We start from the raw sequence: 115,343 nt of genomic DNA, 5'->3' as shown, positions 1-115,343 counted from the left end.
ACGGGTAATTGGCTGACGATACGCAATTAAACTTAATGTTTCTAAAAATGCACGGGAATATTTAGGGGCTTTTTCTTGCCATAGTTTATTAAGCCACGGCGATAAACTGCTGCATGCTTGAAACCGATAACCTGATCCCACTTTTACTAACCGCACACCGCGCGTCGCGTAGTGCGCCATAATGGCATCGATAGCGCTTTGAATACGCTTTAGGGATATAGCGAAGTCACTTAATACGGTGTCTCGCAGCTTGTCTTTGGTTAATGGCGTATTCGCAACAAAAATTGCCGCTTCAATCAATTCAATTAACTGCTCATCAGAAAGTCGCTTCGCCATAATACCTATTTCGTTTTTTATTTTAGTTTAAGGTAGATGAGCGAGTTTATATCGCTTTGCTGAACCACAATCAAGCTTTCCTTCACCAGCTCTAAAATGGCGATAAAACTTACCACTACAGCCGCTTTGCCTTCAACGTGTTCAAACGCCTGAGAGAATGGCAAAAAGCCATCATTTTCTGTTAAAAGCGATAAAATATGTGACATTCGCGCTCGGGTTGAAAGCACTTCGGCACTAACTTGATGATGGGTTAACGTTTGCGCTCGCGCCATTACATCACTAAGTGCCAGCAATAACTCTTTCACACAGAGGTCAGGCAGTTCAACACCTTGCGACTGTGTTTCATCTAACAGCGCATGGGCAATATAAATATCGCGTTCTACTCGTGGTAACGCATCTAGGTTTTCGGCTGCTTTTCTAAATTGTTCGTATTCTTGTAAGCGCTTAATCAGCAGTGCCCGAGGATCATCTTCCTCTTCTTCCAGCTCTTTATGTACCGGTAATAATAAGCGAGATTTAATTTGAGCAAGTAACGCCGCCATCACTAAGTATTCAGCGGCAAGCTCTAACTTAAACTCTTTCATCATCTCAACATATTGCATATATTGCCCAGTGATTTTGGCAATCGAAACATCAAGAATATCGAGTTTGTGCTTTTTAATTAGATACAGCAATAAATCAAGCGGACCTTCAAATGCTTCCAGTGCCACTTCAAGTGCATCGGGCGGAATATAAAGATCTTCAGGTTTATCAGTTACCGCTTTGCCATGTAAAAAGCCAAGCGGTAATTTTTGCTGCTGCATTTCGCTCATGGGCGCTGTTTAAACTCTGGATACTTATTCAAATGGTGCTGGGTCGCCTGCACCCACACGAATAATCTCTACCGTGTCTTCCGAAAAATCTACCACAGTGGTTGGCTGCTCAGACAAATAGCCACCGTGAATAATTAAATCCACTTGTTTTTCTAATTGAAAACGAATTTCTTCTGGATCCGCCTCAGCAAATTGTTCACCCGGTAAAATTAACGAACATGACATTAACGGCTCACCCAACTCCGCCAAAATCGCTTGAGTAATAATGTGATCAGGCACGCGAATACCAATGGTTTTCTTTTTCTCATTAAGCAAGCGACGTGGCACTTCTTTAGTACCTTTGAAAATAAAGGTGTATTGCCCTGGCGTATTATTTTTAATTAAGCGAAACAAACTGTTATCTACACGGGCGTAAGTGGCAAGTTCCGATAAATCACGGCAAACAAGGGTAAAGTTATGGTGTTTTTCTAAACCACGAATACGCGCAATACGCTCCATTGCATTTTTATTACCTATGCTACAGCCGATTGCATAACCTGAATCGGTTGGAAACACAATTACCTTGCCTTGCTGGATCATATCAACCGCTTGACGCACTAAACGCGCCTGTGGGTTTTCTGGATGAATATGAAAAAATTGACTCATTGGATATCCTTAATTTAATTCTTGTTCTTTGGCAATCGCCCAATCCTGCCAAATTGGCACACTGGCTTTAGGTAAGTATAAGTTCTTTCCAAGTTCTAACCAGTTGGTTGCAAAATGAAAATCTGAACCTTGCGACGAAAGCAGCTGATATTCTTCAGCAAGCTGGGCTAAAAACTGACGATCACTCGGTGCTTGTTGTGGCAGCGCCACTTCAATGCCATCGCCACCAGCATGTTTAAATTCTTCAAGCAAACGGCGCAACCATTTATTGGATAATTTATAACGACTTGGATGTGCTAATACCGCTTGACCACCTGCAGCTTTAATTGCCTTCACGGCAGTGGCAACATCACACCATTCGCTGGTTACATATCCCGGTTTACCGCGCACTAAAAATTTTTTAAACACCCCTTGTAAAGTGTTTGCTGCCCCTTGCGCTTGAATTACTTGAGCAAAATGAGCGCGGGTAAGCTGGCCTTTGTTGGCTAACGCTTTTGCTTGTTCTAATACGTTTTCAAACCCGCGTTTTTCGAGCTTTTCAGCCATTTTTTCTGCGCGTGTTGCGCGTTTTCCTGTTTGCTCAGCAATCAAGCATGCCAAAGTGCTATTTTCAACATCAATGTTTAAACCAACAATATGAATTTCAAAGCTTTCCCACTTAGTTGAAAACTCGATGCCCTTAACAAGTGTCAGCGGTAACGCATTTTTGTCGATATGTTGCTGTGCAATTGGCAGCGCCTTAACGGTATCGTGATCGGTAATCGCTAATATATCAACGCCTTTTTCAACGGCGCGTTCAACTAAGTCTTCTGGGGATAGCTTGCCATCGGAATAATACGTATGGCTGTGTAGGTCAAATTTCATAAATATGGTTTTCGTTTGTATTGCGTGTAATCATACCAAATTCAGTGGCTAATTACTCTTGCTGATTTGTTTGCTTTCATTTGGGAAATTAATATTTGCGAATAAAGGTCTTTATCTGTTTAAACTCGATTAATAATAAACAGTGCCGCTTTAATTTATGAAAATACTGCTAATTACCCTACTTTCACTTATCGCCTTTGCTGGAAACTCTATTCTTTGCCGAATAGCCCTTGGGCAAGGGCAAATTGACGCCGCAAGCTTCACCTCAATTCGTTTATTCTCAGGTGCGATAACGCTTTTTATTCTTTACGCCCTTTTTCATAAAAATAAACAAACAGCGAGCAAAGGTTCATGGCTTGGCGCCGTTTATTTGTTTATTTACGCCATAACCTTTTCCTATGCCTATATTTCACTTGAAACCGCTATTGGGGCACTTGTGCTCTTTTCATCGGTGCAATTTAGCATGCTTGCTTATACCTTTTTTTCAGGTACCAAAATTTATCCTATCGAATGGTGCGGCGCGCTAATTGCGTTTATTGGTTTTAGCTACTTGGTGCTGCCTGATATTTCATCACCTTCACTGACTGGTTTTGTGCTTATGATGATTTCGGGTATGGCGTGGGCGGGCTATACCTTAGCTGGCAAAAACTCATCTAATCCCCTTGCCGATACCGCCTTTAATTTTATGCGCACCTTACCTTTTATAACGTTACTAAGCTTGATGACACTCAACTCAACTAATGCCTCAACCACAGGGATTTTACTCGCTGTGATAGCTGGCAGTGTGACATCAGGTATTGGTTACGCCATTTGGTATGTTGCACTAAAACACTTAACCTCAGTGCAAGCAGCTGTATCGCAGCTCTCGGTACCTATTATTGCCGGTATTGGTGGCTTTTTATTTTTATCCGAGCCTATCAGTGAACGACTAGCAATTTCTGGAGCTATTATTCTAATCGGAATTTTGCTGGTTGTGCTTGGTAAAAAGCCACTAAAACCCTGATTTTATAACTGTTTAAACACTGCTTATAACCAATAAACACTAACAAATCCGATTAGTTATAAAAAATGGCGGTTTTGTGTTGACTCATGTATACAATCTGGGGTTTACTATGGCTGAAACATTTTAGGAATCGTTTAAATGCAATTAGTAACTTCACAAATCAAAACAGTATGGTGGTGGCACTCGTAATCGCGGGTGGGAATAATTGTATCTAAACTATTCTTAAAACCCGCACAATGTGCGGGTTTTTTTATGTCTAATTTGAGGTGAATAATGAGTAATAACAAACAACTAATCCAATGGTGGTGGTTCCTGTAATTAACGCGGGAGGATTTTGTTTGTCTATTATTCAGCCCGCCTTCTAAGCGGGCTTTTTTGTATAAGGAATGAGGCGTGATATTTAGTCATATATCAACCGAGGTCGGTAAAGTTACCAGCATTTCGCTGGCGCGGGACTACATTGAAAGTCCACTAGCACTTTACAGCGCGGTATGTAACAACCCGACTAACTTTAATAGCTTATTGTTAGAATCAGCGGAAATTGATTCAAAAGATAATGTAAAAAGTTTAATTTTAGCCGATGCTGCTATTCGTATTGAATGTAATGGTGACACGGTAACGTTTGATGCAAAAAGCAATAACGGCAAACAGCTACTACCCCATTTAGCTGGCTTTTTTAAAGATCACAACGTTGAACTTGCAAATTCAAGCCTAAGCATTGTGTTTGAACGCGATACCAGTTTGATGGATGAAGCGAGTCGCTTAGTGGCTGACAATGCATTTACCGCATTAAGACAATGTATCAATAATATTGAAAGCACCACAGAATCTCATTTTGCAGTATTTTTAGGCGGCACTTTTGCCTACGATATGGTTGCCAACTTTGAGTCACTTCCAGACGTACCAAACGGCGATAACACAACCCCTGATTTTGTTTTTTATCTTGCAGAAACACTGATTGTTATTGACCATCAAGCAAATACCACAGAACTTATTGGCAATGTATTTAGCGGTCCCGACGCACACGCCAACTGTTTTGAAGTAGGCCAAAAGCTTGAAGCACTTAATAAGCTGTGTGACGATTTACCAGCTTATAATGCCCCAACCTTTCCGGGCGCTGTAAGTGAAAGTGTTGATATTGACGACGCAACCTTTTGTCAACAAGTCGAAACCCTTAAAAAACACATTGTCGATGGCGACATTTTCCAAGTCGTGCCGTCTCGCTGTTTTTCATTACCATGTGCTGACTCACTTGCAGCATATCATCAGCTTAAAACACAAAACCCAAGCCCTTACATGTTTTACATGAAAGATGAAAACTTTGTGTTATTTGGTGCATCACCCGAATCTGCGCTTAAATATTGCCAAAGCACCAATCAAGTAGAGGTCTACCCAATTGCCGGTACGCGTGCCCGTGGTAAAAATGTTGATGGCAGCATTAACTTTGACCTTGATAGCAAAATTGAACTAGATTTGCGCGATGATAAAAAAGAGCGCGCCGAGCACATTATGCTAGTTGATTTAGCGCGTAACGACATTGCCCGCATTTCAACACCGGGTTCGCGCTACGTAAAAGAATTATTAAAAGTTGACCGCTACTCGCAAGTGATGCATTTAGTATCGCGCGTGGTAGGTCAATTAAAACCTGAGCTGGATGCACTGCATGCCTACCAAGCGTGTATGAATATGGGCACCTTGGTTGGCTCACCAAAAGTAAAAGCGGCCGAGCTGGTGCGTATTACCGAAGGTAAACGCCGTGGCAGCTACGGTGGTGCTGTGGGTTATTTAACTGGTGATGGTGCGATGGACAGCTGCATTGTTATTCGTAGTGCCTTTGTTAAAGATAATATGGCTTACGTGCAAGCAGGTGCAGGCGTAGTTTATGACTCAGTGCCACAACTAGAAGCAAACGAAACTCGCCAAAAAGCACAAGCGGTTATTCGTGCAATTAAGTCTATCTACCAAGGAGAAGCCTAATGGCGCAGGCAAAAATTTACTTTATCGATAATTTTGATTCGTTTAGCTACAACTTGGTGGATGAATTTGAGCAATTGGGCTTTGAACTGGTGGTTTATCGTAACCATGTTCCGGCCGACACCATTTTAAGCAAAATGGCTGAGGAAACTTGCCCTGTAACATTAGTACTTTCACCTGGCCCTGGCACCCCAAAACAAGCGGGCAATTTAATTGAGCTTATCAATAAAGCGAAAGGCCGCTACCCTATGCTGGGTATTTGTTTAGGCCACCAAGCAATTGTGGAGTGTTACGGTGGTGTGGTTGGTCACGCAGGTGAAACAGTGCATGGCAAATCATCACTTATAGAACTTAAAGAGCACGCAGTATTTAGTGGCTTACATTCGCAAATACCAGTGGCGCGTTACCATTCACTCATGGCAACCGAAGTACCAGATAGCCTTGATGTCATTGCCAGCTACGACACAATTCCTATGGCAATTATTCAAGAGCAAGATAAAGTAATTGGGTTTCAGTTTCACCCAGAATCAATTTTAACGCCAAATGGCTCACAGCTGTTAAAGCAAAGCCTAGCTTATTTAGCCAATGTGGAGGGCGCATAATGCAACCACTTGTTAATCTCTTAATCGAACAACAAGATTTAACGTTTGAACAGAGCAGCGAGTTTTTTAATCTTGTAATGACAGGTCAAGTTAGCGAAATCGAGCTTACCGCAGCGTTAACCGCGCTTAAAATTAAAGGCGAAACCGACAACGAAATTGCAGGTGCTGCAAAAGCCATGCGCGATAATGCAGTGACATTTACTAACCCAAGTGCCATAAGCTTTGATTCATGTGGCACCGGTGGTGATGGTGCCAATTCAATTAACGTGTCAACTACTGCTGCCATTGTTGCCGCGAGCATGGGCGTTAATATGGTAAAACACGGCAACCGCAGTGTTTCAAGTAAATCGGGCTCGTCTGACTTACTTAATGCCCTTGGCATCAATATTAATATGAGTGTGGCACAAGCAGAAAACTGCCTAGCAAAAACCCATTTTACCTTTTTATTTGCACCGCTTTACCATGCAGGTGTGAAATACGCGATGCCAGTGCGTACCGCACTTAAAACACGCACCTTATTTAATATTTTAGGGCCGTTGGCAAACCCTGCAAAACCAAGCCATCAACTGCTTGGGGTTTATACCCCTGAATTACTTCGCCCGATGGCGCAAACACTTAAACTACTTGGCTGTGAGCGGGTTATGGTGGTCCACGGTGCAGGTACCGATGAAATTGCCCTACACGGTGAAACACAGGTTGCCGAGCTAAAAGACGGTGAAATTATTGAGTACACTCTACAACCGCAAGATTTTGGCCTTGATAACTATGCCCTATCAGATATTGAAGGTGGCGAGCCTGATTATAACGCGGCGGCAAGCCTTGCGATTTTAAAAGGTGAAGGCAAGCCTGCGCACAATGCAGCGATTGCCGCAAATGTTGCAGCCGTGCTTGTAATGCAAGGCGACTACAGCAACTTTAAAGACGCAACACAGGCGGTACAAAACCACCTGGAAAGTGGCGCAGCGTTTTCACATTTATCACGCATTATCGAGGTGTCTCATGGCTAATGTATTAGAAAAAATTGTTGCCGATAAACGCATTGAGCTTGGATCGCGTAAAGCCAATAAGCCACTTGAAAGCTTTATTGATGAGGTGGTACCAACCGAGCGTGATTTTTACGGCGAACTAGCAAAACCCGGCACTAACTTTATTTTAGAGTGTAAAAAAGCCTCGCCATCCAAAGGGCTTATTCGTGATGATTTTAATCTTGATGAAATTACCGGTGCTTACAAGCATTACGCTGCGTGCATTAGTGTACTGACTGACGAGAAATACTTTCAAGGCAGTTTTGATTACTTAACTAAAGTACGTTCATTGGTGAATCAACCGCTTATTTGTAAAGATTTCTTCATTGATGAGTACCAAGTGTATTTAGCACGCCTGCACGGTGGAGATGCAATTTTACTGATGCTAAGTGTGCTTAATGATGATGAGTACTCCGCGCTTGCAAAGGTGGCAAAATCGCTCAATATGGCAATTTTGACCGAAGTGAGTAACGAAGAAGAAGTACACCGCGCATTAACACTCGACGCTGAGATTATTGGTATTAATAACCGTAATCTGCGTGATTTAAGTACCGACCTTGCCACTACAGAAACCCTTCGTGCGTTAATCCCTGCAGGGAAAGTGGTTATTTCAGAATCGGGCATTTACACTCACGCTGATGTAAAACGCTTAAAATCTCTGTGTAACGGCTTTTTAGTTGGCAGCTCACTGATGGCTGAACAGAACCTTGATTTGGCCTGTCGTAAGCTGATTCTAGGTGAAAATAAAGTGTGCGGTTTGACGCGCTCACAAGATGCGATTGCCGCATATAATGCGGGCGCGGTATTTGGTGGCCTGATTTTTTATGCAAAATCGCCACGTTACGTTGATATTGACTGTGCAAAACCAATTGCCGATAGCTGCGATTTAGGCTTTGTTGGCGTATTTGTAAACGAAACGATTGACACCATTGTACATATTGCCGTTGAGCTAAAACTGGTTGCAGTACAGTTACATGGCGATGAAGACGAAACCTATATTGCTACGCTTAAAAAGGCGCTACCAGCGAGCGTGCAAGTATGGAAAGCCGTTGCGGTAAGCGATGTGATTGAACATAAGAGCCAAGGGGCTGATCGCTATTTATTTGATACCAAAGTGGGCAACCAAAGCGGTGGTACGGGGCAAACCTTTAATTGGGATGTGCTGATTAACGAACGCAACTATATGCTCGCAGGCGGCTTAAATAACGACAATATTATTGATGCGCTTGCAACCCAAGCCATTGGCCTTGATTTAAATTCGGGCATTGAAACAAGCCCAGGTAAAAAATGTCATCAACAAATTAATTCTGTGTTTTCTAAGATAAAGGAATCTTGAGGTGGAAAATAAAAACCCAGCCTATTTCGGCGATTTTGGCGGCATGTACGTACCAGAACTTCTGGTACCCGCCTTAAAACAACTTGAAAGTGAATTTAATAAAGCAAAGAACGACCCTAGCTTTCATGCAGAGTTTGAAAAGCTGCTTAATGAATATGCCGGTCGCCCTACGCCACTGACGCTTACACGCAATTTAGTGAAAAACCCTAAGGTAAAACTTTACCTTAAACGTGAAGATTTACTGCACGGTGGCGCACATAAAACCAACCAAGTGTTAGGTCAGGCATTACTAACAAAACGTATGGGCAAAAAAGAAGTCATTGCTGAAACCGGTGCTGGTCAGCACGGTGTAGCAACCGCCCTAGCTTGTGCACTACTTGGCTTAAAATGCCGCGTTTACATGGGTGCAAAAGACGTAGAACGCCAGCAACCAAACGTATTTAGAATGAAACTAATGGGCGCAGAAGTCATTCCTGTTACCGCAGGTTCTGGCACATTAAAAGATGCGGTTAACGAAGCAATGCGCGACTGGTCAGCAAACTACGATACGGCACACTACTTACTTGGTACAGCAGCAGGCCCGCACCCGTTCCCAACACTTGTACGCGACTTCCAAAAAATGATTGGTGAAGAAGCAAAACAACAAGTACTTGATACAGAAGGCCGCCTACCAGATTATGTGATTGCCTGTGTTGGTGGTGGCTCTAACGCAATTGGTATGTTTAATGACTTTATTGGCGATGAAAGTGTAAAACTGGTTGGCGTTGAGCCAGCAGGTAAAGGCCTTGATACTGACGAGCATGGCGCGGCAATTTGTAAAGGCACAAAAGGCATTTTGCACGGTGCATACACCTTTATTATGCAAGACAGCAACGGCCAAATCGAAGAGTCTTACTCGGTATCTGCAGGTCTTGATTACCCAGCGGTTGGCCCTCAGCATGCACACCTTGCTGAAACAGGCCGTGCCCAATATGTTGGCATTAGTGATGATGAGGCTTTAGAAGCATTCCAGCTACTTGCGAAAAACGAAGGGATTATTCCGGCGCTTGAATCAAGCCATGCCCTTGCTTACGCATTAAAGCTGGCTGAAGAAAAAAGTGAAGAAACCATTATTGTAGTGAATTTAAGTGGCCGTGGTGACAAAGATTTAGCGCACGTGCATACAGTGTTAAATCAAGGAGGCAAACTATGAGCCGCTATCAACAAGCATTTCACGCATTAAATGAAGTTAACCAAGGTGCATTTGTGCCATTTGTTACCATTGGCGACCCAAACAAAGAATTAAGCTTTGAGATTATTAAACGCTTAATTGACGGCGGCGCTGATGCGCTGGAGCTAGGTATTGCATTCTCAGATCCAATCGCTGATGGCCCGGTGATTCAGGCGGCCAATATTCGCGCGCTCGAAAATAAAATCACCACAGCTGAGAGCTTTGAAATAATTCGTAAAGTACGTGAGTACAACGCGGATATTCCAATTGGCTTACTGCTTTATTCAAACCTAGTGTTAGCACAGGGCATTGATAACTTTTATCGCACAGCAAAAGAAGTGGGCGTTGATTCAATTTTAGTTGCTGATGTGCCGCTGCATATGTCAAAAATGTTTAGACAAGCTGCCATGCAAGCAGAGATAGAGCCTATCTTTATTGCCACGCCAAATGCTGATGACGATACACTTCGCCAATGCGCATCTTACGGCCGTGGTTATACCTATTTGCTCTCGCGCGCAGGTGTTACGGGTACCGAAACCAAAGCGCAAATGCCTGCAGATTCAATGATCAAAAAGTTATTAAATTTTAACGCAGCACCTGCGCTTCTGGGTTTTGGTATTTCAACCCCTGAAGATGTAAAAGCGGCAATTGCCTCAGGTGCCGCAGGTGCCATTTCAGGCTCTGCAGTAGTTAAGATTATCGAGAATAACCTTGAATCACCTGAAACTATGCTAAGCGAGCTTGAAAGCTTTGTACGTAATATGAAAGCCGCAACGCAAAAATAATTGTGTATAAACAATACAAAGGGCGCCAAGCGCCCTTTTTTTAAACCCAAACTCTGGTGTTTCATATTAACTCTGGTGTAAGGTAAATATTCAGCATAATTTAAGAGGTAAACAATGCTCGCATTATTTGAATATGCTCCCCTGATCTTATTTTTCATTCTTTATAAAACCATGGATATTTTTTGGGCGACGTCGGTACTTATTGGTGCGTCAGTTCTGCAAATAGCCTACTACTTCTTTATCGAGAAAAAAGTCGCTACCAAACATTGGGGACTCTTTGCTTTAGCGGTTGGTCTTGGCTCACTCACTATTCTTTTCCAAGATGAGCAGTTTATTAAGTGGAAAGCAACCGTGGTCTATGCAGGCTTTGCGACCATTTTATTAGCATCGCGTTATTTCTTTAACAAGAACCTAATGGCAAAAATGTTAGGCTCAATCTTGGCTTCAACTAATGATACAGGCCAGAAAATTGAAGTGCCTGAGCCACTTTGGGATAAAATAAACTTATTTTGGAGTACGTTTTTATACCTAATCGCCGCTGTTAATATTTATGTTGCCTATGCATTTTCACTGGATTTTTGGGTTAACTTCAAAGTGTTCGGCATTACCGCTGCCACTTTCGTTGCGCTAATTGTAACTATCGTTATGCTTTATCAATATTTGCCTGACGATGAAGAACAAAAAAGCGAATAACGGTAACAAGCCTTAACGTGATTTAAATATAAAAAGGAGCGATAACCGCTCCTTTTTAGTAAATCCGTGTTTTGACGTTCAAGATTTAATGCTTTCCGATCGCTACTCAGCCTTGAGCCCTGCTCCTCAAATAATGCCTCAACCCCTTACCATATAATTATCAGCTAGCAAAATACCGATTGTTTAACTTATTTATTGCTTAGAAACTTTCTACTTACACTTCATATAAAGCGAAAGTTACAAATATCACCCATTATGTTTTGATAATTAGGAAAATCTATTAAATCGTTCTAGTATTAAATTGAACATTTAATGACCTGTTGTGTTGTTCTCAAGGAGCTATAACGAGATAAACAGGCCCAAAGAAAACTAAAATCCGGCCACTTAAAGTGGTTAGAACAATAATATTAGTCGAGGCTTAAATGGAAACAGATAACAAACAAGAACCTGAATACGAAATAAAAAACGAGAACCTATTTAAAACACTGCTGTGTTTACCGATTGGTATTGGCTTTGCCGTATTTATGATAAGTGCATTTAATAATTCAGGCTTCAATGTAGGTACTTTTTTACTCTTTGTACTTACCATGTACTTTACCCTAAGCGGCATCGCCTACGCCGCGTTTTACACCAATGAAAAGTTTGATTGCAAACCGCATTAAACGACTATAACTTTCTACAATATATTTAAAGGGCGCTTATAAGCGCCTTTTTTATAACAATATTTATTACCCACACCACCATCCACACATAACCAGTTTATTTATCTTACACTCTGATTTAAGATGAGTTTTTTAAAAAGCGAAATCAAAGATTAAAAACACCTATCTTACAAGATCCATAACTTTGTTAGGTATCCCTAATAAGTTGTTAAGTGCTAAAAGGAGCATCATGGCACGAAGTAAATCTGACATATCAAATAGCGCCATCAGAATATTCTTACAAGACGTTGGTAAATTTTATGATGAGGCCAGAGGCTTTGAGCCATTCGGTCCAAAAGTAGCTCAAAAAGATGAGTTGTTAGAGTTTTTTAATTACCAATGTTGCTTTTGTGGTGCATCCATTGATCGCAAGTCCTTGTCCCAGGATCATTTAATCCCAATGAACAAATCTTCGCTTGGCCTACACGCATGGGGAAATGTGGTTCCATGCTGTGCTCCTTGCAACAATGAAAAGCAACAAAGACCTTGGTTGGAGTTCATTATTGCAAAAGCTGGCAAAGAAGCTGCTGCCCGTACACAGCGCATAAATGAATTCGTTGCATCTAAAAATTATGATCCCACGCTAAACTTACACGAGTACGCTGATAACTTGTATGAGGATGTAGGACAAGTAGCTATGACGCTTATAAATTTAAGGTACAAACAGGCACAAAGTGGCATTAAAAAGCTTCTTGGGTAAAGCATTTAAAAAATAGGTCAACCCGAACCCCAATGCGTTGCTTACTGCTTAATGCGACATTATATATTCTGGAGAATTTACTAATTTGAACGAAAATTATAAGTATGCAGCCCATATTATTGCTTGGCTTGAAAGGCTTGGTATACCTGAAATTCTTTTGGCAAAAAATGCTTTCTTACAACTTAAAGAGTATTGGGTTGAACATAAAGAGTTTAACCTTGAACAGTTAAGAGACTGCTTGTGGTCTTGGGTTGACTGTAACGATGGTTACAACACATCTGTATCAGAAGTAGCAAAAATGAGAATTCTTTTTTGCTTAGCTTATGAAGATAATCGAGAATTAGAAAATGTCGGTTATTTTGAGGAAATATTAATAAGTCTGGGCGTCTCACAGCAAGAGGCATACAAGCGCACATAATATCCATTTTAAAAGGCATCATTTAAAGGCTGCATTTAAAATTCACACACATCTTTCCCCTTAATCAAACCTGAAAACATTATTTAAATGAATAATGCGAGACAGGGAGCGAAGCGGTCGAGCAAGCTATGTATGAATGGGTGAATAGCGTCTAGAGACGAACGAAGTTCGGCTAGCTATGAACGCGATAAAAGGATTTAGAGCTGGATAGCGTACAGGGACGTTTAGCGCGTAGCTTCATGGCGTTTAAGTTCATATTTAAATTATGTTTGAAGATTCAGTTTGATTTACGGGCACGTTTTTAACGAAATACATCCCTGTATTTCGCCATACTGGCCAGCTTCGCTGTTCAAATTTATTCCTGATAAATTTGTGGCTCGTTTTTGTCGTGTAACAAAAATGAACAAGAGGGCGCCATGGATTGCGCAAGATACGCTCATGGGAGATAGAAGAATCAGTTGACATTGCCAAAAGCCAGCTCGAACCAACTAACAGAAGAGAAGGTTAAGCGCTACAACTAAACAATTTTCAAATAACTCACAATTAACACAACTACAAATCCCCGCTACAACATTCTTACTTTCGGATCCCGCACATTTAATCGATAAGTACGCTTCACTTCCTGCATATTCTCAACATAACTTATTGTTAAGTAAAAACGTGTGCCTGAATGAAGTTTGATTTGTGTGGGTAGCGTAAAGGTAAAATCAAGCAAAGTAGTATCGCCGTCAAACTCAATTTTTAATGGTAAAGTATCAGACCAAATCTCATTTAAACCGCTTTCATAACCTGGCGCAAGTATTTGAAGTATCGCTTGATTAAACTTCTTAAAATGCGGCTGATTAATAACTATTTGCCCTTTTGTTTCAACACCTAACATCACAATTTTACTATCGAGCATTAAAGGCGCTTTGCCCAACACCAAAAAGCGATTATTTGCTGATTGTGAAGCTATTAAAAGGCCAACAATACATAGAGAACAAATCACAATAAATGGCCAATTTAGTGCCACTTGCAAGCTGGTTGCAATCAAGCATCCGGCAATCAAAATTACAGAAATAGCGTATGCTACAAACTTAAACTGCGCGCTGCGCTTACTTTGTTCACTGTTAATTTTGACCATCTTCCAACCTAGTTTAACTATCTAATTCTATTAACTATTCTACCTTTTAAGATGATTAAAGTTCGCCCTTCCATCACCTTATATTGCCATTAAACACAAAAAAGCGGAGCAATTGCTCCGCTTTTAACTTAAGTCTTTATTTAAATCGTATTAGAAGCCTAATAAATTGTAAGCAAAGAACTTATTAGCAACTGTATTAATAAAAATCAGCGCCAAAATAAATGGAATAAAGGTTGATAGTGAGAAGTTTACATACTTCTCGGTAAAGCTACCTGCATACTCAGGCGCACCTTGGCTAAGCTCTTCAGTTAGCTTTGCTTTTTTCCAACGGTACATTACGAACAAACACACCATTAAGCCGTTTAACGGTAAGATGGTGTCGTAAAACACATCGTATATAAAATCAAACAGGCTCTTTTTAGTTGCAGGATCGTGGTCACCATAGTTAAACATTGTGCTTAACCACTCACTCATACCAAACGACATGGTACATAAAATGGTTAAAATACCCATGCTACCTGCAAGTAATAGCAATGCTTTAAAACGCGAAACGCCCTTTTCTTCAATTAAGGTCGCTGTTGGTACTTCAATAATTGACACAAGTGATGTAATTGCTGCAAAAAATACCAGTAAGAAAAAGATTACGGCGATTGCGCTTGCGCCTACGTAGCCGATATCTTGCTGCATCGCGAGGAAGATTTTTGGTAAATAAACAAAAATCATTGATACCGATGAGTCAGATAACTCCGCAGGATTGGTGTTTGGGTTAAAGCTGAAAATCGCTGGCAAGACCATTAAACCCGCAATAAATGCGACCAATGAGTCAGTTACTGCAACCATTTTTGCACTGCCTACAATATTTTCCTTCTTAGAAATATATGATGCATAAGTCATTAAAATACCCATACCGAGCGACAGCGAGAAAAACGCTTGCGACAGTGCACCATTTAAAACGCTAGCATTCACTTTGCTAAAATCAGGCACAACGTAATAACGAAGGCCAGCAATCGCATTATCTAATGTCAGTACGTAAGCAACAAGGCCAACTAGTAGCACAAATAGCGCTGGCATAAGCAGTTTTGCTGCTTTTTCAATGCCCTGCTTTACACCGCCAAGTAGAATTAGATTAACCAGCACACCAACGCCTACCATGTAAAAAAATACACTGGTTTGGTTTATAAACTGACCAAAATTGCTGGGATCGGCAAGTGCATCTAAGTTGCCAATGGCTGCCTGAACAAGGTAACCAAAAATCCACACAGTGATCACCATGTAAAACACGCCAATCATAAATGGCGTAAGTACCGCTAAAAATCCAGGATATCGCCACTTACTGCTGTTACCCGATAATTTATTATACGCGCCAAGTGGGTCTTTTTGCGCGCTACGACCCATAGCCATTTCGGCCATCATTACTGGTAAGCAAACAAAAATTACAAACAATGCATAAACAACTAAAAATGCACCACCGCCATTTTTGGTTGCCGATACTGGGAAACCAACGAGGTTTCCAATGCCTACTGCACTGCCTGCAGCGGCCAAAATAAATCCGAGTTTGGAGCTAAAATGCTCTCGCGATGCACTCATGCTGAACCTTAGTATTATTGTTTTCAACCTTGGATGCTATCAGTGTTAAACCTACTGTTTCAAGTTTTCGCGAAAAATGATTTTTAGTTTTATCCTTTCTGTTGATAGAATTATTTTTATATTCAATAAAATAACCAAACAGGTGCTGTATGTGGTACATGATTTATTCAATAGATGTTGAAAACAGCTTAGCGATGCGAAAAGAAGCGCGTCCTGCTCACTTAGCACGCTTAGAAGCGTTAAAAGCAGAAGAACGTTTGTTATCTGCCGGGCCACTACCAGCAATCGACAGCGACGATCCAGGCGAAGCGGGTTTCACTGGTTCATTAGTGATTGCTAAATTCGATTCGTTAGAAGATGCGCGCAGCTGGGCTGCAAACGATCCCTATATCGAAGCGGGTATTTACAAAGAATCAATTGTTAAACCGTTTAAACGAGTTTTACCGTAACTGATTCAGAGTAAGTTCAGTGAACTTTTTGTACATTTAACTTACTCCATAACGTGGCGAGCTAACGTATGAAATATTTGATTAGTCTGATCAGTTGCTTAGTGCTATTTAATGCCAATGCAAGTAATGAAAATGACTCAAAGGTCAAAACATCTTCACAAAATGCGGCAGCGAATAAAGCGCTTAAAAATGTTAACACTCTGGGTTTAACCAAGCGCAGAGCGGCCAAAAAAGTGTCGCAATCTTACCCTGGTAAGATTTTAAGCGTGAAAGAGAACACCCATTACTACAAAGTAAGAATGTTACAACCAAAAGGTAAGGTTGTTGACTTTAAAGTAAATAAATCAAATGGCCAGGTTAAAAAAGGAAAACAATAACAATGCGCATTCTAATAATAGAAGACGATCTGCAACTGGCAGATAATCTAAAACATGCACTTGAAAAAGCCCGTTACAGCGTTGATATGTGTCACGATGGCGAAGCTGGTTTATTTCACCTTACTGAATACCCGTTAGATTTAGCCGTCGTTGATTTAGGCCTACCTAAAATGGATGGCATTGACGTGATCAGCAATGCGAGAAAGCAAGGCATTGATATTCCGATTTTAATCTTAACTGCCCGCGACCGCTGGCAAGATAAAGTGGAAGGGTTAGACGCCGGTGCTGATGACTACTTAACCAAACCATTTCATAACGAAGAATTAATTGCCCGTTGTAATGCGCTTATTAGACGCAGCGCCGGTAAAGCAGACCCAACTATTACTGCGGGTCCAATTCGCATTCATACCCGTTCTCAGCAAGTATGGGTTAACGACAATGAATTAATGCTCACCGCATACGAGTACAAAGTACTTGAGTACTTAATGGTTAACCCAGAAAAGGTCGTGTCTAAATCTGAGCTAACAGAGCACATTTATGACCAAGACTTCGATTTAGACTCAAACGTAATTGAAGTATTTGTATTACGCCTGCGTAAAAAGCTCGATCCAGACGGCTCAATCGCACCAATTGAAACACTCCGTGGTCGCGGCTACCGTTTAAGCGGCAAACTGTGATCCACCGTATATCGTTAAAAATTAGACAAGGATTTATCCTTGTCTTTTTGCTTTTAGTACTTATGCCTGCCATGTTCTTTTCAATTGGTAAGGCACTTTACGCAAGCTTAGTCGACAACACCGAACGCACACTCGAAGCGCATTTGTACTCACTGATGGCAAAAGTGGAAATTGAGCAAGGCGAACTGGCGCCGATTACCCTAATAGCTCCTGAACTCACTCGCCCCGTATCCGATACCTTTGCCTATATTTATCTTAACAAAGAAATTGCTTGGCAATCTGAATCAACGCTCGGTTATCAATATATTCCAAAACACGCAGCAACCGCGCCCGGTATTATGGACTTTTCGAAAATTGAAGAACTTGATAAGTACTTTCGACAACTTAGCTTTGTGTTTTACATGGATGCCGATGGCATTGAATATCAAGTCACTGTATTGGTATTAAAAGACGAAGAAGCCATTTTATCGCAAATGCAAGACTTCCAAGAAACCTTGAGGCACTGGCTGATTATTATCGCCATAGTGATGGGTTTACTGATTATGCTGGGCTTTTTATGGAGTAGTCACCCACTTAAACGCCTTGATAAAGAAATTGTCGCAATCGAAAGTGGTAATGCCGACCAAATTAATGGTGAATACCCAGAAGAGCTAGAAAAAATTCAGCAAGATCTTAATTTATTATTGGCTACGCAACAAAGGCAAAAAGATAAATATCGCGCATCATTAAGCGACCTTGCCCATGCTTTAAAAACCCCGTTGGCTGTTTTAAAATCAAGTGATCTAGCCAGTAATGGCGACAGTCAAGAACAGCTCGACCGCATCAGTAATATGATTGAACACCAGCTTAAAAAAGCGGCCTCGGGCGGCACTGATACATGGAAAAAACAAACTAAAGTTAAGCCAATACTCGATTCAATTATCAATGCTATGGGTAAAGTGTATCGCGACAAAGGCATTCAATTTATTCAAGCTATTGATGAAAAAAGTACCTTTTTAGGCGATAAAACTGATTTAATGGAATTGCTAGGCAATATACTCGATAATGCCTGCAAAGCATGTGACGCTTTAATTGAAATAAAAGTGAAGCAGTTAGGACAACAACTCATTATCGAAGTTGGTGATGATGGCCCAGGCGTACCCGCAGATAAAATAGAAGAACTTACAATTCGCGGAAAACGCTTAGATACCTACGAACACGGCCACGGTGTTGGCATGGCGATTGTAGGCGACCTGATGGATGCCTATAACGGCAAAATGACCATTGCCACAAGCCAGCTCGGTGGCGCCCTATTTACCTTGGTTTTTAATTATGAATAAATACACTCTTTTTTACACCGTGTTAATGCTGCTGAGCATTAATGCATTAGCTCAAAACGATGAAAAGCCCTGTAGCAAAGGCAAAGTAGTATTGCAGCTACAATGCTTAGATCAAGCCATTATTGACCACAAACGTACACGCCAAACTTGGCTCACAAAATTAGAAAAAGAAGTGGAAATAAAGCAAAATAACACGGGCAATACCCAATTATTTTTAAGTTTTCAACGCAGTAAAAACAGTTTTGATAGCTATATTTCCGATAACTGCCAATGGCGTTATCTCAATGAGTTACCAAATTCTCAGCAAGCTGCACTAAAATACAAGCGATGCGAACTCGCTGTAATTGACCAGCAAATTACCATTTTAAAAGGTGGTTACTAACCCATACACTGCATTCTCAGTAGTACATGGGGTCAGTAAATAGATCCAAATAAAAAAGCAGCGTAATCGCTGCTTTTTTATTTGTTGTTTAGACTGGATTATCTATGTCAATAAACTCAACATTTAAGCCAAATTGCTCAGCTAAATATTCACCCACGGCTTTTACACCATAGCGCTCGGTCGCATGATGCCCCGCAGCAAAAAAGTCGATATTTTGCTCGCGCGCACTGTGAATAGTTTGCTCTGACGCTTCACCGGTAAGGTAGGCATCAATGCCTTGGCTTGCGGCTAAATCAATATAACCTTGACCGCCGCCGGTGCACCACGCAATCGTTTCAATTTTTTTGCCACGCACACTTTCAACTAATGGTTTGCGATTGAGTACACTTTCTATTTTTTCAGCAAACTCTTCAGCCGTAAGTGGTGTTTTTAAGCGACCTTTCACTGCAATGCTTGGCTCACTGAATGGATCAAGCCCTGCTTCGTACTCAATATCTAATAGCTCTGCGAGTTTTGCATTGTTACCAAGGGTTGGATGCACATCAATCGGCAAATGATAGCCAATTAAGCTGATATCATTTTTAATTAACGCGCCAATGCGACGTTTTTTCATACCCGTAATTGGATACGCTTCGCCTTTCCAAAAATAGCCGTGGTGAACCAATATCGCATCAGCATTTTTTTCTATAGCGGCATCTATCAGCGCTTGGCTTGCCGTTACACCCGTTATAATTTTATTAACGGTGTCTTTTCCTTCGACCTGAAGGCCGTTTGGACTAAAGTCTTTAACCTTATGGGGGGCGAGTAAACTATCTAATTCTTGGAGCAATTTAGAAAGTTGCATTATGCTTACCTATAAGTTGTTTTTGATCATTGAATTGTCCTTAACCTACCGTCAAAAATAAAGAAAATTCTCAAAAAATTGAAAAATGACGTGAAACTAGGTATAAATGTATTTTTAACAGTAATCTTCGTATCAAATAAACGGGATATACGATGAGTAAACTCGATAAAACTGAAGTGCTAGCTGCGTTTGAAAAAGCGTATGAAGCAGCAAATGGTAAAAAACCTGAGATCACAGCTAAAAGTGGTTGGTACAGTGTAGATGGCGGTAAAAACGTTCGCCTTGCTGATTTAGTAACGCTTGCAGAGGAACTTTCATCTGGCTCTGCTCCTGCAGCAAAAGAAGAAGCACCAGCTAAGCCTGCTGCTAAAAAAGCACCGGCTAAGAAAGCCGCTACTAAAAAAGCAGCGCCAGTAACTGCAACTAAAGAAAAAGAATACACAGTTACTAAGCCAAACCCAGAAGGCTTTACTGCTGAAGAATTCTGGATTAAAGAGCTTGCTGAGCGTGAGCACGACACACGTCTTCCGCGCGGTGTTGTTTAATAACAAATTCGTTATTAATTAAAAAAGGCAGCTTTCGCTGCCTTTTTTATTGCCTATTACTTTTTAAAGTGACGAACGATTATGCGCGCTGCTGTAATCCACTTTTGGCCCAACGGGTACCACTTGCGTTGGGTTAATCATGGTATGGCTAAAATAGTAATGGCGTTTAATATGATAAAAATCGACCGTTTCAGCCACGCCCGTCACTTGATAAAGCTCGCGAATATAGTTTGCTATGTTCGGATACGACTCAAGCTGACGTTGATTACATTTAAAGTGTGAAAAATAAACCGCATCAAATCGAATTAAGGTAGTGAACAAACGCCAGTCTGCCTCGGTAATTTGTGTACCCACCAAGTAGCGCTGTTTAGCTAAAATGGCTTCAACTTTATCAAGGGCATTAAAAAGCGCAATATACGCCCCTTCATATGCGTCTTGTGTGGTAGCAAAACCCGCTTTGTATACCCCGTTATTAATATTGTGATAAACAAATTCGTTAATTTCATCAATTTCAGCACGTAAATGCAGAGGGTAATAGTCATGCTCGTTGCCTGTTAAATGATTAAAGGCGGTATTAAACATGCGAATAATCTCTGACGACTCATTGCTGACGATACAGTTTTGTTTTTTGTCCCACAGCACTGGCACAGTAACACGGCCGCTGTAGTTTGCGTTATTACGCGTATATATTTGATGCATATAATCAAAATCAAATAATGCATCGCCCGTGCTGTGCTGCGTTTTATCAAATTTCCAACCATGCTCTAACATATCTGGGCTTACAACTGATACAGAAATATGCTGTTCTAGCCCTTTTAATGCGCGAAAAATAAGGGTGCGGTGCGCCCACGGACACGCCAGTGATACATATAAATGATATCGGCCAGATTCTGCTGCAAACCCATTTGTACCTGAAGGGCCTGCTTCACCGTCTTTTGTTAACCAATTACGTAATTGCGCAGCTTCACGTTCGAATTTACCTTTACTGTTTTTGGTGTCGTACCACTTATCGTGCCATTTACCTTCAACTAATAATCCCATGATCTGCTCCTTAAACCTGTGGTAATTCAAAAATAATTAATGTCGCTGGGGTGTTAGATACGTTTTCAAATACTAATTCAGTTTCATCTAACACTTTTGCACCATCACCACTTTCAATTTGAATAGCATTCACTAGAGTGCTGCCTGAAACTTGATGTACATACACAGGTGCATTATTTGATTCAAATATATACTGCTGTTTTGGCTCAAGGATCAGTTGATGTAGCTTTGCATCCTGTTTTATCGCAAGCGTGCCATTTTCGCCATCTGGCGTCACAATCGTCGTTAAACCAACGTCTTTACCAAAATCTTTTTGTTGATAACCGGGTTTGTCGCCAAAACTATTCGGCTCAATCCAGATTTGTAAAAATCTAAGCTCTTCTTCATTTGATGCATTGTATTCACTGTGAAAAATCCCTTTGCCTGCCGACATTAACTGAAATTCACCCACAGGAAGCGTTTTGATATTGCCCGCACTGTCTTTATGTTCAATGGTGCCTGACAATACATAGCTAATAATTTCCATATCGCGGTGGCCATGGGTATCAAACCCAGCGCCCGGTGCCACAACATCATCATTGATAACACGAAGGGCTGAAAAGCCCATGTGTTTTGGGTCGTAGTAATTTGCAAAAGAGAAAGTATGTTTGCTCTTAAGCCAGCCATAGTCAGCGCCGCCGCGCTCATTTGCTTTTCTAAGTGTGATCATCGTACTTACCCCCTAATTAAGCGTGTTGTGTCAATTTATCTGAAATAAGCGCATCCAGTGAGGCTTTACCCGCACCCGAGAACACCAAAGAAATACTTGCTGCCAATAATGCTAAGCCAAACTCATAGCCATTGTTAGACATAAACAGTCCGTTTTCAAAGTGCACAGTAAAGATTGCAACAATCATAGTGCCTGCAAGTGCCAATGCCGCAGGGCGAGTTAATAAGCCAAGTAAAATAAATAAACCGCCAAAAAACTCTGCACTGCCTGCCATTAGCGCCATTAAATAGCCTGGTGCTAAGCCAATAGATTCCATCCATGCACCTGTGCCCTCAAGGCCATAACCCCCAAACCAAGCAAATAATTTTTGCGCGCCATGTGCCATAAAAATAATGCCGATAGGTAATCTTAACGCCAGTGCTGCGTAACCTGCTTGGCTTGATGTCAGTGTTGTTAATAGTGTTTTCATAATTTATTCCTCAAAAATTTTAAACTTATCTAATTTGTTAAAGCATCTGCTTAACTGATGAAATTAAGTATAAGCATGCTAAACTCAATAAAAAATCGGAACATTTTGAACCCTTAGTTCAAATTTTTTGAATAAAAGAATTATGTATCAAGCCATCACTATTGACGCCCTAAAAGCACTCGATGCCATCGATAAAAAAGGCAGTTTTGCCGCCGCAGCCGAATCACTTTATAAAGTGCCTTCGGCGCTAAGCTATACCATCAAAAAACTTGAAGAAGACATTGGCACGCCACTGTTTGACCGTTCAAAACAGCGTGCTGTACTTACCCCCGCTGGTAAGCTGGTGTTAGAACATGGCAGGCAAATTTTGCATTCCACCAGCAAAATGCTCGATGCTGTAAGCCAATTAGAATCAGGTTGGGAAAAACAACTGCGCATCGCCCGTGATACCGTGATCCCTGAAGATGTCATTTTTGATTTATTAAAAGAGTTCACCAAACGACCTGAACAAGTTGATATTCAACTAAGCGTAGAAGCCTTAGGTGGCGGCTGGGATGCCTTACATAGTAAGCGTGCCGATATTGTTATTGGTGCAACAGGCGAGTTGCCAAAAGGCGTGTATCGCACCCACAAAATCGCAGAGCTAAGTTTTATATTTGCTGTGGCAGCATCGCATCCATTGGCAAAGGTTACTACGCCGCTGGACGACGATGATTTAAAACACTACCCTGCGATTGTGGTATCTGACACTTCCACTTTGCTGCCAGAGCGAAGTACAGGGCTATTTAGTGCCAAGCAAGTAATCAATGTTAATTCTATGCAGGCAAAACTCGCAGCACAACTTGCCGGCATTGGTGTGGGGTTCTTGCCAAGTCATATTGCTAAACCGTATCTTGAAAATGGCGAGCTGGTGCAAAAAGAGTGCACCATTCCAAGACCAAAACAAGACTTATACATTGCATGGCATAAAGATAATCAAGGCAAAGCCTTTCAATGGTTTATTGAACGACTATGCCAAGCTAACTGGCAGATTGATACCAATTGCATTAATTAGCTGGTCATGTATTGCGACGGAGAAATGGCTCAGAAACAAGGCTTATAATTCGACATGTAGTTGTTCTAATTAAGAATTTTAAAACGCAGTTTATGGGTCATTTAACTCGCCAGAATGATCAAAGGATTAATAAAATTGGTATTAGTTCCAGCGCCTTGGATCAAAGCCAAAGTAATTAAGCAATAGATCAAAAATAACCGGATCATATGCTTTTAATTCACTGGGTTTTTCAATAAAGGTTTCGGTGATCACCGCAAAGAATTCCGCTTCATTGGTGGCACCGTAACTGTGAATAACGTGGGGCATGCCATACGCCACATGCGCTTTTAACATATTGTAGGCACGAGAAAATTCGCGTCCCCAACTTTCATAGGTAAGTTTGTCTTTTAATAGCGGCGTGCCTGTTGTTGCACCAGTTTCTTGATCGAGTTGATGGGCAAACTCATGAAATACTAAATTATGGCCATCGTTTGGTAAACGGTTACCGTTAAGTACATCATGCCATGAAAGCACCAAAGTACCGCCCGGCCACGACTCTCCTTGCCTAACCGTTTGGTGAAAACTAACAAGCCCAGCGCCATCTCGGCTTTCTGAATTTGCATAATAGGCACTTGGGTAAAGCAAAATTTGCTTCACATTTTTATAAAGCGGCCACGGTTTATTTAGCACCAAAACACAGGCATCGGCCGCTACAATTAACTTCATTGCGTGGTTTACCACTAGGCCATCGCGCCCTAAAAAGTCTTTGGTCGCTAAAAACCAGATGATGTGTTTTTCTAATTGTGCGCGTTCGCTATCTGTCATTCGGCGATAAATCGGCATGTACTTGAGTAATACATTGCGATCGCTGTCGCTTAAGGTGCGCTCTTTTAGTTTATGTTCCCAGTAAATATTGCGTAGCGCATCAAAATGCCAATACGCAGCGATAAATACCAAGGTTAATATTATTAATATGAAGTCCATGCTTCAGCCCTTTTCTACTTCTTAAGTAGTTATTGGGTGAAGCATGGCGTTGTTCAAGGTAGAGAATATATTTTTTAGTTCTTTCTTAAAACAACAACGTCACGGAAAATTGATTCGCTCATGCGGTGTGGCGCTTCAAACTCAAGCGCGCTAAGCCCTGCCGCTTCAAAAACCGCAATCAGCTCTTTGCGTTTTGGAATGTACTTATTAAACGCAATAACGCAAATACCATCTTTGTGCAGTAAATCTGCCCATTGCGGTGCGCATTCTTCTAACACAGCAATCGGGTTACGGGTTTTTTCAGTCGTAAAATGCTGCACACCGTAAGGAATATCACTAATGATTAAATGCTGCTTTTCACGCTTTAATAAATCACACGCGGTCGTCGCATTGCCATTAATAATACGGGTATTAACGCCATTAGCAGTAAAATCAATAAACTTACCCTTGTTTTGTTTATTGGCTTTGCCGATAAAACCTTCTTTAAGCTCATGCTTTTGGCGGTGAAGCTTAGTCCATTTTTTGGCAAAGGTTCTAAAGTCCAATACCGCATTCGGGTCTTGCTCAATGCCTTTAGACTTAATGCCATAACGCATTGCCCACATTAAAGTGGTGCCGCGCCCGCACATTGGGTCAAGCAATTTAATCTTGCTGATGTCTTTTTCTTTACAGAAACTCAAACCCACATTGAGCAACAACTGCGTTAAAATTTCATTGGTTTTGCCTTTGTACTTGCTACCAAATACAAAATCACTGTGTAAGTTAAAATCAGTATTTAACGATAGCGGCGTTAATGTGCCCGAATCATGACTAAAAATACCTTGTACAAACGATAAACGAGCTAGTGCTTCAAGTTTTTGCTCTGGCAATTGGGTTTGTAAAAATTGCATGCCGCCAATCTCGTTTAGTGTCAGGTCATACTCGCCAATACACTGTTTAAACTCTTTTTGTGCAATATCGATGGTTTCGTTAAAATAAGCACCGTTTGCAACAGGTGAAATCAAAATCGCAATGTCTTTCAAAACATTATCCTAATAGACAAATAATACCGTCAATTATATCGCGACTCGGACAAAGAAATAAACGCATGCTACCAATCAACCAGATTAAAACCGATTTTTTAGCCCATATTGGCAACAACAATAGCCATCAACCGATTATTGTGAGCGCCAACACGGGTACGGGTAAATCGACCCAATTGCCAAAGTGGTGCACACACACTGGCAAAGTATTGGTCATTGAGCCAAGGCGTATTGCATGTACTAGCCTTGCCGAGCGCGTCGCAAACGAAATGCAAACGCCCCTTGGCGAAAAAGTGGGTTATGCGATTCGCTTTGAAATACAAGCAAATCACAACAGCGAAATAGTGTTTGTTACCCCAGGTGTGGCACTGCGCTGGTTAAATGAAGGGTTACTAGACGACTTCAATACCATTATGCTCGATGAGTTTCATGAGCGCCGCTGGGATACCGATTTACTGCTGGCTTTACTGCTTGAGCATAATAAAACCAGCAACCAGCCCTATCAGCTGGTGATAACCTCTGCCACATTAAACGCTCAGCAACTCATTAACTATTGTGAGGGCGTACATTTACATGCCGAAGGTAAAGTGTTCCCAGTAGATGAGCAATACCTTGCCCCCGCCATGCGTGATATGCCACATAAAGATAACCTCACTGAGCGCATGGCATTTGCCGCTGAAAAAGCGTACCAACTTGGCAGCCAAGATGTATTGGCATTTTTACCCGGCAAAGGGGAAATTCAACTGTGTGCCAGCTATTTGCGCACGCGATTGAGCGACCAATTCGATATAATCACCTTGCATGGTGCAAGCCCCATCAGCGAGCAAAAACGCGCTTTGCAACAAGGGGAAAAACGCCGCCTTATTTTAGCGACTAACGTGGCAGAAACATCTTTAACCATTCCCGGTGTTGATGTAGTGATTGATTCGGGGCTTGAGCGCCGCACGCATATTCGTAACGGCCAAAGTGTGTTGGATCTAACCGCAATTGCTAATGACTCCAAACTACAACGCCGCGGCCGCGCTGGGCGCATTAAACAAGGTGTTTACTTAGCACTGTTTGGTCAACATGCACCACTTGAAGCCCATACACCACCTGAAATCCAGCGTGAGAACTTAACGGATATGATGTTGGCAGCCGCGGCAAATAATCATGCTCTTGGCAATTTACGCTTTATCAACCCCCTATCACAACAAGCCCATGATTTAGCGTTTTCAACGCTTAAATCCATCAATGCCATTAACGATGCGGGTATTGCAACTGACTATGGTAAAGCCCTTGCGCCACTGCCCATTGACGTTTCGCTTTCCCATTTAGTGGCAAGCATGCCGAATAACCGCCTAAAGCAGGCAATGGCCGACCTTGCAGGTGCCCTAAGCGTGCCAGCCAAACTGTACACTCTAGATAAGAATTCAGAAAAGTTCCTGCAATTAGAAAATGACTTTCCGAACCTCTGTGACTTTAGCTTGCTCATTGGCTTAGTGCGCGGCCAGTTTTTAGAGTATATCAGCGCAGAAGAAAACGCCCTGATTGAGGCAAAGCAATTTGCCAGCCAGCTGCGTAGCCATTTTGATTTACCCGAACTCAGTAAATACGCCAGTTACAACATCACCGAATTGCAACACGCCATTGCCGCTTTACTGCCAAGCTGCGTGTATATTAAAAAGCAAAATCGCCGTGGCAGTTACAACAATGGTCAGCAAGAAGTGGTGATCGCTAAAGACAGCTACTTAAGTAACGAGCCTGACGCCCTATTGGTACTTAAAACCTACAGCCTTGCTGGGCGTGCAGTAAAAGACCGCAAAACACTGGCAACCAAAGTAAGTCCCATCACCACCAACGTTATTATTGATAATGACTTAGGTGAAGCAAAGCTATGCTCCTCTGAGATTACCGAGCAAAATGAATTAATGGGTAATTACCAATACCAATACGCAGGCACCCCATTAAAATCGTTTAGCGATGTAATTAAAAGCCATGAATTTATAGCCGCCACCGTTAACCTAATTGAAACTGACGCACTTTGTGAGTCGCTTTTTAAAAAATTAACTCAGGAATACCAGCAGCTTTGTCTTTACCAAAATGTGCATAGCACCGATTGGCAATTATTAGCACCACACGAACAAATCACACGGATATTAAGTGATTTAGAAGTTAGCTCGCTTGATGAGTTGGCACTTCTTGATAACAGTGATTTTGCCTATAGCTTAGTTGATGACTACACATGGCAACAGTTTTGTGAACTGTACCCGCTAACAGTGGTGTTGCCACAGCAACAACTTAGGGTCGAATACTTTATTAGCGCAAAACGCGTAGTGCTTCATTACATTAGTGGAAAACGGGTTGAAGCACCAAAAAAGTGGGAGCTACCCAATTTTAATGGCGCAAAAATACAATACCGCCGCGCCAGTAAATTGGTGGATATTAAATAACTGAATTTTGATTAAGTAAAATCACAATAAGCTTTTAGCAAGTGCAGCCATTTCTTGCTGCAGCACATTTACAAACTGCGCAACATGAAAGCCGTCCATTAGGCCGTGGTGCACATCAATATTGAGTGGCATGGTGCCCAGTTGTTTATCGAATTTACCAAACACAAATTTGGGAATGCCATTTTGCTCACCAAAGGGTGTCGCGTGGGAAAAACCCGTAAAATCAAGCCAAGGTAACACCGACACATGAATACAGTTAAGGCGCCCTTCAATCGTGTTAAATTGCTCTGAGAAAAATGGCTGACTTATTGCTGTTTCGAATGCAATTTTGCCTTTTTCACTAAAGTCAGCAAAGCCTTCAGCATAAGGTAAGTACGAAATTTTAAAGAGGTTTTGCTCATCTAATTGCACCGCGTTGATTTCAATTTTATCGCACAGCCATACTTGGTTGTTATCAATACGATGACAAACGGGTTGATAGCTATTATTGGCACGCAGCAAGGCATAAAGGCAAGCTAAGTAGAAAGACTGACCATTTTGCTTACATGCAGCAAACAATTCACCCGCATCTATACGCACGCACACTGAAAAGTAGGGGTTTGCTAAGTCTTTAAAAAATGAGAAGTGTTCGGCGCGTTGCCAAGTAGAGAGGTCGATTTGAGTTGCCATAATCTTAAAATAAAAATGCCCGCAATTGCGGGCACCTTACCGAGCATAGCATGAACTTTCAAGCTCATTCTGTTACCCTAGCTTTTACAAGTAACAAACGGGTAAATTACAAACCGTTTTCGATGATTTCTTGTGCTAGTTCGTCTGCAATAATGTGCGTTGACTTTTGCTCATCTTCCGAACGTTTGAAGATTTCGCTTAGTGTATCGAAAATACCTTCAACATGCTTAGTTGCAGCTTCTGCACTATAACCTTCTGGCGCTGTTTCGTAGTAAACGTTGATGATACCACCTGCGTTAATTACGTAATCTGGCGCGTATAAAATGCCTTTTTCACGAATGATTTCACCGTGACGAGGCTCTGCTAGCTGGTTATTCGCACACCCTGCGATAATGCCTGCTTTAATGCGAGGAATAGTCTCATCATTGATTGTTGCACCAAGTGCACATGGCGCGTATACATCAACATCTAGGTCGTAGATTTCGTCAATGTTAACCGCAGTTGCGTTAAAGTCGTTTACTACACGGCTTACACGCTCTTCGTTGATGTCTGTTACAAACAGCTCAGCACCTGCTTCGTGTAGGTATTTACATAGAGTGTAAGAAACCGCGCCTAGACCTTGTACTGACACTTTTACACCTGCTAAGTCTTGGTGACCGTGCTTGTGCTGGTAAGCCGCTTTAATACCTAAGAACGTGCCTAGTGCTGTAAATGGTGATGGGTTACCGCTTTTACCTTCAAGGCCAAGTACATAGTTTGTTTCAGTATTCATTACTGCAACGTCATCACAAGTGATGTTTACGTCTTCTGCTGAGTAGTAGCTACCGCCTAAACGCTCTAAATGACGACCAAATGCTTTAAATAGAGCATCTGATTTGATTTCTTTTGCGTTACCGATGATTACCGATTTACCGCCACCGAATGGTAAGCGCGCAACTGCATTCTTATATGTCATGCCTTTTGATAAACGCAGTACATCGTATACTGCATCTTCGTCACTTGCGTAATCCCATAAACGACAACCACCCACTGCTGGGCCTAATTTAGTGCTGTGTACAGCAATAATTGCTTTTAAGCCAGTTTCTTTGTCTGCACAAAAAACAACGTTTTCGTGGTTATCAAATTCAGTACGATTAAAAACAGTCACACGACTCTCCAACTTGTAAATGTTTAACGCGTATAATAAGTATGGCGTTAAATGAACGGGTTATTCTTGGTTTGCACCGACTCTAACATTATCCTTTCATCAAGACTACAATTTTAGATGAACAACCCAGTTAAACTTACAATTAAACATATTCAATTCCACTTAAGTTTTATTTAATAATAAACAATGCAATTACAGCGCTATTCCAAGCAAAATATCGCAAAGATCCGCTAATATTTAAATTGTAGATTGACGTTTACGTAAGCGATAAGCCAGCAAGATGGTAGAGCGTAAAGAAGAAGTTACAGGGTTCAGGGTTCAGGGTTCAGGGTTCAGGGTTCAGGGTTCAGGGTTCAGAGCTTAATCAATGCGCAAATACAGCTCAAGCATAATTTCCAATCATTTTTTGTCAGTTAAATTCTTGAATGTGGCAATAAAAAAGAGCGCATAAGCGCCCTTTTTGCTTTGTTAAACTTTTTGCTCAACCAAAAATTATTTTAGTTTTGCGTCTAGCTCTTCAATTTTTGCTTTCCAGATTGCAGGGCCTGCGCTGTGCGCGTTGTTACCTTCGCTATCTACAGCAACAGTTACTGGCATATCTTCTACTTCAAATTCGTAGATTGCTTCCATACCTAAGTCTTCAAACGCAACCACTTTTGCTTTCTTAATTGCTTTTGATACTAAGTACGCTGCACCGCCCACTGCCATTAGGTAGATTGACTTGTTGTTTTTGATTGATTCAACTGTTGCAGGGCCGCGTTCTGCTTTACCAATCATGCCAACAATGCCTGTGTTCTCTAGCATTAAGTCAGTAAATTTATCCATACGGGTTGCTGTTGTTGGGCCCGCAGGACCTACCGCTTCGTCGCCTACTGCATCTACAGGGCCTACGTAGTAGATAAATTTATTTGTGAAATCAACACCTTCAGGTAAGCCTTCACCTGAATTAATCATGTCTTGTAAACGCTTATGCGCAGCATCACGACCAGTTAAGATTTTACCGCTTAACAGTACGGTTTCGCCCATTTTCCAATCGGCTGTGTCTTCTTTTGTTAAGGTATCAAGGTTAACACGGCGTGTATCTTCACCTACTTCAAATGTTACTTCTGGCCAATCTTCTAACTTAGGCGCTTTAAGGTCAGCAGGGCCTGAACCATCTAATGTGAAGTGAACGTGACGCGTTGCCGCACAGTTAGGGATCATCACAACAGGCTTAGATGCCGCGTGTGTTGGTGCTGTTTTGATTTTAATATCAACAACGGTAGTTAAACCACCAAGGCCTTGTGCACCAATACCAGTTTTATTTGCGCGCTCAAAAATCTCTAAACGTAGCTTTTCTTCTGCTGTTTCTGCGCCGCGCTCCATTAACTCATGAATATCTACCGGATCCATCAATGATTCTTTGGCAAGTACTGCTGCTTTTTCAGCTGTACCACCAATACCTATACCTAACATACCCGGTGGACACCAGCCCGCTCCCATAGTTGGTAGCGTTTTTTCAACCCAAGCAGCAACATCATCTGATGGGTTAAGCATAACCATTTTAGTTTTGTTTTCAGAGCCGCCGCCCTTCGCTGCAATCATTACTTCAACTTCAGCGCCTGGCACCATGTCGATATGCACAACTGAAGGCGTGTTATCTTTAGTGTTTTTACGGCTGCCTGCTGGGTCTGCAACAATTGATGCACGCAGTGGGTTATCTGGGTTAAGGTATGCGCGGCGTGTGCCTTCATCAACCATTTGCTGAACCGTCAAGTTGGTTTTATCCCATTTAACGTCCATACCCACTTTAACGAAACACGTCACAATACCCGTATCTTGACACAGTGGGCGCTTACCTTCTGCCGACATACGAGAGTTAATTAAGATTTGTGCAATCGCATCTTTAGCCGCTTTGCTTTCTTCTTTTTGGTACGCCTTATCAAGCGCTTGTACGAAATCTAGTGGGTGATAAAACGAAATGTATTGCAATGCATCTTCGATGCTGTCAATAAAGTCTTGCTGACGGATAGTGCTCATTATGTATCCTTATTATATGCCGTGACGGTGGCAAATGTTTACAGTGTGAATAGTGTCAAACACAGCTTACTCATGCAATCTGTGCAGTAATTCGTTAAACTATGCATGTATAATAACCTCCCAACTCGTTTGCGACCAGTCTGGTAGTTAAAGTTAATGATAAATGAACAATTAATATGCAAAAAATTAGACTTAGCGCTAACTAGCGAGCACGTTTTTAGTTTTTTTGCAGATTTGCAGTATGCCATTTTCTTAGATTCGGCAAACCCAGCACACCCAAATAACCGCTTTGACATTATTGTGATTGACCCAATTTCACTGATTGAAGTAAAAAACAATGTGACTTTTGTTGATAATCACCAAAGCGAATGTGATGGGTTTAGTGCAATACACCACGCAATAAGCGCGTTTGTAAAAGACAAAGCCCCGTTTGATTTACCGTTTTCTGGCGGCGCTTTAGGTTTATTCAGTTACGATTTAGGCCGCTCAATTGAAGTGATGCCCGAAATTGCGAAAAACGATATCGATTTAGGCCAAATGTTGGTGGGCATTTACCCCGATGCCCTAATATTTGATCATCACGAAAACCAGTGGTTTTATATCGCACAGCCGTGTTGTGATAGCGAAACACGCTTAAATAAATACCTTAAACAGCTTAGAGGCGCTGAAGGCGAGCGTATGCCATTTACTTTAACAACTAAATGGCAATCAAACCTCAGTAAAGACGGTTATGGTGAGCGCTTTAATAAAGTACAAGAATATTTAAAAAGCGGCGATTGCTACCAAATCAATCTGGCACAACGCTTTGATGCTAGCTTTACTGGCAACCCTTGGCTTGCCTATTGTAAGTTGCGAAGCGCAAACCAAGCGCCATTTTCGGCTTATATTAATACTGGTGAGCAACAAATACTCTCTCTTTCACCTGAGCGTTTTATTCAGGTAAAAGGCCGCAATGTTGAAACTAAGCCGATTAAAGGCACAGTGCCGCGAAGCACAGATGCAAAAATTGATAACGCCAACAAAGCACGCCTTGCAAATTCAACCAAAGATCGCGCTGAAAACGTGATGATTGTGGATTTACTACGAAACGATTTAGGCAAAGTAGCTAAACCGGGTACCGTAGAAGTACCTAAGCTCTTTGATATTGAGAGCTTCAATGCGGTGCATCATTTAGTATCAACGGTTACATCTACCCTTGCCAACGGTTACAACGCGATTGATCAATTAAAAGCAGCGTTTCCCGGTGGCTCGATTACTGGCGCGCCAAAAATCCGGGCAATGGAAATTATTGAAGAATTAGAACCTCACCGCCGCTCAATCTATTGTGGCTCAATTGGCTATATTTCAGCCTGTGGCACCATGGATACCAGCATAACCATTCGTACCTTGGTTTGTGAAAAAGGTAAAATTTATTGCTGGGCTGGCGGTGGCGTGGTTGCCGATTCAACCCTTGAGTCTGAGCTGCAAGAAACATACGATAAGGTAAATCGTATTTTACCTGTACTTGAATAAATGCTCGCTTAGGACGTGTTATGCAGTTAAGTGAATTTCTAGCCCGTTTCCATATTCAGCAGCCAAGCAATGACGTTGGCTTTCCAATACAAATGCGCAATATTGCTAAGCAAAGCGCTGTATTGGTGCCGCTGGTTAATGTAAGCGGTGAAATTCACCTGTTGCTGTGTAAACGTCCTGACTATTTAAAGCATCACCCAGGGCAAATTTGCTTTCCCGGTGGTAAATTTGAAGATTCTGACGCCAACTTACTTGCCACAGCGTTGCGTGAAACCTTTGAGGAAATTGGCATTGAGGTGGACGATAACCATGTAATTGGTGATATGGACAGTTATTGGACGCTCACCGGGTTTGAAATAAAACCCTATATTGCCCTACTTCCCGAAAAACCCAATTTGGTACTAGCAACCAATGAAGTCGCCAGTGCATTTTATCTTCCGCTGTCACAGCTTATAGATCAAAAAAATTGGCAAGATATTCAATTCACACGTCAGTTTTCTGCCTATACTCTAACTGGGTTTCAAACTGAATACGGCTTGCTTTGGGGTGCCACCGCGCAAATCATTCGCAATTTGATTAAACATCTAAATTAAGCACATAAGCATTAATCATACTAATTAAAGTTAACATGATTATAAATTAGAGTTATGATATCCGGCCGTTCAAAGATTAAGTAAGAGATATTCGTATGATAAGTGCATTCGATATGTTTAGTATCGGCATTGGTCCTTCCTCATCACATACTGTGGGCCCGATGCGCGCTTCAAGACTGTTTGTAAAGTCATTACAAGAGCAAGCGCTATTAGAGCAAGTAACCAGTGTTCGCTGTGAATTGTTTGGCTCGCTCGGACAAACGGGTATTGGTCATGGTTCGGGTAAAGCGGTTATTTTAGGCCTTGCTGGTTACGATCCAGAAACCATTGATGCCGATTTGGTACCAAGCATTTTAGATAAAATCGAAAAAGAAGAAACTATCTATCTTGATCAAAGCCATGCTGCGGCATTTCCAAAAAAAGACGCCATTGTATTCCACCGTCGTAAGACCTTGCCAAAGCATTCAAATGCAATGGAACTACAAGCATTTAACGGCGAACAATGTGTCTTCCGTGAGATTTTCTATTCTATCGGTGGCGGCTTTATTGTTCGCGACGAAGATTTCGAAAAAGAAAAGCAAGCTGCACTAACAATTCGCGAAGAAAACCCTGCACCATACCCATTTGATACTGGCGCAGAGTTAATGGCGCAGTGTAAAGAGCACGGTTTAAGTGTGCCAGCACTGATGATGGCAAACGAAAAAACCCTTAAAACAGAAAGCGAAATCACTGACGAGCTATACAATATTTGGCTGGTGATGAAAGCGTGCGTTGAGCGCGGTATGCGCACTGAAGGTATTTTACCGGGCGGTTTAAAAGTAAAGCGTCGTGCACCGAGCCTACACCGTCAACTGAACATTGAAACACATAACGATCCGCTACGTGCAATGGAATGGGTTGATTTATTTGCCCTTGCGGTAAATGAGGAAAATGCTGCTGGCGGTCGTGTTGTTACTGCGCCGACAAACGGTGCAGCAGGCATTCTTCCAGCGGTGCTGATGTACTACCACACGTTCATTAAAGAAGTAGATAAAGACATTGCAACGCGTTACTTACTTACCGCTGCTGCAATTGGTATTCTTTACAAAAAGAACGCATCAATTTCAGGTGCAGAAGTAGGCTGCCAAGGTGAAGTGGGCGTTGCTTGCTCAATGGCTGCAGGCGCACTCACTGAAATTTTAGGCGGCAATGTTGAGAAAGTTGAAAATGCCGCTGAAATTGGTATGGAACATAACTTAGGTTTAACGTGCGACCCTGTTGGTGGCCTTGTACAAGTACCGTGTATTGAACGAAATGCAATGGGTGCAGTAAAAGCAATTAACGCATCACGCCTTGCAATGCGTGGCTCAGGTGAGCAAAAGGTATCGCTTGATAAAGTAATCAAAACCATGTGGGACACAGGTAATGATATGAAAACCAAGTACAAAGAGACGGCTCGAGGCGGACTCGCTGTAAATATCATTGAGTGTTAATCACAGTTAACAGATACAAAAAACGCCACATTATGTGGCGTTTTTTTTGAGTCAAAATTCGTCTTAACGAACCGGTAACTCAATATCCTTAAATAGATAGTCGACATCATCTTGATTGCGTAACATGCACGCACGCTCAACAATGGTTTTATCCAAGTGTGGCGCAAAACGCTCTATGAAATCGTACATGTAACTGCGTAGGAAAGTACCTTTTCTGAAGCCAATTTTAGTGGTGCTTGCTTCAAATAAGTGGCTTGCATCAATTACCACGAGATCTTTATCGTTCATTTCATCAATGGCCATTGATGCCACAACACCTACACCTAAGCCTAAGCGCACATAAGTTTTAATTACGTCAGCGTCGGTTGCCGTAAACACGATTTGCGGCTCCAAGCCATGCTTAGTAAAGGCTTTATCTAGCTCTGATCGCCCAGTAAAACCAAACACATAAGTGATTAAAGGGAACGCAGCAACATCTTGAATCGTGAGATTATTTGCTTTAGCAGCAAGTGGGTGATCTTTTGCCACCACAATACTGCGATTCCAGTGATAACACGGCAACATAATTAAATCGGTGTAAAGATGCAGCGCTTCTGTTGCGATGGCAAAATCTGCGTCACCACGCGCGGCAGCATCTGAGATTTGCTGCGGTGTACCTTGATGCATATGCAGAGATACTTTCGGGTATTTGTTCATAAACCCTTGAATGACGTTTGGCAGAGCGTAACGCGCTTGAGTGTGCGTAGTGGCGATATTCAGCTTACCTTGATCTGGTAAAGTATGCTCGTTGGCAACTGCTTTAATGCTTTCAACTTTCGCCAAAATCTCACGAGAGATATTGATAATGTCTTTGCCCGCCGGCGTAACATGCGTTAAATGTTTACCGCTACGACCGAAGATTTGCACACCTAGCTCATCTTCGAGCATACGCACTTGTTTAGAAATACCAGGTTGCGAGGTATATAAGTTTTCAGCGGTGGCTGAAACATTAAGATTGTGATTGAGTACTTCAACAATGTACTTTAGCTGCTGTAATTTCATAGCGAGTATTTTGTATTTATTATTACCTTTATTTATATACTTTTGTCTCTTTTATGCCAAGCATAAATTCAAAACTTACGTATTTATTCCATTTTTAACTACAAACTACCTTAGTATTTTGTAAAAGTCAGAAAAAAGCGTCTAAATTATTAGTATCAAAAATAATTTTCGCTTTTTATGGTTAACCCTCTTCAACGATACAAATCTATCTCGGTGCTTATTTTGGATGATTTTTCCGAATTCCGCCTATCACTAAAACAAATGGTAGAAAGTTTTGGTGTTCACCATGTGGATGTGTGTACCAATGCCGAAGATGCCCTTTCCTGCTACAGCGAACATCAACATGATATTTTGTTAGTCGATTACAATTTAGGTGATGGATTAAATGGGCTGCAGCTGCTTGCCGAGCTTAATCATCGTAACTTACTAAAATACGGCACTAACTATGTACTGATCACAGGTGAAACCGCGTCAGACTTAGTGATGGGGGCGCTTGAATACCGTCCTGATGATTACCTTGCAAAACCATTTACCAAAACAACCCTGAAATCTCGCTTGGATAAGCTTGTTGAAAAAAGTCTCGCATTTAAGCCTATTTATACGGCATTAAATCAAGATAAGCCAAAAACAGCCCTTGAGCTTTGTGACCAGCTAATGGCAAAAAACAAGCGCGTCGGTATCGAATGTTTGCGTCTTAAAGCTGAAATTTATTTAAAACAACTTAAATATGTGCAAGCGCTCAGCATTTATAATTCAATTTTGCATAAGCGTGAGCTTAGTTGGGCACAAATGGGCGCAGCGATTTGTCATTTGGCGCTATCGCAAAGCGATCAAGCATTAAGTCTGTGCAAACTGATTACCACTAAAAACCCACAAGCCGTTGAAGCATACGACCTTGCCTGTGAGTGCTTTATTCAACAGCACGACTTCGAAGCAGCATATGCAATTACACAAAAAGCCATTGCCGCATCGCCCAACTCAATTGTAAGGCAGCGCCAGTTAGCCTTGTTAGCAACCCGCTACAATGAACTGGAAATTGCCTTTAACGCTTACAAGCGCGTTATGCAATTAGCCAAGTATTCATGCTTAGCGCAACTCGATGACTATATAAATCAGTTATGTGTTTGCACACAGATACAACTTACGGATCAAGCAAACTTTGTGCGACGCGCAAAAAAAGAGTACCCCGCAATTTATCGTACAATCACAAAACTCTATCCCGGTGTGCAAAGTCAATTAGCAATTGAAATACATCAAGTATTTGTTGAGTACTTAGTTAACAAAGACGGCGCAAAAGGTGAAAAACTCATTTTAGTGGTAGATAAAATTGTTGATTACCCAGACGCGCTCAATTCGGCATTTATAAACCTGCTCGAAATCATTATGAAGCACGCTGATATTGAAGCGGTTACCGCCAAGCTCGACCCAATTATTACGCGCGGTAAAGCGAAGATTATTTCACACGAAGACCACGAAAAATCAGAGAACTTTAACCAACAAGGCATGGTGAAATACAAAGAGAAAGCATTTGAAAGCGCCCAAGGCGCATTTGCAACTGCCCTAGCCAATGCCCCTAATAACCCAAATATTGCATTAAACCTGTTACAAGCGGCGTATCAACTGCATAAACAAAATCAAAAGTTTACATTAACAAAGCGTCAATTTGCTTTGTCACTTAATGCGTTAAAAACGTTAGCGCCTCACGACCATCGTCACAAGCAAAGTCAAAGTCTGTTAAACTTTGCTAAAGCTAAATTAACGGGATAATTATGGACCATAATAAGCTCGACTTTTCAGTTGTCCTTGGCGCAAGTATGCACGATATGAAAAACTCTTTGTGCATGCTGCTTCAATCGATGGAAACAATTAGTCAAAGTATTAAGCAAACGCCACAAGCACAATCTGAATTCGCCAAGATTCATTACGAAGTTGCCCGCGTTAATTCCAACTTATTGCAAGTACTTGCCCTTTATCGCGAACACAACGCACAACTGCCGCTCAATATTGAAGAGCATTTTTTAGATGACGTCGTCGACGAGCTACTTGCTAAAAATGAGCTCTACATCACCAACAAAAATATTGATGTCAGTTGTGATATTGAACAAGATCTGGCGTGGTTTTTTGACGCCGACCTAATTGCCAACTTACTTAATGACATTCTTATTAACGCACTAAAATACACAGCATCAAAAATTCTCATTAGCGCACATCAACAAAACGATAAGCTGGTTATTGAAATTCACGATAATGGCGAAGGCTACCCAGAAAGTATGCTAGAGAAAGCCAATAATGAAATGTCTGCCGCCCTTATTAGTCAAGGGCGTACTGGGCTGGGTATCTATTTCGCTAATTTAATTGCGTCAGCACATGTCAATAGAGAAACCAAGGGACATATCGCGCTTGCCAATGACGGGCGATTAGGTGGCAGCAAATTTACCCTTGTTTTGCCATAAAAAAAGCTGGTAATAAAGTGCTATTATTAGAACTTTCCTTTTAACAACACTACACTAAGTAATTAGAATTAGTTAAGATTAGGGCAATTATAAGAATGAGAAAAACTCCATGGTAGTTTATATTATCATCACGCTAATAGTGGCACTAATTGTTATTGGCGTTTGGGTCAACGCGGTACAGCAGCATAAAGAAAAACAAAATGCTGAGCGACGTCAGGAGCTTACAAAGCAGAAAAAAATCATTGAAGAGACTGAAGAAGTGTTGATGAATTCTGCTAATATTCCAATGTCAAAAGCCCTATTTTCCGTATTATATCGACGCATTTATACCGCGTTAGCGGTTATGGCTGAACTCTCACCCAATTCTAAAGAAATCAGAAATCGCTTAACTGAAGCAAAAGAGCGTATCGAAAATTCGTCAAGCCAAGATTCTTCTGCAGAACGCATTGCGCTACCTGATAATGAAAAACAAGTCATTGCATTATTGCAAGGTGTTAAAAAGCTACGCAGCATAGTTCGCTCTGAGCATTCAAAAGGCAAGATTGATACACAAGTGTTCTTAAACGAAGACAAACGTTTAGAAAAAATGCAATTACAAGTAAATATCGACAGCCAATTAAAACGCGGCAAAGCAGCGCGCAGTGCTAATATGCTTGGCTCTGCACGCCAGTATTTTGAAAAAGCGCTTGCGGTAATTAATTCGCTCAACTTTACAGACGAGTATGTCGCATCACGCAAACAAGAAATAGAAGATATGCTTGAAGAAATAATGACCGAGTTAAAAGCAACCAACGCCAGTGATGCAAAGAAAAAGCTTGATAACGAAAAAGACGACTTAGACGAGCTCTTTGCACCGAAGAAGAAGTGGTAAGTTAAGTCATTTCATATAAAAAAGGGCGTAATGTACGCCCTTTTTCATATTATGTGGTTTTGTTTTTTCTAGTTACGTAAACGCCACATTGAAGATTTCTTTGAAGATATGCGCCTTCTCGTAAATGTTATTGGGAGATGTAATCTCCTTCGAAATCACTCGAAGGAATAAGCCCGCGTAAAGCATACTCTTTATCAATCAATAATACGTGCTGCTGACCGAAATTTTTAGCGTTGCCAAAATATCAATTTAAAACTATTTTAAACCCAGACTAATTTTTCAAATTATTGAACGCTTTATGTTCTTCGATATGCAGTTTAAATTGCGATAATACATCCAACAGCTCAACGGGTAAAAACGGTTTAAATAACACTTCATCAATACCAAACGTTTTACAATAGTTGTACTCATCTTCACGGTCACTCGACGTAACCGCAATTATCGGTACGCCTATTTTATCGCCGGACTCTTGCATACGTATTGTTTGAGCGGCTTCATAGCCACTCATTTTCGGCATAGCACAGTCCATTAAAATAATATCTATTTCATGCTGATGCTGCTGCCACAGTGCTACTGCCTCTTCACCATCAGCTGCGACAATCACATTATCGCCACGGTTCATTAAAATCGAGCTAAGAACGCGTTGGCTAATCGGTGCGTCATCAGCTATTAACACGGTTAACGGCACGGTTTCTTGTGGCGTAACCACATCGTTACTCTGTTTAATGTTATTGACCAAGGCCGATTTAATATCACTTGGGTGCTTTGGTAGTTGCCATACTTGGTTATAGCCGATGTTCGTCACTCTGCTGACATCTACATCCGCAATTTCATCACCAAATACGATTAAATTTGCTGGTCGGTTGAATCTGTGACGGTTAATTTTTTCATAAAAGCTAACCAATTGATTTTCAAGCTCATTGTGTGACAACAATACAAAATCGAATCCAGCAAACTGTAAGTCATCCCCCAGCATATAATTCAGGGCAATTTCTGCGTCTTGAACGTGGGTGACTTGCATCTGCCATTGTGCAAACAGTTCACTTAAATAACGCGCTAAAAACAACTTACTGTCTAAAATTAAGACACGTTTATTGGCAAGTAATCCCTCATCATCAAGGTGATTTTCAATTAATGTGCTCGTTGGAAGTGCTAAGGTAAATCTAACATCTGTGCCGAGCCCTGCTTTTGAGTTAACCGTAAATGTGCCACCCATTAGCGTTACCAAGTTTTGAGCAATTGTTAAACCAAGCGCATTTAAGGAATTGCTCTTATTAACTTTTGCTTTCGGATTGTTTAACTGTGCTAACACGGTTTCATCAATGCCTTGACCGTTATCACGTACACTAATTGTAAGCTCTGACAAGCCCGTCGTTACTTCAGCATCAACATTAATCGAAATATCGCCACGATCAGAATATTTAATTGCCTTGTTTACAAGATTACAAATAACTTGCTTTAAACGCACCGAGTCACCGACTAAATAGCTATTTATAGCGGGGTCAACATAGGTGACTAAGCGCAGGTTTTTCTCTTTCGCTCTCAACTCACACTCTTGAAAAATCTCACGAATTAAGGCGTGAATATCGAAAATATGTTGGTCGAGCGCAAGTTGGCTGTGTTCAATTTTGGAGTAATCTAAAATACCATTTAGTAGCTCAAGCATATTGAATGCGCTTTTTTGAATAACACTAACGTAACTATGTTGGCGGTGATCAAGCTTGGTTTCTGACAACAAATGCGCCATGCCCAAAAGCCCATTCATTGGCGTTTTTACTTCCATACTGATATTAGCGAGGTATTCACCTTTAAGCTTATTTGCATTCTGCTCTGCTTGCTTTTGCTTTTTAAGATCGCCGAATGATTTAGACAACGCTGCCATCATGGCGTTAAATTCTACAACAAGACGATTAATTTCGTCATCGCGCGCTTGTTTTCGGTCAAGTCTAAATTTTTTAGGTGCCGACATATTCACGTGGCTCATAGAATACGCTAAATGATTTAAATGACGGGTTACTAATAAATGCACTAAGGTGAAAATAATCATAGATACAATAAAGGTTTTTGCACCTTGAGTAAGCAAAGTTACCACGACTTTGTCTGTGAGATAGCCATACACCCCAGACATATCCATTACGACAATCAGTTCGCCCAAATGGTATTTAGTGCGATTAAATCGGTAATCAATAGCCCAAGATTTACTTTTAGCGTATTTGGTTTGCGTTTTATTAACGGTAAGACGGTTGGCATTATCTTGCCAAATCGTTACTGACGATACGTTAGGAAGTTCGCTAATGCCCTGTAATAGTAATTCAAGCTGTTTCTCATCTTCGGCCCAAAGAGCATTGGTAACCGAAGGTAAGTGGCTTTTTTCAATTTGCTGAAAACCTTGATCGATCACGCTGAGATCGCGCTTGTAGTCCATCCATAAAATGGCGCTGGTGATCATTAACGTTAACACAGAGCTGGTAAGTAAAATACCAACAAGCAGTTGTTTTGCTAGGGGGTTTTTCAGTTTCAACGGACTACATTAAATTATAATTATTCTTATTTATAAATGTAGACCAAGCTGACGTTTTTTTAAACTTTTAATTTGAATTTCTAATTGAGTAAAAATCAATTTACTCAATTAGAGAAAAGCTGCGTTATTCGCAGTGAGGGCGTTTATTTTGTGCTTTTGCTTGATTGTGTAAAGCCATCGCATCTGGCATCCAGCTACGCAAATCACTAATACGGGTATCTGATGATGGGTGCGTTGATAAAAATTCCGGTGGTGCACCGTTATTATTTGCCGCCATATTACGCCATAATTCAACTGACTGCTTTGGATTAAACCCCGCTTTTGCCATCAAGTCTAAGCCAATTTTATCGGCTTCGCTTTCATGCATACGACTAAACGGCATCATGCCTAAGTACTCAGCACCTACACCTAAAGCCATCATAGTTTCATTGTGTAAACGGTTTCCTTGCGAACGACTATACGCGTCTGCAACTTGCAATGTTGCCTGTTTAATACCGGCTGCAGTCATACGTTCATTTGAATGCTCGGCAATTACGTGCCCAACTTCGTGGCCAAGTACTGTTGCTAATTGGTCTTGCCCTTGTGCAACTTTTAATAGCCCCGTATGTACGCCTATTTTACCACCAGGAAGCGCAAATGCGTTTGCAGATGGTTCTTCAAATACCACCACTTCCCATTGTTGATTCGCGTATTTTGCAGGAAGCACTGAAATAACGTTATCAGCAACGCATTGCACATAGCGATTGATTTTGGCATCGGTATTAATTGGTTGCTGCTTTTTCATTTGAACAAAGCTTTGTTTGCCAAGCTGGTTCATTTCCGCTTCAGAATACATGGCAATTTGTGTGCGCCCTGTTGGACTCGATTTACACCCAACCAGCGTAGCAGCCACTGAAAGTGAGAGCAATACATGAGATAATTTCATTACGTTTTCCCTAATGTCGTTTAGCGCTGTTTAACAAATATTGATTTTGCAATATTTACCATCACAAAGCCCTGAATTGGTAAGGTAATTTATTTTTAACAATAAACCTACAATTTAGCAAAGCGCTTAATCGGATCTGTTGTATCAAACCAAGTATTTTACACGTAAAATAGGGTTCCCCGATACCCTGAATAAGTATTTCTGTGACTGAAAAAACGTTATCTAAATCCATCTTACCCCTGCTATCGGCGCTCGTCGCAACAACGCCATTAGCAATTGACCTGTACTTACCTGCTTTTGTTGCAATATCAAGCTACTTCAACACCGATATGGCGCAAGTCCAACTCTCTTTAAGTAGTTATTTAGCCGGCTATGCCATAGGCATGATGTTATTTGGGCCGCTAATAGATCAAAAAGGCAGGCGTTTGTTCGCGCTCTTTGGCTTGCTAGGCTTTGGCTTATGCTCTTTTTTACTTACCGTAACACAGTCTATTGATACCTTTATTGTTTTACGCTTTGCGCAAGCATTTTTTGGCTCTGCGGTCACTGTCGTTGTACCTGGTATTATTCGCTATATGTATCAAGAAAATACTGCGAAAGGCATGTCTTACGTGTCGATGATTATGATGTTAGCTCCCCTGCTCGCACCAAGTATCGGCAGTGTGTTAATGATCACTTGGCATTGGCACGCGATATTTTATGCATTGACGATTTATGCTAGCGTGCTCTTTGTATTAGCTTATTTTTATTTGCGAGAAGTGCCTATTCACCCGAGTAAAATTAAAGGTTTGGCGCTATTTTTTTCAAACTACCGTATTGTGCTTACAAACAAAAAAGCACGATTTGATATTGTTATTTCCATGCTCGCCTCGTTCGCATTCTTTTGCTTTTTAACCAAAGTATCAGCAATTTATATGGCACACTTTAAGGTGAGTGAAACCCTATTTGGGGTGTTATTTGCATTCAATGTATTGGCGTTGATGTTAGGTAACTTTATTAATACCCGGCTAGTACCTAAATTTGGCTCACGTAAAATGCTCAATATTGGCTTAGCCATTAGTTTTATTGCGGTAACGTGCCTTATTTTAGTCAGTGTATTTACGCACAATGTATATTTGGTTGCCGCTTTTATTGCGCCGCTGATGATGAGTTTAGGCATTATGGCAACCAACGCCGACGCGCTGATTTTAATCAATTTCAAGAAGAAGTCTGGAACAGCTACCGCAGTGATAGGTACTTTACGCTTTGGCAGTGGCGCCTTTGCTGGCCCAATGTTAGCGTTTATTCCATTGCCACCAAGCATCGGGTTTGCGGTTGCTATGGCAATGGCAGTAAGCGGTATTTTAATCTGCCAATTAAAGCAGTTAAAGTTCGGCCATTAGTACATTATATTTGCCACAACAGACACAAAAAAAGCTGTAACCAAGGTTACAGCTTTTTTGCATTCTTAAGCGCTATTATTCAGCTGCTTTAGACACCATTACCATTGCTGGACGAAGTAAACGACCATTTAATAGGTAACCTTTTTGCATTACTGCAATAACAGTGTTTGGTGCAACATCAGCAGATGGCTGAATTGACATTGCTTGATGGAATTCAGGGTTAAACGTTTCGCCTTGTGGCGCAACCACTTCAACACCAAACTTTGCTACGGCATCAACAAAGCTTTTTGCCGTCATCTCAACACCTTCGATAACCGGCTTAATGTGTTCGTTTTCTTTGTCAGCAAACTCAATCGCACGCTCTAAGTTATCAAGCACAGGTAGTAGTTCATTGGCGAATTTTTCAAGGGCAAACTTGTGCGCTTTTTCAACATCTTGCGCTGTGCGACGACGCATGTTTTCAACTTCTGCGGCAGCACGTACTACACTGTCTTTTTGCTCTTCAATTGTTTGCTTCGCTGCTTCAAGCTCTGCATTTAATACTGCAATTTCCGCTTCTGCGCTTAGCTCTTCACCACCTTGTAGCTCTTCTGCTACTTGGTCAAGGGTTTCCTGTACTTCTGCTTCTTGCTCTGGCTGATTATTTTGCTCAGACATTGATACTCTCCGAAATCTTACAACTGATGCTAATTATGGGGATTGATAAACGCCTTTCAAGAGCTAATAGCGCAATTAATCGATATTTCGTTGATAATTGCTTCAATTTTCGCCGACTTTGGGCAGAGCACACATAAACGGCCTTGGTATATCTCTTGTGAAAAGTACGGCACGCTCAGTAATAAATAGTCTTCCAATGCACCAAACGGCAAGTTGTCGTGGTACATAACCGACATACCCATTTTCATCGCTAATTTTTGTTCTACATAATCTAAAAATGGCGCGCCAATTTGATTTAACTGCTCGCTAGACAGTGCACCAAATAAATAGTGACTGCCAATCACAATGCTACTATCTACATGCAGTTTTTCAGCGAGCGCTTTAATCCACATACCCAGTGAACCATGACAAAACATTGGTGCACTTTGGCGCATCGCCGCCATGCGGCGTAACCCTTCGGCCAAGTTATGCCCTGCAAAAACAGTATTTAACCACGCATTAAATTGATTGCGTAATGCATCGTTTGCTTCGCGAGGCTTGGTAATCTGAATGTTTTGGCTATTACCGTCCCTGTCGAATAATAAAATAAGCCAGTTTTCAAAACTAAAATCGAGCACTTCTGCACGATAAATATGTTGCTGCATCGCCTCTGGCAAACTCACCAACACACACAGTTTATATTGTTGGCTTAAACGATGTGAAAATTCGCTAAGACTTTGCGCACTTGGCTGCCAATAGTCTGCAATATCAGAAAGTTGAAAAAATTCATCAAACCAATAGCTAAAACCTAGCTCTGTAGGTACACGTCCCGAAGAGGTGTGAGGCGCATACAATAGCCCCGACTTTTCCATACGCGCCATTGCATTGCGTACTGTCGCACTGCAAATATTAATTTGTTTCTGCTTTACCACATGGCTTGATGCAACTGGCGTACCTTCACCATTGCAATATAAGTCCATAACGGCAGAAAAAATGAGTTGATCACGGGCGCTTAATTTCATGATTATTATTTATGGCCTGATGATTAAAAATCAAGATATACTGTAGGCAAGACTTTATCAGTGACGATTTTATGGCACAAGTATTTAATAACATAGGATTGATTGGCAAACCGAACCATGAAGGCGCGGCTGTAACACTTGCCAAACTGCATACCTTTTTAACGGCTCTCGGTTATCAAGTTTACGTTGAAAGCCGCGTCGCTGAACCCATTGTTGATGAAGAGTATTCAGCGTCGTTAGTTGAAATTGGCCGTAACTGTGATTTAGCGATTGTGGTTGGTGGTGACGGTAATATGCTAGGCGCTGCTCGTGTACTGGCTCGCTTTGATATTGCGGTTATCGGCGTAAATAGAGGTAATCTCGGTTTTCTTACTGACCTTGATCCCGATAATTTTGAGCGTGAGCTTGAGCAAGTACTGGCTGGTAAATTTAGTGAAGAAAAACGCTTCTTGCTGGAAGTGGAAATCTATCGCCATGAAGTGCTAAAAAGCTCAAATACGGCGGTTAACGAAGCCGTGCTGCATGCCAATAAAGTTGCACACATGATTGAGTTTGAAGCCTTTATTGATAGAGAGTTTGTATTCTCGCAAAAATCTGATGGCCTTATTGTGTCAACGCCAACAGGCTCTACAGCCTATAGTCTTTCTGGCGGCGGGCCCATTTTAAACCCAAAACTCAACGCCATTTCATTGGTGCCTATGTTTCCGCACACACTAACAAGCCGCCCACTCGTGGTGGATGCAAATAGTGAAGTAAAACTGGCATTGAGCCCAGCAAATGATGTGGACTTACAAGTGAGTTGTGATAGCCATGTTGTGTTAGCGGTATTGCCAGGTGATGAAATTGTAATCAAACGAAGTGAACAACAGTTGCGCATGGTACATCCAAGCAAATATTCGTATTACAATGTACTGCGCCAAAAGTTAAACTGGGGCAGCCGTTTATATTAATCAACCTAAAATCAAAATAACAAATTAAGTTCTAGCGGACACTAAGGCATTACATCGTTAAATGTGAGTACACTAGCCCTATTTTATCGCACAAATTTGTCTTGTACTCGGAAAACCGATAAAACTAGAACGCACAAGAACATTATTGCTAAGTGTGTTACGCAATTTACTTAGTCAGATTCAGAGTAATCAATTGAAAGGAAAGAAAAAGTGGGGTTTGTAGTATTTTTAACCACCGTTTTATTAATTGTACTGTTAACGACATTTTTAGTCATAGATAACAACCGAAAAAAAGCATTAGCACTTGAAAAACAACAACAAAGCGAACGTATCGACGTTGTTAGCTCTCGTTACAGCAAAATAGTGCAAAGCTATGGCAAATCACGCATTGTAAAACCAAAAGACATTAGTGGGTTATCGCAAATCAACAACAATTATTTTGTAATGCAACGTAAAACTGATGAAACCATTACCCACTATGAACAAGTCATCGGTAACCTAACTGACTTACTCGAAAATGAGCTGTTAAAGTTTGAATCGGCAGACGATAAACTAACGTTAAGCAAACAAATTTACGCCTTTGTTGAACAATTACCGACATCTGGCCACCAATTCAACAGTGATTTTTATTGGCATCAATTGCCTTCATTAAGCCAACAAGTGATAACGCCAACACTTGAATCTACCGATGAACACGTTGAGCCGGAACTTCACGAAGAAAACGTTTAATTTGATCTGCGCTAAAGGCTAAATACAAGCCATTAGCGCAATCTCTTTTCAACACTTCTGCTTACTCCTTTTTTCTTCCGCAACAAAATATCTTCATTTTTAACTTGCCTATTTTTTATTTACTGTATAAATTACCAGTTAATGTACTGTATGGATAATCAGTTATGTTAGCATCATTACAAGTAACAAATTTTGCAATTGTTGAACACCTTGATATTGAATGGCACCAAGGTATGACAACTATCACAGGTGAAACTGGCGCAGGTAAATCAATCGCTATTGATGCCCTATCGCTATGTTTAGGCGAACGTGCCGAAGCCAGCATGGTGCGTGAAGGCGCCGATAAAGCCCAAGTTTCGGCGGTGTTTGATATTCAGAACTTACCTGCTGCACAACACTTTATTAGTGAACATGAATTAGGTGATAGTAGCGAATGCATTATTCGCCGTGTAGTATCGGCAAACGGCCGCAGTAAAGCCTATATAAATGGCGTAATGGTGCCAGCAGGCCAGTTAAAATCTCTCGGCAGCCTGCTTATTTCAATTCACGGCCAACACGCGCACCAACAGCTCAATAAAACCGGTTATCAATTGTCGGTAGTTGATAGCTTTGCGGGACACGTTGATCTTGTGAACGACGTTAAAACAGCATACAACGCACTGCAATCACTTGAAAAAGAAAAGGCGACGCTAAGTCAGTCACTACAACAAGCAGCAGCCGAAAAGCAATTGCTCGAGTATCAAGTGGCTGAGTTAGATGAGTTTTCACTTGAGCACGGAGAGTTTGAAGAAATTGAACAGCAACATAAGCTGCTAAGTAACGCAAATTCGTTGCTTGAAGGTACACAAAAAGAGCTACAAATTATTTATCAACAAGATAATTATAATGCGTACTCTATGGTGCAATCGAGCGCAAACCAAATTGCTGAGTTAGCAAGTTTAGATAAAAAATTGGCACCAATCGCCGACTTGTTATTTGAGGCAGGTATCAGTTTAGAAGAAGCTGCGCGCGAACTTAGCCATTATCAAGACAGCATTGAGATGGACCCTGCGCAGTTATCAGAACTCGATGACCGTATCGCACGCGCACTTGATTTGGCTAGAAAACACGATATTTCACCTGAAGCAATCCCAGATTTACACGCTGAGCTAAAGCAAAGTCTTGCCAACATTGAGCAAAGTGACGAACGTCTCGCCGCACTAGAAATCGAAATCGCCGAAGCTAAAGCACATTATGTGACTGTCGCAACACGCCTTTCGCAAAGCCGAAAAGTCGCAGCAGATGAACTATCAAAGCAAGTTACTGAATCACTAGTGATGTTATCAATGGAAAACGCAAAGTTTGCCATTGTGGTTGAGCAACAAGAGATAACCAGTAGCAAAGGCCTAGACAGCATAGATTTTCAAGTAGCTGCTAACACAGGCCAACGTTTACAACCGCTTGTGAAAGTAGCCTCGGGTGGTGAGCTATCACGTATTAGTCTTGCCATTGAAGTTATCATTGCAGATAAAATGACTACGCCAACCTTAATTTTTGATGAAGTTGATGTTGGTATTTCTGGCCCGACTGCATCAGCAGTTGGCAAATTATTGCGCCAATTAGGCAACAGTACACAGGTAATTTGTGTAACCCACTTACCGCAAGTAGCATCAAGTGGCCATAATCAATTTTTTGTCAGTAAAAGCGATGATGGCACCCACACGCATACCCATATGTCGGTACTCGATAACTCGGGACGAATTGATGAAATTGCACGCTTATTAGGTGGCACGAATATTAGTGAAATTACCCGTACTAATGCCTCAGAATTACTGTCGCAATATCATTAAGCAAAAAACATAAATACAAAAAGGTGGGCATTTGCCCACCTTTTTTAATGTTATAAGCTGCCTTAAATGTTTAACCACATTCAGGCTATACAGCACTAAACTTCGAGATAATCCATAATGCCTTCTGCTGCGTTGCGGCCCTCATAAATAGCGGTAACCACTAAATCAGAACCTCTTACTGCATCGCCACCAGCAAAGATTTTAGGGTTAGATGTTTGATGCGTATATGCGCCTTGCTCAGGTGCCACAATACGGCCCCATTTATCAAGCTCTACATCAAACTCACTTAACCACGGCATTGCATGAGGCTGAAAACCAAACGCCATAATCACCGCATCGGCTGGCACAACATGCTCAGAACCTGCTACTTCCTCTGCACGACGGCGGCCATTTTCATCGGCCTCGCCAAGCTGCGTTTTAACCATTTTTACGCCTGTTACTTTGCCACTGTCATTAAGTACAACCCCTTTTGGTTGTACATTAAACATAAACTCAACGCCCTCTTCTTTGGCATTTTTTACTTCACGTACTGAGCCTGGCATATTGGCTTCATCACGACGATAAGCACACACAACGCTACTAGCATTTTGACGAATTGAGGTACGCACACAGTCCATTGCTGTATCACCACCACCTAACACAACGACGCGTTTGCCTTGCATATTGATGTAAGATTCTGGTGTTTCGTCGTAACCCATTTGAAAATTGGTATTAGCAATTAAAAATGGCAATGCATCAAACACACCATCAGCATCTTCGTTTTCAAGACCTGCACGCATATTTTGATAAGTGCCCACTGCTAAAAATACCGCGTCGTATTCATCAATAATGGTTTGTAGTGCAATGTCTTTACCGACCTCGGTATTTAACACAAATTCAACGCCCATCCCCTTGAAAATTTCACGGCGGTTTTCCATTACCGATTTTTCTAATTTAAACGATGGGATACCGAAGGTCAGTAAACCACCAATTTCAGGATGACGGTCAAACACCACAGGTTTTACACCATTACGCGCTAGAATATCAGCGCAACCTAAGCCTGCTGGCCCCGCACCGATAATAGCAACTTTCTTATCGCTCCAAACCACGTGCGACATATCTGGCTTCCAGCCCATCGCAAAGGCCGTATCAGAAATATATTTTTCGATATTACCTATGGTGACCGCACCGAACTCCTCGTTGAGTGTACAGGCGCCTTCACACAATCGGTCTTGTGGGCATACGCGTCCACATACTTCGGGTAAACTATTAGTTCGATGCGACAATTCAGCCGCTTCGATAACTTTGCCGGCTTTGATCAGTTTTAACCATTGCGGAATGTAGTTGTGCACAGGACACTTCCATTCACAATATGGATTACCACAGTCAAGGCAACGATCGGCTTGCGAATCAACTTGTTTCGCAGAAAACGGTTCGTAGATTTCAACAAACTGTTTTTTACGTGACGAAATAGGCTTTTTGCGCGGGTCGACACGCTGCACATCGATAAATTGATATACGTTTTGTGACATGGTACTTCTCCTATTGCGCCTGTATTCTTAATTCAGCACTTGAACGTGCTCTATGACCAAGCAAACCTTTCACATCACTCGATTTAGGCTTAACCAATCTAAATTGCGCAATGTATGACTCAAAATCAGCAAGAATTTGCTCTGCGCGATTTGATTGTGTTGCTTCTAAATGCTCGCCAATTAAGCCGCGTAAATGTTCGTGATGAATATTCAAATCTGTAAGCTCTACTAACTCGACCAACTCTGTATTGATGCGTTTATCAAAGTCGCCTTTTTCATCAAGTACGTAAGCAAAACCACCTGTCATACCCGCGCCAAAGTTAATACCAGTATCGCCAAGCACGCACACAATACCGCCAGTCATATATTCACAGCCGTTATCACCGAGTCCCTCTACTACCGCAATCGCACCCGAGTTACGTACCGCAAAGCGCTCACCCGCTCTGCCTGCAGCAAATAATTTACCGCCAGTTGCACCATACAAACAGGTATTACCTGCAATTGTTGCATGATGTGATTTAAACGATGAACCAAGCGGCGGACGTACGGTAATTTTACCGCCAGCCATGCCTTTACCGACATAATCGTTAGCATCACCAGTTACATGCAGTTCAAGACCGCCCGCATTCCAAACACCCAGTGATTGGCCTGCAGTACCTTGCAATTCGATAATAATCGGATCGGCCGCTAACCCCTGATTTCCGTGAAGGTCTGCAATATAGCCAGATAACAACGCACCAACTGAACGATCGGTATTTTGAATAGGAGATCGCAATTTAATAGACGTTTTGCTCTCAATTGCCTCTTTTGCTTGAGCCAACAAACTTTCATTAAGTTTGCCTTCGTAGTGCGATGTATTTGGCGCACTGCAATATAAGGTTTCACCACTCTTATTATTTGGCTTTGCAATAACAGGCGATAAATCGAGCTTGCTTTGCTTTGCCGTTGTGCCTTCAAGCACTTCAAGTAGATCGGTTCGGCCAATTAAATCAACTAATTTAGTTACCCCTAAGCTCGCCATAATTTCGCGCGCTTCTTCAGCAATAAACTTAAAGTAGTTCATCGCCATTTCTGGTAAACCGTGATAATGCTTCGCTCGCAGTGTTTCGTCTTGCGTTGCAACACCTGTTGCACAGTTGTTTAAATGACAAATTCGCAGGTATTTACAGCCAAGTGCAACCATAGGGCCGGTGCCAAAACCAAAGCTTTCTGCACCTAAAATAGCCGCTTTAATAATATCTAAACCTGTTTTTAAACCACCATCAGTTTGCAAACGAATACGGTGACGTAAACCATTTTCAACCAGTGCCTGTTGCGTTTCTGCAAGGCCAAGTTCCCAAGGACAACCCGCATACTTAACAGAGGTTAATGGTGAAGCGCCCGTACCACCATCGTAACCAGCGATGGTAATAAGATCGGCGTAAGCTTTAGCAACACCAGTAGCAATTGTGCCTACGCCCGGTTCAGATACTAGCTTCACTGAAATCATGGCATCTGGGTTTACTTGCTTTAAGTCAAAAATAAGCTGGGCTAAATCTTCGATTGAATAAATATCATGATGCGGTGGTGGCGAAATTAATGTTACGCCAGGTACTGAATAGCGTAGCTTAGCAATGTACGGTGTCACTTTTTCACCCGGTAACTGCCCGCCTTCACCAGGTTTTGCACCCTGAGCCACTTTTATCTGAATAACATCCGCATTTTTTAGATAGTGCGGCGTTACACCAAATCTACCCGATGCAACTTGCTTAATGCGCGAGTTCTTCTCGGTGCCGTATCGAGCTACATCTTCACCGCCTTCACCTGAATTTGAACAGCCACCTAAGCGGTTCATGGCAATCGCTAGCGCTTCATGTGCTTCAGGCGATAACGCACCAATACTCATTGCCGCTGAGTCAAAGCGCTTGTAGAGTTCAGTTGCATCTTCCACTTCACTCACATCAATCGCCGTTTGCCCTGTTTTCAGTTTTAACAGGTCACGAATATTAGTGACTGGACGAGTGTTTACTAAATCCGCATATTTTTGATAATCCTGATAATTACCTGAGCGCACGGCTACTTGTAATGTTTGGATAACATCAGGATTGTACGCGTGATACTCGCCGTTATGTACATATTTTAATAAACCACCATGGTCGAGCGGCTTGCGTTTAATCCATGCTTTACGCGATAAATTAATAAGATCTTGGTGGAAGTCGTTAAAGTCTGCACCTTGAATACGCGAAACAACACCTGAGAAACATAAGTCTACAACTTCATCGCTTAACCCTACTGCTTCGAAAAGCATTGAACAACGGTAGCTAGCAACGGTACTAATGCCCATTTTAGACATTATTTTGTAGAGACCTTTATTAATTGCATTACGATACGCCAAGGTCACATCGCGATACGATTTTTCGATGATGCCGGTGTCTACCATTTGTGTTAGCGTTTCATATGCTAAATATGGGTAGATAGCGGTAGCGCCAAAGCCGAGCAATACTGCAAATTGATGTGGGTCACGACAGCTGGCTGTTTCAATAATAATGTTAGTATCACAGCGTAAGTTCTTACTCACTAAACGACGTTGCACCGCACCCACCGCCATCGCAGCAGGGATCGGTAAGGTGTCAGGCGTTAAACCCTTATCGCTTAATACAATCAATACCGTACCTTGACGCGCTAACTCTTCCGCTTGGTCACATACGTTTTCAATTGCCGATAACAAAGAGTCATCTTTATCATAATTAATCGACAATGAGGCAAATGAATAATGCGCCTGATCTGCAGAGAGCAACTGGCTCATATCAGAGTAAGTCAATACTGGCGATGAAAACTGCAAGCGTTTTGCGTGGCCTGTTGTCTCGTTAAATACGTTTTGTTCACGACCAATACAGGTAGCCAGTGACATAACATGATTTTCACGTAATGGGTCGATTGGCGGGTTAGTCACCTGCGCAAACTTTTGACGGAAATAGTCATACACTAAACGTGATTGTGACGACAGCACAGCAAATGGCGTGTCATCGCCCATTGACCCCGTTGCTTCTTGGCCTGAGTTACCCATTGGGCGAATAACTTGGTCAAGTTCTTCATTACTGTAAGCAAACTGCTTGTGGTAAATCGCCAGCATATCATCGTCGTATTCACGTTGACCGATAAGGTCTTGCTCGTCAATTTCCTCTAATGGTACTAAACGTTTCACGTTATCAGTTAACCACTGCTTATAGGTATGACGCTTTTTCAAATCTTCGTCGATTTCGCACGATTGCCATACTTTGCCATGCAATGTATCAATAACGAGTAATTCACCCGGCCCAACACGGCCTTTTTCTTTAACCTCGTCAGCAGAGTAATCCCAAATACCAACTTCTGACGCTAAAGTAATATGATTGTCTTTAGTAATTACATAACGCGCAGGACGTAACCCGTTTCGGTCTAAGTTACACGCAGCAAATCGGCCATCCGACATTACTAACCCTGCAGGACCATCCCAAGGCTCCATGTGCATTGAGTTGAAATCATAAAAGGCACGTAGGTCTTCATCCATCGCTCGGTTTTTCTGCCATGCAGGTGGCACTAGCATGCGCATCGCTCGGAAAATATCCATACCACCCGCTAAGAATAGCTCTAGCATATTATCTAAGCTTGAGCTATCTGAGCCCGATTCATTTACAAAAGGTGCCGCGCTTTGTAAGTCAGGCAGTAATGGTGACGAAAACTTATATGCGCGCGCTCTTGCCCACTGGCGGTTACCTTCGATAGTGTTAATTTCACCGTTGTGTGCAAGGTATCTAAATGGTTGTGCCAACGGCCAGCGCGGTTGCGTATTGGTAGAAAAACGTTGGTGGAAAACGCAGATAGCAGATTCCATACGCATATCGGCTAGATCAAGGTAGAAATTCGGCAAATCTGCCGGCATCATTAAGCCTTTATACACCGATACTAAGCCCGATAGGCTCGCAATATAAAAATGATCATCGTTAATTTGTTTTTCTATGCGACGTCGTGCGATATACAAACGGCGTTCTAAATCTTTTGGACGCCAGCCTTCTGGCGCTGAAATAAAGACCTGTTGAAAATTCGGTAATTGTTCTAGCGCAATCGGTCCTAGACTTGCTGGATTAACGGGCACATCGCGCCAACCAACCAGTTTTAGCGTTTCTTTTTCTAGTTCTTCACTAATAATCTGTTTGTTGTGCTCAGCGATAACCGGATCAGGACTTAGGAATAACATACCAACAGCGTAGTTTTTACCTAAGTGCCAATCGTTTTCAGCGGCAACAGCACGGAAGAAACCGTCTGGTTTTTGCAATAACAACCCACAGCCATCGCCGGTTTTACCATCTGCTGCAATACCACCGCGGTGTTGCATTCGATCTAACCCAGTGATCGCTGTGCGAACTAATTTGTGACTCGGCTGACCTTCAATGTGCGCGATAAGGCCAAAACCGCAATTATCTTTTTCTAATCTCGAGTCATATAACATGTTGGACTCCTCCCTTGCTACAGCTCAAGTGAACAAAACAGTTGTGATTGACGGAAGTATTGGCATGACCGTATCGAAGTTTTATGACAGTTCGATAAGTAATAGCGATTTTGTTAACGCGAAACAAAGGTTGCTAATGTTGGTACGTGCCGTGTGTTCACTTGCGCGATTCTCAAAACTAACCAAGATATTGCTTGGAGTCAACCAAATTGTGAATACATATTCAGGTTATTGAATATTTTTCACTTATACATAAATTCAACAAATTTGCCGATAAAAGCCTCTAAACTGGGGTTATCTTGGTTATAGGATCTTATTGACACCGGTATCATATTAACACCATGTAAATAAAAACAACTCTCAATTGTAGTTTACGTAAACGTAAACTATTCATGATTTTGAATATTTATTCATGGTAATACCAATTAACCGAAAGCCCACTTTTTAAACTCGAATTATCTTGTACATCAGGCAGGACGCTAGTTTGCGGGCGAACACTTTCCAGCGGTTTGTTGAATGGTTTTAATCGTTCCGGCTTGCTCAAACTCTGATAGCTTGGCATTAATTTTAACTTGCAGCGATTGCCACATTGCGTTGCGTTTACTTATAGCATAGTAAAAATCATTATATTGAAAGGCGGGTTCAATGAATTTAATTTGATTTTTGTCACCTTGCTCGTCGTGATTTAATAGGTAATCGACCACATTGGGATCAGCAACAATGTAATCTACCCGACTCGCCAATAAGAGTTTTAGGTTTTGTTGATCATCGCGCGCTTGAATTGCATTAAAAAAGCCAAGATCAAGGTGCTTATCAAACTCAGGGGTATTTTGATACCCTCTTACAACGCCAATTCGTGCCCCTTGGATTGACTGAAAAGTGCCATCGTACTTTGCTTTATAATTTTCACGGCTCATTAGCCCAATTAAGCCGCCTGCGTAAGGAGTCGATAATGCTAAGTTGTTGCGTCTAAAACTATTAGCTATTACATCACTGGGGGCGGTCACTTCTATAAAGTATTCTGGAAACAAAATATCAGCCTGCCCTAATTCAGCCATGCGTACCGAGCGAGCCCAAGGAAAAAACTCGACACTAATACCAAACCCAAGTTCATTAAATAGCGCAGCGGTAAGTGTGAATACCCAACCTTTGTCACATAAATCACGGTCAATGTATGGCGGCCAATCAAGCGTTACTAAACTTAATTGCTTTGGTAATTCACGGGCTATTTCAAAACGGTTGGCAGAGGGCTGATTAACGGTGATCGTTTTAGTTTGTTGCTGATGTTGATATGAAAGTTCAAATGATTTTGCAACGCTCTCTAAACTCAATAAAAACAGCGTAACAACGAGAGGAATATAATAAGTTTGAAAAGTCATACTAAGCTTAAAACATCATACTAATGATTTAAGCTTAGCAAAAATACCACAAAATCAATTACTACTTAACGTAATATTATTCTGCTTCTTTATTTTTAGCGGCAACTTCAGTGATTAAAGGTTGTAGTTCACCACGTTGGAACATTTCAACAATAATGTCACAACCACCAATTAGCTCACCTTCAACCCATAATTGTGGGAACGTAGGCCAGTTTGCATAAGCTGGTAACTCTGCACGGATATCAGGGTTTTGAAGAATATCAACGTACGCAAATTGCTCACCACATGCCATTAAAGCTTGTGACGCTTGAGATGAAAAACCACAGCTCGGTAATTTTGGAGAGCCCTTCATATAAAGTAGAATTGAGTTTTCTGCGATCTGTTGCTTAATCTTGTCTAACGTTTCCATTTACTACCTCGACACCTTTTGGCGTAATTTATCTTTGTTTAGCAATTCAACCGAGTGATTTACTCGCCTTATTTGGCACACTAGCGCAGTTTCATTGTCGATTATTACTCTTTTTCAACATGCCAATAGGCCTATTCGCACTATTGGCAGGCATTTGACCATGCACATCTCACACACTAAATTATCAATTACATCGGTTAAAACGAGCCGATAATCGCGCGTTAGGCCTTAGCTCAAATACCTAGCTGAAAAAATATCAACAAAGTTAAATGCACCCTATCACAATAGGTGAATTTTCTTTAAGTTAATACTATGCTAGACGCGTTGAATAACAGTTAAAATGTAACTAACTGTTTATAATATAACCGCAAATTATTTCTAGCATTGCTGTTTATAAAAACTTGAGTAAAATACTCGGGTATAGTTTAACACTTATATTGGACATCTTCATGTAAAATGTTGTCCGCTTTTTTAACGCCAACGGAGAAATAAAATGGCTTTTGAACTACCGTCACTACCATATGCAATCGATGCGCTTGAGCCGCATATCTCAAAAGAAACACTAGAGTTCCACCACGGTAAGCACCACAACACATACGTTGTAAAACTAAATGGTCTAGTAGAAGGCACTGACTTCGAAGGCAAAACTCTTGAAGAAGTAGTATGTAGCTCTGAAGGTGGTGTATTCAACAACGCAGCACAAATCTGGAACCACACGTTCTACTGGAACAGCCTTTCACCAAACGGTGGTGGCGAGCCAACAGGTAAAGTTGCTGAGCTAATCAACGCAAAATGGGGTTCTTTCGCTGAATTCCAAGCTGCTTTCAACGACAAAGCTGTTAACAACTTTGGTTCAAGCTGGACATGGTTAGTACAACTAGCTGACGGCAGCCTAGACATCGTTAACACGTCAAATGCAGCTACGCCACTAACTGAAGCGGGTGTTACGCCAATCATCACTGTTGACCTTTGGGAACACGCTTACTACATCGATTACCGTAACGTGCGTCCTGAATACCTAAACGGTTTCTGGGCACTAGTTAACTGGGAATTTGCAAACGCAAACCTAGCTTAATTCCTATTTTTGTCAGTAAAACGCATGCGTTTTACTGACATTTCCCAGCACTTTTCATAATTCCTCACCGACTATTGCATAATATTCAACGCTCTGAAATATAGTAAAGTTTTTTCTTTAAATATCTTTTATTTATCTCGCACAATCAAAAATCCCGTCTAACCTTATAAATAGTGGCTAGTTTTATTGCTGTTGCAAAATTTCCGGTATTTAGGAGGTCTATATGACAATTTTTGATCATTTCCAATCTCGTTACGAAGCCGCAAAAGAAGAAGAATTTACTATTGCTGAATTTCTCGAGATCTGTAAAGAAGATAAATCCGCCTATGCCAGCTCAGCAGAGCGGTTATTAATGGCGATTGGTCAGCCTGAAATGGTGGATACATCACAAGATCCAACACTCAGTCGTATTTTTTCTAACCGTGTTATTCCGCGCTACCCCGCCTTTAAAGAATTTTATGGCATGGAAGATAGCATCGAACAAATCGTTGCCTACTTAAAGCATGCAGCGCAAGGGCTTGAAGAATGCAAACAGGTACTTTATTTACTAGGCCCTGTAGGTGGTGGTAAGTCATCACTTGCTGAAAAGCTAAAGTACCTAATGCAAAAAGTACCTATTTATTGCCTTAAAGATTCCCCTGTAAATGACCACCCCCTTTGCTTATTCGACCCAGTAGAAGACGGCGATATCCTCGAAAAAGAATATGGTATTAGCAATCGATACATAAAAACAATTATGTCACCGTGGGCCACTAAGCGCCTGCACGAATTCAACGGCGATATTACGAAATTTAAAGTAGTAAAGCGTTACCCATCTATTCTAGACCAAGTTGCTATCGCGAAAACTGAGCCTGGCGATGAGAATAACCAAGACATCAGCGCGCTTGTAGGTAAAGTGGACATTCGCAAGCTTGAACATTTTGCGCAAAGCGATGCCGATGCATACGCCTATTCCGGTGCACTTTGTCACGCTAACCAAGGTTTAATGGAATTTGTTGAGATGTTTAAAGCACCAATTAAAGTGCTTCACCCATTATTAACCGCAACCCAAGAGGGTAACTACAACGGTACCGAAGGTCTCTCAGCCCTGCCCTTCAATGGTATGATTTTGGCTCACTCTAATGAATCAGAATGGCAAACGTTTAAAGGCAATAAAAACAACGAAGCGTTTTTAGACCGTGTTTACATTGTGAAAGTGCCTTATTGCCTGCGTGTTTCTGAAGAAATGAAAATTTACGAGAAACTACTACAACACTCAGAATTAAACGAAGCGCCATGTGCCCCAGGTACACTAGAGACGCTAGCGCAGTTTTCAGTGTTATCACGAATTAAAGAGCCTGAAAATTCAAGTCTTTACTCAAAAATGCGCGTGTACGATGGCGAGAGCTTAAAAGACACCGATCCTAAGGCTAAATCGTTCCAAGAATACAAAGATTACGCCGGTGTTGACGAAGGCATGAACGGCTTATCAACACGTTTTGCCTTTAAGATTTTATCGCGTGTTTTCAACTTTGACCACACTGAGGTGGCAGCCAACCCAGTTCATTTATTCTATGTGCTAGAGCAACAAATTGAGCGCGAGCAATTCCAACAAGAAACCCAAGAGCGCTACCTTGAGTTCTTAAAAGGTTTCTTAATTCCGAAATATGTAGAGTTTATCGGCAAGGAAATTCAAACCGCTTATTTAGAATCCTACTCTGAATATGGCCAAAATATTTTCGACCGTTATGTAACCTATGCCGATTTCTGGATCCAAGATCAGGAGTTCCGCGACCCAGATACAGGCCAATTATTTGATAGAGCTGCACTCAATGCAGAACTAGAGAAAATTGAAAAGCCAGCGGGAATTTCTAATCCAAAAGATTTCCGTAACGAGATCGTAAACTTTGTTTTAAGAGCACGTGCTAACAACAATGGTAAAAACCCTGTTTGGACGAGTTATGAAAAATTAAGAACGGTCATCGAAAAGAAAATGTTCTCAAATACCGAAGATCTACTGCCTGTTATTTCATTCAATGCAAAAACCAGCGCCGAAGATCAACAAAAGCATGAGGACTTTGTTAACCGCATGGTTGAAAAAGGCTATACAGCTAAACAAGTTCGTTTGCTCAGTGAATGGTATTTACGAGTTCGTAAGTCACAGTGAGTTAGTAGTAATTGTAAAGAAGACCTACGGAGGCGTATATGGCACATTTTATTGACCGACGCTTAAACGGGAAAAACAAAAATACGGTTAACCGCCAACGCTTTATTAAGCGTTACAAGCGCCAAATTAAAGAGGCGGTTTCCGATGCGATTGCCAAACGCAGCGTAACTGACGTAGAAACAGGCGAAAGCATTTCGATTCCAAGTCGTGATATGCAGGAGCCTATTTTCCATCAAGGTAAAGGTGGCAAACGCGATATGGTGCATCCAGGCAATGACCAATTCAGTCAAGGGGACAGAATAAAACGCCCCCTTGGCGGACAAGGTCAAGGTGCGGGCGAAGGTGATGCCAGTGACTCTGGAGAAGGCCAAGATGATTTTGTGTTTTCCATTTCAAAAGATGAATACTTAGACTTGCTGTTTGAAGATCTTGCACTGCCAAACTTGAAACAGAATCAACTCAATAAGTTAGTTCAAATGAAAACCCATCGTGCTGGTTACAGTAACGATGGAGTTCCATCAAATATTGATATTGTTCGTTCATTGCAAGGCTCAGTCGCAAGACGTATTGCCATGACTGCAGGCAAAAAACGTCAATTAGCTGAACTTGAGCAAAAACTTGCTGAGCTTACAAAAAACAAAAAGGACAACCAAAGCGAAATTGCCCTGCTTGAAAAAGAAATAGAGCAACTTAAAAATAAAATTGCCACAGTACCGTTTATTGATACCTTTGATTTACGTTTTAGAAACTATGAGAAGCGCCCTGAGCCAAGTTCTAAAGCTGTGATGTTTTGCTTAATGGATGTGTCGGGCTCGATGGACCAAGCAACCAAAGAAACCGCAAAACGGTTTTATATTTTGCTTTATTTATTTTTAACCCGTACCTACAAGGACATCGAAGTTGTTTACATTCGTCACCATACCCAAGCGAAAGAAGTCGATGAGCACGAGTTTTTCTATTCGCAAGAAACGGGGGGCACAATCGTATCAAGCGCATTAAAGCTCATGGACGAAATAATCAAAGAGCGCTATGACTCTGAGCAGTGGAATATTTATGCTGCGCAAGCATCTGATGGTGATAATTGGGCTGATGATTCGCCACAATGCAGTGACTGGCTCACCAATAAAATTCTGCCTGTTACGCGCTATTACGCTTATATCGAAATTACCACCCGAGCACATCAAAGCTTATGGCGTGAATATCAAGTGCTCGCCGATACCCATGAAAACTTCGCCATTCAACACATTAAATCTGTGGAAGACATTTACCCTATATTCAGAGAGTTATTTAAAAAAGATACCACCGCAGATGTAGCTTAATTTTCAAGGACTAGTTATGAGTAAAAAAGTACTAAGCGATGGTCCTGATTGGACATTCGATTTACTCGGAGAATACCAAACCGAGATTGCTAGGGTTGCTGAGATTTACCGCCTCGATACTTACCCTAATCAGATTGAAGTAATTACCGCAGAGCAAATGATGGATGCCTACTCCAGTGTTGGTATGCCTATTGGCTATAGTCATTGGTCTTTTGGCAAAAAATTTATTCAAACAGAGCAAAATTACAAACGTGGTGCAATGGGGCTTGCCTACGAAATTGTAATCAATTCAGATCCGTGCATTGCATACCTAATGGAAGAAAACACCATGCCGATGCAAGCGCTTGTTATGGCACATGCCTGCTATGGGCATAACTCATTTTTTAAAGGTAATTACCTATTTAAAACCTGGACCGATGCAAGCTCTATAATTGATTATTTACTGTTTGCTAAGAATTACATTGCCGAATGTGAACAAAAGTACGGCGTTGAAGAAGTAGAAAAGCTTCTCGATTCGTGCCATGCATTAATGAATTATGGTGTAGACCGCTACAAACGACCTCAACAAATATCCCTTTTTGAAGAACAAAAAAGACAAAAAGAACGCGAGGATTACTTACAATCTCAAGTTAATGAATTGTGGAAAACCATTCCCTCACATCAAAGCGAAGCTGAAACACAAGCCGCACGCTTTCCCAGTGAGCCACAAGAGAATATTCTTTATTTTATTGAAAAACGAGCACCATTACTCGAAATTTGGCAACGCGAAATAATTCGTATTGTGCGCAAAATTTCGCAATATTTTTACCCACAAAAGCAAACTCAAGTAATGAATGAAGGTTGGGCTACATTTTGGCACTACACCTTGCTTAATCACTTGTACGATGAAGGAAAGTTAAGTGACGCCTTTATGTTAGAAGTGCTGCAATCCCATACTAATGTTGTGTATCAGCCGCCTTACAACTCGCCCTACTATTCTGGCATTAACCCCTATGCCCTCGGTTTTAATATGATGGTGGATATTCGTCGTATATGTGAAAACCCAACAGATGAAGACAAACGGTGGTTTCCTGAAATCGCTGGCAGTAACTGGCTCGATACTTTGCATTTTGCGATGGAAAATTTCAAAGATGAAAGCTTTATCAGTCAATTTTTATCGCCTAAGTTAATGCGCGACTTCAAGTTTTTCTCTATTTTAGATAACGAGAAAGAAAGCCACTTAGAAGTCAGTGCTATTCACAATGAATCCGGTTACCACGCCATTCGTCAGGCACTCTCTGAGCAATATAACCTAAGTAATTTGGAACCCAACATTCAAGTGTTCAATGTTAATGTTCGAGGTGACCGTGCGCTTACACTGCGTTATACGCCACACAACGATATACCGCTTGCGAACACTAAAGACCAAGTGATTAAACATTTATATCGTTTATGGGGGTTTGACGTGATTTTAGAGCAAGAAGATGCAAACGGTGAAATAACAGAAATTGCCCGTTGTCCGCTCTCAACTGCGGATAGTATTTAAAGCGACTGTGTGAACAAGTAACCCATCGTCGCGACCTAAATTAGGCAAAATCAAACCAAATTAGGTTACATCTCAATAAATTTAAAAAGGCTTTTAACAAGCCTTTTTTAATTTCTTATAACCATGCTATTTCAGTTGTTGATATAGCTAAACACACCAAAAGCCAAGCAAAAAATTCGACCCTGAGCTATCTAATTTTCAACTCTCAACACACTTAATAATGCATTTGCTTCGTTAACATACTCACGCAGTTATAAAACCTATATCATAGGCTATAAGTATTTAGTTAAATCAATCTCATCAATTTGTTCTTTTGGCATGTACTTTTGTGCATATTGTTTATACACGCCAGAGCGTAAAAAGAGCTTAAACACTTCAATATCAACATGCTGATCGAGTGACATTTTATGCAAAATATCAATCGCCACACTAAGGGGCTTTGCCTTTTTATACGGTCTATCGGATGCGGTAAGTGCTTCAAATATATCGGCAAGTACCAAAATACGCTCGGGTATTGATAAATCATCCCCTGTTAACTTTCGTGGATACCCCGTTCCTTTGAGTGTTTCATGGTGAGTTGAGGCATAACGTGGCACATTCGATAATTCACATGGGAAAGGCAACGAATCAAGCATTTTAATTGTGCCGATAATGTGCTCATTAATAATAAAACGATCTTCCGCGGTCAGTGTGCCACGACCAATTTTAAGGTTATACAACTCGCCTAAATTCGCTTTATACTCAGGAACTTCAATATTGATACCTAAATGAGGCGCATACTCAACCGCCTGCTCACGTTTGATGATGTGACCTTCTTTATCAGCTAATAATTGCTCGGTAATAGGCAATAATTCATCAGGTTGATCATTTTTTAACTCTTCAAGCGGTGATAATCCTTTTTTATCACTGAAATGGCGCAGCCATGTACGTTTTGCTATTTCTTCTAAGCGGGTTATTTTGTCTTCTTCCATAAATTCGCCACCTTGGTTAATTTTGGCAACAAATTCGTACTCTTCGTAAAGCGCTTGCTGAGTAGCATTTAGCTCAAGTTGTAATTCGCTTTCACGCTCTGGCTGTTGCAGCAACTGCTTATAACAACTAATTTCTGCATCGCGTAATAAAACTTCAAAACGCATTCTTATCTCATGAATACGGTTATAAATACACTCTAACTTAGTACCTTTATCAACAATATGCTCTGGCGTAATTATTTTGCCGCAATCATGTAACCATGCCGCTAATTTGAACTCTCGTTTTTTATCATCGGTATCTAGTTTAAATGCTTTAAAATGAGGTTCATCGCAGTCACTCGCATGATCAACAAGCATAAGGCCTAGCTCTGGTACACGGTTGCAGTGGCCGGCTGTGTAAGGTGATTTATCATCGATTGCTTGCGCTATTAATTTTACAAAAGAATCGAGCAATTCTGCTTGTTTTGCTTCATGTGCTTGAATAGATTCGGCCATTTGATTGAGCGAATCAAACACATCGTCAATTTCTTTAATAAAGCTATGCTCAACGTCAATTGCGTTATATTTTCGTTGTTTTATTTTTGTATTCTCTGCACTTAAACGGCGCATTGCAGCGACAATGGGACTCGCAACAAAATAGGTTAATGGCATTAACAAACATAAAATAATGGTTGTCACTATTATTGATTTAGTGACATAGCTTAGCCCCTCTGAATACGCGAGCTTAGTGGGGATCAGCAAGGCTAAGTAATTTTGTTCTTCTGTACCAAGCGTTGTAGGTGCGATAAAAAGTAAATAGTCGGTATTTTCAATTTCGATAACTTGTAAGCGATTGTGGTTAGCATTGTCTTTTGACAGAGTAATTAATTGCTTATAAGGCACAACCCTTGAGGCATCCACGGCCTTAGCGCTTCGGTCAAACGTTAGCCACTGCTCAGATAAATAAGCAAGTTCCTGTTGCGTTACATTTTCAAGTGCAAAGTTTAGCAGTTCAATAATTTTGTTGTCTTTTGCTACCATACGAAGGTGTGTATCAAAACTTAATAAGCTCGCATCAATATTTGTATGAAATTGCAGTCCGTCAATAAAAAACATCTTCGCCGTATAGGCTAGTATCAACTGACTATCAATTGCGGCATCTACCGTGCCATTTTTAACTGCTAACAGTGCCGTTTGTAAATCGGCTACTTCAACAATGGTGATTTCAGGGTAACTGTGTTTTATTGCTGCAACCAGTGACCAGCCTTCAGGAATGGCTAATCGCTTATTATTAAGATCAGAAAGAGATGAAATCGTCTTGTTTTTGGGTAAGGTTGCAAGTGTCAGTGGCAAATTAAGCAAAGGCTTAGAATATACGCCCCACTGTTTATTGCTTAATGTTTGATGCACTGGCTGCAACACATCAATTTTGCCGTTTTGATACAAAGAAACTAACTCAGACCACGTATAACCATTGATAAAATTAATATCTAAGTTAAGTTTTTGCCCGAGTAAAGAGATTAATGTTGGTGTATACCCTTTCGGCATACCTGAAATGGAAAAGTCGACCGGCGCCCAATTTATTTCATTACTAACAGTAAGAGAGCCAACTTCCTTAACTAATGCTTGCTGCTCGCTAGAAAGCGTTAACGGCTCAACATTAAGCGCTGCGTTGTCTTTGCCATTTAAATTGCTGAGCAGTAACTCACCTTGATTATCATAAATATACGCTTCTATGCTATCTGAGTTGCGATTACGCTCAAAGCTGCCATTGAGCTGCTTAGCGATTGTTTGCAATGTTAAGTCAACAGCCACAACATGGTTGGTGCCATGAACAATCTTCGAATAGGTTTGGCCAGAAGCCTGTAAATGATGAAATAGATAAGGTGGGGATTTTACAACACGTTTTGTATTGGCGTTAATAAACCAGTGCCTACTACTTGCATCATAATCACTCTCTTCAACTTTACTGTGTCTTACCTGCAATTTATCGTTAAGGTACTCAGTTTTTCTAACTCTTTGCTCGCCATCGGTATAAATATGTATTTTAACATACCGGTCTTCCATTGCGGCATCGAGCTGTTTCCGGACTTTTTGGTTAGTCTCAAGATTAATCAACTCATAAAAATCGCCATTATCAAATCCATAATAAATAGCGTAAAAATCATTATGGTCAATAAGTAAATCGGTGAGAATTTGGTCTGCTTTGCCAACAAGCGTATGACCTTCAATTAACGATGAATATTTAGCGAGTAATGAGGCGGTATTTTTCGCCGTATCATCCATTTTTGATATTGATAACTCAACTTGCTTGGCTACTTGTTCAGCAAACTGCTGACTGGCGCTTACGGTAATTTGTTTAGAAAAATAATATTGTAAGCCAATAGCAACAGATGCTGTAATCACAGCTATTAGCAAGCATATAAATGCGAGAGTCACACGAAATGTAATTTTAGTACTTGAAAACATCGTCCCTGCCTGTTTTTTATTTAGAGTTTAGGTCTATTTTTAACCAAGTACCAAATACTTATTGTTTGTTTTATATAAATTTTTTATCTTAACTCATGTGCTTTCCTAAATTGCCCTTGGTAGTCAAAAATTCGCTCTACCACTTTATGTTTACCTTTGTCTCGTTTTGCAACCACAAAGTCCGGCACCTTTAGCAATGATTGATGAGTAACGACTGAGTTAGGGTTAGAAAAATCAATTTTACTGGGAACACCCACGCGCAAAAACTGCCGTTTAAAATAAAACGACGCTTTGTCTGACGATAAACTAAAGTATTCGCTCACGTCTGCACCATCTTCATCATGATAAGTCACTTTCAGTCGCTGATTATGTGCTTCTAACTGCATGCCACTGACACGCAATACCAACGCATTTTTTAAATTAAGCGCATCACGTAACTTATCATCAGGATCAACAATAGGTTGATGGCACTGATGACACAGCCTCGCGGCAATATCATTTTGTGCGCCACACTGCTCACATTCTTTATAGCGAAAGCGAAAGTCACACTGCTCGCTATGCCCCTCGTCTTCTAAGATCCCTTGACAACGACGACCAAAATGCTCTATTACTTTGCCATCACTATCGGTTTTGCCCCAAAAGGTGTTAGCAAAACCACAACCGGGGCACAGCACCTGCACGGGTTCGCTGTCACTATTAGGTTTAACGCTGCCAACCTCGGGGTGAAATAAATCAAAGCCATTAGCGGCATAATCAATGACCAAGCATTCGGTTTTACCTTCAGCGAGGCGTAAACCCCGACCAACGATTTGTTGATACAAACTAACCGACTCGGTTGGCCTTAAAATAGCGATAAAATCCACATGCGGTGCATCAAAGCCTGTAGTGAGTACTGATACATTCACCAAATATTTAATGTCTTTTGCTTTAAATCGACGAATAATTGCATCGCGTTCAGCGTTATGGGTATCACCAATCACCAGCGCACTTTGCGTTTTTGGTAAATATTCAATGATCTCTTGTGCGTGTTGAATGGTTGAAGCAAAAATCATCACACCCTGACACGAGTCAGATAGCTCAAGCACCTGATTAATAATCGCTTTAGTTGCACGCTGATTTTCTTGCAGCAGTTGGTTGAGATCACGTTCGCTAAAACGCCCAAACGCATCTTTACTGAGTGAATCAAAGTCATAGTGCGTGATTGCGGCATTGATTAATTTTGGTGGCGTAAGGTATTGATGCTTAATCATATACCTTAATGGCAGTTCATAAATGCAATGTTCAAACGGGGCATTTCCATCTCCCCTTACAAAGCCGTGGTAATGAAAACGATAAATAAAACCAAGTCCTAAACGATACGGTGTAGCGGTTAAACCCAGCACTTTTAACTCAGAGTTCTTCCCTTTTATATGGCTAATCAACTTTTGATATTGTGAATTATCATCGCCAGAGACGCGGTGACATTCATCGATAATTACCAATGAATACTCGTCATTTAGCGCATCAAGGTTTTGCCCAAGTGACTGAACGCTAGCAAAGGTAACCTGGTGTGCAAGCGACTTTTGTTTAAGCCCTGCCGAATAAATACTCGCTTTTAAGCCAAAACTTTCATATTTTTCATGGTTTTGCTCCACAAGCTCTTTAACATGTGTCACCACCAATATTTTTTTACGTGCAAGACGCGCGAGTTCGGCAATTACTAAACTTTTCCCTGACCCTGTGGGTAATACAATAACCGCTGAGTGATTGCTTTTGCGAAAGTGAGCTAAGGTTTTTTCAACCGCTTCTTGCTGATAAGGTCTTAATTGATAGGCCACGTGATACTTGCTTTGATTATCGAGTTAATCTAATTATGCCATTAGGTTTTGCAATCATGAAACCAGCATTTCACCCTTCGCTTTTTAAAAGTACAATAATGGTTTCTTTTATTAGGTTGCAGTGTTACTATAGCGCGCCTTTTTTAGGTGAGAGCTTTGGTCGCGAAGCTTTCAACATACTTTAATTAAAATATTGGAGACATTCATGTCTAACGAATTATACACATTAGATGCAGAAGTACGTTCTGACTTAGGTACTGGTGCGAGCCGCCGCCTACGCCGTGCTGACAAAGTTCCTGCTGTTCTTTACGGTGCAGAAAAAGAAGCTGTATCTCTAACTTTAGCTCACAACAAAGTGATCAAAGCGCAAGAAGATGAAGGTTTCTACAGCCACATCCTTACTTTAAACATTGGCGGTGAAAAAGTTGAAGCTATCCTTAAAGATATCCAACGTCACCCGTTCAAGCCTAAAGTAATGCACTTAGATTTCCAACGCGTTGACGCTAACCACAAGATCCACACTAAGGTTCCTGTACACTTCCTTAACGAAGAAGCTGCAACTAAAGGCGGTAACACTGTTGCTCACCTTGTAACTGAAATCGAAATCACATGTCTTCCAGCACAACTTCCTGAGTTCATCGAAGTTGACGTTGCTGCGTTAGAAGTTGGTGCAACCGTGCACCTTTCTGATATCGCTCTTCCAGCTGGCGTTGTTTCAGTTGAGCTTGCTAAAGGTGCAGATCACGACCAAGCAGTTGTGACTTTAAACGCTCCTAAAGGCGCTGCTTCTGAAGAAGCTTCAGAAGACGCTGCAGAATAATTATTAAGGTGTTAGCACCTTGAATAATATTCAAATGCTTGTGGGCCTGGCTAATCCAGGCCCCGAATACGCAAAAACCCGTCATAATGCTGGTGCATGGTTCATCGAAGAACTTGCCAAACGTTACAACTGCATTCTCAAACACGATTCTAAACATCACGGCCTAGTGGGCAAAGTGATTATCCAAAATCAAGAATTCAAATTATTGATCCCCACTACTTTTATGAACTTAAGTGGTAAAGCGGTCAGTAGTTTAGCCAATTTTTACAAAATTCCTGTCGAAAATATTTTAGTCGCACACGATGAAATGGACCTTGAGCCTGGTATTGCCAAAATTAAAAAAGGCGGTGGACACGGCGGCCATAACGGACTAAAAGACATCATTAGTAAAATGGCAAACCAAAAAGAATTTATGCGTTTGCGAATTGGTATTGGTCACCCAGGTCATAAAGACAAAGTCACTGGCTGGGTACTAGGAAAAGCACCTGCCGCAGATCAAGCTTTAATTGATGATGTGGTGGATGAGGCAGTTCGCTGCATGGAAATACTAGCAAAAGACGGTGTGTTAAAAGCACAAAACAGATTACATACATTTAAACCAGTCGCTTAAGACTGGTTTAACTTAGTTTAAGGTTTATTATTATGGGTTTTAAATGTGGCATCGTTGGTCTACCAAATGTAGGTAAATCAACACTATTTAATGCACTTACGCAGGCTGGTATCGAAGCTGCAAACTTTCCATTTTGTACCATCGAACCAAATACAGGCGTTGTTGCGGTTCCAGATGCACGCCTAGATCAACTAGCTGCTATCGTAAATCCACAAAAAGTACTGGCAACAACAATGGAATTTGTTGATATTGCAGGTCTTGTAAAAGGTGCGTCAAAAGGTGAAGGTTTAGGTAACCAATTCCTCGCAAATATTCGCGAGACTGATGCAATTGGTCACGTTGTACGTTGTTTTGAAAATGAAAACATTGTACACGTTGCAGGTCAAATTGACCCTGCAGACGATATTGACGTTATCAATACTGAACTTGTGCTTGCTGATATGGAAGCGGCTGATCGAGCAGTGCAACGTAACGCTAAAAAAGCAAAAGGCGGCGACAAAGACGCGAAATTCGAACTCGTTGTGCTTGAAAAGGTGAAAGCGCACCTTGATGAAGGCCTTACACTTCGTTCATTAGAGCTTGAAAAAGAAGAAAAAGCAGCAATCCAGTACATCAACTTCTTAACTATTAAGCCGACAATGTACATTGCCAACGTAAATGACGATGGTTTCGAAAATAACCCATTCTTAGATAAAGTGCGTGAGATTGCAGCACAAGAAAATGCGGTAGTTGTACCTGTATGTGCTGAAATCGAAGCTGAGCTTTCAGAATTAGACGACGAAGACAAAAAAGAGTTTATGGATGACTTAGGCTTAGAAGAGCCAGGTTTAAACCGTGTAATTCGCGCGGGCTATGAATTGCTTAACTTACAAACCTACTTCACTGCTGGTGTTAAAGAAGTACGTGCATGGACTATTCCTGTCGGTGCAACGGCGCCGCAAGCTGCAGGTAAAATCCACACTGACTTTGAACGCGGCTTTATTCGTGCTCAAACTATCGGCTTTGATGACTACATTGAGTTCAAAGGCGAATCAGGTGCTAAAGAAGCAGGTAAAATGCGTCAAGAAGGTAAAGATTACATTGTTAAAGATGGCGATGTAATGAACTTCTTATTTAACGTATAAGAAAATAGTGTTTGAAAAGGCTCGCATTTGCGGGCCTTTTTTCTTTCTACTGGCCCATGCTAGGGCGCCAAGACAGCTTTAATACTAAATTCAAGTATTCACCCATCAACGAAGCGTGCTTATCTGAAGCAAACCCCAATTTACCCATTTCACAAATCCAGCTTAATTTGTGCAACTCAATATCAGGTGTGTACTCAAAATAGTAAAGCACCTCAACTTACAAAACCTGTTATTACTGCAATCTAGGGTTTTGCTCAGTATAAGGCTCATTTTCGTGAAGCAAAAGTGCGCCTCTATTACAGATAAACCTATCGCAAAATTGCGCGATAACAATGCTATAAAGACATTCGTTATCCAGATTTGCAATCACTGGCAACCTTACGGTTGATAATAATGCCACTTTGATATTTAGATATGCTTAAAAGTTAATCTAGCAATGTTTCTTAGCGTTGCTATTTTCACTTCTTAACGCAATAAAATACTCAGCATGCGCAAGTAAAAATGAATAAAGGCTTATAAATATTTAAATTCCAGCAGTACCCTTTGTATAATATTTAACTTAAACAACCTTCTGTTTTGCGGTTTTTTGTTCAGTTCGAATAAAAAAAACGCAAACAACTCGGAATATTCATTTTTTTGAAAAAAAGGTGTTGACGGATTTGGGGGTAATCAGCATAATACGCCCCGCATCAGCGATGATGACAACGAACAAAACATGGCTACGTAGCTCAGCTGGTTAGAGCACATCACTCATAATGATGGGGTCCCCTGTTCAAATCAGGGCGTAGCCACCATGTTTTAAAACATGCTACCATAGTTTTGTTTGAGTATGCGAAAGTTGCGGGATTGGCCAACGTTTTGTATTAAACGCTGGATTTAGGTTCCAACATTACTAGAGCAATATGCGGGAGTGGCGGAATTGGTAGACGCGCTGGATTTAGGTTCCAGTATCTTCGGATGTGAGAGTTCAAGTCTCTCCTTCCGCACCATGTTCTGATAGGAACTAAAACTATCTACTACCATTGCTGGAGTATCGCCAAGCGGTAAGGCAGCGGGTTTTGATCCCGCCATTCCCAGGTTCAAATCCTGGTACTCCAGCCATCTCTTCTAGAGATACCCTGTGCGGGAGTGGCGGAATTGGTAGACGCGCTGGATTTAGGTTCCAGTATCTTCGGATGTGAGAGTTCAAGTCTCTCCTTCCGCACCATGTTCTGATAGGAACTAAAACTATCTACTACCATTGCTGGAGTATCGCCAAGCGGTAAGGCAGCGGGTTTTGATCCCGCCATTCCCAGGTTCAAATCCTGGTACTCCAGCCATCTCTTCTAGAGATACCCTGTGCGGGAGTGGCGGAATTGGTAGACGCGCTGGATTTAGGTTCCAGTATCTTCGGATGTGAGAGTTCAAGTCTCTCCTTCCGCACCATGTTCTCGATAAGAACTAAACTAATCGCTTTCTCGAAAGAGTAATCGTTGGAGTATCGCCAAGCGGTAAGGAAGAAGAGAGAAGGTTTTGATCCCTCGCTCGTTCACCACCAGATTCAAATCCTGGGTTCAACATTGATTTGAGATTTTCGTTGGAGTATCGCCAAGCGGTAAGGCAGCGGGTTTTGATCCCGCCATTCCCAGGTTCAAATCCTGGTACTCCAGCCATTGGCTACGTAGCTCAGCTGGTTAGAGCACATCACTCATAATGATGGGGTCCCCTGTTCAAATCAGGGCGTAGCCACCATGTTTTTAAACATGACTACCAAAACAGTTTAACTGTTGAAAAATACCCATGTGCGGGAGTGGCGGAATTGGTAGACGCGCTGGATTTAGGTTCCAGTATCTTCGGATGTGAGAGTTCAAGTCTCTCCTTCCGCACCATTTTTCAATTATTCATCCTCTGTTATCTCTGTTATCTCTGTTATCTCTGTTATCTCTGTTATCTCTGTTATCTCTGTTATCAAAAGCTAACACTATTCTGTTAACTGCCTACAACGTTTACTCCTTACACCATAACGAATCGATTTTAATTAGATTAATACCGTTACACTAAATACCTATTCTTTTGAGATTATGATCATAGGTAACATTAGATGAATGAGCTTTGGGGTAAGCAGGCTTATCTAAACAGGCATTTTATCGCAAGCGAAGATCTAACGATATTCAGTCCAATAGTGTTTTCAGCTAGGTTAGGGAAATGTTCATAACCATAACGAATGTTACTCTCGAGAGAGTAACAAATAATACGCCAAGCTAAGTGTAACTAAAACGTTTAATTAGATTTCGTCGAAAGAGAATTGACTTGCTAGTGTCTCTAAAGGACTCATCGAGCCTTAAAAACAAAAAGCATAAAAAAGGCCATTATAAATAATGGCCTACTGCGTATTTTAGCATCTGACTTTTTATCGGACTGACTTTATTGAGTCCAGCAATAGCGCCTTGTCGCAGTAGCTTTAGCGGTGTTAATTCATTAGAAAATGCAAAATAACACGCATCCATCATGCTCATCATAGCAAGATTTGGTAAACGTCGTTTTTTCTCATAATCTTTTAACGCACTCAATACATCAGCTTCTTTTAATAAACTGTTAGCTAATTGTGCCACATCTTTAAAACCTAGATTTACGCCCTGCCCTGCAAGCGGATTAATTGCATGTGCTGCATCGCCGACTAATACACATCGTCCTTTGCTGTAATTGTTTGCATGCTGGCGTGTTAACGGGAATACCGCTGTATTTAGAATCTCAAAATCCCCAGGTAACTCAGGATAATGCGTCAAAATCGCGCTTTTAAGTGACGCTTTGCTGCCAGTCGCGAGCTTATTTAGTGTATCTTCGTGGTTATACCAAATTAAATTCGCATAAGGTGCCTGCATCGGCAAAAATGCAACAGGGCCCGTTGGTTGGAACTCTTGCCATGTAATGTCTTGCTCTGGTGCATCTAGCTTTATTAACACACCCATGCATGCTTGTTGGTATTGCCAACCGGTAGTGCCAATACCCAACAGTTCTCGTGTTTTAGAGCGTGCACCGTCAGCAACAATCACTAAATCAGCGTCTATCGTATGTGATGAAAAACACACACTCACAGTGTTACTATGTTCGAGTATTCCCTCTAACGGGCCTAAATCACTTTTTACTGAAATCGCTAAATCAGCAAACGCACGCCAGATACTCGCCTGAATAATGCTATTTTCAATAATGTGTCCAAGATGGGTCTCGCCAATTTCCTCATTGGAAAATACCAAAGGTGCTTGGTGATGATCTTGTACACTCAAACGATTATATTGCACATTGCGCGCGGCCTTAACGTATTGCCATGCGCCTAAGTCTTGCAACAAATTTTCAGAGAAAAGGTTAAGTGCAGACACGCGAATATCAATTTGTTCATCTTCGAGTGTTTTTACGGCATCTATCGGTTTATTTTCCACTAACGTTATGGTGTGACCTTGTTTTGCAAGCGCCACTGCGGCCGCTGCGCCCACCATGCCGCCACCGACAATACAAATAGATAAACTCATAAGACATAATCCTTCAGATTGATATGCCGACTATTCTAACGTAAGCCTCTAACAAAAGTTTGATTTTGATTCATATTTTTTAAGAAAAATCGCGTTAAATTTAACTCATAAATTGTTTTTCTAAATAAGCACTGATGATTTTGCAAACATATTTGAATCCACCTACGCTTAAGGATAAAATACGCGTCCTTTAAGCTGTAAGTAATTTGTTGAGGCACGAAAACATGGGTAAAAAGCTGCATATCAAAACATGGGGCTGTCAAATGAACGAGTACGACTCGCAAAAAATGGCAGACCTATTAGATGCTAGCAATGGTTATGAATTAACTGAAGAAGCAGAAAATGCAGATGTTATTCTTCTAAATACGTGTTCGATTCGTGAAAAAGCACAAGAAAAAGTATTTCACCAGTTGGGCCGTTGGAAACTGTTAAAAGATGACAACCCTGATCTTGTGATTGGTGTAGGTGGTTGCGTAGCATCACAAGAAGGCGACACAATTCGCCAACGTGCACCTTTCGTAGACATTGTTTTTGGTCCACAAACATTGCACCGTCTTCCTGAAATGATCAAACAAGTGCAAGAAGAAAGCGGCTCTGTAATTGATATTTCATTCCCTGAAATCGAAAAGTTCGACCGTTTGCCTGAGCCAAAAGCTGAAGGCCCAAGCGCGTTCGTATCGATTATGGAAGGTTGTTCTAAGTACTGTACGTTCTGCGTTGTACCATACACGCGTGGTGAAGAAGTAAGCCGCCCACTTGATGACGTATTACTTGAAGTTGCGCAACTTGCCGAGCAAGGCGTACGTGAAGTAAACCTACTAGGCCAAAACGTAAATGCGTATCGTGGTGAAACTCACGATGGTGAAATTTGTTATTTTTCAGATTTACTGCGCTATGTAGCGGCAATTGATGGTATCGACCGTATTCGTTATACCACGTCGCACCCAGTAGAATTCACACCTGACATCATTGAAGCCTATGCTGATGTGCCAGAGCTTGTTGACCACTTACACTTACCTGTACAAAGCGGTTCTGACCGAGTTCTTGCATTAATGAAGCGCGGTCATACGGCGCTTGAATACAAATCAACAATTCGTAAATTACGTAAGATCCGCCCTAACCTAAGTATGAGCTCGGACTTTATTATTGGTTTCCCAGGCGAGTCGAAAGCAGATTTTGAAGCGACGATGAACCTTATCAACGATATTGGTTTTGATATGAGCTTTAGCTTTATCTACAGTGCACGCCCTGGTACGCCAGCCGCTGATTTACCTGATGATGTACCAGAATCTGAAAAGAAAGAGCGTTTATACATTTTACAAAACCGCATTACGCAAATGGCGCAAGATATCAGCCGTAAAATGTTTGCAACTGAGCAACGTATTTTAGTTGAAGGCCCATCGAAAAAGAATCCAATGGAACTTCGTGGTCGTACTGAGAACAACCGCGTAGTTAACTTCGAAGGTCCGCACTCTGTAATCGGTCAGTTTGTTGATGTAAAAATTACCGAAGCCTTACCAAATTCACTGCGTGGTGAGTTAATTCGCACTGAAGCTGAAATGGACCTACGTAAAGACGTAGCACCAAGCGATATTTTAGGTAAAGCACAAAGCCAAGAAGCGAATGAGCTGGGTGTAGCAACATTTACACCCTAAATGTTAATTTGGTGTGGCAGATGCCACACCAATCAAGGAACCCATTTTGAGTAACCAGTTAAAAACGTTAGAAACTTACCTCGAACCCTCAGACAATAAACGTCTAGCATCACTTTGTGGTCCATTCGACGAAAATATAAAACAAATCGAACGTCGACTTGGTGTGGAAATCGCCCATCGTGAAAACCACTTTAAAATCACTGGCAACGCACATAATGTGATTGCGGCAACAGAGATTATTAAAAATCTCTACATCGAAACACAACCGGTTAAAGGTATCAGCAAAGATATCGAACCAGATTTGGTGCATTTAACAATTCAAGAAACCACGGTACTCGAGCAAGACGATGATTTATATCGTGACGAACTTGTTATCAAAACCCGCCGCGGCGTTGTAAAGCCTCGTAACCCAAACCAAGCAACCTATATTAAAAACGTACTGTTGCATGATATAGCCTTTGGTATTGGCCCTGCAGGTACAGGTAAAACCTATTTGGCGGTAGCTGCGGCAGTAGATGCCCTTGAACGTCAAGAAATTCGCCGTATTTTACTTACTCGCCCTGCGGTAGAAGCAGGTGAAAAACTGGGCTTTTTACCGGGTGATTTAAGTCAAAAAGTCGACCCATACCTACGCCCGCTTTATGATGCACTTTTTGAAATGTTAGGCTTTGAGCGAGTTGAGCGTTTAATTGAAAAGAATGTGATTGAAGTTGCCCCGCTTGCCTACATGCGTGGTCGCACCTTAAACGACGCCTTTATTATTTTAGATGAAAGCCAAAACACTACCGTTGAACAAATGAAAATGTTCTTAACGCGTATTGGTTTTAACTCTAAGGCGGTGATTACTGGCGACATTACGCAGGTTGATTTACCCCGTGGTGCGCGCTCAGGGCTTCGTCATGCCATTGAAGTATTGAGCGATGTAGAAGCGATTAGCTTTAACTTCTTTAAGTCACACGATGTTGTGCGTCACCCTGTTGTTGCTGCAGTTGTAGAAGCGTACGAAAAACACGATGAAGTTGAACGCTTAAAGAAAATCGAGAAGAAAAAGCAGCAAGAGCTTGATAAAGCCAATACGCAAAATGAGTCAGACGCAACATGATAGAGCTGGATTTACAAATCGCCCATGAATGTGACGACTTGCCAACATTTGAGCAATTTGAACTTTGGGCAAATAAAGCGCTGGCAAATTTAAAGCCCGACGCCGAATTAACCATTCGCATTAGTGACGCAAACGAGAGCCAACAACTTAACCACGAATATCGCGGTAAAGATAAGCCAACAAACGTGCTGAGCTTTCCGTTTGAGGCACCACCAGGCATTGAGCTGCCATTAATTGGTGACTTAATTATTTGCCCTGAAGTTGTGTTACAAGAATCTATCGAGCAAGAAAAGGCATTTCATGACCATTTTGCGCATATGGTAGTGCATGGCTGCTTGCATTTAATGGGCTATGACCATATAGATAGCGAAGAAGCATTAGAGATGGAATCGTTAGAAAAACAGTTACTTGCTGATTTAAACATCGACGATCCCTATCGCGACTAATTTTGTTTTTGAAATTCAAACCAAATTTGGTATAACAGGCTTGGATTAGCCAATAATTAATCCTTAATTTTATTTAAATGGAGCTAATAAAGCGCTTATGAGCGACGAAAATTCGCAATCTAGTCAGGGTTCTTCTGGTAAAACTTGGTTAGACAAAATCTCCCAAATGTTACAAGGGGAACCCCAGAATAAAGAGCAGTTAGTCGAAGTTATTATCGACGCTGAAGAAAGAGATCTTATTGACCCAGAAACCAAAGATATGATGAAAGGTGTTTTGGGCGTATCTGAACTGAAAGTTCGCGATATTATGATCCCTCGCTCGCAAATGATTACACTGGATGTAGAACAAACAATTGCCGAATTGTTGCCAGTTATGGTTGAATCATCGCACTCACGCTTTCCTGTGGTATGCGAAGATAAAGATCATGTAGAAGGCATCTTACTCGCTAAAGATTTATTACCGCTTATTTTAAAAAATCAAGAAGAGCATCCACCACTTCGCGATTACTTGCGCCCAGCTGTTGTTGTGCCAGAAAGTAAACGTGTAGACACCCTACTCAACGAGTTTCGTCAACAGCGCTATCATATGGCGATTGTAATTGATGAATACGGTGGTGTTTCTGGACTTGTTACCATCGAAGATATTCTTGAAATCATCGTTGGTGAAATTGAAGATGAGCACGACGAAGAAGAAGAAACACAAGATATTCGTCAAGTTGCAAAGCACGTGTACTTAGTACAAGCGCTTACGCCACTTGAAGATTTTAATCAGCACTTTTCGACGTATTTCGATACCGATGAAGCCGGTACCATAGGTGGTATTATTCTACATGCCTTTGGTCATATGCCATCTCGTGGTGAAACCATTGAAATTGACGGAATTCAATTTAAAATCACCAACGCAGATAGCCGCCGTATTCTTCAAGTACAGGTTACATTGCCAAAAAGTGATGATACCAACGAAGACGAATCAACAGATAATTAAACGTGATCTCATCATCAATGAAAGACAAAATGCTGGCGCTTATCGCCGGCATTTTAATGGTATTTAGTTACTCACCGTTTAACCTTTGGCCAATCGCGCCCTTCGCTATTGCCACTCTTTTTTACCTTAATCGTAATGTCAGCGCTAAAACGGCTGCTAGCCATGGTTTTATCTTTGGTCTAGGTTGGTTTGGTGCGGGCATAAGTTGGGTACATGTGTCCATTGCAGAGTTTGGTGGCTTACCGCTAATTGCATCGCTCTTATTGATGGTGATATTGGTTTCGTACCTTTCGCTATACCCAACCCTTGCCTGCTGGCTTAGCCATAAATTCAGTAACAAAAACACCTTATCTATAACGTATTTGGCACTTTTTATTCCGTTATTTATCTTGATGGAATATTTACGCGGTACGCTACTTACAGGCTTTCCATGGTTAAGCTTTGGCTATACGTTAACAGACAGTCCACTTAATAGCCTTGCCCCTTGGATAGGTGAAACAGGATTAACTGCGGTGAGTTTATTACTGGGTTTTTCTATTTACGCACTGAGCCAACGCAGTTTTAAGCCTGCAGCTGTGATTGCATCTGTGCTTTTATTGGCACTCGGTTTAGTGCATTTTTCGCCTTCTGTAAGCTACAGAGATAAATCGATTGATGTCGTACTGGTGCAAGGCAACATCAAACAAGAGTTACGCTTCGCGCCTGAGAACTTCTGGCCAACCATGGCGAAATATCAAGATATGACTCGTCCAAATTGGCAGGCGGATCTAATCGTCTGGCCCGAGGCTGCTATTCCTGAGATTGAAGTACTAGTAGACGATTACCTTGGTAATCTTGATAAAGCAGCGGCATTTAATAATACCGCGCTTATTACCGGCATTATTGATTATCAGCTCGGTACAAAAACGGTTTATAACAATTTAATTGTAGTAGGCAAAAAGCATGCTGATGACCAACAGGGCCATTACCGTTATTTGCATCACAATCGCTATAACAAGCACCAATTACTTCCCATTGGTGAGTTTGTACCGTTTGAAGAAATATTAAGACCGATTGCACCGCTGTTTGACCTTGACCATTCTTCATTCACCCGAGGCGAAGCAAAGCAAGCTAATTTAATTGCTAATGGTTATCATGTTTTACCGGCGATTTGTTATGAAATTGCATTTAGTAGCTTAGTACGTGGTAACTATCAGCAAGATTCTGATATTTTATTTACGGTAAGTAATGATGCATGGTTTGGTAATTCTCACGGCCCCCACCAGCATATGCAAATTGCACGCATGCGTGCCCTTGAATTGGGTATGCCCTTGGTTCGTGTCACCAATAACGGCGTAAGCGGCGTTTACGACCCAATCGCTAAACACGGACAATATTTACCCCAATTTGAAGCGGCGTTAGAGCGCTTTACCCTACCACTCACCACTGGTAAAACATTTTACAGCCAGTATGGCGACCGTGCGTTATACATCGCTCTACTGCTTTGTTTTATTGCAAGTTTAATTATCCAACGGCAAAAACAAAAAAGCATGTCATAATCAATGACGACGTTATTGTGTTATCACACCATGACGTCTAAATTTAATGTGTTACCTTTTTTGTCAGATACTTAAGGCACACATTTGCTTAAACAGCCCGATTCGCCATTGCGCTTTAGTAAAACCATCGTCATTACGATTTTGCTGAGCGCATTTATTCATCTGTTAACCTTTGCTCTAGCAAAGACCACCTTGTCTCAATGGCGTTGGCAACATATTCCATTTCATAGCGCAGTGGAAGTAATCGGTGGCGTTATTGCGCTATTAGTATGTTTTCTATTAATCAATTTGGAACAAAGTAAACGCGGTACTAGCTTTAATTTAGTTATCGCTGCGGCGATTGGCGCGATGGGTGTCTTCGATATTGCCCATGCTTTAGTCAAACCGGGAAACTTATTTGTTTGGTTACATTCGTTGGCCACATTTTTTGGCGGGCTACTCTTCGCATTAGTAATGCTTAAGCCGAAATTTACAAATGCCATCAGCACACGCTTTGTCTATGTGACTTTGCTATTTAGCCTCATTATTTCGATAGTTTCGATTATCTTTCCACAACAAGTACCCATTATGGTGCAGCAAACACGCTTTACCTCATTAGCTACCCTTATGAACGTGTTTGGTGGTATTGCCTTGTTATTCGCTGCAATCAAGCTTTTCTTTGTTTATAAACAATTTAATAAAAGTGATGACTTACTGTTTATTTTACACTGCTCAATGTTTGGCTTTGCCGCTATCATGTTTCAACAATCATTCTTATGGGATGTTTCATGGTGGGGATGGCACTTACTGAGGCTATTAGCGTATGGCGTGGCATTATGGTTTGCCCTGCAAAACGAGCGATACTTGTTTCTTCAGTTGCAAAGCTCTAACGAGTCGTTATTACAGCAAGAGAAAGCCACACAAGCATCTCTCGACAGCGCAAAAAAACGTATCGCAATCACCGAACAACAGCAAGCCGCGGTACTTGCTAGCCTCTCAGATGCAATTATCGTTATTAACCAAAAAGGCCATATTAAACTCTTCTCAACAAGTGCCGAGTCTATGTTTGGTTGGCAATCACGTGATGTGCTTGGCAAGAACGTTACCTTGCTAATGAATAGCGAGTTTGCAGAAAAGCACGACGAGTTTGTTGCCAACTATCGCGTTAAACAATCCCCCTCTGCTATTGGTAAAAATCGTGATTTAATTGCAAAACGTAAAAATGGCGATGAGTTTCCCATTGAATTAACGATTAGCCACATTTTACTCGACGAAGAACACCACTTTGTAGGCGTAATACGTGATATTACTGAGCGCAAAGAGCAAGAGCGTTTAATAAAGCACGCGAAAGAAGTCGCCGAAAGTGCCAACAATGCGAAAAGTGCCTTTTTGGCTAACACCAGCCATGAAATACGCACACCAATGAACGGTGTATATGGCAATTTACAACTGTTAAATGAAATGCAACTCAATAAAGTAGCAAATGGCTATGTCAAAGATGCGCTCGATTCAACAAAAGCATTAATGACCGTGGTAAACGATATTCTTGATTTTTCGAAAATTGAAGCCGGTAAATTATCGTTAGAGCGCACACCATTTAAACTTAGTGAGCTACTCGCTAATTTACATGCAGATCTGATCCAAACTGCGCTGGCGAAAAACATCGCGCTTAATATTTTAAATCAGGTAGAACACGACCTATGGATTGGCGATCCAGCACGTATTAAGCAAGTGCTACTAAATATCTGTTCTAATGCGATTAAATTTACCCAACAAGGCAGCGTTACTCTGTCAATTTTGCCAAATACCGATAAACCACATATTACATTTTTAGTTAATGACACTGGCATTGGTATGAGTGAAAAAAGCATTGATAAACTATACCATCGTTTTGAACAAGCTGACGATTCCATTACCCGGAACTATGGTGGCACAGGCCTTGGTATGCCAATCGCACAATCGTTAATAAAACTGATGAGTGGCAGCATAAGTGTTACGAGTGAATTGAATAAAGGCACAAACTTTACAATTGATATTCCACTGACAAAGGCCAAAGAGGATGCACAAAATCGCCACACACAAGCCGAAGAAATTATCAACCTTAGCGAAAAGCGCGTATTGCTAGTTGAAGACAATCCAATTAACCAAGTATTAGTTAAGGCAATGTTACAGCCAACACAAGCGCAACTAACAATAGTGAACAATGGTTTACAAGCATTAGAAACGGTGAGCGGATCTTTTGATTTAATCTTAATGGATATGCAAATGCCGGTTATGGATGGCAAAACCGCAACCACCAAAATCAGAGAAAACGATACCAGCACGCCAATCATCGCACTCACCGCGAATATTATGCAGTCGGATATTCAAAGCTATCGCGAGATTGGATGTAATGACTGGATTGGAAAACCAATAGAAAAAACCCTGTTGTTAGACAAGTTACAGCAGTACTTAAAATAAAAAAGCAGCGATCCCGCTGCTTTTATTGGTTTATTAGCTAAGTGTTTATTCTTCAACACCGCCATTAATCACTTCAGCAAAATGGCTTAAGCGACGCAGCGCTAAGTCGTGAATGGTATCCTTACCATAAGTGCCTTTCGCAGAGAGTTCACCAGCTTGTTTACCTAGTAAGATTTCAAACGCCTGATCAACTGTACTCACCGCGTAAATACTAAACAGCCCTTTCTCAACCGCTTCCAGCACTTGCGCATTAAGCACTAAATTATGCACATTAGATTGCGGCACAATCACGCCTTGAGCACCATTTAAACCGCGCATCTGACAGAGCTTAAAGAAGCCTTCAATTTTTTCGTTCACACCGCCAATTGCCTGCACTTCACCGTGTTGGTTAATTGAGCCAGTGAGCGCAATGCCTTGATTAATCGGTAAACGCGTGATGGCTGAAACCAATGCGCACAACTCAGCAAGTGATGCACTATCACCATCAATCGAACCATAACTTTGTTCGATGGCAATGTTCGCACTCAAGGTCAGTGCAAAATCTTGCGCGTATTTATTGCCCAAATAACCCGTAAGTAACATTACGCCTTTACTGTGAATTGATTTACCGAGGTCAGCTTCACGCTCAATATCAACAATGCCATCACTGCCTGCGTAGACGGTCGCGGTAATGCGCGCTGGCGTACCGAAGCTGGTATCTCCGATATGCAGCACTGTTAAACCATTAACACAGCCCACTTGTGTACCTTCTGTTTGTATAAGCACATGACCTTCTTTAATTTCAGTCATAAAAGATTCGCTTATTTGCCCGGTACGATATTGTTTACCAGCAAGCGCTTCGTCTATATGCGCCGCTTTAATTGTGGTTTCGCCATCTTGCCGTGCAAAAAACGCGGCTTCGTTGGTTAATTCAATCACATCGGCAAAGCGTGCTGAAAGCTTGCGTTGGTGTTCAGCTTGGCGGTGACTAAAACGCAGAAGCGCTGCAAACGCATGGGCCGAAAGTGACATTTTCAGTGTTTCTGTCGCATATTTTTGCACCCGACTGATCAGTTGGAACTGATATTTATCGGTTGCCGGAATATGATAATCAAAATCGGCGAGCACACGAAAAAGTTCATTAAACTCATCATCATACTCTTGCATTACGTAATACAAATCACGTGAACCAAGCAATATTATTTTTACATCAAGCGGAATAAGCTGTGGTTTTAACGTGAAACTTGCACCCACACTTGAATCTTGAGCAGCAAGATCTGTTTTAATTTGCTTACTCTTTAAACTTAATTTTAGTGCGTCCCAAACTTGGCTATTAGCCATCAGTTTTTCCGCATCCATCACTAAATAACCACCATTAGCACGATGTAGCGCCCCCGATTGAATCGAGCGGAAACTGGTAACAATGGAACCTGATTGCGAGGTGTATTCTACTTTGCCAAAAATATTGCCAAACGTTGGATTTGGCTCATAGACAACAGGTGCGCCCTCTTCTTTGTGGCTCACTAAAATGTTTGGCGCAATGTATTCCGTTAGCATTGCGCGCTTATCTAAGTCTTCTTTATTATTTTCGTCGCTCTCTTCAGCCAGCCACTCTAATACTGCGTCTATTAACTCAGCTTTAAGGTCTTTTAAATACTTCACAATGCCTAAATGGCTGGTGTATTTGTGCTCTAAATCTTTTAGCAGTGGTTTTATTGCGGTTTCTACCGTTTTTTGCTTTAGTTCGCGTAGCTTTTCCGATGATTCACGTTTCCATCTTGGCAATTCAATTAGCGCTTCATTAAGTGCATTTTCTAAGCGAGATATTACATCGTAAAAGTACTGCTTTTGCTCGTCATCAAGGCTTGAAAACTCAGCGTCATCTAACTGTTTACCATCAATTACCGGGGCAAAGCTGATCACGCCCGACTCTTCAAATAACGCCACGTTATGTTGGTTAGCAATTTTTTCTACGATCTCGAGCGCTTCATCGTATTTCTCGTTGAAACTACTATCAATGGCTTTCTTTTGACGTTGGTAATTAGGGTTATCAAATGCGGCTGGAAAGGTATCTAAAATCTCATCAATAAATGAATCAATATCCTCACTAAATAGCTTACCTTCGCCTGCAGCCATAAAAATCGCACTTGGCTGACGGTGTTCGTCAAAGTTGTTTAAATAAAGCCAATCCGGTGGGGTTTGTTTGGTGCGACTTTGCGCAGCTAGTTTTTCTTGCACCATGGTAAAACGACCTAGAGCCGGTTCACCCATCACGTAAATATTGTAACCTGGCAGCTCCATTCCTAGCGCAAAATCAATGGCACTTTGTGCACGCTTTTGTCCAATAATTGTGTATTCATCAGGATATGCTTGCGCCATGCAAGTTTCTATTGCGTGCAATTCTATTTGCGGTGCAAGTACATCAACACCAAGTTTATTCTGTTCGCCAATTTTCATAATACTACCGTCCTTATTAGCGCTTGCTCGCTATAGCTTTTGTGTGAGTCTACTTAAGTCCTTAAAAAATAACATCAGAAAGTTAAAAATATTTATGGCGCGCTGGCGATACGATGAAACTCAATGGCATCACACTCTATACACGCGCTTAATTGGCTTGGATGCGTGATGTGTTTCACTTCACCACAGGCTTTACATTGAAACTCACCAAACGATACCCACTCGCCTTGTTTGTAAACACCATTGTGCTCAAAGTCATCAAGTAATAGTGACCATTCTAATTGGGTTTTATCAACTAAATGTGACAGCGCTAACCACCACTCTTCATTAAATTCTTCATTTGCGAAGTCATTGTCTTTTTGCGCCTTTCTGAGCCGGTTAAACTCCTCAATATCACGTTTTACGTAATAACTGTAATCTTCTATTTGCTCTTTTGAATATTTGCCAAGGGCTGCCAGCTCTTTTTGAAAGTCATAGAAGGCTTTTTGCAAGCTTTTAAGCTCATGATCGTTTACATCCTGTAACCACTGTTGAAAGCGCTTTAAATAATTGTCGTAACTGTCTTTCATTTTATTCCTCCTTTTGCTGTTTCTATAAGTATAGTAGCGATATAAAAAATATCTTGTATCAAACAGTTAACTGCTTATTAAAACAACAATCAAGTAGCAAAATCAAATGGCTTTTAAGGTGCGATTAAAGACTCAAAAAACTTACTTTTAATACACTGCTAAGGGTGTATTAGCGCCGCAATTTACGCTATGCTAAGCGCCAATTTTTATTTATTTTGCAAGTAGTTTGGAAATTAGAATGCAAGAGCAATACAGCCCGCAGGATATCGAACAAAAAGTTCAAAAATATTGGGATGAAAATCAAACATTTAAAGTAACTGAGCAAGAAGGCAAAGAAAAGTTTTACTGCCTCTCAATGTTCCCTTACCCAAGTGGTCGCCTGCACATGGGTCACGTACGTAACTACACCATTGGTGATGTAGTATCACGTTTCCAACGCTTGCAAGGCAAAAACGTAATGCAACCTATGGGTTGGGATGCATTTGGTCTACCTGCTGAAAACGCCGCAATTAAAAACAACACGGCACCGGCAAAATGGACTTACGAAAACATTGACTACATGCGCAACCAGTTAAAGCAACTTGGTTTTGGTTACGACTGGGATCGTGAAATCGCGACCTGTCACCCTGAGTACTACAAGTGGGAACAATGGTTTTTCACAAAACTGTACGAAAAAGGCCTTGTATACAAAAAAATGTCAACGGTTAACTGGGATCCAGTAGACCAAACCGTACTTGCAAACGAACAAGTTATTGACGGTCGTGGTTGGCGTTCAGGTGCCGTTGTAGAGCAAAAAGAAATCCCGCAGTGGTTTATTAAAATTACTGACTATGCACAAGAGCTACTTGACGACTTAGACAAACTTGAGCACTGGCCTGAGCAAGTTAAAACCATGCAGCGCAACTGGATTGGTCGCTCTGAAGGGTTAGAAATCGACTTTAAACGTGCTGATAACGGTGAAACATTCACTGTGTACACAACACGTCCAGATACCTTTATGGGCGTAACCTATGTTGGTGTTGCAGCCGGTCACCCAATTGCACAAGAAGCTGCTAAAAATAATCCAGCGGTTGCTGCCTTCGTTGAAGAATGTAAAAACACCAAAGTTGCTGAAGCCGATATGGCAACAATGGAGAAAAAAGGCATCGACACTGGCTTTAAAGCAATTCACCCATTAACTGGCGAAGAAGTACCGGTATGGGCTGCTAACTTTGTACTAATGGACTACGGTTCGGGTGCAGTAATGGCAGTACCAGGTCACGACCAACGTGACTTTGAATTTGCTACCGCCTACGGCCTTGAAATCAAGCAAGTTATTGCACCTGTTGAAGGTTCTGAACTAACAGCAGATATCGCCAATGAAGCATTCACTGAAAAAGGCGTGTTAATTAACTCTGGCGAATTTGATGGCCTTGAGTTTGAAGCAGCATTTAATGCTATTGCCGATAAACTTGAAGGTATCGGCGCAGGTAAGCGCAAAGTTAACTTCCGTCTGCGTGACTGGGGTGTAAGCCGTCAGCGTTACTGGGGTTCACCAATCCCAATGTTAAACAAAGAAGACGGCTCTGAGCTTGCAGCTACAGAAGACATGTTGCCAGTGCGCCTGCCTGAAGATGTAGTAATGAATGGTGTTACATCACCAATCAAAGCTGACCCTGAATGGGCGAAAGCAACCGTTAACGGCGAGCAAGTATTCCACGAAACAGATACATTCGATACGTTTATGGAATCGTCTTGGTACTACGCACGCTACTGTAGCCCGCGCTACGATGAAGGCATGTTAGAGCCTGGTGCAGCTAACTACTGGCTTCCAGTAAACCAGTATATCGGTGGTATTGAGCACGCTATTTTGCATTTACTTTATGCGCGTTTCTTCCACAAGCTATTACGTGATTTTGGCCTAGTAAATTCAGATGAGCCGTTCGAACGTTTATTATGTCAGGGCATGGTATTAGCAGAAACCTTCTTCCGTAAAGACGAGAAAGGCGGCGACGTTTGGATTGCACCAAGCGACGTTGAAAGCGAAAAAGACGACAAAGGTCGCGTTGTAAAAGCATGGCACAAAGACGACGGCCAACCAGTTGAATCTGCTGGTATGAGCAAAATGTCTAAATCGAAAAATAACGGTATTGACCCACAAACGGTTATTAACCAATACGGCGCCGATACAGTGCGTTTATTTATGATGTTTACCGCGCCACCAGAGCAAACGTTAGAATGGTCTGATTCAGGTGTAGAAGGTGCACATCGCTTTATTAAACGTGTCTGGAAATACGCAACTGAAGTAATGGCAAATGAGCGTACTACCCTTGATAGTGCTTCGCTTTCAAACGAGCAAAAAGTGCTTCGTCGTGAATTACATAAAGCAATTGCGAAAGTGTCTGATGACTTAGATCGTCGTCAAACATTTAACACAGCGATTGCCGCGGTTATGGAGTTACTTAACAAGCTTGTTAAAGCGCCATTAAACGATAGCAACGATATCGCGATTGGTTATGAAGCGCTTGAAGCATTAATCGTGATGCTTTCACCTATCACACCGCACGTGTGTCATGAATTATGGCTAAACCTTGGCAAGCAAGGTGAAGTCGTTGATGCACCATGGCCTGTGGTTGATCAATCAGCGATGGTTGAAGACGAAAAGCTAGTTGTAGTGCAGGTTAACGGTAAAGTACGCGGTAAAATTACCGTTGCTGCTGACGCAGACCAAGACGCGGTTGAAAAAGCAGCGTTTGCAGAACCTAATGTGACTAAATTCACAGACGGTTTAACTATTCGCAAGGTTATCTTTATTAAAGGTAAATTGCTAAACGTGGTTGCAAACTAATGTTTGCACCACGCTTTTTACAAAACACAGCATTATTGCTGTGTTTTGTGCTTTTAGTTGGCTGCGGTTTTAAATTGCGCACCGCATCAGTATTACCAGACGATCTGCAAAACTTAGTGGTCACGGCGACAAACCCTGACTCTCAGCTTTTTACCGAGCTACAAAACAGTTTAGCGCTGAGCAATATTAATACTGATTCAAAGCACGCTACCGCTGAGCTAAAGCTACTAAAAGACTCTCTTAACCGTCGTACACTAAGTTTATTTCCAAACGGCCAAGTAGCCGAGCATGAACTTATTTACACTGTCAGTTACCAACTTATTCGTGACCAGCAAAAGCCAATTACCAATAGCTTTGAGCTTACCCGTAATTATCAAGACGATCCTGATAACGCGCTAGCAAAATCAAGAGAAATGGAATTGATCCTGTCAGAATTGCGCCAACAAGCAAGTAACTTGATTATTCGTCAGTTAGGCCAATATTAATGCGTATTTATCCGAACCAATTAGTTGCTCAGTTAAAACAAGGCTTAACGCCTTTTTACTTACTTTTTGGTGAAGAAGCATTTTTATTAAACCAAGCTGCAAACCAAGTTAAATCAATTGCAAAAGCACAAGGGTTTGATGAGGTCATTCGCTTTGCCGCTTCTCCCCAGTTTGACTGGCAAGAAATTGTGCAAGAATATGCAAGTTTGTCACTCTTTGCTAATCGCAAAATTATCGAATTAGAACTTGGTGACAGCAAGCCCAATGCTGCAGCCAGCAAGTTATTACAAACGCTTGCGCAAAACCCAAACCCCGATTGCATTCTCGTTATCAAAGGCGAAAAAGTGGGTAACGATATTCAACGTGGCGCATGGTTTAAAGCATTGGATAAACACGGGTTATTTGTGCCGTGTTACCCGCTTCAAGGAAAGCAGTTATTTGCGTGGCTTGAACAGCAGTGCCAAAGTTTGAATTTGCGATTATCTGCTGATGCTAAAACCCTATTGGTTGACTACAACCAAGATAATTTGTTCGCAATATCTCAAGAACTTGAAAAGCTCTCTTTACTCAATATTTCTGGTGAAATTAACGCCCAAACATTAGCACCAACGCTGGTCAATCAGTCGCGTTTAGACGTATTTGATTTAAGCGACGCCCTATTAAAAGGCGACAGTGTTCAGATCAGCAAAGTAATGCTTAAGCTAAAACAAGAAAACGTCGAACCAACCATTATTTTATGGGCACTGGTACGCGAGTTTGAAAGCTTACAAGCAATGCAACAAGCAATAGCAAACGGCGAATCATTCAATGCAATTTTCAGCCAATTTAAGGTGTGGAAAAATAAGCAAGCCATTACAGAGCAAGCATTAAGGCGTTTAACACACGTTGAACTAAACGCGCTCGGTGATGTACTGGCCGAATTTGATTTAGCCTACAAACAACACCAGCATATTGATGCCTACCAACACTTACTGCATATTGCTCTAATGTTTGTTGGTCCTCTGCCCTTTTCTGTACCGTTTAACGCAAAAGTAGAACAATACGCCAACCTATGATTGTTATTTTAGGTGGCACATTTGACCCAATACACACCGGGCACCTTGCATTAGCGAAACAAGCGGATCAAACACTAGCGCCAAGCAAAGTACTGTTTATGCCGTGCAAGCAACCTGTACATAAAGCCACGTCGGGTATAACAAGCGCGCACCGCATTAATATGATTAAACTCGCAATTAAAGATGAGGCTAACTTTGCGATTGATTTGCGTGAAATAAACCGCGAAACACCAAGTTATGCGCTAGAAAGCCTAATTAGCTTCAGACATGAATACCCGAAAGTACCTTTATTTTTTATTATCGGAATGGATTCACTCAACACCTTGCATAAATGGCATAAATGGCAAGACTGTATCAGCAATAGCAACTTTTTAGTCTTTCAACGACCGGGCGAAACATTTCAACCGAACCCTGAAGTTGCGCCGTTTATTAGTGGCGATATTAACGATGCGATAAAAGACTTACCGCTTGCCGGTCATATCTTTCTTGCACAGCACCAGCAAGTTGCCATTTCATCCTCGGCACTGCGTACAAATCTTACCCAATACAAAAATGATTTCCTGCCAGAAGCGGTTTCTGACTATATAAAACAGCATCGTCTCTACCAATAAACCCTCTGCACGTGTTAAAATTTGACAATTAAGCCAAATAAACCAATTACTAGGAAATACTTTTGGATCCTCGCGAGTTATTAGACTTTGTAATCGACAAAGCAGACGACATCAAAGCCGTTGATATCACCACGTTAGATATGACAGATAAATCATCAATTACCGACTATATGGTTGTGTGCTCAGGCACTTCAAAACGCCATGTACAGTCAATTGCCAACAACGTTGCACTTGAAGCAAAAGCACAAGGTATTGAAATCATCGGTACCGAAGGCCAACAAGAAGGCGAATGGGTATTACTTGATTTAGGTGATGTAGTACTTCATGTAATGCAAGAAAGTGCACGTGAATTCTACCAGTTAGAAAAACTTTGGAGCTAATTCTGTGCGTATTCAGCTAATTGCTGTTGGTACGAAAATGCCAGCGTGGGTAGAAACCGGCTTTCAAGAGTATCAACGCCGGTTTCCGCGCGATATGAGCTTAGAGCTTATTGAGATTCCCGCTGGTAAACGTGGTAAAAATGCCGATATTAAGCGTATTCTGCAGCAAGAAGGTGAAAAGACCTTAGCCGCAATTCCTAAAGGGAACAAAATCGTTACTTTAGAGGTCACAGGTAAAGCACTCGATACCCATCAACTTGCCAAGGAAATGAGTAAATGGCAACTTGATGGACGCGATATCAGCTTACTAATTGGCGGCCCTGAAGGTTTGGCACCTGAGTGTATTGCCGCATCTGAGCAAAAATGGTCATTGTCTAATTTGACCTTGCCTCACCCTCTGGTAAGAATAATCGTCGCAGAAAGCTTGTATCGTGCATGGAGTTTGAATAACAATCACCCTTATCACCGAGAATAAGAATAAAAACAATTAGATGCTAAAACAACGCGCTACTATCAGGGATCACTCAGCGGAGGCTAATTTAGTCGCCCGCCGCGCGTTTGTGGCGTTTGTGTTTGTCATGATTGTTATTGGCATCTTGTTTGTTAACGTGTTTAATTTACAAGTTAATCAACACCAAAGTTACCAAACTCGCTCTAACGAAAATCGCATTAAAGTCATTCCAATTGCGCCAAACCGTGGCCTGATATACGACCGTAACGGTGTACTACTCGCGGAAAACCGCCCTGTTTATAATCTTGAAGTAATCCCAGAAGAATCTGACGACCTCGAAAAAAGTTTAAGCGAAGTCTCCGCTCTTTTTGATATTAGCCAAGAGCAGCAACAAGAATTTCTTAAAAACAGTAAACGCAAACGTCGTTTTAAAAGCCAAATTTTAAAGTCTCGCCTAACCCCAGAGCAAGTTGCGTTGTTTTCTGTTAACCAACACAAATACCCAGGCTTTAGCGTTGAAGCACGCTTGGCGCGTCATTACCCTTATGGCGATGCCCTCACCCACGCCATTGGTTATGTTGCCAAGATGAATAAAACCGAGCACTTTGAGCTTGAGATGGAAGGCCGCGACGTAAACTATCGGGCAACTCGTGATATCGGTAAGTTAGGCATTGAAAAATATTACGAAGAAATATTACATGGCACCGTTGGTAGCGAAGAAGTTGAAATAAATAACCGCGGGCGAATTTTACGCACGCTAAAATCAACCGCTCCGGAACCTGGCAAAGATCTCATTCTGACGCTGGATATTGGCTTACAGCAAATAGCACAAGCGGCGCTTGATGGCATGCGTGGTGCGGTTGTAGTGATGGATGCCCGTGACGGCGGTATTTTAGCCTTTTATTCAAACCCAAGTTACGATCCTAATTTATTTGTTCATGGCATCAGTAGTAAAGATTACAAAGCACTGCTTAACCCCGATAGACCACTTGTTAACCGTGTAACCAAAGGGGTTTATCCACCAGCATCAACCATTAAACCACACCTCGCAATGTTGGCGCTTGATGAAGACGTTGTTACTGAAACAACCGAGTTACATGACCCTGGCTTTTTTAAATTACCAAAAGCAGATCACCGTTGGCGTGACTGGAAACCTTGGGGACACGGCAAAGTCGATGTATATAGAGCAATCGAAGAAAGTTGCGATACTTACTTTTATGAAGTCGGTTACCGCTTAGGCATCGATAAAATTAGCGAGTTTATGTATCAATTTGGTTTTGGTCAGCGCACGGGCATTGATATTCACGAAGAAAAAACAGCCAACTTGCCGTCGCGTGAATGGAAAGAAGTCACATACAAGTTACCTTGGTACCCAGGCGACACACCCAATATTTCAATTGGTCAGGGCTATTGGACCGCAACGCCAATGCAAATAGCCAACTCCATGACTATCATGGTGAACAAGGGTCTGCGCTATCAGCCGCATTTAGTGTCAGCAACTAAACTGAGCGACCAAGTACAAATTATTGCCCGTGATGAAAAGCCCCCCGTGCAACTTAAAAATGACGAAAATTGGGATATTGCACTACGTGCGATGTACAACACAGTACATAAAAAAACGGGCACGGCGCATAAAGCCTTTATTGGTGCACAATACACGGCAGGTGGAAAAACCGGTACTGCGCAGGTAAAAAGTATCGCCCAAGGTGAGCGTTACAACGCAGAAAAACTAGACGAGCGCCACCGTGATAACGCAATGTATATTGGTTTTGCCCCTTATGAAAAACCTGAAATTGTAATTGCAGTTGCTGTTGAAAATACCGGTGGCGGTGCAACCGTTGGGGCACCTATCGCGCGTACATTAATGGACTATTACTTTTCGAATAAACCAGAATCTTTGGTAGGTAAACCGTGAAGGCGCTCAATCACAATAAAACGATTTGGGATAGATTACACTTAGACTGGCCATTACTTGTGGCAATTTTAGCCTTAATGAGCGGCAGTTTAGTGGTAGTCTACAGTGCCGGCGGTCAGAATATTGATTTAGTATTTCGTCAAGCGACCCGTATTGGACTTGGCCTATTTGTTATGTTCGCCCTTGCCCAAGTATCACCCACAAATATGCGGCGCTGGGCATTGCCCATCTACATTGTTGGTGTCGCTATGCTGGTTGCCGTCATATTTTTTGGTGTATCAAGTAAGGGCGCACAGCGCTGGCTCAATGTGGGTATTCGCTTTCAACCATCTGAGATTATGAAACTTGCTATGCCGATAATGGTTGCTTGGTATATTAGCCGTTATCATTTGCCACCGAAATATCGCCATTTAGCAATTGGCTTATTAATTGTTGCAATTCCAACACGTTTAATCATGAAGCAACCCGATTTAGGCACATCAATTCTGATTGCAAGCTCTGGCCTATTTGTGTTGTTTTTTGCAGGTCTTCATTGGCGCCTTATTCTAGGTGCTTTAGCCATTGCACCGGCCGCAATTTACGGTTTTTGGCATTATGGCATGCACGAATACCAAAAAACGCGGGTGCTAACCATGCTTGATCCTGAGAGCGATCCACTTGGTGCGGGATATCATATTATTCAGTCTAAAATTGCGATTGGCTCTGGCGGTGTTGAAGGAAAAGGCTGGACGCATGGCACGCAGTCTCAGCTAGAGTTTTTACCCGAGCGCCACACCGATTTTATTTTTTCCGTGCTGAGTGAAGAATTTGGCCTAATAGGTGTCACAATTTTACTTAGCTTGTACTTATTTATTATCGCTCGCGGCTTATTTATTGCAGTCAGTGCGCAAGATGCATTCGGCAAATTATTAGCAGCGAGTATTACCTTGACCTTCTTTGTTTATGTTTTTGTAAACATTGGTATGGTTTCAGGGTTATTACCTGTAGTAGGGGTTCCCCTTCCCCTTATCAGCTATGGCGGTACGTCCATGGTAACCCTGCTTGCGGGGTTCGGTATTATTATGTCTATTGCAACCCATAAGCGCATTTTGGTGAAATAACACAATGAAACACCTACTACTTTTAACAATTCTAATTTCTATAACCGCATGTGCGCCCTCTGGTCGCTACAGTATGCGTCATGACGCAGCGCCATTGCGCGCGCCATTGCCAGAAGAAATGCAAGATGTTGCCGTAACATCTGAAAAGAAAAGCATTTCTGCAAGCAGACCTTATGAAGTACGCGGCAAACGTTATCATCCATTGCACAGTGAAGTAGGCTTCAGCCAAACTGGAATTGCCTCTTGGTATGGACGAAAATTTCATGGCTACGCCACATCTAACGGTGAACCTTACGATATGTTCGCCATGACTGCAGCACATAAAACCCTACCGTTACCCAGTTTTGTACGCGTTACCAATTTAGAAAATGGTAATACTGCAGTGGTACGCGTTAACGACCGCGGGCCATTTCACGATGATCGAATTATCGATTTATCGTATGCTGCCGCATATAAACTGGGTTACCATCGCAAAGGCACCGCGAAAGTAAAAATAGAAGCCCTAGTACCGGAAACTAATCATCACAAAGCCTATATCCAAATTGCCGCTGCGCAAAGTATCGAGCATTTAGGTGTGCTTGCTAAAACGTTAACGGCAGAACATCAGGTAGACAGTAAAATTGTGAAAAAAGATGGAATTTATCGCTTGCGCCTTGGTCCAATCGACAATGCGCAAGTTGCGAAAGAATTACTCGATAAAATTAAGGCAAACAGCCATGAAAACGCATTCATGCTTTACAGTGACTGATTGCTTTAGGATAATTAACGCAAAATACCCAAAACTAATACAATTGACCCAAAAAGCCAATGAATCGAATTAAAAAAACAGTTATTGCTGCCATTGCAGCAGCGTCGTGCTTTTCACTACAAGCACAAATCATCCCCGCGCCTCCTCAAATCAATGCTAAGGGCTATTTTTTAGTTGACTTTACAACAGGTAAAGTAATTGCCGAAGGTGAAGCTGATACTAAGCTAGCACCGGCAAGTTTAACCAAAATGATGACCAGCTATGTGATTGGTCTTGAGGTAGAAAGCGGTAATATTTCACTTGATGATCAAGTTACCATCAGTGAAAGAGCGTGGGCAAAAAACTTCCCTGACTCATCAAAAATGTTTATCGAAGTAGGTAAACAAGTATCGGTAGAAGACCTAAACCGCGGCATTATTGTTCAATCAGGTAATGATGCATGTGTAGCAATGGCAGAGCATATTGCAGGTAGCGAACCAGCATTTGCTGATTTAATGAACGCCCATGCACAAAAATTAGGTATGAGTAATACGCACTTTATCAACAGCCACGGGTTAGATACTACAGAGCACTATACTACGCCACGTGATATGGCAACCTTAGGTGTTGCACTCATTCGTGACGTACCAGCTGAGTACTCGCTATACGCAGAGAAGTCGTTCACGTATAACGGCATTAAGCAGTATAACCGTAACTCACTTTTGTGGGATGAAAACCTAAACGTTGATGGTATTAAAACAGGCCACACCAGTGAAGCTGGCTACAGCCTTGTAACCTCAGCTAAAAAAGGCAATATGCGTTTAGTATCGGTTGTTATGGGTACTAAGAGCGAGCGTTCACGTGCAACAGAAAGCCGCAAATTACTTAACTACGGTTTCCGTTTTTTCGAAACAGTGACACCATATAAAGCCGGTGACAGCTTTGCCGAGCAGCGTATTTGGATGGGTCACAAAGAAACGGTATCGCTAGGTATTTTAGAAGATACACCGATCACTATTCCTCGTGGTCAAATGAAAAACCTAAAAGCGAATTTCGAGCTAGACCAAACACTTGAAGCACCAATTGAAAAAGGTGTAAAAGTGGGTACTTTGTTCTTACAACTAGACGGTGAAGATATTGCACAATATCCACTAGTAACGTTGGAAGAAATTAACGAAGGCAGCTTCTTTAGCAAAATCTACGATTACATTCGTCTACAAATTAACAACTAATCTGTTAATTAATAAAAAAAGCGCCATTTGGCGCTTTTTTTATTTGTAAATTGCCAAAGACAGATAAACATTATTAATAAGCGTTTTTTTGAATTTATGATAGACTAGCGGGCATTTTCTTAGGGCCAGCTAAATGGTCGTAATAACCCTATAATTACTGAGGTGAAATGTGGTTAATCCGGTTAAAAATACTAAATTTGACGAGTTTTTAGAGTTCCCTTGTCCTTTTACTTTTAAAGTAATGGGCCTTGCAAATGTTGACTTAACCTCGCAAGTATTAACTGTGATGCAAAAGTTAGCGCCTGGCGACTACGCACCTAAAACCAAAGCAAGCAGCAAAGGTAATTATGAGTCTGTAAGTTTAGTTGCAACAGTTACCAGCAAAGAACATATCGAAACAATTTATACTGAGCTTGGCTCAATCGCAGACGTACGTTACGTACTGTAAGGCCTATTAGTATGCCTAAATTGATCGTTCGACAGCTTAATCGCCAAGATTACGAGCCGGTATGGCAGGCAATGCAACACTATACCGATACGCGCGACGAAAATGCCGCTGATGAAATTTGGTTGGTAGAACACAACCCTGTGTTTACCCAAGGTCAAGCAGGCAAAGAAGAACACTTATTAATGACCGGTGATATTCCGGTAGTTAAAGTTGATCGTGGCGGCCAAGTAACTTATCACGGTCCAGGCCAACAAGTACTGTATGTACTGTTTAATTTACGTCGTCTCAAAATTGGTGTGCGCGAATTGGTTACGTGGCTTGAAGAAACGGTGATCGATACCCTAAATGATTTCGGTATCAAGGCGTACGCCAAAGCCGATGCACCGGGCGTATATGTCGACGAAAAGAAAATAGCCTCTTTAGGTCTTCGCGTTCGTCGTGGCTGTTCTTTTCACGGTCTTGCATTAAATATCGATATGGATATGGAACCGTTTTTACGCATTAACCCGTGTGGTTATGCCGGAATGGAAATGCTACAAACCAAACAAATTAATGGCCCACAAACGCTAGAAGAAGCGTCAATTGGGCTAGTAAAGCACCTAGTTAAAAAATTAGGTACCACTGAATATGAGCAAGTAGTAGGTTTTTAATCAATGAGTAAACCTGTAAAAATGCAACCGGGCGTAAAGCTTCGTGATGCGGAAAAAATGGCACTAATCCCCGTCAAGGTTATGCCAACTGAAAAAGAAGAAATGCTGCGCAAGCCAGAATGGCTAAAAATTCGTTTACCTAAATCAAGTGAACGCATTGACGGCATTAAAAGCGCAATGCGTAAGCATGGTTTGCACTCAGTGTGTGAAGAAGCATCTTGTCCAAACTTATCTGAGTGTTTTAACCACGGCACGGCAACCTTTATGATTTTAGGTGCCATTTGTACCCGTCGTTGTCCGTTCTGTGATGTTGCCCACGGTCGACCGCTGAAACCTGATGCACAAGAACCAGAAAAGCTTGCTTTAACAATTAAAGATATGAAGCTAAGTTACGTTGTAATTACGTCTGTTGACCGTGATGACTTACGTGACGGTGGTGCACAGCACTTTGCCGACTGTATTCGCGAAATTCGCAAACACAATCCAGGTATTACAATTGAAATTTTAGTACCTGACTTCCGTGGTCGTATGGATAAAGCCCTTGAGATTTTAACCGAAACGCCACCTGATGTGTTTAACCACAACTTAGAAACGGCGCCGCGCCTTTATAAGCTTGCACGTCCAGGTGCTGACTACAAATGGTCACTTGAATTACTGCGTCGCTTTAAAGAAGCTCACCCGAACGTTAAAACAAAATCAGGTTTAATGGTTGGCTTAGGCGAAGAAATTAGCGAAATTGAAGAAGTGTTGCGCGATTTACGTGAACACAATGTAGATATGCTTACTGTGGGTCAGTATCTACAGCCTTCTAAGCACCATTTACCAGTTAAGCGCTACGTGCCGCCTGTCGAGTTTGATGCATTAAAAGACTATGCTGATGAAATTGGCTTCTGTCATGCAGCTTGTGGTCCGTTTGTACGCTCTAGTTACCACGCTGATCTACAAGCAGCGGGTAAAGAGGTTAAGTAACAAAAGCACACGCTAAATTACTTAAGTTCATTGCAAATAAAAGCCAGCACATGCTGGCTTTTATGTTTTATATTCGATTCATTTTTAATGCGTAACGAATGCAAAATGGGGCAATAAATCGATGAAATGGCTTAATGATTGCCATATACACTCGCCCTTTTAACGTTCTTAACTCCACCTCTGTCGCAACAATAAATTGACTTTGCGACACCCGTTTTACCGTTAGCCAAATTGCCATATTGGGCTCCTCACTGGTACTGACAACTTGCTCATCGCTTACCAATTGATAACGCAAAAACCCAGCACGCTCGCCTGTTTTCATCGAGGTCAAACTACTTCCCATATTATTATCTGTTGCCAAAAAGCCAAACAGTGCGACGACTTTATTACGCAGTGTCAAAAGGCCTTTTACCCACTGTGGCAACTCAGCGAAAATAGCAAAATAAACCTGCTGTGCTGTTAAATCAGCCTTGTTTGTAGTAAACATAAATGCATCTTGATAACACACCCCGCAGCCTTTGCTAACAACACTTGGAAATGGGACTGCCGTAACTTTATTTTTTACCGGGCTGCTTTTGTAAAAACGCATCTTTAAACGCCTTTTTTCCATCTTTAAAGCCTAAAATAAGTAACAACAGCACCACACCCCCAGGCACTAAAACGGCCATAAGCAGTGGGCCAACAACATAGCTATAACAAAAGATAAACGGCAGAAAAATAACCGAGCCAAGTAATCGTTTTAAATGTTCCATACTCACTCCTGAAAATAAATTGAGCACGCTCATTTTATTATTGAGCACGCTCAAAAATCAACAATAATTTTTATTGCGTTAATTTATAAAGCTGGTGTAATAGCGCATGTACTGGAGGAAAACGTGTCAAAAAAAGAACAAACAAAACAACTTATTCTTACAACTGCATGGCAGCTTTTTAAAGAAAATGGATACCAAAATACCAGCACGCGCGATATTGCTATGGCGTCTGGTGTTGCCAACGGCACAGTATTTAGTCATTTCAAAAGTAAAATAGACATATTAAAAGCGGGATTTTCAGACCAATTAGATGAAGTACTGTTAAACGCCAGCAAAAAAGATAAAAGCCATACTGCAATTGAACGCATGTCGCACTATGCTAAAGCGCTCTACCCGTTTTACTTATCTCAGCGTGAGTTTAGTCGAGAGTTACTTGGCACGATTATGTGGCAACACAGTGAACTTGCCCCTCAGTTAGCACGATTTAAACACCAGCTAATACACGATAACAACGCAAATGCACATCATGCTGATGTGATCATTGATCTTTATTTTATGACCTTGCTATACGGGCTAAATCACCCTGAAATAAATGAAAATGAATTAGTTACACAACTTGAAAAAAAGCTGAGTTTGCTCAATGTACCGAACTAGGGTCTGTTGATCTTTGCTGTTCTATTTTTGTTCTCTTTGAGCGTGCTTTTATCGCGGCGCTCGATGTGTTGCCTAGCAATCTAAGCGAATATCGAGCAACAATGAGAAAAGTGCGCTCAAAAGAACCGTTCGGCAGCGCTCGATTGGCTTTTCTACTGTGTTATCGGCTGACTCACATAGAATAACTATGCCACGCAGCCTCTGCCTTGTATAAAAACCAATCAAACTGCTGCAAAAATAAACTAGAAAGATCAACAGACCCTAACATTCAGGTCAACTAAAATAAATTAAGCTAGGTAGCATTAAGCATAAGTTAATAATAGCGCTTTAAAATACGCGGTGTTGAACTTGCAAAGAGCAAAGCTCAACACGCACTTGTGTAAGTCCACTTAATTTCGTTAAACAAGATAAAGGAACTACTATGAATCGCTTTGCTAAACCTTTGTTTTTATGTTCACTTATTGCCACCAGCACAATTACATTAACCGCGTGTCAATCTGCCCCTGAAGCACAGCAATCAACAATGCGCACCTTAAATACTGAAGTATTTTATTTAGACCGCAGCATGTTGCCGCCTAATGCCGAGTTAACAGTAACACTTGAAGATGTATCAAAAATGGACGTTGCCGCGACCGTGATCAGTAGTAAATTAACCACGCTCGATACTGCGCCACCTTATCGCGTTGCACTAACTTATGATGAAGCACTCATTAAAGACAACATGCGCTACAACGTGCGCGCACAGATCCGTAAAGACGGTGAGTTATTGTATACCACGACACAATCAAATAACCCATTTGCAAATAACAGCGATCCGCTTCGACTAAAACTGACTAAAATCGCCCCGACAATTAAACCAGATGTGCCGCTGACAAATACTTATTGGAAAGCCACCATGTTACAAGATGCTCAAGTGAATACACCTGAAGGTGCACGAGAAGTCTTTGTGCAGTTAAAAGCCGATGGTAACGCGCGTGGATTTGCTGGCTGCAATAACTTTATGGGTGGCTATTTAGCAAAAGAGTTTGGCCTGCGCTTTAAAGGCATGGCCAGTACCATGATGATGTGCCAAGGTACGGCGAACACCCTTGAAAGTGCAATGCATCAAGTATTGCAAGATACGTTTGAATACAAAATAAAGGGTGAGTCATTAACCTTATTTAACGAGAAAAAAGAAAAAATTGCTCAGTTTAGTGCCGTATATTTTAACTAACTAAAGCTTGCTTAATACATAAAAAAAGCCGCATTTTGCGGCTTTTTTTATTCTTCAACGAGTTGTTCGCTACGGTAAAAACCACCTTCATCCGATAACAAGGAAACAAGTTCTGGTAAACATGCATCCATGTTTTTTTTCAATGTCCATGGTGGGTTTATCACAATCATGCCTGAGGCCGTCATGCCTAATTCATCACTATCTGCGCTCGTCGCAAGCTCAAATAACTGAATATTGCGAATACCCGATGCTATAAGCCCCTGCTCCATTTTTTCAATGCGCTCGCGTGTCACTACAGGATACCAAATCATAATCGTGCCACTGTTAAATCTCGCGTTGGCTTTTTTAACGGTTTTAACAACTTGCTCGTAATCTGACTTTATTTCGTAAGGAGGATCAATTAATACGCAACCACGTTTTGCCTGAGGTGGTAGTAAACCTAATAGTCCTGCAAATCCATTTTCTTTACGAACGTGGGTTTGCTTGCGACGCGTGCTAAGCTCAGCCATATTGTTTTTTAAGCTTTCGCTGTCTTGCGGGTGCAGTTCGAATAACCAGCGCTTGTCGCTATCACGTAACAAGCTGTCAGCAACAAGTGGCGAACCTGGGTAGAACTCAAGTTCCCCTTTATTAAACTGTTTTACACGCTCAACATAATTTGCAATTGCTTGGTTATCACCTGTGTATTGCCATAACTTAGCAATACCATCTAAATACTCTTGCGTTTTTTGGGCGTCTGCATTGGCTAAACGATAAATGCCAACACCTGAGTGGGTATCAATGTATTCAAGTGGCTTATCTTTTTGCGTAAGATAAGTAAGCGTTTCAATTAATACTAAATGTTTAATAACATCAGCAGGGTTACCTGCATGAAAAGAGTGACGATAGCTAAGCATATACAGCCCTAAACGTAAATTTGCTGCATTATAACTCTTTTATACATGTTTTACGGGTAGATTTTGCGCAGTTAAACGATTTTAGCTAAATTTCCTTGAACTTAGCCTTGCTATCGCCATCCAATACCCATATTTACATATTACTGTCACATTTATTCATTATTATTTAAGGCGTGCCATTATGAGCGACAATTTATACTCTACGCTACATTCGTTAGTTGACCAATTAATCTCCCAAAACCAAACCCTAAAAGAAGAAAAGCAAGCGCTTGAAACTGCGTTAGCCAAAGCAAAAGACGAGCTTGAAACATCGCAGCTTGAATTAATGGAGCTTGAAGAATCGAGCAGCTCACAAGCAGCGTCTTTAAACGAACTTGTTACTAAGCTTTCGCAAGCGGCAAGTTAATTTATGGCGCAAGGTGATAATCAGGGCCTCGCAATAACCTTACTTGGCAAGCAACATATGATTGCTTGCCCAAAAGGCAAAGAAGATGAGCTGCTTGCTGCAGCCAACCGTTTAAACGATGAGTTAAACGAATTTAAACAGCGTGCACACACCAAAAGCGATGATAAAGTATTGCTGATGGTCGCTTTGAATCTTTGTCACCAATTACTCAGTGCTGACGCGCAACATACCAAGCAAATGAACCAACTGATTGTTAAGTTGTTGTCAGCAGTCGAATAATATATCTCAGATTGTTCTGGAAATTATTTTACTATTGCGATATTAATGTCACACCTTTAACCGCTAAAAACCGTTGGCCATGCAAAAATCTCAACTATTTGGCATCAAACTACTCGTTATTAGTTTAGTATTTTTTGTCATTTTAATTGTAGATGCAGTGGTTATTTGCCAGCTTTTAAATACGCAAAACTCAGTAACTGTGTTACAAGTTCAATTGTGGGGAAGCTGTTTGGTAGCAGGTGGTATTGTGAGTGGCATTTCGCTTTTACAGCTCAAAAAAATCAGCGCAATGCGTGCATCAAGCTATTTAATTATGGCCTTGATTTTTATAGCCTTACCCTTTGTTTTTGCGACAAGCCCTTATTCTGTAACAAGTTTTTTTAACTTCTTTTAAATCTTACAGTTATCAATTTTTTGCTTTTTTGTCATTTCTGATACTTTTTTCTTGTCTACACTTAAACCAAGTTTTCCTGAAAAGGCATGCTGGTTATGTATCGCTCACCCGAGTTAAAAGGTCTATTGCTATCGCTGTTATTTGCATTAGTAGCACCAACTGTATCTGCCGTGAGCGACAAATCGAATATTTGGCAACTTATTGCTGAAAATCGACAGCTAGCAAACCTCTCACACCCACGAATAGACGATAAATTACACTGGTATTCGCAACAATCGTTTTATGCCAGCAATATTTCATTGCGTGCAAAGCCATACTTACCCTACATAGTTGCAGAGCTTAAAAAACGTAATATGCCGATAGAATTAGCCCTACTGCCCATTGTTGAAAGTGATTTTCGTATGACTAAATCACAAAAAGGCGCGGCGGGAATTTGGCAACTTATGCCACTGATTGCACAGCATTATAATGTGCCAATTAACGGATATTACGATGGCCGCTTCGACTTAGTGCTTTCAACCCATGCTGCACTGAGTTATTTAAACGAACTATACGTGACTTTTGACAAAAACTGGTTGTTAGCAATCGCGGCCTATAACTGCGGTGAGGGTAAAGTAAAAGAGGCAATACGTATAAATAAACATAACGCTAAACCGGTAGATTTTTGGCATTTGCCATTACCGCAAGAAACCAAAGATTATGTACCTAAGCTATTAGCGGTTAACAAACTGATTGCGAACAATCCGTCGTTTTTTCCACCTGTGGAAAGCATATCCTCTACTCGTATCATCGATGTAGAGCAGCCCTTTTCCATTATTGTAATTGCAGAACTGCTCCAAGTGCCTAGCGCGGAAATATTAAAACTAAATCGCGCTTATATCGCTGATAAAAGTGCACCAAATGGCCCCTTTCATTTGCTGCTACCAAAAAAGCTCGGCATCACACTAGAACAAGTATTGTTGTTTAGCCGCTATGGTAAAGATAAAGGATACACAGTTAAAAAGGGGGACTCTTTATACCGCTTAGCAAACCTCACCAACACATCAATTTCAAAGTTAAAAGCGCTTAATCGTTTAACTACAGATGTATTGTATATCGGGCAGCGTTTAATCTTACCCGCCAGCAGTAAAAGCATGCCGAGTTTAGTGCGTGAATATGCCATTAGTCGTTACATCAAACGGGCAAAACCGGAAATCGAAAGATTAGAAGTATCTTATCAGGTTAAACCGAGCGATTCCCTTTGGCACATTGCCACTTTGTTTGATGTTACCATCAAGCAACTGCGCGATTGGAATGCATTGCCGCGAAAAGGCATTATAAAACCAGGGCAAGAATTAAAAATTGTTATTACGCAAGCTAAAGCGGCGCCGCAAAACATACTTACATCTGGCGATATCACCGAGCAACTGCCCTACTTTTCAATTAGCCAAACTGCGACATTAAACAATTGATTTTCGCGTCTTAATCTGAATTCATATATACTGCGAAAAATTGTTAAATTTAGGATTATTATGCAAATCGCAAAAGACGCCGTTGTTGAATTTCATTACACCGTTTTTGAAGGTGACACTCAGTTAGAATCAAGCAAAGATGGCTCTCCACTAGCTTACCTTCATGGCCATGAAGGTATGTTACCAGGTTTAGAAAATGCGCTTGATGGCAAAGCAGCTGATGAGAAATTTAGCGTTGAGCTTGAAGCTAAAGACGCATACGGGCCACGCCACGATAATGCAGTTCAGCGTATTCCTTTAAAGCACTTACAAGGTGCTAAAGTATGGAAGCCAGGCATGACTGCCGTTGTGCATACCGATCAAGGTCAACGCCAAGTAACAATCATTAAAGTTGGTCGCTTTAACGCTGATTGTGATTTAAACCACCCATTTGCTGGTAAAGATTTAACCTTTAATATCGAAGTTGTATCAGTACGCGAAGCAACAAGCGAAGAGTTATCGCACGGCCATGTGCATGGCGCTGGCGGTTGCGGCCACTAAATTATGAGTAAGGTCGCAGTAGTTACTGGCGGTAGTAAAGGCATTGGCCTTGCTACCGTTTCGCGATTAATTGACGATGGTTATATCGTATACAACCTGGATATTAGCCATTCAGATGTCGGGCATTTTATCGACTGCGATGTGAGCAATGTTGATGCGGTTGGCAACGTGATTGCAAATATAGGGCAACAACATCAATCAATTGATGTGGTTGTATCTAATGCAGGTCGCCACCTTTCAGCTAACATCGAAAACACATCTGAACAGATGCTAGATGAGCTATTTTCGTTGAATGTGAAAGGCGCGTTTAGCCTAATTAAGCATGCGCTACCTTTTATGAAACAAAACGGCGGCGCAATTGTGCTAGTAGCGTCTGATCAAGCGCTTATTGGTAAGCGAAACTCCTTCGCATATAACTTATCTAAAGCGGCACTTGCCTCAATGGCACGTACCACCGCGTTAGACTATGCCGAATATAACATTCGTGCCAACGCTGTTTGTCCAGGTACCATTGAAACACCGCTTTATCATGCAGCTATAGATAGTTACTGTGAAAAAAGCGGCGCTAACAAGGCCGAAGTACACGCTGAAGAAGAAGCACTACAACCGCTTAACCGTTTAGGTCAGGCAACTGAGGTAGCAGATTACATTGGCTTTTTGGTCAGTGATAAAGCGACATTTATCACCGGTAGCTTGCAGGTTATTGACGGTGGATACACAGCGCAATAACGCCATATTCGACCCTCACCTTCATCTTTTTGATTTAGATGAAGGTGATTATTTTTGGCTCAAAAATGCACTGCCCCCTTGGCCAAAAATTAGTTTAATTCAACGCAATTTCACACCAGCCGATTTAAAACTACCGGTACATTTTCAGCTTGACGGCTACGCGCATATTGAAGCGGGTTTTAATAATACTCACCCCGCGGCCGAAATCGCCTTTTTAGAACAAAAATACAAACGCGCGCATTGTGCGATAAGTTATGCGCAAATTGACCAAGACCCACATACCTTTAAAGAGCAAATTCAGGACTTTTCACGCTATGCTACTTTTGTTGGCATTCGAGATATTAGTGAAGGTGCGGATGCCGAGCGATTATTAAAGCCAGAAGTCGTAAGCAATTTTGCGCTGCTTGAAAGCCATCAGTTAATCTTTGAGGCGCAGTTTGAACTTCACCAACACCCTATCACAAAGCGCTTATGTGATTTAGCAAAAGCATGCCCCACTTTAAATATTGTGTTAAATCACGCAGGTCTGGTTACAGCTGAATCGTTTGATGATTGGCACACAGCAATCAAAAACCTGGCACGCTTTGATAATATCGCGATAAAGTATTCTGGGTTTGAAATGATAGATTTGCCATTAAACGAACCATTCAGAAAAACGGTGTTGACCACACTAGTTACACATTTTGGCGAAAACCGCGTTATGTTTGCCAGTAACTTTCCAATTTGTTTAATGGCATCAAGTTATGCCTCGCTTTGGCAACAATATTACGACCTGTGCCCTAATAAAGCACTGTGGCAAAAGCTCAGTTTTGCTAACGCGAAGCGAATTTATCAGATACAGAAATAGCGATAGCTAGCCAGCTCTCAGGTTAATTATTACGAGATATTTGCTAAAGCCTTATTAGCGTGATGCCACGCATATTCATGTAATTTCCAATGTTTTGGTGACCAGCCCTCTAAAAAGCGCACAAAGTCCGCCCACGCAATGCTATAAAGTGCTAACCAGCACGATAAAATTTGCGTACCGCCCGGCTTAGCAAACACATCACAATACTTTAAAAACGCCGTTTGATAATAATTCAGTAACTCATGCTCAACAGCATATAGTTGCTCACTGGTAAATGCACTACTGAGTAACAACATTACGTCTTGTATACCAATGCCTTTGCCAACATACTGAAAGTCATACCCTGCAACGGTATTTTGCGACATCATAAAGTTAGCAATTTTAGCATCGCCATGAATAAGTGTTTGATACGGACAACTCCGCAATTGATTATCTAACGCTGGCGCTGCCGCTTTTAACGCTGTATGCGACATTGCATTTAACTCATCCGGACGCGTCGCAAGATGCCAATAACCGCCTTGCTGCCATAGCTTATTGTCACTGACATTAAGATTTTGCGCATGAAAACACGCCAACCAATCAAGAATCCCTTTAACCGCTGAGATATCATCTTCTGCTATGGCTTCAAACCCTGCAGATGCTAAATCACTGAGCAGTAAATATTGCGTATTATCAGCTGCCAGTAACCCTAAAAATTGTGGCGTAGCGACATTTAGTTTGTTGCTGTAGTGGCGATAAAAATATTGTTCATTGCGATAAGAGCTTAGCTTTCGAGCAGATGCAAAGTCACTATTCCAGCCCTTCGGGTGGTGTATTTCAGTTGGCTTGCAAATGGATTTTACTACTACCGATTCATCATTTTTAGCAAACGAAATACGATGCAGTGCACCAAAGCCACTCCAAACTGTTTTGAAGGTATCTACTTGGTGAATATTTGGCTTGCCAAGAGTTTGGCATATTTGCTGTTGAATAGTGTCATTTAGCATAGCGTAACCGATATTATCAAATCGCGTACACGCTACCATATTGCAAAAAAAAGAGCAGCAAATGCCGCTCTTTTGTTCAACGAGTAACAATTAGAAATTTTGCTTAGTTGCTTTGTAGCGCAGTGTCACATTTGCATACGGTAAAATACCACGCAGACGGAAATACCACTTACCCTCTTCAGGTTTGTCTAGCGTACATGTTTCGTTGCTGCCCCATAAATATGGACGACAATCATATTTAAAGAAGTTAGGCTGTTTACCGTGGCGCACATATAAATCTGCTTCACCATCGCCTTCTATTGACACTTCTAACGTATCAAAACCCGCTGGCAGTTCAATAGTACGGTGATCCCACCAGAACCAACCAGATAGGTTTTCAAATGTACCTTCAATAACTGTTGGCGCTGGGCGCGTATCAAAGTCAATTACGATTGGGTCGTGATCAGATGCACGATAAGCGTGACCAGCATATAAACTTGCTAGGTGCTTATCTGATTTATATTCCATGTTGTAGTCAAGTGAAACTGGCTCGTCAGCATTAATATGCCAATCTTGAATACCAACTACTTTGTCATACATGCTGCTTGATGCAAATGCGTGATCTAAACTACCAATGCGACCTTGATATACATACGAGTAATCACGTGTATGACCAAAGCGTTGCTTTTTAATGTTTACAAAACCATTGTTAACAAATGCATAGATTGGGTCTTCTTCACCATACGCGTTCATATCACCAAGAATTACCATATCTTCATCAGCTACAGTAGTTGGATTAGTCGCTAACCACTCATTCAGTTTATTAACTGCGTTAACGCGAGTTTGGTTCCAACAACCTTGACCATCCTTTTGGTCTGTATCTAAACCTTCCGCTTTACTACAGCTACCTTTAGAACGTAAGTGAGTAACCACTACAGAGAAATTCTCTTTGGTTAGCTTATCTGTAAAGGTTTGCATTACTGGTGGACGGTTTCCGTAATCAAACGGAACTGCTTCAGTGAACGCAGCTGTGCCTATTTCTGCCACTTTGTTACTGCGATAAATAATCGCCGACATAATTGCGTCGCCACCGACCTGTTCCGTGTTTAAATTAACAAAGGCATAGGTATCGTTTGCTTGAGCGGCATTTAAAGACGCAACTAAATCAGCAATTGCACTTAAATCAGAAAAACCATCGTTTTCCATTTCAAGTAAACCAATCACATCTGCATCTAGCGCTAAAATTGCACTCACTGTTTTTGCTTTTTGACGTTCAAATTCTTCTGCAGTGTCTGCACCACGAGGCGTTGGGAAACCACCGCCTTGGCCGTCACCATTGAAGTAATTAAGTACGTTAAAGCTCGCAATTCGTAAATTACTGTTTTCAACAGCGTCTGGCGCTTCGCTACGCTCATTTTCAGGGATAAAGTTTGGTGTTGTTGTTGGGTGAATACGGTACTGGCTATAGCCATAGCCAAGCACACCAGTAAGGCCATTTACTTTATCGCCTAAACGCAATGTATTGTAAGCATCAAGTTCTGGCGTTGGGTATGGGATTACCTCAGGGTTTTGCGCGCTTGAACCATCATCTAATGTAATAGATTTAAGCTTGTTTTCAGCCTCTACTGCATTTGCAGCATCACCAGGCAGTGCAACTTGTGTGCTTTGGAATAAACGTTCTGTGCCAAGTTTTAACTCGCCATAGCGTGAAAGACCATAAGTGTCATTTACAACTAGCTCATTAGATACACTTACAAGCATACCTTCATACGCTTCTAAGCCACCTTCAGCTGGTAGTGTTATTTCTGTGGCGCTGTAACTTTCTGTACCACACACTTTAAGATCACCAACATAAGCAAGTTGAGTTTGCCCATATTTTTCTTCTACTTTTGCACGTAGTTTTACAACATCACCTTGTGCTACTTCAGTTTTGTTGTAATAAACAAAAATACCTTCTGATGTGGTTAAGTCACTGTCTTGGTCAAATGACTCTTCTTGCAAGAAAAAGCCTTTTAACTGATTATCACCTTGCAGGCTTACAGTAACAACTGCTTGCACTTCAACTGTTTCGCCAACACGCGAGCTCGCATCACCATTCCCTTGGATAGCACTAATAAGAGTTGCATCACCACCGCATTCAACTGGGTCCGGCTCTTCTGTTTGCTGGTTGTGGCTACCCACATTTGAAAAATCATCTTTTGGCAATGCCATCCATTCAAGTTCGCCGTCAAACGCCGCATACGCATCTGTACGGCCAGATTTTACAGATTCTAATCTAACTAACGAACGGTCTTGAGTGCGTACATCGCCGCTTACCCAAGCTGAACCTGGATCGACACCAATTTGGCCTAAGCTATCAACCACAGTGTCGCTGTTAGTTAATGTAACCGCGTCATCACCGTTAAACCAACTGCCATCAGTATCAAGCTGCGCTTTTGCTTTTAACGCTTCCGCTGCACGTGAATGTGCAACAACATAAGTAGTGTTAGGTGCAAGCTCACCAGCAAGCGTTATCGTACGGCCAATTTCCGTCTTACCGTTAAAATAAAAGTTTAGTGCGTAAGTTGATAAATCAACTGCGGTATCGCCTGCATTATAAACTTCAACCGCTTTATTGTAGCTGCCGCCTTCAACGTATTCCGAAATGACCACATTCGCATTGGCACTGGCTGTTGCCAAGGCAATTGCGCTTGCCAAAAGTGTTTTCTTTAACATTAGTATTGTTCCCGATTTTGTTTTACCCGACTAAGGAACATCGTATGCTAGGCATATAAAGTGACAAATCAATTACAAAATAGTGTTTATTTACAGTGATTTACGATTAATTTAACATTTTTGAAACATTTAAAAATGAAAGGACGAATGTCCGGTGTTTTAGCTATTTTTAGGAATAAGAAAAGAATATCAATTCCCAAATGGAATTAGCGTTACTTATTTTTAATTCCATTCGGACATATGACCTTGCTGCTACCAATGAAAAATTCTCGGCGACACTATTAGCCGTTTTATTGTGTTTAGTTCGCAAGAGATTTATAACAAACAGCAGACTTTACACCGTACCGTTTGTATAAAAAAGCTGACTAAACCAATAACGTTTTTTACCTTTTCACAAAATAAAATCTCATCATATTGTTTTGACCTAAACCACTTCAGCCCGCTATGTAAAGCCAAACTCACTAGCGTGACTCATTTTCTTAAAAGGTTGATATCACACGCTCTAAAAAAGCTTTTAGGTAAACTGAAGGCATAAAAAAACGCCTGAGTACAAACTCAAGCGTTTTCTTTAAATCAATATGGCGGAGAGGGAGGGATTCGAACGCTCCACTGGAGTACCCCTCCACTCAAAAAAAGCCATAACAACATGTATTTATTAAATTTTTATAAATCCACCAATATCTAGTCGGTAATTTAAATAATTTGTTGTCACACTAGTTTGCGAAAGCAAACAATAACTAAAAAGCTTTTTAATTAATATAAACAATCGCTAAAAAATTACGGGGAGGTAGCAAAAAATTGAAATACCTCCAACTATACAGGTAACAAGCCCAAGAATAGTTTTCATAATCTCGATAGATCTCTTCACTTAGCTCTTTTAACTAACAAGAAGTTCAACTTGGTATTTTAGATTTTAAAGTATAGCCTGTTGCAAAAAGACTATTTTGCTTAATCTTCCCAATATAACCTTTATTATGCAGCTCTTTTAGCAACGAAATATTATATTTATTACTCAAGCTCAGCGAGATACTCCCTTTACCATTTAAGAAACTATTAAATTTCAATGAATCTAGTAATTTAAGAAGAGTAGATAACTCTTCCCAGTCTAATTGGCTTATTTGAGAGGCGACTAACTTTGTTTTTAGTTCTTTAGATAATGTATCAAGTTCACATAAGTCCAAAATTAATTGATAAGGCATATGTATATTTGATAGTTGTTCTAATTCAAAACTTTCAAATATATCGGCAAAGCATTTTTTCAAGTCAGCTTCAGAAGAAAATCTGTCCCAGCAAGGCAGAATAGTATCTTGAATAAACCCTAGCTTTATCTGAGTTTTTACATTACTAGAAGTTAATAAGTTAATAAACACTTCCACTGGCAACAAGTGAGCTTCGCCATCTTTTAAATAGTCTAATTGGAAATCACCAATATATGTATTAAGTGCTTTTACCTCACCCATAGAGATCAGTTCATTTACGATGTCAGTAGCGTATTCTAGAATATGACTTTCAATAAGCAAAAGAGCATTATCGACATTAAATTTTTCTATTTCTAAATACGCGCTTGAAACAGGAAACAAGCATAAGATACTCTTTTTAATATCCAAATCTATTTCAGTATAGCTAAGTATATTACGTACGATAAAATCAGTATTTAGCGAAGCCAATGACTGTTTATCTTGCTCTAAAGATTGAAGAACACCATCCAATTTAAGGAAAAAAGCTAGTGAAGCTTCTAAATTAACTTCACTAACGTTTTGTGTATTCGAGGTTTTGTAAATACTTTCAATATAATGAGATACATTTTGCCAAGTCGCTTTAACCTTTCCAGACTCGAAAATAAATGCCCATAAAACTCTATTATCAATAGATAAGATGTCATCTATTATTGTTCTACAATTAGCTATTAGTGTCTTAGCTGCTGCTTCACTTAATTCATTTATTAGAGATATTTTAGTATTTAACGGCTCTCCATAATTTGGTTGGCTGCATAACTCTTCAACAATAAACTGCTCTTTAATTCTAGGCTTATTAACTCGGCTAAGTAAAATTTTGATATCTTTATCCGAATTTGAAAGTCTAGAAATTTCATCGATCGTTATTACTAAATTATTAGTACTATAGGGGTTACCTGTTAGTTTCTCTAAAATTGCCTGAACCATGTGTAAGTTCAATTCATAGGTTTCTGACTTTAATATATGTAAGAAATCCTCTTTAGAATTCCCTTCTACTTGTAAATTACCAAACAATGCTCCAGCAAAATTTAATTTAGAGAGATTACTATAATTCGTAATCAGTTCTGACAGTCTGCAAATGCAAGAAATTTTGCGTATTGTTTCGTCATGATTTGCATCAATTGATTCAAAAACTGCTTCTTTGTCTAAATTCTCTACAACCAGTTTGAGTAACTCAATGTTTGTATCTTGTGCCAGTAATTCGTTTAGTATTGCATAATCCGTTTTGCGAAGCGCTAAAAGAAGCTCCGAGGTGGGGTTCTTATCAAGGTGATTAAGTATGAAGTTTATTGTCTCGTACTTATCATCAAGAATATTCTCTAATAATGAGTTCCAAATAGCTGATTCATTATTATTGGCTACTCCCATCATTATTTTCTTTGCTAGTTCAAAAATAATTTGGTGGTTAAATTCAATATTTCGGGCATCCCTTTCAGAAAACTCTTCCAGAACTGCATCAATCTTATTAAATTTATAGTCTTGCTCTAGGTGAAACCCTGCTTTTATCTGATTAATTTTATTTTTATCAGATGCTGTCATTGCCCCTTCTACAAAAACAGATAAATATTCAGGGTAGTCTTCCGCTAGATAGCCTTCATTTAAAAAGAAAAGAGTTACTAATGAATCTGAAGACTTTCTATTTAGCCACTGAAAGTCAGCTGATGACGGGTCGAATGATACGAAATCAGAGATTCCATATTTTGACAAATATTCTTTTAAGTTCAAAGAGTTAATATAATGAGATTCGGCAAAAGTATTTTCAATATTAGCCCTAGTTTGATTTTGATCTAATCTTAAGTTTTTTAGTAATTCATCGTAATTAAGTTTTTCATTTTTTAAGTTGCTGTATTTAACTTTACAGTTGTATGAGTTAGTGATCTCATATCCATTTTGACCAATAATTTGAAACTGCGAATCATTCATCAATAGTTGAAAACATTCCTTAGTAAGCATTTTATCCACATGGAAAGGAGTTCCTTCAATTCTTATTTCTCTAATGTTATTAATGGAGATGTTATTTCCTTGTAAAAAGTAGCTCCAAAATAGATGAAAGATATCTTCTTCAGTGCGGACCACCTGAGCTTGCTTACATTTCAAAGCTTCCTTTAAAGCAGCTATTTCTTTTTTCAAAGTCGCAAGTTTGATTGATTTGATAATGTCTAAGGCTTCAAAAGATCTCGCTACTGCGCCTTTACCTTCAAGTAATTTTGAGTGTTCAGTTGGACATAAATTCTTAAAAACAACCATTGCAAATATTTTCTCAAAATTGCAATTAATAGTTCTATTTAAAGCATGTGTATAAGAGGCATATTCATTACAAATGTTCTTTAGTACTCTCATATCATCTATGTATCGAGAAGTATTTTTTAATAATTGCTCACTAATATTGTCATATAAAGTGCCTTCATTAATTTGTATCTTTGAAAGCTCTTTTTTGAAAATAGCAAACGCATTATTCGGGTGTACCACAGGTAAGATTGGAATAATAAGATCAAAAAACTTAGTTCTTTCTTTAGCACTGAGTAACTCATCTTTTATTGCATATATAAACTTTACATCTTGAACTATTAACTTAGATTGGTTAACTAAATGGTTTATTTCACGTAATTTAGTGAAAATAGCTACATTATTGAAGCGGTCTAAATCTTCAAAAATGACAACTGAATATTTGGTCTTACAAAAGAAATATATAATTTCATCTAAATGTTGATTTAATGGTGAGGCATCATCAGATACAGCAATTGCTCCGTCTTTTCTCAATAACCTTCTAAAGTCAAATGTAAGCGCAATACTACTAAACCAATAAATTAGTTTGTAGGTTACATAACAAAGAAATAAACCAAATATAAACGTTGCATCTGGTAACTCTCGTTGAATAATTTCAATCAAACTTTCGACTAACTTTGGTGGCTTCTCGGCATTTTTAAAATATAAAAATGAGCCTCCAAACAAAGTCAATAAGCTCGCTATCGAAAATGCAATGCGATTAGAAAAATGTGCTAACGGTATCCTTTTATAGCTTGATGCAGGTAATTTCGATGGATGTTCTTTATAAAGGATATGTTGAACAATTGATTCTTCGATTTCTTTATTATCAATCGAACAAAGATCACCTTTTTTTGTAGAAATATGACTATCGAGAAATGTCGCTAATGAAATATTCAAGTACTTATATTTACAGTTATACCTTTCGAATGTAGATATAAAAGTACTCTTACCAGCCCCATAAGGACCAGAAACAGCAATATTTT

99 protein-coding genes and 9 tRNA genes (2 of these 108 running past the window's edge) are annotated in these 115,343 nt (G+C 41.1%); 73 read left to right on the top strand and 35 right to left on the bottom strand.

The genetic code is table 11. The features are described from left to right. The 4 genes in view from scpB to rnm are tightly spaced (at most 24 nt apart) and all read right to left on the bottom strand, a layout consistent with a single transcriptional unit that may run on beyond the window. Positions 1-336 carry the 5' portion of an SMC-Scp complex subunit ScpB gene (gene scpB, locus PSPO_RS06045; RefSeq protein WP_010560334.1) on the bottom strand. Its footprint begins 243 nt before the window's first position, so 336 of the gene's 579 nt are visible here — the first part of the coding sequence; its start codon is at positions 334-336; the stop codon falls past the left edge of the window. Between the two features lie 17 nt (positions 337-353). Then, on the bottom strand, positions 354-1,148 hold the full coding sequence (locus PSPO_RS06040) for a segregation and condensation protein A (RefSeq protein WP_010560335.1): 795 nt from the start codon (positions 1,146-1,148) through the stop codon (positions 354-356). A gap of 24 nt (positions 1,149-1,172) precedes the next feature. Continuing rightward, entirely contained in the window at positions 1,173-1,793 is a 621-nt protein-coding gene (locus PSPO_RS06035; RefSeq protein WP_010560336.1) for an L-threonylcarbamoyladenylate synthase, read from the bottom strand. 9 nt (positions 1,794-1,802) lie between these two features. Continuing rightward, positions 1,803-2,657, bottom strand: coding sequence for an RNase RNM (rnm, locus tag PSPO_RS06030; RefSeq protein WP_010560337.1), 855 nt, complete (start codon positions 2,655-2,657; stop codon positions 1,803-1,805). Positions 2,658-2,814: 157 nt separating this feature from the next. On the opposite strand from rnm, the gene PSPO_RS06025 reads away from it, so the two are divergent. The 11 genes from PSPO_RS06025 (at position 2,815) to PSPO_RS05975 (ending at position 13,104) form a co-directional block, all read left to right on the top strand. Then, positions 2,815-3,660 carry a DMT family transporter gene (locus PSPO_RS06025; RefSeq protein ID WP_010560338.1) on the top strand — a complete coding sequence of 282 codons (846 nt, stop codon included), beginning with the start codon at positions 2,815-2,817 and terminating at the stop codon, positions 3,658-3,660. A gap of 393 nt (positions 3,661-4,053) precedes the next feature. Beyond that, complete coding sequence (locus PSPO_RS06020) at positions 4,054-5,637, top strand: anthranilate synthase component 1 (RefSeq protein ID WP_010560339.1); 1,584 nt, start codon at positions 4,054-4,056, stop codon at positions 5,635-5,637. After that, the gene (locus PSPO_RS06015; protein WP_010560340.1) at positions 5,637-6,236 is read left to right on the top strand and encodes an aminodeoxychorismate/anthranilate synthase component II; all 600 of its coding nucleotides are present in this window, start codon (positions 5,637-5,639) and stop codon (positions 6,234-6,236) included. Before PSPO_RS06020 ends, PSPO_RS06015 begins: the two co-directional genes overlap by 1 nt. Further along, the gene (trpD, locus tag PSPO_RS06010; RefSeq protein ID WP_010560341.1) at positions 6,236-7,243 is read left to right on the top strand and encodes an anthranilate phosphoribosyltransferase; all 1,008 of its coding nucleotides are present in this window, start codon (positions 6,236-6,238) and stop codon (positions 7,241-7,243) included. Before PSPO_RS06015 ends, trpD begins: the two co-directional genes overlap by 1 nt. Beyond that, positions 7,236-8,597, top strand: coding sequence for a bifunctional indole-3-glycerol-phosphate synthase TrpC/phosphoribosylanthranilate isomerase TrpF (gene trpCF, locus PSPO_RS06005; RefSeq protein WP_010560342.1), 1,362 nt, complete (start codon positions 7,236-7,238; stop codon positions 8,595-8,597). The genes trpD and trpCF overlap by 8 nt, the downstream gene beginning before the upstream one ends. Position 8,598: 1 nt before the next feature. Further along, entirely contained in the window at positions 8,599-9,789 is a 1,191-nt protein-coding gene (trpB, locus tag PSPO_RS06000) for a tryptophan synthase subunit beta (RefSeq protein ID WP_010560343.1), read from the top strand. After that, complete coding sequence (gene trpA, locus PSPO_RS05995) at positions 9,786-10,592, top strand: tryptophan synthase subunit alpha (protein WP_010560344.1); 807 nt, start codon at positions 9,786-9,788, stop codon at positions 10,590-10,592. Before trpB ends, trpA begins: the two co-directional genes overlap by 4 nt. A gap of 114 nt (positions 10,593-10,706) precedes the next feature. After that, positions 10,707-11,285 carry an inner membrane-spanning protein YciB gene (locus PSPO_RS05990; protein ID WP_010560345.1) on the top strand — a complete coding sequence of 193 codons (579 nt, stop codon included), beginning with the start codon at positions 10,707-10,709 and terminating at the stop codon, positions 11,283-11,285. Between the two features lie 422 nt (positions 11,286-11,707). Beyond that, on the top strand, positions 11,708-11,947 hold the full coding sequence (locus PSPO_RS05985) for a hypothetical protein (protein ID WP_010560346.1): 240 nt from the start codon (positions 11,708-11,710) through the stop codon (positions 11,945-11,947). Between the two features lie 229 nt (positions 11,948-12,176). Further along, positions 12,177-12,686, top strand: a complete 510-nt coding sequence (locus tag PSPO_RS05980; protein WP_010560347.1) for an HNH endonuclease — start codon at positions 12,177-12,179, stop codon at positions 12,684-12,686. An 85-nt stretch (positions 12,687-12,771) separates the two neighbouring features. After that, positions 12,772-13,104: a hypothetical protein gene (locus tag PSPO_RS05975; protein ID WP_010560348.1), complete on the top strand. Its 333-nt coding sequence runs from the start codon at positions 12,772-12,774 to the stop codon at positions 13,102-13,104. A 565-nt stretch (positions 13,105-13,669) separates the two neighbouring features. On the opposite strand, the gene PSPO_RS05970 is transcribed toward PSPO_RS05975, so the two are convergent. Together PSPO_RS05970 and PSPO_RS05965 are read right to left on the bottom strand one after the other, a co-directional pair. Next, positions 13,670-14,227, bottom strand: a complete 558-nt coding sequence (locus tag PSPO_RS05970) for a hypothetical protein (RefSeq protein WP_010560349.1) — start codon at positions 14,225-14,227, stop codon at positions 13,670-13,672. A 150-nt stretch (positions 14,228-14,377) separates the two neighbouring features. Then, positions 14,378-15,814: a sodium-dependent transporter gene (locus tag PSPO_RS05965; protein ID WP_010560350.1), complete on the bottom strand. Its 1,437-nt coding sequence runs from the start codon at positions 15,812-15,814 to the stop codon at positions 14,378-14,380. Between the two features lie 149 nt (positions 15,815-15,963). Here PSPO_RS05965 and PSPO_RS05960 point away from each other — a divergent pair, with 149 nt between their 5' ends. The 5 genes from PSPO_RS05960 to PSPO_RS05940 all read left to right on the top strand — a co-directional run bounded on the left by PSPO_RS05960 (position 15,964) and on the right by PSPO_RS05940 (position 19,018). After that, positions 15,964-16,263: a YciI family protein gene (locus tag PSPO_RS05960; protein ID WP_010560351.1), complete on the top strand. Its 300-nt coding sequence runs from the start codon at positions 15,964-15,966 to the stop codon at positions 16,261-16,263. Between the two features lie 68 nt (positions 16,264-16,331). Beyond that, positions 16,332-16,640: a PepSY domain-containing protein gene (locus PSPO_RS05955; protein ID WP_010560352.1), complete on the top strand. Its 309-nt coding sequence runs from the start codon at positions 16,332-16,334 to the stop codon at positions 16,638-16,640. Between the two features lie 2 nt (positions 16,641-16,642). Then, the gene (locus PSPO_RS05950) at positions 16,643-17,317 is read left to right on the top strand and encodes a response regulator transcription factor (protein ID WP_010560353.1); all 675 of its coding nucleotides are present in this window, start codon (positions 16,643-16,645) and stop codon (positions 17,315-17,317) included. Between the two features lie 47 nt (positions 17,318-17,364). Then, positions 17,365-18,636, top strand: coding sequence for an ATP-binding protein (locus PSPO_RS05945; RefSeq protein WP_010560354.1), 1,272 nt, complete (start codon positions 17,365-17,367; stop codon positions 18,634-18,636). Beyond that, positions 18,629-19,018, top strand: coding sequence for a hypothetical protein (locus tag PSPO_RS05940; RefSeq protein ID WP_010560355.1), 390 nt, complete (start codon positions 18,629-18,631; stop codon positions 19,016-19,018). Before PSPO_RS05945 ends, PSPO_RS05940 begins: the two co-directional genes overlap by 8 nt. Positions 19,019-19,106: 88 nt before the next feature. On the opposite strand, the gene PSPO_RS05935 is transcribed toward PSPO_RS05940, so the two are convergent. Then, a complete protein-coding gene (locus PSPO_RS05935; RefSeq protein WP_010560356.1) occupies positions 19,107-19,862 on the bottom strand; it encodes a Nif3-like dinuclear metal center hexameric protein in 756 nt (251 codons plus the stop codon). Between the two features lie 152 nt (positions 19,863-20,014). Here PSPO_RS05935 and PSPO_RS05930 point away from each other — a divergent pair, with 152 nt between their 5' ends. Beyond that, on the top strand, positions 20,015-20,407 hold the full coding sequence (locus PSPO_RS05930; protein ID WP_010560357.1) for a hypothetical protein: 393 nt from the start codon (positions 20,015-20,017) through the stop codon (positions 20,405-20,407). A 63-nt stretch (positions 20,408-20,470) separates the two neighbouring features. Here the strand turns inward: PSPO_RS05930 and PSPO_RS05925 are convergent, their stop codons facing one another. The 3 genes from PSPO_RS05925 to PSPO_RS05915 are packed head-to-tail and all read right to left on the bottom strand — an operon-like array spanning position 20,471 to position 22,626. Continuing rightward, positions 20,471-21,448 carry a glutathione S-transferase family protein gene (locus PSPO_RS05925; protein WP_010560358.1) on the bottom strand — a complete coding sequence of 326 codons (978 nt, stop codon included), beginning with the start codon at positions 21,446-21,448 and terminating at the stop codon, positions 20,471-20,473. Positions 21,449-21,458: 10 nt separating this feature from the next. Beyond that, positions 21,459-22,157 (bottom strand): pirin family protein, encoded by a 699-nt coding sequence (locus PSPO_RS05920; protein WP_010560359.1) that lies wholly within the window; start codon positions 22,155-22,157, stop codon positions 21,459-21,461. A 16-nt stretch (positions 22,158-22,173) separates the two neighbouring features. Then, on the bottom strand, positions 22,174-22,626 hold the full coding sequence (locus PSPO_RS05915) for a DoxX family protein (RefSeq protein WP_010560360.1): 453 nt from the start codon (positions 22,624-22,626) through the stop codon (positions 22,174-22,176). A 142-nt stretch (positions 22,627-22,768) separates the two neighbouring features. Between PSPO_RS05915 and PSPO_RS05910 the strand changes: the two genes are divergently transcribed. After that, positions 22,769-23,680 carry a LysR family transcriptional regulator gene (locus tag PSPO_RS05910; protein ID WP_010560361.1) on the top strand — a complete coding sequence of 304 codons (912 nt, stop codon included), beginning with the start codon at positions 22,769-22,771 and terminating at the stop codon, positions 23,678-23,680. A 141-nt stretch (positions 23,681-23,821) separates the two neighbouring features. Here PSPO_RS05910 and PSPO_RS05905 read toward each other — a convergent pair whose 3' ends face one another. Both PSPO_RS05905 and PSPO_RS05900 read right to left on the bottom strand, forming a co-directional pair. Then, on the bottom strand, positions 23,822-24,643 hold the full coding sequence (locus PSPO_RS05905) for a M90 family metallopeptidase (protein ID WP_010560362.1): 822 nt from the start codon (positions 24,641-24,643) through the stop codon (positions 23,822-23,824). Positions 24,644-24,717: 74 nt separating this feature from the next. Next, complete coding sequence (locus tag PSPO_RS05900) at positions 24,718-25,665, bottom strand: TRM11 family SAM-dependent methyltransferase (protein ID WP_010560363.1); 948 nt, start codon at positions 25,663-25,665, stop codon at positions 24,718-24,720. Positions 25,666-25,730: 65 nt separating this feature from the next. Between PSPO_RS05900 and PSPO_RS05895 the strand changes: the two genes are divergently transcribed. Further along, a complete protein-coding gene (locus PSPO_RS05895; RefSeq protein ID WP_010560364.1) occupies positions 25,731-28,097 on the top strand; it encodes a helicase-related protein in 2,367 nt (788 codons plus the stop codon). A gap of 21 nt (positions 28,098-28,118) precedes the next feature. On the opposite strand, the gene PSPO_RS05890 is transcribed toward PSPO_RS05895, so the two are convergent. The 3 genes from PSPO_RS05890 to PSPO_RS05880 form a co-directional block, all read right to left on the bottom strand. Further along, positions 28,119-28,766, bottom strand: a complete 648-nt coding sequence (locus tag PSPO_RS05890; RefSeq protein WP_010560365.1) for a CatA-like O-acetyltransferase — start codon at positions 28,764-28,766, stop codon at positions 28,119-28,121. A 106-nt stretch (positions 28,767-28,872) separates the two neighbouring features. Beyond that, on the bottom strand, positions 28,873-29,913 hold the full coding sequence (locus PSPO_RS05885) for a Leu/Phe/Val dehydrogenase (protein WP_010560366.1): 1,041 nt from the start codon (positions 29,911-29,913) through the stop codon (positions 28,873-28,875). Between the two features lie 492 nt (positions 29,914-30,405). Then, positions 30,406-31,932 carry a fumarate hydratase gene (locus PSPO_RS05880; protein WP_010560367.1) on the bottom strand — a complete coding sequence of 509 codons (1,527 nt, stop codon included), beginning with the start codon at positions 31,930-31,932 and terminating at the stop codon, positions 30,406-30,408. Between the two features lie 156 nt (positions 31,933-32,088). Between PSPO_RS05880 and pabB the strand changes: the two genes are divergently transcribed. The 3 genes from pabB to PSPO_RS05865 all read left to right on the top strand — a co-directional run bounded on the left by pabB (position 32,089) and on the right by PSPO_RS05865 (position 35,509). Beyond that, positions 32,089-33,444: an aminodeoxychorismate synthase component I gene (pabB, locus tag PSPO_RS05875; protein WP_010560368.1), complete on the top strand. Its 1,356-nt coding sequence runs from the start codon at positions 32,089-32,091 to the stop codon at positions 33,442-33,444. Between the two features lie 20 nt (positions 33,445-33,464). Further along, positions 33,465-34,037: an NUDIX hydrolase gene (locus PSPO_RS05870; RefSeq protein ID WP_010560369.1), complete on the top strand. Its 573-nt coding sequence runs from the start codon at positions 33,465-33,467 to the stop codon at positions 34,035-34,037. A gap of 95 nt (positions 34,038-34,132) precedes the next feature. Further along, a complete protein-coding gene (locus PSPO_RS05865; RefSeq protein ID WP_010560370.1) occupies positions 34,133-35,509 on the top strand; it encodes an L-serine ammonia-lyase in 1,377 nt (458 codons plus the stop codon). 63 nt (positions 35,510-35,572) lie between these two features. On the opposite strand, the gene cysB is transcribed toward PSPO_RS05865, so the two are convergent. After that, positions 35,573-36,550 carry an HTH-type transcriptional regulator CysB gene (cysB, locus tag PSPO_RS05860; protein WP_010560371.1) on the bottom strand — a complete coding sequence of 326 codons (978 nt, stop codon included), beginning with the start codon at positions 36,548-36,550 and terminating at the stop codon, positions 35,573-35,575. A 222-nt stretch (positions 36,551-36,772) separates the two neighbouring features. Here cysB and PSPO_RS05855 point away from each other — a divergent pair, with 222 nt between their 5' ends. The 3 genes from PSPO_RS05855 to PSPO_RS05845 all read left to right on the top strand — a co-directional run bounded on the left by PSPO_RS05855 (position 36,773) and on the right by PSPO_RS05845 (position 39,874). Then, positions 36,773-38,317 (top strand): response regulator, encoded by a 1,545-nt coding sequence (locus PSPO_RS05855; RefSeq protein WP_010560372.1) that lies wholly within the window; start codon positions 36,773-36,775, stop codon positions 38,315-38,317. 2 nt (positions 38,318-38,319) lie between these two features. Beyond that, entirely contained in the window at positions 38,320-39,003 is a 684-nt protein-coding gene (locus PSPO_RS05850) for a sensor histidine kinase (protein ID WP_010560373.1), read from the top strand. 109 nt (positions 39,004-39,112) lie between these two features. Then, the gene (locus PSPO_RS05845) at positions 39,113-39,874 is read left to right on the top strand and encodes a hypothetical protein (protein WP_010560374.1); all 762 of its coding nucleotides are present in this window, start codon (positions 39,113-39,115) and stop codon (positions 39,872-39,874) included. 271 nt (positions 39,875-40,145) lie between these two features. Here PSPO_RS05845 and PSPO_RS05840 read toward each other — a convergent pair whose 3' ends face one another. Next, positions 40,146-42,395 carry a response regulator gene (locus tag PSPO_RS05840; protein WP_010560375.1) on the bottom strand — a complete coding sequence of 750 codons (2,250 nt, stop codon included), beginning with the start codon at positions 42,393-42,395 and terminating at the stop codon, positions 40,146-40,148. Positions 42,396-42,519: 124 nt separating this feature from the next. Next, on the bottom strand, positions 42,520-43,320 hold the full coding sequence (locus PSPO_RS05835) for a M48 family metallopeptidase (RefSeq protein ID WP_010560376.1): 801 nt from the start codon (positions 43,318-43,320) through the stop codon (positions 42,520-42,522). Positions 43,321-43,523: 203 nt separating this feature from the next. Between PSPO_RS05835 and PSPO_RS05830 the strand changes: the two genes are divergently transcribed. After that, a complete protein-coding gene (locus PSPO_RS05830; protein ID WP_010560377.1) occupies positions 43,524-44,702 on the top strand; it encodes a multidrug effflux MFS transporter in 1,179 nt (392 codons plus the stop codon). Between the two features lie 75 nt (positions 44,703-44,777). Here PSPO_RS05830 and grpE read toward each other — a convergent pair whose 3' ends face one another. Together grpE and PSPO_RS05820 are read right to left on the bottom strand one after the other, a co-directional pair. Then, complete coding sequence (gene grpE / locus PSPO_RS05825) at positions 44,778-45,359, bottom strand: nucleotide exchange factor GrpE (RefSeq protein ID WP_010560378.1); 582 nt, start codon at positions 45,357-45,359, stop codon at positions 44,778-44,780. A gap of 56 nt (positions 45,360-45,415) precedes the next feature. Continuing rightward, entirely contained in the window at positions 45,416-46,360 is a 945-nt protein-coding gene (locus PSPO_RS05820) for an HrcA family transcriptional regulator (RefSeq protein WP_010560379.1), read from the bottom strand. Positions 46,361-46,431: 71 nt separating this feature from the next. Here PSPO_RS05820 and nadK point away from each other — a divergent pair, with 71 nt between their 5' ends. The 3 genes from nadK to recN all read left to right on the top strand — a co-directional run bounded on the left by nadK (position 46,432) and on the right by recN (position 49,868). Then, positions 46,432-47,310: an NAD(+) kinase gene (nadK, locus tag PSPO_RS05815; protein WP_010560380.1), complete on the top strand. Its 879-nt coding sequence runs from the start codon at positions 46,432-46,434 to the stop codon at positions 47,308-47,310. Positions 47,311-47,520: 210 nt separating this feature from the next. Further along, the gene (locus PSPO_RS05810) at positions 47,521-48,039 is read left to right on the top strand and encodes a hypothetical protein (RefSeq protein ID WP_010560381.1); all 519 of its coding nucleotides are present in this window, start codon (positions 47,521-47,523) and stop codon (positions 48,037-48,039) included. 164 nt (positions 48,040-48,203) lie between these two features. Then, on the top strand, positions 48,204-49,868 hold the full coding sequence (recN, locus tag PSPO_RS05805) for a DNA repair protein RecN (protein ID WP_010560382.1): 1,665 nt from the start codon (positions 48,204-48,206) through the stop codon (positions 49,866-49,868). A gap of 95 nt (positions 49,869-49,963) precedes the next feature. Here the strand turns inward: recN and PSPO_RS05800 are convergent, their stop codons facing one another. The 4 genes from PSPO_RS05800 to PSPO_RS05780 all read right to left on the bottom strand — a co-directional run bounded on the left by PSPO_RS05800 (position 49,964) and on the right by PSPO_RS05780 (position 57,635). Beyond that, entirely contained in the window at positions 49,964-51,379 is a 1,416-nt protein-coding gene (locus PSPO_RS05800) for an FAD-dependent oxidoreductase (protein ID WP_010560383.1), read from the bottom strand. Between the two features lie 10 nt (positions 51,380-51,389). Next, on the bottom strand, positions 51,390-55,847 hold the full coding sequence (gene gltB, locus PSPO_RS05795; protein WP_010560384.1) for a glutamate synthase large subunit: 4,458 nt from the start codon (positions 55,845-55,847) through the stop codon (positions 51,390-51,392). A 479-nt stretch (positions 55,848-56,326) separates the two neighbouring features. After that, positions 56,327-57,226 (bottom strand): substrate-binding periplasmic protein, encoded by a 900-nt coding sequence (locus PSPO_RS05785; protein WP_010560385.1) that lies wholly within the window; start codon positions 57,224-57,226, stop codon positions 56,327-56,329. Positions 57,227-57,302: 76 nt separating this feature from the next. Further along, positions 57,303-57,635: a Grx4 family monothiol glutaredoxin gene (locus tag PSPO_RS05780; protein ID WP_010560386.1), complete on the bottom strand. Its 333-nt coding sequence runs from the start codon at positions 57,633-57,635 to the stop codon at positions 57,303-57,305. A 493-nt stretch (positions 57,636-58,128) separates the two neighbouring features. Between PSPO_RS05780 and PSPO_RS05775 the strand changes: the two genes are divergently transcribed. The 4 genes from PSPO_RS05775 to PSPO_RS05760 all read left to right on the top strand — a co-directional run bounded on the left by PSPO_RS05775 (position 58,129) and on the right by PSPO_RS05760 (position 63,700). Continuing rightward, the gene (locus tag PSPO_RS05775) at positions 58,129-58,710 is read left to right on the top strand and encodes a Fe-Mn family superoxide dismutase (protein ID WP_010560387.1); all 582 of its coding nucleotides are present in this window, start codon (positions 58,129-58,131) and stop codon (positions 58,708-58,710) included. A 223-nt stretch (positions 58,711-58,933) separates the two neighbouring features. Beyond that, entirely contained in the window at positions 58,934-60,856 is a 1,923-nt protein-coding gene (locus PSPO_RS05770; protein WP_010560388.1) for a PrkA family serine protein kinase, read from the top strand. Between the two features lie 38 nt (positions 60,857-60,894). Next, positions 60,895-62,175 carry a YeaH/YhbH family protein gene (locus PSPO_RS05765; RefSeq protein WP_010560389.1) on the top strand — a complete coding sequence of 427 codons (1,281 nt, stop codon included), beginning with the start codon at positions 60,895-60,897 and terminating at the stop codon, positions 62,173-62,175. A 16-nt stretch (positions 62,176-62,191) separates the two neighbouring features. Beyond that, positions 62,192-63,700, top strand: a complete 1,509-nt coding sequence (locus tag PSPO_RS05760; protein ID WP_010560390.1) for a SpoVR family protein — start codon at positions 62,192-62,194, stop codon at positions 63,698-63,700. Positions 63,701-63,972: 272 nt separating this feature from the next. Here the strand turns inward: PSPO_RS05760 and PSPO_RS05755 are convergent, their stop codons facing one another. Together PSPO_RS05755 and radD are read right to left on the bottom strand one after the other, a co-directional pair. Then, positions 63,973-67,056 carry an HD domain-containing phosphohydrolase gene (locus PSPO_RS05755; RefSeq protein WP_158523437.1) on the bottom strand — a complete coding sequence of 1,028 codons (3,084 nt, stop codon included), beginning with the start codon at positions 67,054-67,056 and terminating at the stop codon, positions 63,973-63,975. A gap of 146 nt (positions 67,057-67,202) precedes the next feature. Continuing rightward, positions 67,203-68,936: a DNA repair helicase RadD gene (gene radD / locus PSPO_RS05750; protein ID WP_010560392.1), complete on the bottom strand. Its 1,734-nt coding sequence runs from the start codon at positions 68,934-68,936 to the stop codon at positions 67,203-67,205. Positions 68,937-69,141: 205 nt separating this feature from the next. Between radD and PSPO_RS05745 the strand changes: the two genes are divergently transcribed. From PSPO_RS05745 to PSPO_RS05690, 12 genes are all read left to right on the top strand, one after another. Then, positions 69,142-69,756, top strand: coding sequence for a 50S ribosomal protein L25/general stress protein Ctc (locus PSPO_RS05745; RefSeq protein ID WP_010560393.1), 615 nt, complete (start codon positions 69,142-69,144; stop codon positions 69,754-69,756). 19 nt (positions 69,757-69,775) lie between these two features. Beyond that, the gene (gene pth / locus PSPO_RS05740; RefSeq protein WP_010560394.1) at positions 69,776-70,366 is read left to right on the top strand and encodes an aminoacyl-tRNA hydrolase; all 591 of its coding nucleotides are present in this window, start codon (positions 69,776-69,778) and stop codon (positions 70,364-70,366) included. A 32-nt stretch (positions 70,367-70,398) separates the two neighbouring features. Further along, on the top strand, positions 70,399-71,490 hold the full coding sequence (gene ychF / locus PSPO_RS05735; RefSeq protein ID WP_010560395.1) for a redox-regulated ATPase YchF: 1,092 nt from the start codon (positions 70,399-70,401) through the stop codon (positions 71,488-71,490). A gap of 717 nt (positions 71,491-72,207) precedes the next feature. After that, positions 72,208-72,284: transfer RNA gene (locus PSPO_RS05730), tRNA-Met, on the top strand. Positions 72,285-72,394: 110 nt separating this feature from the next. Continuing rightward, positions 72,395-72,479: transfer RNA gene (locus tag PSPO_RS05725), tRNA-Leu, on the top strand. Positions 72,480-72,516: 37 nt separating this feature from the next. Further along, positions 72,517-72,591, top strand: a tRNA-Gln gene (locus PSPO_RS05720). A 21-nt stretch (positions 72,592-72,612) separates the two neighbouring features. Then, positions 72,613-72,697, top strand: a tRNA-Leu gene (locus tag PSPO_RS05715). Positions 72,698-72,734: 37 nt separating this feature from the next. Further along, a tRNA-Gln gene (locus tag PSPO_RS05710) sits at positions 72,735-72,809 on the top strand. 21 nt (positions 72,810-72,830) lie between these two features. After that, positions 72,831-72,915 (top strand) — tRNA-Leu (locus tag PSPO_RS05705). 152 nt (positions 72,916-73,067) lie between these two features. After that, positions 73,068-73,142, top strand: a tRNA-Gln gene (locus PSPO_RS05700). Between the two features lie 2 nt (positions 73,143-73,144). Next, a tRNA-Met gene (locus PSPO_RS05695) sits at positions 73,145-73,221 on the top strand. A 52-nt stretch (positions 73,222-73,273) separates the two neighbouring features. Further along, positions 73,274-73,358: transfer RNA gene (locus tag PSPO_RS05690), tRNA-Leu, on the top strand. A 480-nt stretch (positions 73,359-73,838) separates the two neighbouring features. Here PSPO_RS05690 and PSPO_RS05685 read toward each other — a convergent pair. Then, positions 73,839-74,996, bottom strand: coding sequence for an FAD-dependent oxidoreductase (locus PSPO_RS05685; RefSeq protein ID WP_010560396.1), 1,158 nt, complete (start codon positions 74,994-74,996; stop codon positions 73,839-73,841). A gap of 224 nt (positions 74,997-75,220) precedes the next feature. Here PSPO_RS05685 and miaB point away from each other — a divergent pair, with 224 nt between their 5' ends. From miaB to PSPO_RS05655, 6 genes are all read left to right on the top strand, one after another. After that, the gene (miaB, locus tag PSPO_RS05680) at positions 75,221-76,651 is read left to right on the top strand and encodes a tRNA (N6-isopentenyl adenosine(37)-C2)-methylthiotransferase MiaB (protein ID WP_010560397.1); all 1,431 of its coding nucleotides are present in this window, start codon (positions 75,221-75,223) and stop codon (positions 76,649-76,651) included. Between the two features lie 46 nt (positions 76,652-76,697). Next, positions 76,698-77,753 carry a PhoH family protein gene (locus PSPO_RS05675; protein ID WP_010560398.1) on the top strand — a complete coding sequence of 352 codons (1,056 nt, stop codon included), beginning with the start codon at positions 76,698-76,700 and terminating at the stop codon, positions 77,751-77,753. Next, positions 77,750-78,199: an rRNA maturation RNase YbeY gene (gene ybeY / locus PSPO_RS05670; protein ID WP_010560399.1), complete on the top strand. Its 450-nt coding sequence runs from the start codon at positions 77,750-77,752 to the stop codon at positions 78,197-78,199. The genes PSPO_RS05675 and ybeY overlap by 4 nt, the downstream gene beginning before the upstream one ends. 97 nt (positions 78,200-78,296) lie before the next feature. After that, a complete protein-coding gene (corC, locus tag PSPO_RS05665) occupies positions 78,297-79,184 on the top strand; it encodes a CNNM family magnesium/cobalt transport protein CorC (RefSeq protein ID WP_010560400.1) in 888 nt (295 codons plus the stop codon). Positions 79,185-79,213: 29 nt separating this feature from the next. Then, on the top strand, positions 79,214-80,722 hold the full coding sequence (gene lnt, locus PSPO_RS05660; RefSeq protein ID WP_010560401.1) for an apolipoprotein N-acyltransferase: 1,509 nt from the start codon (positions 79,214-79,216) through the stop codon (positions 80,720-80,722). Positions 80,723-80,806: 84 nt separating this feature from the next. Continuing rightward, a complete protein-coding gene (locus PSPO_RS05655) occupies positions 80,807-83,161 on the top strand; it encodes an ATP-binding protein (RefSeq protein WP_010560402.1) in 2,355 nt (784 codons plus the stop codon). Positions 83,162-83,206: 45 nt separating this feature from the next. On the opposite strand, the gene PSPO_RS05650 is transcribed toward PSPO_RS05655, so the two are convergent. Together PSPO_RS05650 and PSPO_RS05645 are read right to left on the bottom strand one after the other, a co-directional pair. Then, positions 83,207-85,597 (bottom strand): Lon protease family protein, encoded by a 2,391-nt coding sequence (locus PSPO_RS05650; protein WP_010560403.1) that lies wholly within the window; start codon positions 85,595-85,597, stop codon positions 83,207-83,209. Positions 85,598-85,689: 92 nt separating this feature from the next. Beyond that, complete coding sequence (locus PSPO_RS05645; protein ID WP_010560404.1) at positions 85,690-86,166, bottom strand: zinc ribbon-containing protein; 477 nt, start codon at positions 86,164-86,166, stop codon at positions 85,690-85,692. A 238-nt stretch (positions 86,167-86,404) separates the two neighbouring features. Between PSPO_RS05645 and leuS the strand changes: the two genes are divergently transcribed. From leuS to lipA, 13 genes are all read left to right on the top strand, one after another. Further along, positions 86,405-88,993 (top strand): leucine--tRNA ligase, encoded by a 2,589-nt coding sequence (leuS, locus tag PSPO_RS05640; protein ID WP_010560405.1) that lies wholly within the window; start codon positions 86,405-86,407, stop codon positions 88,991-88,993. After that, positions 88,993-89,478 (top strand): LPS-assembly lipoprotein LptE, encoded by a 486-nt coding sequence (locus tag PSPO_RS05635; protein ID WP_010560406.1) that lies wholly within the window; start codon positions 88,993-88,995, stop codon positions 89,476-89,478. The genes leuS and PSPO_RS05635 overlap by 1 nt, the downstream gene beginning before the upstream one ends. Continuing rightward, entirely contained in the window at positions 89,478-90,533 is a 1,056-nt protein-coding gene (gene holA / locus PSPO_RS05630; RefSeq protein ID WP_010560407.1) for a DNA polymerase III subunit delta, read from the top strand. The genes PSPO_RS05635 and holA overlap by 1 nt, the downstream gene beginning before the upstream one ends. Further along, entirely contained in the window at positions 90,530-91,144 is a 615-nt protein-coding gene (gene nadD / locus PSPO_RS05625; protein ID WP_010560408.1) for a nicotinate-nucleotide adenylyltransferase, read from the top strand. The genes holA and nadD overlap by 4 nt, the downstream gene beginning before the upstream one ends. Before the next feature lie 62 nt (positions 91,145-91,206). Further along, the gene (gene rsfS / locus PSPO_RS05620) at positions 91,207-91,524 is read left to right on the top strand and encodes a ribosome silencing factor (protein ID WP_010560409.1); all 318 of its coding nucleotides are present in this window, start codon (positions 91,207-91,209) and stop codon (positions 91,522-91,524) included. 4 nt (positions 91,525-91,528) lie between these two features. Beyond that, positions 91,529-91,999, top strand: coding sequence for a 23S rRNA (pseudouridine(1915)-N(3))-methyltransferase RlmH (gene rlmH / locus PSPO_RS05615; protein WP_010560410.1), 471 nt, complete (start codon positions 91,529-91,531; stop codon positions 91,997-91,999). 16 nt (positions 92,000-92,015) lie between these two features. Next, the gene (gene mrdA, locus PSPO_RS05610; RefSeq protein WP_010560411.1) at positions 92,016-93,890 is read left to right on the top strand and encodes a penicillin-binding protein 2; all 1,875 of its coding nucleotides are present in this window, start codon (positions 92,016-92,018) and stop codon (positions 93,888-93,890) included. Continuing rightward, entirely contained in the window at positions 93,887-94,990 is a 1,104-nt protein-coding gene (gene rodA, locus PSPO_RS05605; RefSeq protein ID WP_010560412.1) for a rod shape-determining protein RodA, read from the top strand. The genes mrdA and rodA overlap by 4 nt, the downstream gene beginning before the upstream one ends. Before the next feature lie 4 nt (positions 94,991-94,994). After that, complete coding sequence (locus tag PSPO_RS05600) at positions 94,995-95,738, top strand: septal ring lytic transglycosylase RlpA family protein (RefSeq protein WP_010560413.1); 744 nt, start codon at positions 94,995-94,997, stop codon at positions 95,736-95,738. 59 nt (positions 95,739-95,797) lie between these two features. After that, positions 95,798-96,949: a serine hydrolase gene (locus PSPO_RS05595; protein ID WP_010560414.1), complete on the top strand. Its 1,152-nt coding sequence runs from the start codon at positions 95,798-95,800 to the stop codon at positions 96,947-96,949. A gap of 169 nt (positions 96,950-97,118) precedes the next feature. Further along, a complete protein-coding gene (gene ybeD / locus PSPO_RS05590) occupies positions 97,119-97,397 on the top strand; it encodes a DUF493 family protein YbeD (RefSeq protein ID WP_010560415.1) in 279 nt (92 codons plus the stop codon). Positions 97,398-97,402: 5 nt separating this feature from the next. After that, positions 97,403-98,047 (top strand): lipoyl(octanoyl) transferase LipB, encoded by a 645-nt coding sequence (gene lipB, locus PSPO_RS05585; RefSeq protein ID WP_040642474.1) that lies wholly within the window; start codon positions 97,403-97,405, stop codon positions 98,045-98,047. A gap of 3 nt (positions 98,048-98,050) precedes the next feature. Further along, complete coding sequence (lipA, locus tag PSPO_RS05580; protein WP_010560417.1) at positions 98,051-99,016, top strand: lipoyl synthase; 966 nt, start codon at positions 98,051-98,053, stop codon at positions 99,014-99,016. A 67-nt stretch (positions 99,017-99,083) separates the two neighbouring features. Here the strand turns inward: lipA and PSPO_RS05575 are convergent, their stop codons facing one another. Then, positions 99,084-99,605: a DUF2867 domain-containing protein gene (locus PSPO_RS05575; protein WP_010560418.1), complete on the bottom strand. Its 522-nt coding sequence runs from the start codon at positions 99,603-99,605 to the stop codon at positions 99,084-99,086. Beyond that, positions 99,571-99,768, bottom strand: coding sequence for a hypothetical protein (locus tag PSPO_RS05570; RefSeq protein WP_010560419.1), 198 nt, complete (start codon positions 99,766-99,768; stop codon positions 99,571-99,573). Before PSPO_RS05570 ends, PSPO_RS05575 begins: the two co-directional genes overlap by 35 nt. Positions 99,769-99,891: 123 nt before the next feature. Between PSPO_RS05570 and PSPO_RS05565 the strand changes: the two genes are divergently transcribed. Both PSPO_RS05565 and PSPO_RS05560 read left to right on the top strand, forming a co-directional pair. Beyond that, a complete protein-coding gene (locus tag PSPO_RS05565; RefSeq protein WP_010560420.1) occupies positions 99,892-100,422 on the top strand; it encodes a TetR/AcrR family transcriptional regulator in 531 nt (176 codons plus the stop codon). A gap of 421 nt (positions 100,423-100,843) precedes the next feature. Next, positions 100,844-101,635 carry an META domain-containing protein gene (locus PSPO_RS05560; RefSeq protein WP_010560421.1) on the top strand — a complete coding sequence of 264 codons (792 nt, stop codon included), beginning with the start codon at positions 100,844-100,846 and terminating at the stop codon, positions 101,633-101,635. A gap of 47 nt (positions 101,636-101,682) precedes the next feature. Here the strand turns inward: PSPO_RS05560 and PSPO_RS05555 are convergent, their stop codons facing one another. Beyond that, entirely contained in the window at positions 101,683-102,531 is an 849-nt protein-coding gene (locus PSPO_RS05555; protein ID WP_010560422.1) for a 23S rRNA (adenine(2030)-N(6))-methyltransferase RlmJ, read from the bottom strand. 181 nt (positions 102,532-102,712) lie between these two features. Here PSPO_RS05555 and PSPO_RS05550 point away from each other — a divergent pair, with 181 nt between their 5' ends. The 7 genes from PSPO_RS05550 to PSPO_RS05520 all read left to right on the top strand — a co-directional run bounded on the left by PSPO_RS05550 (position 102,713) and on the right by PSPO_RS05520 (position 107,177). Beyond that, positions 102,713-102,937, top strand: a complete 225-nt coding sequence (locus PSPO_RS05550) for a hypothetical protein (RefSeq protein WP_010560423.1) — start codon at positions 102,713-102,715, stop codon at positions 102,935-102,937. Positions 102,938-102,940: 3 nt separating this feature from the next. Continuing rightward, positions 102,941-103,216, top strand: coding sequence for a cell division protein ZapA (locus PSPO_RS05545; protein ID WP_010560424.1), 276 nt, complete (start codon positions 102,941-102,943; stop codon positions 103,214-103,216). A 79-nt stretch (positions 103,217-103,295) separates the two neighbouring features. Beyond that, on the top strand, positions 103,296-103,610 hold the full coding sequence (locus PSPO_RS05540; RefSeq protein WP_010560425.1) for a hypothetical protein: 315 nt from the start codon (positions 103,296-103,298) through the stop codon (positions 103,608-103,610). A 95-nt stretch (positions 103,611-103,705) separates the two neighbouring features. Beyond that, a complete protein-coding gene (locus PSPO_RS05535; RefSeq protein WP_010560426.1) occupies positions 103,706-105,061 on the top strand; it encodes a LysM peptidoglycan-binding domain-containing protein in 1,356 nt (451 codons plus the stop codon). Positions 105,062-105,121: 60 nt separating this feature from the next. Next, positions 105,122-105,601 (top strand): FKBP-type peptidyl-prolyl cis-trans isomerase, encoded by a 480-nt coding sequence (locus tag PSPO_RS05530; protein ID WP_010560427.1) that lies wholly within the window; start codon positions 105,122-105,124, stop codon positions 105,599-105,601. Between the two features lie 3 nt (positions 105,602-105,604). Further along, a complete protein-coding gene (locus tag PSPO_RS05525; RefSeq protein WP_010560428.1) occupies positions 105,605-106,330 on the top strand; it encodes an SDR family NAD(P)-dependent oxidoreductase in 726 nt (241 codons plus the stop codon). Then, the gene (locus tag PSPO_RS05520; protein WP_010560429.1) at positions 106,311-107,177 is read left to right on the top strand and encodes an amidohydrolase family protein; all 867 of its coding nucleotides are present in this window, start codon (positions 106,311-106,313) and stop codon (positions 107,175-107,177) included. The genes PSPO_RS05525 and PSPO_RS05520 overlap by 20 nt, the downstream gene beginning before the upstream one ends. Positions 107,178-107,206: 29 nt before the next feature. On the opposite strand, the gene PSPO_RS05515 is transcribed toward PSPO_RS05520, so the two are convergent. The 3 genes from PSPO_RS05515 to PSPO_RS05505 form a co-directional block, all read right to left on the bottom strand. Continuing rightward, positions 107,207-108,163, bottom strand: a complete 957-nt coding sequence (locus tag PSPO_RS05515) for a phosphotransferase (RefSeq protein ID WP_158523436.1) — start codon at positions 108,161-108,163, stop codon at positions 107,207-107,209. A gap of 90 nt (positions 108,164-108,253) precedes the next feature. Beyond that, positions 108,254-110,857, bottom strand: a complete 2,604-nt coding sequence (locus PSPO_RS05510) for an ExeM/NucH family extracellular endonuclease (protein ID WP_010560431.1) — start codon at positions 110,855-110,857, stop codon at positions 108,254-108,256. An 893-nt stretch (positions 110,858-111,750) separates the two neighbouring features. Continuing rightward, positions 111,751-115,343, bottom strand: the 3' portion of a protein-coding gene (locus PSPO_RS05505) for a YobI family P-loop NTPase (RefSeq protein WP_010560432.1). It continues 274 nt past the right edge of the window; only the last 3,593 of its 3,867 coding nucleotides appear in the window; its start codon lies beyond the right edge, outside the window; it ends in the stop codon at positions 111,751-111,753.

Origin of the sequence: Pseudoalteromonas spongiae UST010723-006, assembly GCF_000238255.3 — a bacterium.
GTDB classification, from domain to species: Bacteria; Pseudomonadota; Gammaproteobacteria; order Enterobacterales; family Alteromonadaceae; genus Pseudoalteromonas; species Pseudoalteromonas spongiae.
The sequence above is the reverse complement of the archived record's forward strand: the minus strand, read 5'-3'. Positions and strand labels throughout refer to the sequence as shown.

What these genes read in the sequence shown, in the direction of transcription:
- PSPO_RS05965 (WP_010560350.1), bottom strand. Translation starts at nt 15,814, where the DNA reads ATGAGTGCATCGCGAGAGCATTTTAGCTCCAAACTCGGATTTATTTTG.
- PSPO_RS05575 (WP_010560418.1), bottom strand. Translation starts at nt 99,605, where the DNA reads ATGCGTTTTTACAAAAGCAGCCCGGTAAAAAATAAAGTTACGGCAGTC.
- PSPO_RS05895 (WP_010560364.1), top strand. Translation starts at nt 25,731, where the DNA reads ATGCTACCAATCAACCAGATTAAAACCGATTTTTTAGCCCATATTGGC.
- mrdA (WP_010560411.1), top strand. Translation starts at nt 92,016, where the DNA reads ATGCTAAAACAACGCGCTACTATCAGGGATCACTCAGCGGAGGCTAAT.
- ychF (WP_010560395.1), top strand. Translation starts at nt 70,399, where the DNA reads ATGGGTTTTAAATGTGGCATCGTTGGTCTACCAAATGTAGGTAAATCA.
- cysB (WP_010560371.1), bottom strand. Translation starts at nt 36,550, where the DNA reads ATGAAATTACAGCAGCTAAAGTACATTGTTGAAGTACTCAATCACAAT.
- PSPO_RS05820 (WP_010560379.1), bottom strand. Translation starts at nt 46,360, where the DNA reads ATGAAATTAAGCGCCCGTGATCAACTCATTTTTTCTGCCGTTATGGAC.
- PSPO_RS05970 (WP_010560349.1), bottom strand. Translation starts at nt 14,227, where the DNA reads ATGGTCAAAATTAACAGTGAACAAAGTAAGCGCAGCGCGCAGTTTAAG.
- PSPO_RS05525 (WP_010560428.1), top strand. Translation starts at nt 105,605, where the DNA reads ATGAGTAAGGTCGCAGTAGTTACTGGCGGTAGTAAAGGCATTGGCCTT.
- PSPO_RS05925 (WP_010560358.1), bottom strand. Translation starts at nt 21,448, where the DNA reads ATGGGATTATTAGTTGAAGGTAAATGGCACGATAAGTGGTACGACACC.
- PSPO_RS05595 (WP_010560414.1), top strand. Translation starts at nt 95,798, where the DNA reads ATGAATCGAATTAAAAAAACAGTTATTGCTGCCATTGCAGCAGCGTCG.
- PSPO_RS05560 (WP_010560421.1), top strand. Translation starts at nt 100,844, where the DNA reads ATGAATCGCTTTGCTAAACCTTTGTTTTTATGTTCACTTATTGCCACC.
- nadK (WP_010560380.1), top strand. Translation starts at nt 46,432, where the DNA reads ATGGCACAAGTATTTAATAACATAGGATTGATTGGCAAACCGAACCAT.
- PSPO_RS05765 (WP_010560389.1), top strand. Translation starts at nt 60,895, where the DNA reads ATGGCACATTTTATTGACCGACGCTTAAACGGGAAAAACAAAAATACG.
- PSPO_RS05955 (WP_010560352.1), top strand. Translation starts at nt 16,332, where the DNA reads ATGAAATATTTGATTAGTCTGATCAGTTGCTTAGTGCTATTTAATGCC.
- PSPO_RS05650 (WP_010560403.1), bottom strand. Translation starts at nt 85,597, where the DNA reads ATGAAAATTGGCGAACAGAATAAACTTGGTGTTGATGTACTTGCACCG.
- nadD (WP_010560408.1), top strand. Translation starts at nt 90,530, where the DNA reads ATGATTGTTATTTTAGGTGGCACATTTGACCCAATACACACCGGGCAC.
- PSPO_RS05905 (WP_010560362.1), bottom strand. Translation starts at nt 24,643, where the DNA reads ATGGACTTCATATTAATAATATTAACCTTGGTATTTATCGCTGCGTAT.
- PSPO_RS05555 (WP_010560422.1), bottom strand. Translation starts at nt 102,531, where the DNA reads ATGCTTAGCTATCGTCACTCTTTTCATGCAGGTAACCCTGCTGATGTT.
- PSPO_RS05770 (WP_010560388.1), top strand. Translation starts at nt 58,934, where the DNA reads ATGACAATTTTTGATCATTTCCAATCTCGTTACGAAGCCGCAAAAGAA.
- trpD (WP_010560341.1), top strand. Translation starts at nt 6,236, where the DNA reads ATGCAACCACTTGTTAATCTCTTAATCGAACAACAAGATTTAACGTTT.
- PSPO_RS06025 (WP_010560338.1), top strand. Translation starts at nt 2,815, where the DNA reads ATGAAAATACTGCTAATTACCCTACTTTCACTTATCGCCTTTGCTGGA.
- trpCF (WP_010560342.1), top strand. Translation starts at nt 7,236, where the DNA reads ATGGCTAATGTATTAGAAAAAATTGTTGCCGATAAACGCATTGAGCTT.
- PSPO_RS05530 (WP_010560427.1), top strand. Translation starts at nt 105,122, where the DNA reads ATGCAAATCGCAAAAGACGCCGTTGTTGAATTTCATTACACCGTTTTT.
- gltB (WP_010560384.1), bottom strand. Translation starts at nt 55,847, where the DNA reads ATGTTATATGACTCGAGATTAGAAAAAGATAATTGCGGTTTTGGCCTT.
- PSPO_RS05780 (WP_010560386.1), bottom strand. Translation starts at nt 57,635, where the DNA reads ATGGAAACGTTAGACAAGATTAAGCAACAGATCGCAGAAAACTCAATT.
- PSPO_RS06015 (WP_010560340.1), top strand. Translation starts at nt 5,637, where the DNA reads ATGGCGCAGGCAAAAATTTACTTTATCGATAATTTTGATTCGTTTAGC.
- PSPO_RS05915 (WP_010560360.1), bottom strand. Translation starts at nt 22,626, where the DNA reads ATGAAAACACTATTAACAACACTGACATCAAGCCAAGCAGGTTACGCA.
- PSPO_RS05985 (WP_010560346.1), top strand. Translation starts at nt 11,708, where the DNA reads ATGGAAACAGATAACAAACAAGAACCTGAATACGAAATAAAAAACGAG.
- PSPO_RS05835 (WP_010560376.1), bottom strand. Translation starts at nt 43,320, where the DNA reads ATGAAATTATCTCATGTATTGCTCTCACTTTCAGTGGCTGCTACGCTG.
- PSPO_RS05950 (WP_010560353.1), top strand. Translation starts at nt 16,643, where the DNA reads ATGCGCATTCTAATAATAGAAGACGATCTGCAACTGGCAGATAATCTA.
- PSPO_RS05775 (WP_010560387.1), top strand. Translation starts at nt 58,129, where the DNA reads ATGGCTTTTGAACTACCGTCACTACCATATGCAATCGATGCGCTTGAG.
- PSPO_RS05535 (WP_010560426.1), top strand. Translation starts at nt 103,706, where the DNA reads ATGTATCGCTCACCCGAGTTAAAAGGTCTATTGCTATCGCTGTTATTT.
- PSPO_RS05845 (WP_010560374.1), top strand. Translation starts at nt 39,113, where the DNA reads ATGGTAGTTTATATTATCATCACGCTAATAGTGGCACTAATTGTTATT.
- PSPO_RS05545 (WP_010560424.1), top strand. Translation starts at nt 102,941, where the DNA reads ATGGCGCAAGGTGATAATCAGGGCCTCGCAATAACCTTACTTGGCAAG.
- PSPO_RS05550 (WP_010560423.1), top strand. Translation starts at nt 102,713, where the DNA reads ATGAGCGACAATTTATACTCTACGCTACATTCGTTAGTTGACCAATTA.
- PSPO_RS05540 (WP_010560425.1), top strand. Translation starts at nt 103,296, where the DNA reads ATGCAAAAATCTCAACTATTTGGCATCAAACTACTCGTTATTAGTTTA.
- PSPO_RS05635 (WP_010560406.1), top strand. Translation starts at nt 88,993, where the DNA reads ATGTTTGCACCACGCTTTTTACAAAACACAGCATTATTGCTGTGTTTT.
- corC (WP_010560400.1), top strand. Translation starts at nt 78,297, where the DNA reads ATGAGCGACGAAAATTCGCAATCTAGTCAGGGTTCTTCTGGTAAAACT.
- PSPO_RS05645 (WP_010560404.1), bottom strand. Translation starts at nt 86,166, where the DNA reads ATGAAAGACAGTTACGACAATTATTTAAAGCGCTTTCAACAGTGGTTA.
- PSPO_RS05880 (WP_010560367.1), bottom strand. Translation starts at nt 31,932, where the DNA reads ATGAGCACTATCCGTCAGCAAGACTTTATTGACAGCATCGAAGATGCA.
- miaB (WP_010560397.1), top strand. Translation starts at nt 75,221, where the DNA reads ATGGGTAAAAAGCTGCATATCAAAACATGGGGCTGTCAAATGAACGAG.
- grpE (WP_010560378.1), bottom strand. Translation starts at nt 45,359, where the DNA reads ATGTCTGAGCAAAATAATCAGCCAGAGCAAGAAGCAGAAGTACAGGAA.
- rnm (WP_010560337.1), bottom strand. Translation starts at nt 2,657, where the DNA reads ATGAAATTTGACCTACACAGCCATACGTATTATTCCGATGGCAAGCTA.
- PSPO_RS05785 (WP_010560385.1), bottom strand. Translation starts at nt 57,226, where the DNA reads ATGACTTTTCAAACTTATTATATTCCTCTCGTTGTTACGCTGTTTTTA.
- leuS (WP_010560405.1), top strand. Translation starts at nt 86,405, where the DNA reads ATGCAAGAGCAATACAGCCCGCAGGATATCGAACAAAAAGTTCAAAAA.
- PSPO_RS05745 (WP_010560393.1), top strand. Translation starts at nt 69,142, where the DNA reads ATGTCTAACGAATTATACACATTAGATGCAGAAGTACGTTCTGACTTA.
- PSPO_RS06035 (WP_010560336.1), bottom strand. Translation starts at nt 1,793, where the DNA reads ATGAGTCAATTTTTTCATATTCATCCAGAAAACCCACAGGCGCGTTTA.
- PSPO_RS05800 (WP_010560383.1), bottom strand. Translation starts at nt 51,379, where the DNA reads ATGTCACAAAACGTATATCAATTTATCGATGTGCAGCGTGTCGACCCG.
- PSPO_RS05930 (WP_010560357.1), top strand. Translation starts at nt 20,015, where the DNA reads ATGAGTAAACTCGATAAAACTGAAGTGCTAGCTGCGTTTGAAAAAGCG.
- pabB (WP_010560368.1), top strand. Translation starts at nt 32,089, where the DNA reads ATGATAAATGAACAATTAATATGCAAAAAATTAGACTTAGCGCTAACT.
- PSPO_RS05920 (WP_010560359.1), bottom strand. Translation starts at nt 22,157, where the DNA reads ATGATCACACTTAGAAAAGCAAATGAGCGCGGCGGCGCTGACTATGGC.
- holA (WP_010560407.1), top strand. Translation starts at nt 89,478, where the DNA reads ATGCGTATTTATCCGAACCAATTAGTTGCTCAGTTAAAACAAGGCTTA.
- recN (WP_010560382.1), top strand. Translation starts at nt 48,204, where the DNA reads ATGTTAGCATCATTACAAGTAACAAATTTTGCAATTGTTGAACACCTT.
- PSPO_RS05515 (WP_158523436.1), bottom strand. Translation starts at nt 108,163, where the DNA reads ATGCTAAATGACACTATTCAACAGCAAATATGCCAAACTCTTGGCAAG.
- PSPO_RS05960 (WP_010560351.1), top strand. Translation starts at nt 15,964, where the DNA reads ATGTGGTACATGATTTATTCAATAGATGTTGAAAACAGCTTAGCGATG.
- ybeY (WP_010560399.1), top strand. Translation starts at nt 77,750, where the DNA reads ATGATAGAGCTGGATTTACAAATCGCCCATGAATGTGACGACTTGCCA.
- trpA (WP_010560344.1), top strand. Translation starts at nt 9,786, where the DNA reads ATGAGCCGCTATCAACAAGCATTTCACGCATTAAATGAAGTTAACCAA.
- PSPO_RS05865 (WP_010560370.1), top strand. Translation starts at nt 34,133, where the DNA reads ATGATAAGTGCATTCGATATGTTTAGTATCGGCATTGGTCCTTCCTCA.
- PSPO_RS05935 (WP_010560356.1), bottom strand. Translation starts at nt 19,862, where the DNA reads ATGCAACTTTCTAAATTGCTCCAAGAATTAGATAGTTTACTCGCCCCC.
- PSPO_RS05760 (WP_010560390.1), top strand. Translation starts at nt 62,192, where the DNA reads ATGAGTAAAAAAGTACTAAGCGATGGTCCTGATTGGACATTCGATTTA.
- PSPO_RS05510 (WP_010560431.1), bottom strand. Translation starts at nt 110,857, where the DNA reads ATGTTAAAGAAAACACTTTTGGCAAGCGCAATTGCCTTGGCAACAGCC.
- PSPO_RS06040 (WP_010560335.1), bottom strand. Translation starts at nt 1,148, where the DNA reads ATGAGCGAAATGCAGCAGCAAAAATTACCGCTTGGCTTTTTACATGGC.
- lipA (WP_010560417.1), top strand. Translation starts at nt 98,051, where the DNA reads ATGAGTAAACCTGTAAAAATGCAACCGGGCGTAAAGCTTCGTGATGCG.
- PSPO_RS05685 (WP_010560396.1), bottom strand. Translation starts at nt 74,996, where the DNA reads ATGAGTTTATCTATTTGTATTGTCGGTGGCGGCATGGTGGGCGCAGCG.
- PSPO_RS05940 (WP_010560355.1), top strand. Translation starts at nt 18,629, where the DNA reads ATGAATAAATACACTCTTTTTTACACCGTGTTAATGCTGCTGAGCATT.
- PSPO_RS05600 (WP_010560413.1), top strand. Translation starts at nt 94,995, where the DNA reads ATGAAACACCTACTACTTTTAACAATTCTAATTTCTATAACCGCATGT.
- PSPO_RS05910 (WP_010560361.1), top strand. Translation starts at nt 22,769, where the DNA reads ATGTATCAAGCCATCACTATTGACGCCCTAAAAGCACTCGATGCCATC.
- PSPO_RS05990 (WP_010560345.1), top strand. Translation starts at nt 10,707, where the DNA reads ATGCTCGCATTATTTGAATATGCTCCCCTGATCTTATTTTTCATTCTT.
- lnt (WP_010560401.1), top strand. Translation starts at nt 79,214, where the DNA reads ATGCTGGCGCTTATCGCCGGCATTTTAATGGTATTTAGTTACTCACCG.
- PSPO_RS05570 (WP_010560419.1), bottom strand. Translation starts at nt 99,768, where the DNA reads ATGGAACATTTAAAACGATTACTTGGCTCGGTTATTTTTCTGCCGTTT.
- PSPO_RS05980 (WP_010560347.1), top strand. Translation starts at nt 12,177, where the DNA reads ATGGCACGAAGTAAATCTGACATATCAAATAGCGCCATCAGAATATTC.
- PSPO_RS05890 (WP_010560365.1), bottom strand. Translation starts at nt 28,766, where the DNA reads ATGGCAACTCAAATCGACCTCTCTACTTGGCAACGCGCCGAACACTTC.
- PSPO_RS05870 (WP_010560369.1), top strand. Translation starts at nt 33,465, where the DNA reads ATGCAGTTAAGTGAATTTCTAGCCCGTTTCCATATTCAGCAGCCAAGC.
- PSPO_RS05850 (WP_010560373.1), top strand. Translation starts at nt 38,320, where the DNA reads ATGGACCATAATAAGCTCGACTTTTCAGTTGTCCTTGGCGCAAGTATG.